At 65.8% G+C, this 89,498-nt stretch carries 87 protein-coding genes (1 of these 87 running past the window's edge); 38 read left to right on the top strand and 49 right to left on the bottom strand.

The features are described 5' to 3' along the window. The first annotated feature begins 281 nt into the window (after positions 1–281). The 4 genes from WBP07_RS18790 (at position 282) to WBP07_RS18775 (ending at position 4,849) form a co-directional block, all read left to right on the top strand. Positions 282–1,283: a glycosyltransferase gene (locus WBP07_RS18790; protein WP_395393309.1), complete on the top strand. Its 1,002-nt coding sequence runs from the start codon at positions 282–284 to the stop codon at positions 1,281–1,283. A 152-nt stretch (positions 1,284–1,435) separates the two neighbouring features. Next, the gene (locus WBP07_RS18785) at positions 1,436–2,398 is read left to right on the top strand and encodes an aspartyl protease family protein (protein WP_395393308.1); all 963 of its coding nucleotides are present in this window, start codon (positions 1,436–1,438) and stop codon (positions 2,396–2,398) included. Positions 2,399–2,403: 5 nt separating this feature from the next. Beyond that, positions 2,404–4,224 carry an ABCB family ABC transporter ATP-binding protein/permease gene (locus WBP07_RS18780; RefSeq protein ID WP_395393306.1) on the top strand — a complete coding sequence of 607 codons (1,821 nt, stop codon included), beginning with the start codon at positions 2,404–2,406 and terminating at the stop codon, positions 4,222–4,224. Positions 4,225–4,282: 58 nt separating this feature from the next. After that, complete coding sequence (locus WBP07_RS18775) at positions 4,283–4,849, top strand: hypothetical protein (RefSeq protein ID WP_395393304.1); 567 nt, start codon at positions 4,283–4,285, stop codon at positions 4,847–4,849. Between the two features lie 17 nt (positions 4,850–4,866). On the opposite strand, the gene WBP07_RS18770 is transcribed toward WBP07_RS18775, so the two are convergent. The 6 genes from WBP07_RS18770 to WBP07_RS18745 form a co-directional block, all read right to left on the bottom strand. Continuing rightward, positions 4,867–5,067: a DUF1737 domain-containing protein gene (locus WBP07_RS18770; RefSeq protein WP_021235064.1), complete on the bottom strand. Its 201-nt coding sequence runs from the start codon at positions 5,065–5,067 to the stop codon at positions 4,867–4,869. 24 nt (positions 5,068–5,091) lie between these two features. Further along, positions 5,092–5,811 (bottom strand): phytanoyl-CoA dioxygenase, encoded by a 720-nt coding sequence (locus WBP07_RS18765; protein ID WP_395393302.1) that lies wholly within the window; start codon positions 5,809–5,811, stop codon positions 5,092–5,094. Next, positions 5,804–6,205 (bottom strand): GFA family protein, encoded by a 402-nt coding sequence (locus WBP07_RS18760; protein ID WP_395393300.1) that lies wholly within the window; start codon positions 6,203–6,205, stop codon positions 5,804–5,806. Before WBP07_RS18760 ends, WBP07_RS18765 begins: the two co-directional genes overlap by 8 nt. Positions 6,206–6,319: 114 nt before the next feature. After that, positions 6,320–7,621: an ATP-dependent protease ATPase subunit HslU gene (hslU, locus tag WBP07_RS18755; protein WP_395393299.1), complete on the bottom strand. Its 1,302-nt coding sequence runs from the start codon at positions 7,619–7,621 to the stop codon at positions 6,320–6,322. Positions 7,622–7,635: 14 nt separating this feature from the next. Continuing rightward, a complete protein-coding gene (hslV, locus tag WBP07_RS18750; protein WP_395330565.1) occupies positions 7,636–8,193 on the bottom strand; it encodes an ATP-dependent protease subunit HslV in 558 nt (185 codons plus the stop codon). Between the two features lie 135 nt (positions 8,194–8,328). Continuing rightward, the gene (locus WBP07_RS18745) at positions 8,329–8,847 is read right to left on the bottom strand and encodes an outer membrane protein assembly factor BamE (RefSeq protein WP_395393298.1); all 519 of its coding nucleotides are present in this window, start codon (positions 8,845–8,847) and stop codon (positions 8,329–8,331) included. A 209-nt stretch (positions 8,848–9,056) separates the two neighbouring features. Here WBP07_RS18745 and WBP07_RS18740 point away from each other — a divergent pair, with 209 nt between their 5' ends. From WBP07_RS18740 to WBP07_RS18730, 3 genes are all read left to right on the top strand, one after another. Next, the gene (locus WBP07_RS18740) at positions 9,057–9,584 is read left to right on the top strand and encodes a ubiquinol-cytochrome C chaperone family protein (RefSeq protein ID WP_395393296.1); all 528 of its coding nucleotides are present in this window, start codon (positions 9,057–9,059) and stop codon (positions 9,582–9,584) included. Then, positions 9,581–10,111 (top strand): YceD family protein, encoded by a 531-nt coding sequence (locus WBP07_RS18735; protein WP_395393294.1) that lies wholly within the window; start codon positions 9,581–9,583, stop codon positions 10,109–10,111. Before WBP07_RS18740 ends, WBP07_RS18735 begins: the two co-directional genes overlap by 4 nt. Before the next feature lie 396 nt (positions 10,112–10,507). Beyond that, positions 10,508–12,874: an arylsulfatase gene (locus tag WBP07_RS18730; protein WP_395393291.1), complete on the top strand. Its 2,367-nt coding sequence runs from the start codon at positions 10,508–10,510 to the stop codon at positions 12,872–12,874. Positions 12,875–12,977: 103 nt separating this feature from the next. Here WBP07_RS18730 and phoB read toward each other — a convergent pair whose 3' ends face one another. The 7 genes from phoB to WBP07_RS18695 form a co-directional block, all read right to left on the bottom strand. After that, positions 12,978–13,664 carry a phosphate regulon transcriptional regulator PhoB gene (gene phoB, locus WBP07_RS18725; protein ID WP_395393289.1) on the bottom strand — a complete coding sequence of 229 codons (687 nt, stop codon included), beginning with the start codon at positions 13,662–13,664 and terminating at the stop codon, positions 12,978–12,980. Further along, positions 13,661–14,356, bottom strand: a complete 696-nt coding sequence (gene phoU / locus WBP07_RS18720; protein ID WP_395330553.1) for a phosphate signaling complex protein PhoU — start codon at positions 14,354–14,356, stop codon at positions 13,661–13,663. Before phoU ends, phoB begins: the two co-directional genes overlap by 4 nt. A 195-nt stretch (positions 14,357–14,551) precedes the next feature. Continuing rightward, the gene (gene pstB, locus WBP07_RS18715) at positions 14,552–15,313 is read right to left on the bottom strand and encodes a phosphate ABC transporter ATP-binding protein PstB (RefSeq protein WP_395393287.1); all 762 of its coding nucleotides are present in this window, start codon (positions 15,311–15,313) and stop codon (positions 14,552–14,554) included. Between the two features lie 4 nt (positions 15,314–15,317). Beyond that, positions 15,318–16,205, bottom strand: a complete 888-nt coding sequence (pstA, locus tag WBP07_RS18710) for a phosphate ABC transporter permease PstA (protein ID WP_395393286.1) — start codon at positions 16,203–16,205, stop codon at positions 15,318–15,320. Beyond that, positions 16,198–17,571 (bottom strand): phosphate ABC transporter permease subunit PstC, encoded by a 1,374-nt coding sequence (gene pstC, locus WBP07_RS18705; RefSeq protein ID WP_395393284.1) that lies wholly within the window; start codon positions 17,569–17,571, stop codon positions 16,198–16,200. The genes pstA and pstC overlap by 8 nt, the downstream gene beginning before the upstream one ends. Positions 17,572–17,605: 34 nt before the next feature. Beyond that, complete coding sequence (locus WBP07_RS18700) at positions 17,606–18,649, bottom strand: substrate-binding domain-containing protein (RefSeq protein ID WP_395393282.1); 1,044 nt, start codon at positions 18,647–18,649, stop codon at positions 17,606–17,608. Positions 18,650–18,893: 244 nt separating this feature from the next. Next, positions 18,894–20,360: an OprO/OprP family phosphate-selective porin gene (locus tag WBP07_RS18695; protein ID WP_395393281.1), complete on the bottom strand. Its 1,467-nt coding sequence runs from the start codon at positions 20,358–20,360 to the stop codon at positions 18,894–18,896. A 303-nt stretch (positions 20,361–20,663) separates the two neighbouring features. Here WBP07_RS18695 and WBP07_RS18690 point away from each other — a divergent pair, with 303 nt between their 5' ends. Then, positions 20,664–22,118 carry an OprO/OprP family phosphate-selective porin gene (locus WBP07_RS18690; protein ID WP_395393278.1) on the top strand — a complete coding sequence of 485 codons (1,455 nt, stop codon included), beginning with the start codon at positions 20,664–20,666 and terminating at the stop codon, positions 22,116–22,118. Between the two features lie 331 nt (positions 22,119–22,449). On the opposite strand, the gene WBP07_RS18685 is transcribed toward WBP07_RS18690, so the two are convergent. Continuing rightward, positions 22,450–23,448 carry a sensor histidine kinase gene (locus WBP07_RS18685; RefSeq protein ID WP_395393277.1) on the bottom strand — a complete coding sequence of 333 codons (999 nt, stop codon included), beginning with the start codon at positions 23,446–23,448 and terminating at the stop codon, positions 22,450–22,452. Between the two features lie 459 nt (positions 23,449–23,907). Between WBP07_RS18685 and zwf the strand changes: the two genes are divergently transcribed. The 5 genes from zwf (at position 23,908) to WBP07_RS18660 (ending at position 31,838) form a co-directional block, all read left to right on the top strand. Continuing rightward, on the top strand, positions 23,908–25,365 hold the full coding sequence (gene zwf, locus WBP07_RS18680; protein ID WP_395393276.1) for a glucose-6-phosphate dehydrogenase: 1,458 nt from the start codon (positions 23,908–23,910) through the stop codon (positions 25,363–25,365). A gap of 239 nt (positions 25,366–25,604) precedes the next feature. Further along, complete coding sequence (gene edd / locus WBP07_RS18675; protein ID WP_395393275.1) at positions 25,605–27,419, top strand: phosphogluconate dehydratase; 1,815 nt, start codon at positions 25,605–25,607, stop codon at positions 27,417–27,419. Continuing rightward, positions 27,416–28,432, top strand: a complete 1,017-nt coding sequence (locus WBP07_RS18670) for a glucokinase (RefSeq protein WP_395393273.1) — start codon at positions 27,416–27,418, stop codon at positions 28,430–28,432. Before edd ends, WBP07_RS18670 begins: the two co-directional genes overlap by 4 nt. Continuing rightward, a complete protein-coding gene (eda, locus tag WBP07_RS18665; RefSeq protein ID WP_395393271.1) occupies positions 28,429–29,055 on the top strand; it encodes a bifunctional 4-hydroxy-2-oxoglutarate aldolase/2-dehydro-3-deoxy-phosphogluconate aldolase in 627 nt (208 codons plus the stop codon). The genes WBP07_RS18670 and eda overlap by 4 nt, the downstream gene beginning before the upstream one ends. Continuing rightward, positions 29,055–31,838 carry a phosphoenolpyruvate carboxylase gene (locus WBP07_RS18660; protein WP_395393270.1) on the top strand — a complete coding sequence of 928 codons (2,784 nt, stop codon included), beginning with the start codon at positions 29,055–29,057 and terminating at the stop codon, positions 31,836–31,838. The genes eda and WBP07_RS18660 overlap by 1 nt, the downstream gene beginning before the upstream one ends. Positions 31,839–32,087: 249 nt before the next feature. On the opposite strand, the gene WBP07_RS18655 is transcribed toward WBP07_RS18660, so the two are convergent. Continuing rightward, complete coding sequence (locus WBP07_RS18655) at positions 32,088–33,401, bottom strand: glycoside hydrolase family 130 protein (RefSeq protein ID WP_395393269.1); 1,314 nt, start codon at positions 33,399–33,401, stop codon at positions 32,088–32,090. Then, positions 33,373–35,736 carry a glycosyltransferase gene (locus tag WBP07_RS18650; protein WP_395393268.1) on the bottom strand — a complete coding sequence of 788 codons (2,364 nt, stop codon included), beginning with the start codon at positions 35,734–35,736 and terminating at the stop codon, positions 33,373–33,375. The genes WBP07_RS18655 and WBP07_RS18650 overlap by 29 nt, the downstream gene beginning before the upstream one ends. A 336-nt stretch (positions 35,737–36,072) precedes the next feature. Between WBP07_RS18650 and WBP07_RS18645 the strand changes: the two genes are divergently transcribed. From WBP07_RS18645 to WBP07_RS18620, 6 genes are all read left to right on the top strand, one after another. After that, positions 36,073–37,104 (top strand): 2-oxoadipate dioxygenase/decarboxylase family protein, encoded by a 1,032-nt coding sequence (locus WBP07_RS18645; protein WP_395393266.1) that lies wholly within the window; start codon positions 36,073–36,075, stop codon positions 37,102–37,104. Between the two features lie 2 nt (positions 37,105–37,106). Next, positions 37,107–38,516, top strand: coding sequence for a succinylglutamate-semialdehyde dehydrogenase (gene astD / locus WBP07_RS18640; RefSeq protein WP_395395836.1), 1,410 nt, complete (start codon positions 37,107–37,109; stop codon positions 38,514–38,516). Next, the gene (locus WBP07_RS18635; RefSeq protein ID WP_395393264.1) at positions 38,516–39,724 is read left to right on the top strand and encodes a hydrolase; all 1,209 of its coding nucleotides are present in this window, start codon (positions 38,516–38,518) and stop codon (positions 39,722–39,724) included. The genes astD and WBP07_RS18635 overlap by 1 nt, the downstream gene beginning before the upstream one ends. Beyond that, positions 39,721–40,740, top strand: coding sequence for an arginine N-succinyltransferase (locus WBP07_RS18630; protein WP_395393263.1), 1,020 nt, complete (start codon positions 39,721–39,723; stop codon positions 40,738–40,740). The genes WBP07_RS18635 and WBP07_RS18630 overlap by 4 nt, the downstream gene beginning before the upstream one ends. Positions 40,741–40,750: 10 nt before the next feature. Next, complete coding sequence (locus tag WBP07_RS18625) at positions 40,751–42,013, top strand: N-succinylarginine dihydrolase (protein WP_395393262.1); 1,263 nt, start codon at positions 40,751–40,753, stop codon at positions 42,011–42,013. A 175-nt stretch (positions 42,014–42,188) separates the two neighbouring features. After that, on the top strand, positions 42,189–42,893 hold the full coding sequence (locus WBP07_RS18620; protein WP_395393260.1) for an HAD family hydrolase: 705 nt from the start codon (positions 42,189–42,191) through the stop codon (positions 42,891–42,893). A gap of 240 nt (positions 42,894–43,133) precedes the next feature. Here the strand turns inward: WBP07_RS18620 and nudC are convergent, their stop codons facing one another. Genes nudC through mutY form a run of 3 tightly spaced genes read right to left on the bottom strand, consistent with a single transcriptional unit; the run spans position 43,134 to position 46,362 of the window. Beyond that, entirely contained in the window at positions 43,134–44,024 is an 891-nt protein-coding gene (gene nudC / locus WBP07_RS18615; protein ID WP_395393259.1) for an NAD(+) diphosphatase, read from the bottom strand. Continuing rightward, positions 44,021–45,289 (bottom strand): serine hydrolase domain-containing protein, encoded by a 1,269-nt coding sequence (locus WBP07_RS18610; RefSeq protein WP_395395835.1) that lies wholly within the window; start codon positions 45,287–45,289, stop codon positions 44,021–44,023. The genes nudC and WBP07_RS18610 overlap by 4 nt, the downstream gene beginning before the upstream one ends. Before the next feature lie 26 nt (positions 45,290–45,315). Beyond that, positions 45,316–46,362: an A/G-specific adenine glycosylase gene (mutY, locus tag WBP07_RS18605; protein WP_395393258.1), complete on the bottom strand. Its 1,047-nt coding sequence runs from the start codon at positions 46,360–46,362 to the stop codon at positions 45,316–45,318. Positions 46,363–46,391: 29 nt separating this feature from the next. On the opposite strand from mutY, the gene WBP07_RS18600 reads away from it, so the two are divergent. The 5 genes from WBP07_RS18600 (at position 46,392) to WBP07_RS18580 (ending at position 52,617) form a co-directional block, all read left to right on the top strand. Then, positions 46,392–46,952: a DUF721 domain-containing protein gene (locus tag WBP07_RS18600; RefSeq protein ID WP_395393257.1), complete on the top strand. Its 561-nt coding sequence runs from the start codon at positions 46,392–46,394 to the stop codon at positions 46,950–46,952. Further along, entirely contained in the window at positions 46,949–47,725 is a 777-nt protein-coding gene (locus tag WBP07_RS18595; RefSeq protein ID WP_395393255.1) for a DsbA family protein, read from the top strand. Before WBP07_RS18600 ends, WBP07_RS18595 begins: the two co-directional genes overlap by 4 nt. Before the next feature lie 114 nt (positions 47,726–47,839). Beyond that, positions 47,840–48,613: a DsbA family protein gene (locus WBP07_RS18590; protein ID WP_395393253.1), complete on the top strand. Its 774-nt coding sequence runs from the start codon at positions 47,840–47,842 to the stop codon at positions 48,611–48,613. Positions 48,614–48,645: 32 nt separating this feature from the next. Next, positions 48,646–52,083, top strand: a complete 3,438-nt coding sequence (gene smc / locus WBP07_RS18585; protein WP_395393251.1) for a chromosome segregation protein SMC — start codon at positions 48,646–48,648, stop codon at positions 52,081–52,083. Positions 52,084–52,092: 9 nt separating this feature from the next. Beyond that, on the top strand, positions 52,093–52,617 hold the full coding sequence (locus WBP07_RS18580) for a hypothetical protein (protein ID WP_395393249.1): 525 nt from the start codon (positions 52,093–52,095) through the stop codon (positions 52,615–52,617). 1 nt (position 52,618) lies between these two features. On the opposite strand, the gene soxR is transcribed toward WBP07_RS18580, so the two are convergent. Next, positions 52,619–53,059, bottom strand: a complete 441-nt coding sequence (soxR, locus tag WBP07_RS18575) for a redox-sensitive transcriptional activator SoxR (protein ID WP_395393248.1) — start codon at positions 53,057–53,059, stop codon at positions 52,619–52,621. A 100-nt stretch (positions 53,060–53,159) separates the two neighbouring features. Here soxR and WBP07_RS18570 point away from each other — a divergent pair, with 100 nt between their 5' ends. After that, positions 53,160–53,531 (top strand): VOC family protein, encoded by a 372-nt coding sequence (locus WBP07_RS18570; protein ID WP_395393246.1) that lies wholly within the window; start codon positions 53,160–53,162, stop codon positions 53,529–53,531. 19 nt (positions 53,532–53,550) lie between these two features. Here WBP07_RS18570 and ubiA read toward each other — a convergent pair whose 3' ends face one another. After that, positions 53,551–54,501, bottom strand: a complete 951-nt coding sequence (ubiA, locus tag WBP07_RS18565) for a 4-hydroxybenzoate octaprenyltransferase (RefSeq protein WP_395393244.1) — start codon at positions 54,499–54,501, stop codon at positions 53,551–53,553. Between ubiA and WBP07_RS18560 the strand changes: the two genes are divergently transcribed. From WBP07_RS18560 to WBP07_RS18550, 3 genes are all read left to right on the top strand, one after another. Beyond that, the gene (locus WBP07_RS18560; RefSeq protein ID WP_395393243.1) at positions 54,500–54,679 is read left to right on the top strand and encodes a hypothetical protein; all 180 of its coding nucleotides are present in this window, start codon (positions 54,500–54,502) and stop codon (positions 54,677–54,679) included. The two genes, ubiA and WBP07_RS18560, sit on opposite strands and share 2 nt — an antisense overlap. Before the next feature lie 45 nt (positions 54,680–54,724). Then, positions 54,725–55,480 (top strand): 16S rRNA (uracil(1498)-N(3))-methyltransferase, encoded by a 756-nt coding sequence (locus WBP07_RS18555; protein WP_395393242.1) that lies wholly within the window; start codon positions 54,725–54,727, stop codon positions 55,478–55,480. Between the two features lie 302 nt (positions 55,481–55,782). Then, positions 55,783–57,156 (top strand): glutamate--cysteine ligase, encoded by a 1,374-nt coding sequence (locus tag WBP07_RS18550; RefSeq protein ID WP_395393240.1) that lies wholly within the window; start codon positions 55,783–55,785, stop codon positions 57,154–57,156. 203 nt (positions 57,157–57,359) lie between these two features. Here WBP07_RS18550 and WBP07_RS18545 read toward each other — a convergent pair whose 3' ends face one another. From WBP07_RS18545 to WBP07_RS18525, 5 genes are all read right to left on the bottom strand, one after another. Beyond that, on the bottom strand, positions 57,360–58,700 hold the full coding sequence (locus WBP07_RS18545) for a methyltransferase family protein (RefSeq protein ID WP_395393239.1): 1,341 nt from the start codon (positions 58,698–58,700) through the stop codon (positions 57,360–57,362). Positions 58,701–58,802: 102 nt separating this feature from the next. Continuing rightward, on the bottom strand, positions 58,803–60,167 hold the full coding sequence (locus tag WBP07_RS18540) for a PQQ-binding-like beta-propeller repeat protein (protein WP_395395834.1): 1,365 nt from the start codon (positions 60,165–60,167) through the stop codon (positions 58,803–58,805). A 23-nt stretch (positions 60,168–60,190) separates the two neighbouring features. Further along, positions 60,191–60,997 carry a tetratricopeptide repeat protein gene (locus tag WBP07_RS18535; RefSeq protein WP_395393237.1) on the bottom strand — a complete coding sequence of 269 codons (807 nt, stop codon included), beginning with the start codon at positions 60,995–60,997 and terminating at the stop codon, positions 60,191–60,193. Between the two features lie 127 nt (positions 60,998–61,124). After that, on the bottom strand, positions 61,125–62,279 hold the full coding sequence (locus tag WBP07_RS18530; RefSeq protein WP_395393236.1) for a glycosyltransferase: 1,155 nt from the start codon (positions 62,277–62,279) through the stop codon (positions 61,125–61,127). 5 nt (positions 62,280–62,284) lie between these two features. After that, positions 62,285–63,151, bottom strand: coding sequence for an alpha/beta fold hydrolase (locus WBP07_RS18525; protein WP_395393233.1), 867 nt, complete (start codon positions 63,149–63,151; stop codon positions 62,285–62,287). A 65-nt stretch (positions 63,152–63,216) separates the two neighbouring features. Here WBP07_RS18525 and WBP07_RS18520 point away from each other — a divergent pair, with 65 nt between their 5' ends. Both WBP07_RS18520 and WBP07_RS18515 read left to right on the top strand, forming a co-directional pair. Then, positions 63,217–64,620 carry a protein adenylyltransferase SelO family protein gene (locus tag WBP07_RS18520; RefSeq protein WP_395393232.1) on the top strand — a complete coding sequence of 468 codons (1,404 nt, stop codon included), beginning with the start codon at positions 63,217–63,219 and terminating at the stop codon, positions 64,618–64,620. A gap of 152 nt (positions 64,621–64,772) precedes the next feature. After that, the gene (locus WBP07_RS18515; RefSeq protein ID WP_395393231.1) at positions 64,773–66,182 is read left to right on the top strand and encodes a succinylglutamate-semialdehyde dehydrogenase; all 1,410 of its coding nucleotides are present in this window, start codon (positions 64,773–64,775) and stop codon (positions 66,180–66,182) included. A gap of 4 nt (positions 66,183–66,186) precedes the next feature. Here the strand turns inward: WBP07_RS18515 and WBP07_RS18510 are convergent, their stop codons facing one another. Next, positions 66,187–66,879, bottom strand: coding sequence for a hypothetical protein (locus WBP07_RS18510; RefSeq protein ID WP_395393228.1), 693 nt, complete (start codon positions 66,877–66,879; stop codon positions 66,187–66,189). A 411-nt stretch (positions 66,880–67,290) separates the two neighbouring features. Continuing rightward, the gene (locus WBP07_RS18505; protein ID WP_395393226.1) at positions 67,291–67,716 is read right to left on the bottom strand and encodes a glycine zipper 2TM domain-containing protein; all 426 of its coding nucleotides are present in this window, start codon (positions 67,714–67,716) and stop codon (positions 67,291–67,293) included. Between the two features lie 212 nt (positions 67,717–67,928). Between WBP07_RS18505 and rarD the strand changes: the two genes are divergently transcribed. Further along, on the top strand, positions 67,929–68,834 hold the full coding sequence (rarD, locus tag WBP07_RS18500) for an EamA family transporter RarD (RefSeq protein WP_395393225.1): 906 nt from the start codon (positions 67,929–67,931) through the stop codon (positions 68,832–68,834). Positions 68,835–68,857: 23 nt separating this feature from the next. Here rarD and WBP07_RS18495 read toward each other — a convergent pair whose 3' ends face one another. Continuing rightward, positions 68,858–69,526: an HPP family protein gene (locus WBP07_RS18495; RefSeq protein ID WP_395393223.1), complete on the bottom strand. Its 669-nt coding sequence runs from the start codon at positions 69,524–69,526 to the stop codon at positions 68,858–68,860. Between the two features lie 206 nt (positions 69,527–69,732). On the opposite strand from WBP07_RS18495, the gene WBP07_RS18490 reads away from it, so the two are divergent. Next, positions 69,733–70,086 carry a hypothetical protein gene (locus WBP07_RS18490; RefSeq protein ID WP_395393221.1) on the top strand — a complete coding sequence of 118 codons (354 nt, stop codon included), beginning with the start codon at positions 69,733–69,735 and terminating at the stop codon, positions 70,084–70,086. A gap of 135 nt (positions 70,087–70,221) precedes the next feature. Here the strand turns inward: WBP07_RS18490 and WBP07_RS18485 are convergent, their stop codons facing one another. Next, complete coding sequence (locus WBP07_RS18485; RefSeq protein ID WP_395393220.1) at positions 70,222–70,800, bottom strand: nitroreductase family protein; 579 nt, start codon at positions 70,798–70,800, stop codon at positions 70,222–70,224. A 246-nt stretch (positions 70,801–71,046) separates the two neighbouring features. On the opposite strand from WBP07_RS18485, the gene WBP07_RS18480 reads away from it, so the two are divergent. Beyond that, positions 71,047–71,799, top strand: a complete 753-nt coding sequence (locus WBP07_RS18480; protein ID WP_395393218.1) for a YgfZ/GcvT domain-containing protein — start codon at positions 71,047–71,049, stop codon at positions 71,797–71,799. A 120-nt stretch (positions 71,800–71,919) separates the two neighbouring features. Here WBP07_RS18480 and WBP07_RS18475 read toward each other — a convergent pair whose 3' ends face one another. From WBP07_RS18475 to rplU, 4 genes are all read right to left on the bottom strand, one after another. Continuing rightward, the gene (locus WBP07_RS18475) at positions 71,920–72,483 is read right to left on the bottom strand and encodes a GNAT family N-acetyltransferase (RefSeq protein WP_395393217.1); all 564 of its coding nucleotides are present in this window, start codon (positions 72,481–72,483) and stop codon (positions 71,920–71,922) included. Between the two features lie 224 nt (positions 72,484–72,707). Next, positions 72,708–73,310 carry a GNAT family N-acetyltransferase gene (locus tag WBP07_RS18470; RefSeq protein ID WP_395393215.1) on the bottom strand — a complete coding sequence of 201 codons (603 nt, stop codon included), beginning with the start codon at positions 73,308–73,310 and terminating at the stop codon, positions 72,708–72,710. 254 nt (positions 73,311–73,564) lie between these two features. Then, complete coding sequence (gene rpmA, locus WBP07_RS18465) at positions 73,565–73,834, bottom strand: 50S ribosomal protein L27 (RefSeq protein WP_395393213.1); 270 nt, start codon at positions 73,832–73,834, stop codon at positions 73,565–73,567. Between the two features lie 24 nt (positions 73,835–73,858). Then, positions 73,859–74,155 (bottom strand): 50S ribosomal protein L21, encoded by a 297-nt coding sequence (gene rplU / locus WBP07_RS18460; protein WP_132268078.1) that lies wholly within the window; start codon positions 74,153–74,155, stop codon positions 73,859–73,861. Positions 74,156–74,493: 338 nt separating this feature from the next. Here rplU and WBP07_RS18455 point away from each other — a divergent pair, with 338 nt between their 5' ends. After that, positions 74,494–75,012 carry a hypothetical protein gene (locus WBP07_RS18455; protein ID WP_395393210.1) on the top strand — a complete coding sequence of 173 codons (519 nt, stop codon included), beginning with the start codon at positions 74,494–74,496 and terminating at the stop codon, positions 75,010–75,012. A 180-nt stretch (positions 75,013–75,192) separates the two neighbouring features. Here WBP07_RS18455 and WBP07_RS18450 read toward each other — a convergent pair whose 3' ends face one another. The 15 genes from WBP07_RS18450 to coxB all read right to left on the bottom strand — a co-directional run bounded on the left by WBP07_RS18450 (position 75,193) and on the right by coxB (position 86,855). After that, positions 75,193–75,540 (bottom strand): hypothetical protein, encoded by a 348-nt coding sequence (locus WBP07_RS18450; RefSeq protein ID WP_395393208.1) that lies wholly within the window; start codon positions 75,538–75,540, stop codon positions 75,193–75,195. 70 nt (positions 75,541–75,610) lie between these two features. Beyond that, positions 75,611–76,057: a molybdenum cofactor biosynthesis protein MoaE gene (locus WBP07_RS18445; RefSeq protein WP_395393206.1), complete on the bottom strand. Its 447-nt coding sequence runs from the start codon at positions 76,055–76,057 to the stop codon at positions 75,611–75,613. A gap of 1 nt (position 76,058) precedes the next feature. Beyond that, positions 76,059–76,319 carry a MoaD/ThiS family protein gene (locus WBP07_RS18440; protein ID WP_395393204.1) on the bottom strand — a complete coding sequence of 87 codons (261 nt, stop codon included), beginning with the start codon at positions 76,317–76,319 and terminating at the stop codon, positions 76,059–76,061. Positions 76,320–76,321: 2 nt separating this feature from the next. After that, positions 76,322–77,326, bottom strand: coding sequence for a GTP 3',8-cyclase MoaA (gene moaA, locus WBP07_RS18435; protein ID WP_395393202.1), 1,005 nt, complete (start codon positions 77,324–77,326; stop codon positions 76,322–76,324). Between the two features lie 7 nt (positions 77,327–77,333). Continuing rightward, positions 77,334–77,660, bottom strand: a complete 327-nt coding sequence (locus WBP07_RS18430) for a Rossmann fold domain-containing protein (RefSeq protein WP_395395833.1) — start codon at positions 77,658–77,660, stop codon at positions 77,334–77,336. Between the two features lie 2 nt (positions 77,661–77,662). Then, positions 77,663–78,034: a dihydroneopterin aldolase gene (locus WBP07_RS18425; RefSeq protein WP_395393201.1), complete on the bottom strand. Its 372-nt coding sequence runs from the start codon at positions 78,032–78,034 to the stop codon at positions 77,663–77,665. A 20-nt stretch (positions 78,035–78,054) separates the two neighbouring features. Continuing rightward, positions 78,055–78,942, bottom strand: a complete 888-nt coding sequence (locus WBP07_RS18420) for a class I SAM-dependent methyltransferase (RefSeq protein WP_395393198.1) — start codon at positions 78,940–78,942, stop codon at positions 78,055–78,057. Continuing rightward, entirely contained in the window at positions 78,942–80,342 is a 1,401-nt protein-coding gene (gene thrC / locus WBP07_RS18415; protein WP_395393196.1) for a threonine synthase, read from the bottom strand. The genes WBP07_RS18420 and thrC overlap by 1 nt, the downstream gene beginning before the upstream one ends. Positions 80,343–80,671: 329 nt before the next feature. Beyond that, positions 80,672–81,238 carry an SURF1 family cytochrome oxidase biogenesis protein gene (locus WBP07_RS18410; RefSeq protein WP_395393194.1) on the bottom strand — a complete coding sequence of 189 codons (567 nt, stop codon included), beginning with the start codon at positions 81,236–81,238 and terminating at the stop codon, positions 80,672–80,674. Between the two features lie 118 nt (positions 81,239–81,356). Further along, positions 81,357–82,178 (bottom strand): cytochrome c oxidase subunit 3, encoded by an 822-nt coding sequence (locus WBP07_RS18405; protein WP_395393193.1) that lies wholly within the window; start codon positions 82,176–82,178, stop codon positions 81,357–81,359. Between the two features lie 91 nt (positions 82,179–82,269). Next, positions 82,270–82,869: a cytochrome c oxidase assembly protein gene (locus WBP07_RS18400; protein ID WP_395393191.1), complete on the bottom strand. Its 600-nt coding sequence runs from the start codon at positions 82,867–82,869 to the stop codon at positions 82,270–82,272. Positions 82,870–82,871: 2 nt separating this feature from the next. After that, positions 82,872–83,015, bottom strand: coding sequence for a hypothetical protein (locus tag WBP07_RS18395; protein WP_395330430.1), 144 nt, complete (start codon positions 83,013–83,015; stop codon positions 82,872–82,874). An 11-nt stretch (positions 83,016–83,026) separates the two neighbouring features. Beyond that, on the bottom strand, positions 83,027–83,959 hold the full coding sequence (locus tag WBP07_RS18390; protein ID WP_395393188.1) for a heme o synthase: 933 nt from the start codon (positions 83,957–83,959) through the stop codon (positions 83,027–83,029). 117 nt (positions 83,960–84,076) lie between these two features. Next, positions 84,077–85,768 carry a cytochrome c oxidase subunit I gene (gene ctaD / locus WBP07_RS18385; RefSeq protein WP_395393186.1) on the bottom strand — a complete coding sequence of 564 codons (1,692 nt, stop codon included), beginning with the start codon at positions 85,766–85,768 and terminating at the stop codon, positions 84,077–84,079. Between the two features lie 28 nt (positions 85,769–85,796). Next, complete coding sequence (coxB, locus tag WBP07_RS18380) at positions 85,797–86,855, bottom strand: cytochrome c oxidase subunit II (protein WP_395393185.1); 1,059 nt, start codon at positions 86,853–86,855, stop codon at positions 85,797–85,799. 218 nt (positions 86,856–87,073) lie between these two features. Between coxB and pyrE the strand changes: the two genes are divergently transcribed. The 4 genes from pyrE to lepB all read left to right on the top strand — a co-directional run. Beyond that, complete coding sequence (gene pyrE / locus WBP07_RS18375; RefSeq protein ID WP_395393184.1) at positions 87,074–87,658, top strand: orotate phosphoribosyltransferase; 585 nt, start codon at positions 87,074–87,076, stop codon at positions 87,656–87,658. Between the two features lie 128 nt (positions 87,659–87,786). Continuing rightward, entirely contained in the window at positions 87,787–88,530 is a 744-nt protein-coding gene (locus WBP07_RS18370) for a pyridoxine 5'-phosphate synthase (RefSeq protein WP_395393183.1), read from the top strand. Positions 88,531–88,651: 121 nt separating this feature from the next. Continuing rightward, positions 88,652–89,062 (top strand): holo-ACP synthase, encoded by a 411-nt coding sequence (acpS, locus tag WBP07_RS18365; protein WP_395393181.1) that lies wholly within the window; start codon positions 88,652–88,654, stop codon positions 89,060–89,062. Between the two features lie 22 nt (positions 89,063–89,084). After that, on the top strand, positions 89,085–89,498 hold the 5' portion of the coding sequence (gene lepB / locus WBP07_RS18360) for a signal peptidase I (RefSeq protein WP_395393179.1). Its footprint extends 534 nt past the window's final position; the window shows 414 of its 948 coding nt (coding positions 1–414); it begins with the start codon at positions 89,085–89,087; its stop codon lies beyond the right edge, outside the window.

The following is an 89,498-nucleotide window of genomic DNA, read 5'->3' as shown; positions in this document are numbered from 1 at the left end:
AAGTCCCGCCCCTGATTCGGTCAAACACTAATTTCAAAAAAACGACACTTTTCTAAAGATTGGCCGTTTTCCGCGGGTTTTCCTGTTTCGACGCCGGTGAGCGGCACGATCGACGTGGCCGCCTTTCGAGACGAGGAGCGCCCCCCTTCCGACTGCCCTCTTCCCGATTCCATCGGGATAGGCCAAGCCTTGCGCCACACCGTTTGTTTACCGCGCCGGGTTAAGGGCGAGGCACGAACGGCGTATCCTTTGGGCCCGCGCAGGAACGGAAATTCATCTTCATGCCGATACCGGCGATCAGCGTTGCCATGAGCGTCTACAACGGCGAGCGTTATCTTGCCGAAGCCATCGAGAGCGTACTGGCGCAGAGCTTTGGCGACTTCGAGTTCCTGATCGTCGACGATGGTTCGCGCGATAGCACCCCCGCCATCATTCGTGACTATGCCGCACAAGACGGCCGGGTCCGGCCGATCATTCGCGAAAATCGCGGACTTATCGCCAGCCTCAACGAAATGCTGGAAACAGCCACCGCACCACTGGTCGCGCGCATGGATGCCGATGACATTTGCCGGCCCGACCGGTTCGAAAAGCAGTTCGCCTTCCTGGCCGAGCATCCCGACTATGGCGTGGTCGGCAGCTGGAGCGAGGATATCGGCGAGCACGGCGAAGCGCTGCAACGGGGTGGCGAAGACCATCCGCTGAATCACGAGGAAATGCTGGCTGCCATTGCAGACGGCGGGCAACTGATCTGCCATCCCGCCGCGATGTACCGGCGCGATATCGTCCTCTCGGTCGGCGGCTATCACGCGGCGTTCCGTCATTGCGAGGATCTCGACCTCTGGCTGCGGCTCGCCAGTGTCACGAAGATGGGCAATATCGGCGAACGTCTGGTGCGGTATCGCCGCTATCCCGGGCAGGTTTCTTCTCGCCATGCGACCGAGCAGCAGACCGGCAGCGCCATTTCCCGCCTGGCCTGGGAAGAGCGCCATGCCGGTCGCCCCGACCCCACCGCCACGCTGGACCGACTGCCACCGATCGACAAGCTGGACGCCCTGTTCGATCGCCCCGGCACCGCCCGCGCGGTTCGCGAGCGCGTGGCCATGGGCTTGCTCTATTCGTCCTCAGGCATGCGCGACGAGGGCTTTGAACTGCTCATGGCGCATCTGCGGGACGGCGGGCGACGCGAAGGCATGTGGCGCACCGTGGCAAGACTGATCCGCTTCGGCGAACCCTTGCGTGCGCTGCGCCTCGCAACGGTGCTGGCCACGACGTCCGCTGGCTGACATCTCCGGAATTGCACTGCGCTCACCCGTCCGGTCATGTCCCGAATTCCCGCGTTTCGGCCATGGCAAAACATGGTGAAATCGCCGGATTCGTGATATCATCCTGACCGTACAATATCCGACGGAGTTCAAGCTCCGCGGGGAGGATGAACATGATTGGCGGCGCTCTTGCGCTGGCACTCCTGGTTGCCAATGCGGCGGCCGCGGGTCCAGCGCCCGTTTCCGTACCTCCTGCAACCGACGAGAGCGATCCCGCCGGAGAGACCCTCAAGACGCAAACCGATCGCGATGAGCGAATGACGGTGGATGTCGGCGTGCAGGGCCAGGGGCCTTATCGCTTCCTGATCGATACCGGATCGCAGCAAACCGTGGTTTCCAACACGCTGGCCGGCACGCTGGGCCTGCAACTGGGGCCAGAGGTTACCGTGATCGGCATGGCGGGGGCCAGCAACGTCTCCACCGCGCATGTGGAGACGATGGCGATCGGCGAACGCTCCTTCCATGACCTGACCGTGCCGCTGCTGGAAGAACAGCACATCGGGGCCGACGGCATCGTTGGGACGGACAGCCTGCAAGGTCAGCGCGTCACGCTGGATTTCGACCACAACACGATCTCCATAACCCCGGCCCGGCAATCGGCCAGCAACGGTTATGAGATCATCGTCCACGCCCGCAAGCGGCTGGGCCGCCTGATCATGACCGATGCCAATGTCGATGGCATCCACGTCGATGTCGTGATCGATACCGGCGCGTCCAGCGCCGTGGGCAATCGCGCCCTGCAAAATGCCATGAGCAAGCAGGTCACCGGGCTGGTCCGCCTGTCCAGCGTGACGGGGGACGATCTTTCGGCCGAACTGGTGATCGCCCACAAGCTTCAGATGGAGAAGCTATCGCTCGCCAATGTCGCGATTGCCTTCGCGGATTCGCCTGCTTTCAAGGAACTGGGCCTGCTGAAGCGCCCGGCGCTGTTCCTGGGCATGCGGGAATTGCGCGTGTTCAAGCGGATCGCGATCGATTTCTCCACCCGCAAGGTGCTGTTCGACCTGCCGGTCTCCTTCGATCAGCGGGGCGACTACATCCGAAGGATTGCCTCCAGCGACTCGCACACTAAATAGCGCGGATGCCACCAGACACTGCCGTAAACTCTCCCGCAGCCCGCCATGACGGCTGGCGTACGCTTCTGCGCTTCATGCCTTACCTGTGGCCGGCCGGGAATCCCGCGCTGCGCTGGCGGATCGTGTGGGCCTGCCTGTTCATCCTGCTGTCCACCGCGACCCAGCTTGCCCTGCCCTACCTGATGAAGTGGGCGGTCGACTTGATGGGCGCCACCGGGCCGAAGCTGGTGCAGCTGGCGATGCTGACAGTGCTGGGCTACGCCGCCGGGCGGCTGATCCAGGCGGTGTTCGACAACTTGCGCAACATCGTGTTCGAACGCGTCGGCCAGGATGCGACGCGCGAATTGGCTGAGAATGTCTTCGGCCAGCTCCATCGCCTTTCGCTGCGCTTCCATCTGGCCCGCCGTACCGGCGAGGTGACCAAGACGATCGAGCGCGGCACCAAGAGCATCGACACGATGCTCTACTTCATGCTGTTCAACATCGCCCCCACCGTGCTGCAGCTGCTGGTGGTGGCGGTGATCTTCTATGTGAATTTCGGCCCCGGCCTGGTCGTCGCCACCGCCGTCGCCATTGCCGCCTATATCTGGGTGACGCGCGCGATCACCGAATGGCGCACCAAGCTGCGTGAGCAGATGAACCGGCTGGACGGGCAGGCATTGGCCCGCGCGGTGGACTCGCTGCTCAACTACGAGACGGTAAAGTACTTCTCGGCCGAGCATCGCGAGGAAGCGCGCTATGCCCAGGCCACCCGCGCCTATGCCGAAGCCGCGGTGAAGAGCGAGAACTCGCTGGGCCTGCTCAACATCGCGCAAGGGCTGGTGGTGAACCTGCTGATGGCGGGCGCGCTCGGCTACACGGTGTGGGGCTGGTACAAAGGGCAGTACACGGCGGGCCAGCTGGTCTTCGTGCAGACCTACCTGACCCAGCTGTTCCGGCCGCTCGACATGCTGGGCATGGTCTACCGCACCATCCGCCAGGGCCTGATCGACATGGCGGAGATGTTCCGCCTGCTGGACGAACCGCAGGAAGTTTCAGACAAGCCCGGCGCACCGGCGCTGGTGATCCGCCAGCCTTCGGTCGTGTTCGACAATGTGGTGTTCGGCTACGAACCGGATCGCGGCATCCTGAAAGGCCTGTCGTTCGAAGTGCCCGCCGGGCAGAACTTCGCCATCGTCGGCCCGTCCGGCGCGGGCAAGTCCACCATCGCGCGGCTGCTGTTCCGCTTCTACGATCCGCAGCAGGGCCGCATCCTGATCGACGGGCAGGACATTGCCGAGGTTTCGCAGGCCAGCTTGCGCGCCGCCATCGGCATCGTTCCGCAGGATTCGGTGCTGTTCAACGACACCATCGGCTACAACATCGCCTATGGGCGCGACGGCGCCACGCAGGAAGAGGTGGAGGCCGCCGCGCGCGGCGCCGCGCTGCTGGGCCTGATCGACCGGCTGCCGCAAGGCTATGCCACCGAAGTGGGCGAGCGCGGGCTGAAGCTTTCGGGCGGCGAGAAGCAGCGCGTGGCGATCGCGCGCACGCTGGTGAAGAACCCGCCGATCCTGCTGCTGGACGAGGCCACCTCGGCGCTGGATACGCGAACCGAGCAGGACATTCTGGCGACGCTGCACCGCGTTTCGGAAAACCGCACGAGCCTTTCGATCGCGCACCGCCTGTCGACCATCGCCGATGCCGACCGGATCCTGGTGCTCAATGATGGCCGCCTGGCGGAAAGCGGCACGCATTCGCAGTTGCTGCGGGTCGATGGGCTCTATGCGGAGATGTGGGCGCGTCAGGCTGCCGAGGCCGAGGCGATGATCGAAGCGGCGGAGTAAGCGCGCCAGTGAATTGATTTAATTCGCCTTTGGAGAGGGGCCGGCGTAGCTCGAACGCATGGCCATCAAGGAAGCCCCTCTTCGCCCTGCCCGCTTCACTATCGAAGGCGGCGTCCGTCAGCCGGAAATCCGCATTCCTGCGCGTAAATTCTGGTTCGGGCTGGTGTTCCTGTGTTTCTGGCTGACGATGTGGACGCTAGGCGGCATGGCGGCGGTAACAGCGCTGTTTACCGCGCCCGAACCCTTCATCGCGATATGGCTGATCTTCTGGGCAATCGGCTGGCTCTTCGCGGCGAGCACGATCCTGTGGCAATTCACCGGCAGCGAAGTGATCCGCGTGGATTCCGGCCAGTTCGTCCACGGCTGGCGCCTGCTGGGCTTCAGCCGCGAACGCGCCTATCCGCTCTCCCAAGTCCGCCACCTTCGCATCAATGATGCCACGCCGTTCGCATTCAATTTCAACCGGGGTTGGGGCGGGCCGTTCATGACCCGGCGGACGGGCTGCATCTCGTTCGACTACGGCGCATCGACCATTCGCATGGGGCAGAGCATCGACGAAGCCGAAGGGCGGATGATCGTCGAACGACTGGCACCGCTGCTGCCGGAAGGCGCCGTGGATCGCTGATCCACGGCCGTCCTGCATTACTTAACCACATCGGCCTCGTGCCAGACCACGGCCTGCGCCGCCTTCATGCAGTTCTCCGCCGTATCCCACGACAGCGAGGGCGAGCCGTAAAGGCGCCAGCCTTGCGCCAGCGCTTCCGACACGCGCTCGCAAAAGGCGCGGTCGTCCGCGCCGGTGAGCAGGCGGTAGATCGGGCGGTCTTCGGGGGTCTGGTACATCGGCATCCTCGCACAATCGGAAAATCAGATGCCTAGCCACTCCAGAGGTGCTGGCAAGACCCCGGCTGCATAATCGACTTGAAGCACGCGCCGCCTACGGTGCATCGATCCGGTTTTGGGCCGTGCCGCATTCGATGCATGGAGGATCGGCGTCCGATAACACCAGACATCGCCCACCTCGGCAAGGCAGGCATGAACCGGCAACCGGGCGACCACCGAGTCGACTTCATTCACGGGAATACGCCCAAGCCGATGGGAACCGGCTGCGATCAACAGTGGTGCATTGTCCTCATCCACCGGGTCGAGATGTATGCGGACCGTCACCATGCCGCCGATCACCGCAAACGGCGGTTCGACATGCTGGATGCCTTGCTTGATCGACCAGGGCCCGAAACCGGCGACATCTGCCCGCCCGCGCACGGCAATGGTGCGGTCCTGATGCCACCCTAGCGACCAGTCGGCGCGATCGTTCTTGTCGAACAACACCGCCCGCACCGGCCGCACATCGCGTCCGCTCGCCTGAGCCGCCGCCATAGCGCCGATCGGTTCGGCCGATCCCAGCAGGCGCGCCAGATCGGCATCGCCCGCTATGCGTGTGCCGGCATGGCCGTCCGGCCACTTTGCAAGGATCGCCGAGAGACCGGCGACAAGCGGTGCCGCCAGTGCCCGGTGAAGACAGGCACCGTCACGGCCCAGATCGAGTTGAAACGCATCGCCCCTTACGGGCGTATCGCAATCACCCACCCGGATAGCGATCGAATTCCGGAACTTTGGTCGTGTCCTTCATCCACGAAACCCGCTCGGCCACCTGGATATGCGCACCTGGTGGCAGCGCTTCGGGATCGTCGAGCGTGGCAATCTGGATATCGACGATGCCGGGCAGGTATTCCGCGTTGGTGTACCAAAGTCCCGTCCCGCAGCGCGGGCAGAAGTGGCGCATGGCGGTGCCGCTGGAATTGAACACCGCAGCCTCGCCCTGAAGGACTTCGAATTCCGCGTGGTTGAACGCACCCCATGCCACTACCGGCGCCCCGGCGGACTTGCGGCAATCCGTGCAGTGACAGAACGCGGCGTGAAGCGGCTCACCGTCGACGCGGTAGCGCACGTCCCCACACTGACATCCACCTTCCAGTTGCATGACGATTCTCCTTCGCCGCCGAAGCTAACCGATTTATGAGAACATTCAAGGAACAAAAATGGACGCAAGGCCTGAGCCCCGCGCCCATTTCATTCCAGCCCGAAGGCTCCGGAATTACAGGATGTACTTCGAAAGATCGGCGTTTCCGGCCAGACCCGCCAGCTTGTCGCGCACATAGGCTTCGTCGATCGTCACCGTCTCGCCCTTGCGGTCCTCAGCCTCGAAGCTGAGTTCCTCCAGCAGCTTTTCCATCACGGTCTGCAGGCGGCGGGCGCCGATATTTTCGACGCTTTCGTTCACTTGCGCGGCGATCTTGGCGATTTCCTTCACCGCGCCCGCCGTGATGTCGACCGCCACTTCCTCGGTCGCGAGCAGCGCCTTGTACTGGGCGACCAGATTCGCGCGCGTTTCGGAGAGGATGCGCACGAAGTCTTCCTCGGTCAGCGCCTTCAGCTCCACGCGGATCGGCAGGCGGCCCTGAAGTTCGGGCAGCATGTCGCTCGGCTTGGCGACGTGGAAGGCACCGCTGGCGATGAACAACACGTGGTCGGTCTTCATCGGGCCATACTTGGTAGCAACGGTCGTGCCCTCGATCAGTGGCAGCAAGTCACGCTGCACGCCTTCGCGGCTGACCGAGCCGCCGCGCACGTCGGAAACGGCGATCTTGTCGATCTCGTCGAGGAAGACGATTCCGTTGGTTTCGGCATTGGCCAGCGCAGTGCGGGCGACATCGTCCTGGTCCATGCGCTTTTCCGACTCTTCGTCGACCAGCTTGTCCCATGCCTCGGGCACTTTCATCTTGCGGCGTGTCAGCTTCGGGCCGCCGAAGGCCTTGCCCATGATGTCCGACAGGTTGATCATGCCGACCGAGCCGCCCATGCCCGGAATCTCCATCGGGGCCGAGGGGGTATCCTCCACCTCGATCTCGACTTCGGTCTCGTTCATCGCGTTCTCGGTGATGCGCTGGTGGAACGAGGCGCGGGTGGCTTCCGAAGCGCCTTCGCCGACGAGGGCGTTGAGCAGGCGCTCCATCGCCGCCTTGCTGGCTGCATCACGCACGGACTCGCGGCGGCGGTCCTTTTCCAGACGGATCGCCTCTTCCACCAGATCGCGCGCGATCTGCTCCACGTCGCGGCCGACATAGCCGACTTCGGTGAACTTGGTGGCTTCCACCTTCACGAAGGGCGCATCGGCCAGTTTGGCAAGGCGGCGGCTGATCTCCGTCTTGCCGCAGCCCGTGGGCCCGATCATCAGGATGTTCTTCGGCGTCACCTCGTCCCGCAGGTCGAGCGACAGCCGCTGCCGGCGCCAGCGATTGCGCAGGGCGACGGCGACGGCCTTCTTGGCCTCCGCCTGGCCGATGATATGCTCGTCCAGCGTGCGGACGATCGCCTTGGGGGTCAGGTTGTCTTTCATGATGTCCCGCAAATTCAGATGGTCTCGACCGTGACGCGGTCGTTGGTGAAGACGCAGATGTCGGCAGCGACGGCCATGGCGCGCCGGGCGATCCGCTCGGCATCTTCCTCATACTCGTCGAGGGCGCGGGCGGCGGCCAGTGCGTAGTTGCCGCCCGAACCGATCGCGGTGATGCCGCCTTCAGGCTCCAGCACGTCGCCATTGCCGGTCAGCACCAGCAATGTCTCCTCGTCGGCGACGATCATCAGCGCTTCCAGGTTGCGCAAGTACTTGTCGGTCCGCCAGTCCTTCGCGAGTTCGACCGCCGCGCGCATCAGCTGGCCGCGGTGCTGCTCCAGCTTGCGCTCAAGCCGTTCGAACAGAGTGAAGGCATCGGCGGTAGCGCCCGCGAAACCCGCGATCACCTTGCCGTCGCCGATGCGGCGCACCTTGCGCGCGTTGGGCTTCATGACGGTATTGCCCATGGAAACCTGGCCGTCACCGGCGATGACGGTCTTGCCGCCCTTCTTCACACCGATGATGGTGGTTCCGTGCCACTGGATCAGGCCGTGGCTCGCCCCGCTATTGTCCATGCCGCGGATATATGACGGCGCGGCGGCGGTTCAAGCGCTGGATCCGCGCAAGCTCATGCATCGAACGAAAATGCCCGCGGAATCGGCGATGCGATTCCGCGGGCATTTCGAATCAAGCCGGCGATGCGGCCGCGATCAGCTGCCGTTCGGGCCGGGGCCGGTGGGCTGCTGTCCGGTGCCCATGCCAGCGGCGCCGACCTGACCGATATTGCCGAACAGGTCTTCCAGAAGACCGCGATGACGGCCCAGCGTCGGCGTGGTATCGCCATCGGGGCGAATGCGGGCGACATCCTGCATGCCGGCCTTGTCGATCGCGACGACATTGCCCGCCTGATCGAAGCGCACGCGCAGGATCTGCTGCGAGGCAGTGCGCGGACGGCCGAACGGCGGCGTCTTCACCAGCTGCGAGACGTAATAGTAGTCCTTTTCGCCAAACTGGCTGACGAACGTGGGACGGCCGAGGGTCTTTTCCACAGACTGGCGGTTGTCGATTCCGGGGGAAACCGAATCGAGCAGCGTCTGATCCACCAGATAACCACGGTGATCCCGGATCGAGGTGCAGCCCCCCGTCAGCGCAGCCAGCGCCAGAACGACGCCTGCCGCCTTCGCCTTAAAGCCAATGCTTTGGCGAGAGCCGTGACCAGAACCGCGCATTTTCCCACTCCAATTCACGGGGCCGGTCCGCTCTGGCCATTGCCTGCCAGCGCGAGAGCCATATATCGACCCGAAATAACGGTACCGAGCCTTAGGGCCCAGCGGCTTGTCGCGCAATGGGCGTTGGGGCAGCTTGATTGAATTGCCCATGAACGACGCCGGCGCACGAAACCGCCGGACGGTGGGCGCGAGGAAAGGCCTGAAATCACGTGACCCTGCTCTCCCGCCTGATCGGCAGACAACCTGATACCAATCAAGCCCGGCGCGATGCCGTCCGCCCCCTCTGGCACCGCGTGGTGGAAATCGCGCGCGAAAAGCCGTGGTATGCCCAGCACGGCATTGCCGACACTGTCGGCGGCCGATTCGACGCGGTGACTTTGGTCATGGCACTGGTCGTGCTCCGCATGGAGCGCGACGATGCCCTGATCGATCCCGCCGCCCGTCTGACCGAGCTGTTCGTGGACGACATGGACGGCCAATTGCGCCAATCGGGCATCGGCGATCTCGTGGTCGGCAAGCACATGGGCAAGTTGATGAGCGCGCTGGGCGGCCGCATCGGTGCGCTGCGCGAGGCGCTGGGACAGGACGATGCCGCGATCGCCACGGTGCTGGCCCGCAACGTGACACTGCGCGAAGGCGCGGATCCGGCGGCGCTGGTCGGCCCCGTCAAGACACTGGCCGCGCAGGTCGACGCCCTTTCGGCGGACGACCTGCTGGCCGCAAGGATACCACGATGACCGAATCAACCGACTACACCCCCGAATTCTCCCGCCGCATCGATATCCGCCAGGTCGAGGGCAAGAACGCCCATGTCGAGGCGAACGAGGCAGAGCGCGCGACTTTGGCCAAACGCTTCGGCCTGGTGCGGATCGACAGCTTGACCGCCGACCTTGAACTGACGCGCCTTGACCGCAAGGTGGAAGCGCGCGGTACGTTGAAGGGGGCGTTCATCCAGTCCTGCGCGGTTTCCGCCGAGGACCTTTCCGTCGCCGTGGATGAGCCGGTGTTCTTCCGCTTCGTGCCCGAAGCGCAAGACCATGTGCCGGACGAGGAAGTGGAACTGACCGCGGACGACTTGGACGAGATCGAATATACCGGCACCCACATCGATCTGGGCGAAGCGGTGGCGCAGAGCCTGGCGCTGGCCATCGATCCGTTTCTGACCGGCCCCAATGCCGATGCTGCCCGCAAGTCTGCCGGGATCGGCACGCCCGAAGACAACGGCGCCTTCGCCGCGCTGAAAGGCCTGAAGCTGGGCGAGTAAGCCGGCGGCGCGCCTGCCGGATCACAAGGTGACACATCGTGTTGACACAGTTGACACGGTTCAGAGGGAAAAGTGTCACCTTGTGCCGCACCTGTCATCTTGGCCCGCAAGGGAGCCAGCACGGGCCAAGCGCCTGGCAAAACGGCAGTGATGGCGGGCACAAGGATCATCGCGCAAAGATAGCTTGCGCACCGGATGTAGGAAAATCTGCGGCCGTCCCGCGACCAGTGACGATAGGCCCGTGTCGATAGGCCCGTGACGATAGGATAGACCGGGAATAGGGCGCCAGTATTCTGGCGCATTCTCGGGGTAAGCCCCGATACCCTACCCCCACCCCCTCGCGATAATGGCGCGCCGGTTCCGCCGGAGCCGCGTCAATCTGCCGCGAGGTCAGCCATGTCCAGTGCCGAGAAGCCGCCCTTCCCCGTTCACGTCGACCGCAACCACCTGCCGGAACCCGAATGGGACTTCCCCAACGCCAAGATCAAGGTCTTCGCCAAGGATTCGACGCCCGACTTCCCGCCGATGAAGCAGGCCCGCGAAGGCGCTCCGAACATCCTGCTGGTGCTGCTGGACGATGTCGGCTTCGGCTGGCCCAGCGTGAACGGCGGTCTGGTGCGGATGCCCGTGGCGGAAAAGCTGGCGAAGAACGGGCTGTTCTACAATCAGTTCCACACGACGGCGCTCTGCTCCCCGACGCGCGCGGCCATGCTGACGGGCCGCAACCATCACACCGTGGCGACCGGCGTGATCCAGGAAATGGCCACCGGCTATCCCGGCTATTGCGGCATCATTCCCAAGAGCTGCGCCACTTTCGCGGAAATGCTGAAGCACGCCGGCTATTCCAGCGGCTGGTTCGGCAAGAACCACAATGTGCCCGATAACCTGACCAGCGCCGCCGGGCCGTTCGACAACTGGCCCACCAATCAGGGCTTCGACTATTTCTATGGCTTCATCTCTGGCGAGACGGACCAGTTCTACCCCTCGCTGCTGCGCAACACCACACCGGTGGAGCCGCCCAAGCGGCCGGACGAAGGCTATCACCTCACCACCGACCTGGCCGATGAGTGCATCGGCTGGATTCGCCAGCAGAAGGCCATCGCGCAGGACCGGCCGTTCTGCGCCTATTTCTCCAGCGGCGCCGCCCACGCCCCGCACCAGCCTCCATTGGACTGGCGCGGAAAGAACAAGGGCCGGTTCGACATGGGCTGGGACGAATATCGCAAGCAGGTGCACCAGCAGCAGCTTGATGCCGGCATCATCCCCGCCGGAACCAAGCTGACCGAACGGCCGGAGCAGATCCCTTCGTGGGACAGCCAGCCCAAGGCGCATCAGGAACTGTTCTCCGTACAGGCGGAAAACTATGCCGATTTCCTGGAGCACTGCGATTACGAAGTCGGCCGCGTGGTCGATGCCATCGACGCGATGGGCGAACTCGACAATACGATCGTGATCTACATCATCGGCGACAACGGTTCGAGCGGTGAAGGATCGCTGGTCGGCACCCCGAACGAGATCATGAGCCTGAATGGGCGGCAACCCTCGATCGAGGAAGCCATCGGCTTCAAGGATCGCTGGGGGATGCCCGGCACATCGCCGCACTATGCAGTGGGCTGGGCCTGGGCGGGCGATACGCCGTTCCAGTGGACCAAGCAGGTTGCCAGCCACTTCGGCGGCACCCGCAACGCGATGATCGTATCCTGGCCGGACAGGATCAAGGAAAAGGGCGTGATCCGGTCCCAGTTCCACCATGTGATCGACCTGATGCCCACGCTGATGGAAGTGGCAGGAATCAAGGAAGCCAAGGAGGTCAACGGCTATATCCAGCAGCCGATCGAGGGGATCAGCTTCGCCTATACCTTCGATCCCGCCAACGCCGATGCGCCCAGCACGCGAGAAGTGCAGTACTTCGAGATGTTGGGCAACCGCGCGATCTATGCCGATGGCTGGATAGCCTCCTGCCGCCATGGCCGCCTGCCCTGGGAAACATCCGGGACGTTCAGTTTCGCGGACGACAAGTGGGAACTCTACGACATGGCCAGCGACTTCAGCCAGGCCGTGGACCTTGCCGACCAGCATCCGGACAAGGTGGAGTTCATGAAGTCGCTCTTCATCTCACAAGCGACCAAGTACAACGTCCTGCCCATCGACGATCGCTTTGCCGAACGGCTCGACGTCACGCTGCGCCCCAGCTATTTCCACGGGCGTAAGCAAGTGACGTTCTATCCGGGCATGACGCGCCTGCCCGAAGGCAGCGGGCCGAAGCTGGTGGGCGTTCCCTTTACACTGACCGTACCGGTCGAAATTCCGGAAGGCGGCGCGGAAGGCGTGATCTTTGCGCTGGGTGGTGACGCTGCCGGCTTTTCGCTGTTCCTGTGGGAAGGCAAGGCGCGCTTCCACTACAACTTCTTCGGAATGAAGCGCACCGATGTGATTTCGCCAGAAGCCTTGAGCGCCGGGAAGCACGAGATCGCCGTCACCTTCCTGCCGGAATCGGAAAAGCCGGGCAGCCCGGCCAAAGTCGGACTGGCCATCGACGGAACTCTCGTTGCCGGCGGTCAGATCGACGAACAGATCCCCATGCGCTGCGGCACCGAGTGCATGGACGTGGGCATGGACTGCATCTCGCCCGTCTGCGCCGACTATGAAAGCAAGGGCCTGTTCCCCTTCACCGGCACGATCGAACGCGTGACGTTCGAATTTGCCGACGTCAAGGAACCCAGCGGCATGGACCGGTTGAAGCTGGCGACAGCGATGGATTGATTGCAATGCGCCGCGTGGCCGTCTGCCCCCAGGCAGCCACGCGGCTTGAAGCACGCCTGTTCAGCGTATCAGGCGCGATGAATGGGCAACCTTCCGAAAGGCTTCAGGTCACGTCCATCGCATAGCCCGCCGCGCGCACGGTGCGGATCGGGTCGGTGTCGTTGGCGCGGTTGATCGCCTTGCGCAGTCGGCGGATGTGGACGTCCACCGTGCGCTCGTCGATGTCCGAATCCATGCCCCAGACGCCGTCCAGGATCTGCTGGCGCGAGACGACCCGGTTCGGGCGCTCCATGAAATAGCGCAGCAGGCGGAATTCGGTGGGGCCAAGGTGCAGCGCCTCGCCACTGCGGCGCACGCGGTGGCTGGTGACGTCCAGCTCGATATCGCCCCACTGCAGCACGTTGCCCGCCAGCGACGGGCGCGCGCGGCGCAGCAGCGCCTCGATCCGGGCGAGCAGTTCGCGCGGCGAGAACGGCTTGGTGACGTAATCGTCGGCACCGGTCTTGAGGCCGCGGATCATGTCCTCCTCCTCACCGCGCGCGGTGAGCATGAGGATCGGGATCTGGGAGGTTTCCTTGTCCTTGCGGAGCTGGCGGCAAACCTCGATGCCGGGCACATGCTCGATCATCCAGTCGAGGATGATCGCGTCAGGCTGCTGTTCCTGCACCATCAGCAGCGCTTCCTCGCCATCGCCGGTGCTGCGCACCTGATAGCCTTCGGCGCTGAGATTCCAGGTCAGCAGTTCGCACAGGGCGCGGTCGTCCTCGACGACCAGAACGGAAGGGTTCACGGCAGGCCTCGCGTGTCGTTGGTCTGGCTGTCGCGTTCGGCATGGTATTCGCCGGTGGCGGCGTAATAGACCATTTCCGCGACATTGGTGGCATGATCGCCAATGCGTTCGAGGTTACGGGCGATGAAGAGCAACTGAGCGGCGCTGGTGATCGTCGCCGGGTTCTCCATCATGTGGGTCAGCAGCGAACGGAACAGCGTGTTGTAGAACTGGTCCAGCTTCTCGTCGCGGCGGATCACTTCCTGTGCCAGCGCGGCATCGCGCGAGCCGTAGGCGTTCAGCACGTCGCGGACCATACCCTCTGCAATCTCGGCCATCATCGGCACGAGTTCCAGCGGCTCGATCTTGCCGCGGCTTTCCATGGCGTTGACGCGCTTGGCGATGTTCTTGGCATAGTCGCCGATGCGCTCGATCACGCCGGAGATCTTCAGCGCGGCAATCACGTCGCGAAGATCGTCGGCCATCGGGGCGCGGAGCGCGATGGTGCGGACGGCCAGGCGGTCCACTTCGGCTTCCAGTGCATCGAGGCGGGCGTCGGCGGCGACGACTTGCGCGGCAAGGTCCTCGTCATGCTGGGTCAGCGCGATGATGGCATCGCGGATCGCCACTTCGGCGAGGCCGCCCATCTCGGCGACGAGGCCGCGAAGCTGCCCGATCTCGCTGTCGAAGGCCTTGACTGTATGATCGACCATTGGTGTCTTCCCTGAATTTCCCTGACTTATAGCACCGCTTCGGAGTCTGTCTGGAAAACGCCCTTCGGGCATTTTCGTATCGGCGCCGGCCCTCTCCCCCACCCGACCTCCCAACGATAGTACCCTGTGGGAGGTCGGGTGGGGGAGAGGGCCGATGCCGCCAAATCCGCCTGCAGCGGATTTGCAGACAAGTTCTTAACCGTAGCGGCCGGTGATATAGTCCTTGGTCTTTTCCTCGCGCGGGGTGGTGAAGATCTGGCTGGTATCGCCGTATTCCACCAGGTTGCCGAGGTGGAAGAACGCCGTGCGCTGCGACACGCGGGCCGCCTGCTGCATGGAGTGGGTGACGATGACGATCGCGTAGGTGTCCTTCAGCTCGTCGATCAGTTCCTCGATACGCGCGGTGGCGATCGGGTCGAGCGCGGAGCACGGCTCATCCATCAGGATCACTTCGGGGCTGACGGCGATGGCGCGGGCGATGCACAGGCGCTGCTGCTGCCCGCCCGAAAGCGCGGTGCCCGGCTCGTGCAGGCGGTCCTTCACTTCGTCCCACAGGCCCGCCTTGGTCAGCGAGCTTTCGATGATCCCGTCCATGTCCGCCTTCGACGGTGCCAGGCCGTGGATGCGCGGGCCATAGGCGACATTCTCGTAGATCGACTTGGGGAACGGGTTCGGCTTCTGGAACACCATGCCGACGCGGGCGCGCAGCGCCACCGGATCCATGTCGGGCGAATAGATGTTCTCGCCATCCAGCAGGATCTCGCCGGTGACGCGGGCATCGGCGATGGTGTCGTTCATGCGGTTCAGCGAACGCAGGAAGGTGGACTTGCCGCAGCCCGACGGGCCGATGAAGGCGGTGACGATGCCGTTGTCGATCTCGATCGAGACATCGTTGATGGCCTTCTTCGCACCGTAGAAGACGTCGACATTGCGGGCGGTGAGTTTGGCTTTTGTCATGGTTCTACCAGCGCACTTCGAATTTGTTTCGAAGGTAGATTGCAAGGCCGTTCATCGCCAGCAGGAAGACCAGCAGCACGATGATGGCGGCGGAGGTGTTCTGGACGAAACCGCTGTCGATTTCGTCGGACCACAGGAAGATCTGCATCGGCAGCACGCTGGAAGGATCGGTGATCCCGCCCGGCGGGGTGACGATGAAGGCACGCATGCCGATCATCAGCAGCGGCGCGGTTTCACCCAGCGCGCGGGCCATGCCGATGATCGTGCCGGTGAGGATGCCGGGCAGCGCGAGCGGCAGGACGTGGTGGAACACGGTCTGCATCTTGCTGGCCCCGATCGCCAACGCGGCATCGCGGATCGAGGGCGGCACCGCCTTGATGGCGTTGCGCCCGGAAATGACGATCACGGGCATCGTCATCAGCGCCAGCGTAAGGCCGCCAACCAGCGGGGAGCTGCGCGGCATGCCCAGCGTGTTGATGAACACGGCGAGGCCCAGCAGGCCGAAGATGATCGACGGCACCGCGGCCAGGTTGTTGATCGAAACCTCGATCCATTCGATCCAGCGCGCCCGCGGGGCGAACTCCTCAAGGTAGATCGCCGCCAGCACGCCCATCGGGAACGAGAGCAGCAGCGTGACGAACATCGTCAGCAGCGAGCCTTTGGTCGCGCCCCAGACGCCGGCAGCGTCGGGATTGGTCGAATCGGAGCCGCTCAGGAACGACCAGTCGAGCCCCGACAGGCCGTTCTTCAGCATGATCACCAGCAGCAGCGCCAGGAAGGCAAGGCTGAGGACGATCGCGCCAAGGCCGATCAGCTTGAAGCGGCGTTCGGCGGCGTTGCGGCGAGCGATGCGCCGCGCGGCCTCCGGCGTTTGCCAGCGTGCGTTACTCATAAGCTTCCCGGAAACGCTTCACCACACGGAGCGCGATGATGTTGAGAATGAGGGTGACGATGAACAGCACCAGGCCCAGCGCAAAGGCGGAGAGCGTCTTGGGGCTGTTGAATTCCTGGTCGCCGGTCAGCATCTGGACGATCTGATAGGTGACCGTGGTCATCGAGGCGAAGGGGTTCGCCGAAAGGTTGGCGGCAGCGCCCGCGGCCATGACGACGATCATGGTCTCACCGATGGCGCGGCTTACGGCCAACATCACGCCGGCAACGATGCCGGGCAGCGCGGCGGGCAGCAGCACTTTCTTGATCGTTTCCGACTTGGTCGCACCCAGCGCCAGCGAACCGTCGCTCATCGCGCGGGGCACGGCGGCCAGGGCATCGTCGGCCATGGAGGAGACGAAGGGAATGATCATCACGCCCATCACCACGCCGGCCGCAAGCGCGCTCTCGGTCGACGGATTGGGCATGCCCAGCGAACCGGCAAAGTCGCGGAAGATCGGCGCGACGGTCAGCGCGGCGAAGTAGCCGTAGACCACCGTGGGAATGCCGGCGAGGATCTCCAGCACCGGCTTCAGCCACCGGCGGATCGCCGGCGTGGCATATTGCGTCAGGTAGATCGCACTCATCAGGCCGAGCGGGATGGCCACCACCATGGCGATGATCGCGCCGATGTAGATCGTGCCCCAGAACAGCGGCACCGCGCCGAAGCTCTCGCCCAGATTGTCGCCGCGCGCAGAGCCCGGCGACCAGTGGGTACCGAGCAGGAAGTCGATCGGCGAGACGTCCTTGAAGAACATCCCCGCCTCGAACACCAGCGAGGCGACGATGCCGAAAGTGGTGAGGATCGCCATCAGCGAGGCGAGCAGCAGCACGCCCAGCACCGCGCGCTCCACCCGGCTGCGCGCCGGATAGTTGGCGCGAACCTTGGTGAAGGCCCAGCCGCCGCCGGCCAGTGCGACGATGACCACCAGCAGCGCGCCGATCAGGCCGAAGCGCTGATGGGCCGCGCGCACCGGTTCGGACAGGGTCTGCGCCAGGGGATTGAACGCAGCCTGCCCCGGATTATCGGCAATCGCCTTGGCTTCGGACAGCACGGCGGCGCGGCCCATCGCATCGGCCGGAAGCTGGGCGGCGGCCGGATCGGTCATCACCGCGCCGTCGACAAGGCCCGGCATGATCGCGGACCATGCGCCCCAGGCGATCAGCGCCGGGACCACGATCCACAACAGCACGTGCCAGCCGTGATAGCCGGGCATCGAGTGAAGCGTGCCGCGCCCCGTGTGAAGCAGCCGGGCCCGGCCCCGCGCGGCAAACCAGCCGACGAGACCGAGGCCGAGAACGGCCAGGAGGACTCCTGTAAGTATCATGAGGCCGTTCCGGCGCCTTTCCGATTCAGTGCGATTACTTGAGGTCGGCGGGGTTGAGCGGGGTCATCTTGGCGACGATGTCCGCGCTCTTCGCACGCACGTCGTCAGGCGCGATCACCATGCCCTTGGCCTTCAGGTAGCCATCGGGGCCCCACGACTTCACCCACTCGTTGACGTAGCCCTGCAGGCCCTTGATCGGGGCGAGGTGCTGCTTCTTGATGTAGATGTAGAGCGGACGGGCGCCCGGATAGGTGAAGTTCGAAATCGTCTCGTAAGTGGGGACGACGTTCGACATCGGGATGCCCTTGATGGTCTTGGCGTTCTCTTCAAGGAACGAGAAGCCGAAGATGCCGATCGCCTTGGGGTTCTGCGAGATCTTCTGGACGATCAGGTTGTCGTTCTCGCCCGCGTCCACGTAAGGACCATCCTCGCGGATGTCGTGGCAGATCGCCTCGTACTTGTCCTTGTTGGTTTCCTTCAGCGCGGCGGTGGCGGCATCGGTCTTGCAACCGGCCTCGAGGATCAGTTCCTTCAGCGCATCACGCGTGCCGGAGGTCGACGGCGGGCCGTAGACCAGGATCGGTTCGGCCGGGAGCGACGCGTTCACGTCCTTCCAGGTCTTGGCAGTGTTGGGCTTGCCATAAGGGTTGGCGGCCAGCGCCTTGTAGATGTCCGTCGGCGTCAGCTTCATGCCAGGGCCGTTCTGGGATTCGGCGAAGGCGATGCCATCGATGCCGACCTGCACCTCGACGATGTCGGTCACGCCGTTCTTCTGGCAGTCTTCGAATTCGGACTTCTTGATCCGGCGCGACGCGTTCTCGATATCCGGGTGCTGGGCGCCGACGCCGGCGCAGAACAGCTTCATGCCCGCGCCCGTGCCGGTCGATTCGATGACGGGCGACTTGCCGCCGGCCTTGGCGAATTCTTCCGCGACGGCGGTGGCGAAGGGGTAGACGGTCGAGGAACCGACGGCGCGCACGAAGTCGCGCGAACCGGCGGCCGAACCGCCCGAGCCGCCGCAACCGGCAAGAGCCACGGACGAAGCGGCGACGATAAGGAAAGTCTTGGTGGAACGCATGATGTCACCCCTTGGGCTTCAAGTGTGGGTTGCCCCTATTGGGCTACAATGACACTTCCATGACAAGTAAGTGACATTGTTGTCTGCTCAGTGAAATTGCTGGAAATCCGCAGGTTTTTCCGTGGATGGCAAACGGGAAAGGCGCGCCGGAAACAGGGTTCGGTGCAGCGGCTGACCGGGGGGCGGCGCACCGATCGCCCATCCGCCCCGGGAAAGATGACAGTCTGAAATCAGCAATCGCAAATCAGAAATCGAACTGGGCGCGCATGCCCATCGAATCAACGCCGTAAGTGCCGTCCACCCCGTCTACCAGAACGGGCGAATCCTTCACCCAGATATGTCCGTAGTTGAGGATGAAGCGCACGTAGTCGGTCGGCATCCAGATGGCCGACACGCCCGCCGTCTGTTCCCGCCCGCCGACGATGCCGGCATCGTTCAGGTTCAGCCAATCGTAACGAACGTTGAGCTGGACCGCGCCGAGGCCGCCCTTGTCCATCCCGTGATGCGGGCGGATGCGGTCGAACACGCCGGCCTTGTAGGCGGTATCGTCGTGCGTGAGCATGTAGCCCACTTCGGCATAGCCGCCGTTGAACATGGGATCGGCAAAGCCCTCGCGCCGCACCTTCTGCCAGTAGCTTTCGCTCGACACATGGAAGCGGCCCTTGATCCACGCCGCTTCGAGGCCGAGGCCAAGCTCGTTGCGGGCATTGCTCACCCCGGCGCTGAGGAAGCGCAAGTCGGTGGTGTGGACGAAGGGGCGGCTCTGATAGGTCACCGTCGGGATCGAATCGTTGAGCGTGCGCCAGTGGACCGATCCGCCCAGGTGCAGCGTGCCGCCCGCGACGGTGGGCATGAAGACCGCGCGGCCATCCACGCTCCACGACTTGTCGTAGTCGCTGTTGAGCGAGTTGGGATCGTCGCTGAACACGCCGCCCTGCAGCAGCACGGACTTGTTCAGGTACTGCGCGTTGAGGCCGACGCGGCGCTCCATGTTGAAGGCGCCGACGAAGCTGGCACGCTCCATGAAACTGGTGAACAGGTCGGACGTCATGTCCTCCAGCCCGGTGTTCGGCTTCTGGTTGCCCAGCGCCAGCGTGACGAACTTGCCGGCCTTGTAGGTCAGGTACATGTCGTTGATGACGACGCTGGAATTGGCCAGATCGGCCTCGAAGCGATAGCCGAAGCCGCCCGGCATGGTGCCGTCGAAGCCGATATAGGCGCGGCGTAGCTCGGTGCTGAAGCCAAGGTGGTCGGACGAGGTCTCGTCCAGTCCCGAAGGGGCATTGACCCCGCCCGCATCGATCTGGAGCCGGCCGCGCGGCTTGAAGCTCCAGCCGTTGTCGCCCTTGAATTCCGGCGCGCCCTTCCAGGCGATCTCTACCGGCGAAGGCTTGGCGGCGGGGGGCGCGGCGCCGCCCTTGGCGACGGCAGTGGTGCCAGCGGAGGTTTGGGCTGCAGTTTGGGCGGCGGACTGGGCTGCGGTCTGGGCGGCAGTCTCCGCGTTGCGGGCCGCCTGCGTCGCCGCATCCGCGCGCGCATTGGCGGCATTGAGCTGGCCCTCGAGCGATTCGATTCGGCCTTCCATGGCCTTCATCTGCGCCCGCATGGCGTCCAATTCCTGCCGGATCGCGGCCGAATCGGCGGACTGTGCATAAGCCGCCGGAGCCCATCCCGCCGCGACCGCAAGCGCGGGCACGGACAGCGCCATCATCAAAATTCTCTTTGCTTTCCGCACCTTGGTTGACCCTCCATGAAGCTTTGATGGCACTAACACGACGCCAGTATGACTAGACTGTTTCAGTTCCATGACACTTTATAGCTGGGGTTCACCGAAGCTTGGTTTTCCGCCATTTTTGCCGAATGATTTTATGGCTGCTTTGCGGCCGCTCTGTGACAAATAATGACAGCTGGAATTGCGGTCATATTTGTCACTGAATAGTCATTTCACAGCCATAACCGGCCAGCCGGAACCCGCCGCGCGGGACCTTGATGACTTGTCCGGAAGCCGATCCCGATGCCTTCGAAACTGCCCCGCGTGGCCGCCGCCCCGCTTTTTGCCGGCTGCCTGCTTTTCGCGCTCGCGCCTGCTGCCCGTGCCCAGACCCAGGCGCCGACCCAGCCGATTTCCGCAGGGGAAGCCGCCCTGCTGCGCGCGCAAGTCGCCGCGCTGAAAGAGCAGGTCGAGCGGATGGAGGCGCGATTGGCGTCGGCTGGAATGGCGCCTCCCGCTCCCGCTTCGTCTCCCGCTTCAGGCACCACCACCCCGGCCGTCGCCGCTTCGACCAATGCCGCCCCGGCTCCGCCATCCCCGCCCCCTTCCACCGAGATCGCATGGAAAGGCAGCCCGCAATTCACGTCGGGCGAGCGTTCGTTCAAGGTGAAAGGCCGCATCCAGGCCGATGCCAACTATGTGGGCGCGCCCGGCGGCCTCGACGATCGGGGGCTCGGCTTCTCTACCGAGATGCGCCGCATCCGGCTGGGCGCGGAAGGCGGCATCGGTGGCGGCTTCGGCTACAAGCTGGAGCTGGAGCTATCCGACAACGCGGTGGACCTGGTCGACACCTACGTCAGCTACCGGCACGGCCCGTGGACGGTGAAGCTGGGCAACCAGAATCCCTTCCAATCGCTGGACGAACTGACCGGGGACACCACCGGCAGCGTGATGGAGCGTGCCGCCTTTACCGATGCGTTCAATTTCGAGCGTCGCCTGGGCGTATCCGCCCAGTACATGCGCGGGGCCTGGCTGGCGCAAGTGGGCCTGTTCAGTGACGATATCGGCGCCCTCGCCAACGATGCGGATGGCGTCGACGGCGGGGACGAGAACGACAGCCACGGCATCGACGCGCGGCTGGTCCATGCGCCGAAACTGGGCGACACGCAGCTGCACTTCGGCGGATCGGTCCACTGGCGCGATCTCGGCCGGCTGGCGGAAGGCACCATGCGCTATCGCCAGCGGCCCTATGTGCATTCCACCAATACGCGGCTGATCGGCACCCCGGCCATGCACGTCGCGCAAGAGTTCAACTGGGGCGTGGAGGCCGCCGCGATCCGGGGCCGCTGGCACGCGGCGGCGGAATACAACCGGCTGACGGCGGACCGCGTGGGCCAGCCTTCGGTCTCGTTCCAGGGCGCCTATGCCGAGCTGGGCCTGTTCCTGACGCCGGGCGACAGCCGGGGATACAAGGAAGGCATCTTCCGCACCGAAGCGCCGGCCCATGCCTTGGGCGACGGCGGCATCGGCTCGGTGCTGTTCACCCTGCGCTACGACTGGCTGGACCTGGACGACCGGGACATTCGCGGCGGACGGCAGGATGGCTACATCGCCGCGCTGGTGTGGACGCCGGTCGATTACCTGCGCTTCAACCTCAATTACGCGCTGCTGGCCTACAAGGGGGCGACGCCGCTGGCTTCAGGCCGGACGGACTACAAGGTCAACGTGGTGGGGACGCGGTTCGAGCTGGATTTCTAGGCAAGTATCTCCGGCTCCCATGCAGGCCGGCGCGAGTTGCACAGAACCTGCCCTCCCGTGGCCCCACGCGAAGGGGGGGCCGCTTTTGGCTTTTACGGCGCAACGGAGAGGAGGCCCTTAGGCGGTGCGCCATCTCTACGCGCGGCGAAAGAAGAACAAGCGGGATCCCCGCCTTCGCGGGGATGACGAGGATGCTGGGGTCATGGTGGGTGCCTCGATCGGGGTTGGGGGAGCGGCGCCGCCGATATGCTCTGCCGCTACACCCCTGCGGCAACGCCCATGCCGCGACACGCCTGCCGTGATGCCCCCGGTCGCGCGCCGAAGCGCATCCTCACGCCTGCCCGTCTTCCTTGCGCAGCGGCAGCATCACCGAGGCCGTCGTGCCCTGCCCGGCGCGGCTGTCGATGTCGAAGCGGCCGCGATGGCGTTCGACGATGTGCTTCACGATCGACAGGCCCAGCCCGGTGCCGCCCACCGCGCGGCTGCGGCTGGTGTCGGCGCGGTAGAAGCGCTCGGTCACGCGCGGCAGGTGCTCGGGCGAGATGCCGTCGCCTTCGTCGCGAACACTGATCAGCACCCAGCCGGTCGCGGTCGCCTCCAGCGAGACATCCACCTTGCCACCCTGCCTGCCGTACTTCAGCGAGTTGTCGATCAGGTTGCGCAGCACTTGGGCAAGCTGGCCGCGGTCTCCCGTCACCACCGCGCTCTCGCAATTGGCATGAACCATCACGTTCGATCCGGGCTTCGATTCGCCCGCCATCTCCTGCGCCAGCGCCACCAGTTCCACCCGGTCCAGGGGGACTTCGTGCTTCACCGCTTCGATCCGCGAAAGGCTCATGAGGTCGAGGATCAGCGCCTGCATGCGCTGCGCCTCATGCCGAATGGTGTCGAGGAATCGGTTGCGCACGCCCTCGTCCCCGCCCGCCTTCGGGTTCATCAGCGTTTCCACATAGCCGATCACGTTGGCCAGCGGCGTGCGCAGTTCATGGCTGGCATTGGCCACGAAATCGGCGTGCGACTTCGCCACGCTCACCCGTTCGGACAAGTCGTAGAGGCTGACCAGCCGGTCGGTCGGAGAGATCGCGCGGCAGTCCACTTCCCAGACGCTGCCGCCGGTGGAGAGCCCGGTAACGCGGGCAATGCCACCCTCGGCACTGAGAATCGCGGCCACCGCGCGCGGTTCGCGAATGGCGATGCGCACGTCCTGGCCAACGATATGCGCGCCCAGCAGCGCTTTCGCCGCGCTGTTGGCAAAGCGCACCTGCCCGCGCGAAACCATCATTGCCGGGGTCTGGAGATGTTCGAGAAGCTGGACGCCGTCACCGGCCATTCTATTCGCCTTTTCCCTATGCACGCCGCCCGGCGCGCTGTCGTTTGCCACGCGCGCGCCTGTCACCGCGCCGCCATTCGTGATCGTTGACCTGTCCCCATGCCCGCGCTGCGCGACAGGACAAAGACGAACGGGCAACGAACTTGCGGAAAATCGTGCCTGGCATAGTCCCTAAATACGTATGCACGCAGTTGTCGTGTTCAATCCGTGCAATCGTGGTTGAGCTTTGGCGCGCGCTCGCCTAGCACGTCGCACGCAGACCGTGTTATGCTGCAACCGCGAAGGCCAGACGTCCCACTACCGCGATCGTGCCATCCTGTTCGTTTTCTCAGGATCGACGCAATCCCGTGGCCGGCCCTGATTTTCGCCGCGTTGTACATGGCCGGGACGCAGGAGGAGGAGCCCGCCTCGGCGGAAGTAACCAAAGGTGAATAACCCCCAGAAGGTGGACAGCGCCCAGTGACCAATTCCATTACCGGCCAGTTTACATCAGACCGCCTCCTCCTGTTCGGTGCAACGGGCGACCTGTCGCGCCGTATGCTCCTTCCCTCGCTCTGCGCACTCGACGCCGAAGGCTTGCTCGATCCCAAGATCGAGATCATCGGGACGGCCCGTTCCGAGCATGACGACCAGGATTTCCGCAACTTCGCGCGCCAGTCGCTCGAACAGTTCCTTCCCGCCGAACGGCGCGGCGGCATGGCGCGGTTCCTCAACCGCCTGTCGTACCAGACGCTCGACGCCAACCAGATGGAAAGCTTCAACACGCTGGCGACCAAGGTGGGCGAGCCGAAGGACGGCCTGTCGATCTTCCTGTCCACCGCGCCCAGCCTGTTCGAACCGACCATTCGCGGCCTTCAGGCCAGCGGCCTGGCCGGCGATAACGTGCGCATCGGCCTGGAAAAGCCGCTGGGCGTGGATCTCGCCTCCAGCAAGGTGATCAACGACGCCGTCGCCCGCGCCTTCCCGGAAGACCGCATCTTCCGCATCGATCACTATCTGGGCAAGGAAACCGTCCAGAACCTGCTGGCGCTGCGCTTCGCGAACCTGATGTTCGAACCGCTGTGGAACGCCGCGCATATCGACCATGTGCAGATCACCGTGGCCGAGACGGTGGGCCTGGAATCGCGCGTTGCCTACTACGACGATTCGGGCGCGCTGCGCGACATGGTGCAGAACCACATGCTCCAGCTGCTCGCGCTCGTCGCGATGGAGCCGCCGGTCAGCTACGACGCCACCAGCGTGCGGGACGAGAAGGTGAAGATCCTGCGCAGCTTGCGCAAGGTTGCCGCCAACGAGACGGTCACCGGCCAGTACCGCGCCGGCGCCATCGGCGGCCAGGCCGTGCCGGGCTATGACGACGAACTCGGCAAGGATTCGAACACCGAAACTTTCGTCGCGATCAAGGCGCATATCGACAACTGGCGCTGGCAGGGCGTGCCCTTCTATCTGCGCACCGGCAAGCGCCTGCCCAAGCGCACGACCGAGATCGTCGTGCAGTTCCGCGATGTGCCGCACTCGATCTTCCATGGTCGTGGCGCCCGCACGGTGCCGAACCGCCTGGTCATCGGCATTCAGCCGAGCGAGAACATCACGCTGTCGCTCATGGCCAAGGTGCCGGGGCTGGACCGCAACGGCTTCGGCCTGCGCTCCATCCCGCTCGACATCTCCATGCCCGACGCTTTCGCCGGCCCGCAGCGCCGCATCGCTTACGAGCGTTTGCTGCTGGACCTGATCGAGGGTGAGCAGACGCTGTTCGTCCGTCGTGACGAGGTGGAAGCGCAGTGGGACTGGATCGACGCGATCCGGGCCGAGTGGGAGGAACAGGCTCAGGAGCCCAAGACCTACACCGCCGGAAGCTGGGGCCCCTCCGCCGCCATCGCCCTCGCCGAGCGCGATGGCGTCACGTGGCATGAGTAATCGGGCACCCGTAAGGCCAACGGCGCAAGCATGATCAGGCAGCGCACCCTATATACCGGGGTGCGCGCCCTTTCTCGTGCCGATTTCCCCGCGAACCGGTGGAAGATAGGTATTGACACCGGTTACCTAAATGCCTTCAAGCCTCGCCCGGGAGATCCCGAGCGCGTGGCTTCGGGAGGCTGAGACAAAAGACAGACGCCCTCGCAGACAGGGCAGACGGACAGAGCAGGAGTAACCCCATGAGCACCCTCAGCCCGGTGGTAGCCCGCGTAACCGACCGCATCATCGAACGGTCGAAGCCCACTCGCGCCCGCTATCTCGCCATGGTCGACCGCGAAGCCGGCCGCCATTCGGACCGTTCGTTCCTTTCGTGCTCCAACCTCGCGCATGGTTTTGCGGCGAGCGGAGAGGACAAGCCTGCCATCGCCACCGGCAAGGCAATCAACGTCGGCATCGTCACTGCTTACAACGACATGCTTTCGGCCCATCAGCCCTATGGCCGCTATCCGGAGCAGATGAAGCTCTATGCTCGCGAAGTCGGCGCGACCGCGCAAGTTGCCGGCGGCGTGCCCGCCATGTGCGACGGCGTGACGCAGGGCTTCGACGGCATGGAACTGTCGCTGTTCAGCCGCGACACCATTGCGCTTTCCACCGCCGTCTCGCTCAGCCACGCGATGTATGACGGCATGACCCTGCTGGGCATCTGCGACAAGATCGTGCCCGGCCTGGTCATGGGCGCGCTGCGCTTCGGCCATCTGCCCGCCGTGTTCATCCCTTCGGGCCCGATGCCCAGCGGCATCTCCAACAAGGAAAAGCAGAAGGTCCGCCAGCTCTATGCAGAGGGCAAGGTCGGCCGTGAGGAACTCTTGGCGAGCGAAAGCGCCAGCTATCACTCGGCCGGCACCTGCACTTTCTACGGCACCGCCAACTCCAACCAGATGATGATGGAGATGATGGGCCTGCACATCCCCGGCGCCGCTTTCGTGCCGCCGAACACGCCGCTGCGTCAGGCCGTGACCCGCGCCGCCGTCCACCGCGTGACCGAGATGACCCGCAAGGGTGACGACTTCCGCCCGATGGCGCATGTCGTGGACGAGAAGGCGATCGTCAACGCCATCGTCGGCCTGCTGGCGACGGGCGGTTCGACCAACCACGCGATCCACCTGCCCGCCATGGCCCGCTGCGCCGGCATCCAGATCGACTGGCAGGACTTCGACGAGCTTTCCGCCGCCGTGCCGCTGATCACGCGCGTCTATCCCAACGGTTCGGGCGACGTGAACCACTTCCACGCCGCCGGCGGCATGGGCTGGGTGGTGCGCGAACTGCTCGACGCCGGGCTCGCGCATGAGGACATCCTCACCGTCTCGAAGGACGGCATGCGCGCCTATGCCACCGAGCCGACGCTGGACGAAGGCGAACTCAAGTGGAAGCCGGCCCCTGCCGTCAGCGGCGACGATGCCATGCTGAGCACGGTGGCCAAGCCCTTCCTGCCCGACGGCGGCATGCGCCTCGTCTCCGGCAATGTCGGCCGCGCCACGTTCAAGACCAGCGCGGTCGATCAGGAGCGCTGGACCATCGAGGCGCCCTGCCGCGTGTTCGAAACGCAGGAAGCGGTCATCAACGCCTTCAAGGCGGGTGAGCTGGACCGCGATGTCGTGGTGGTCGTGCGCCATCAGGGCCCGCGCGCCAACGGCATGCCCGAACTGCACAAGCTGACGCCGCCGCTGGGCGTGCTTCAGGATCGCGGCTTCAAGGTGGCGCTGGTCACCGACGGCCGCATGTCGGGCGCTTCGGGCAAGGTGCCCGCCGCGATCCACGTCACCCCGGAAGCGCTGGCGGACGGCCCCATCGCCTATCTGCAGGACGGCGATATCGTGCGCCTCTGCGCGGTGGACGGCACGCTTTCCACCACGGCCGACCTTTCCGGCCGCTCGCCCGCCCCGCTGCCGGCTCCGGCCGAAGGCATGGGCCGCGAACTCTTCGCGATGTTCCGCATGAACGCAGGCGGCGCCGAACAGGGCGGCTCCTCGATGCTGGAGGTAGCAGGACTGTGAGCAACTCTGGGAGCAATGCCGGCAGCACCGAACTCGTTGCCGTCGACATCGGCGGAACCCATGCCCGCTTCGCGCTGGCTTCGGTGGACGACCAAGGCCACATCACGCTGGACGAACCCGTCACGCTGCACACCAGCGATCATGGCAGCTTCCAGCTGGCATGGCAGGCTTTCCGCGAGCGCATGGGCGGCACGCTGCCCGATGCCATCTCGATCGCGATCGCAGGGCCCGTCGGCGGTGACGTGATCCGCTTCACCAACAACCCGTGGATCATTCGTCCCGCGATGATTCCCGAGAAGATGGGCGTGTCACGCTATACCGTGGTCAACGACTTCGCGGCGGTGGCCTATGCCGTGGCGCTGGCGCCCGAAGACCAGTTCCTGCATCTGGCCGGGCCGGACGTTCCGCTGCCCACCTCGGGCACGCTCAGCGTGCTTGGCCCGGGCACCGGCCTTGGCGTCGCGCACTTGTGGCGCAATGGCCTACCGCACGGCAAGGGCGGGTTCTACCACGTGCAGGCGACCGAGGGCGGCCATGTGGACTACGCCCCGCTCGACCTGATCGAGGATGCGATCCTTGCCCGCCTGCGCAAGCGGCACAACCGCGTCTCGGTGGAGCGTGTCGTTTCCGGCCCGGCCATCGTCGATATCTACCAGACGCTGGCCGCCATGGAGACCCGCGCGGTGCATGACGTCACCGACGTGGAACTCTGGACCGCCGGCACCAGCCATTCGGACCCGCTGGCCGCCGCCGCGGTCGATCGCTTCTGCCTCTCGCTGGGCAGCGCGGCGGGCGACTATGCGCTGGCGCATGGCGCGAGCGGCGTCGTGATCGCCGGTGGCCTTGGCTACCGCATCCGCGAAACCATTCTTTCCTCGGGCTTTTCGGAGCGCTTCTGCGCCAAGGGGCGCTTCGCCTCGATGATGGCGCAGATCCCCGTCAAGCTTATCACCCATCCGCAGCCCGGCCTGTTCGGCGCGGCTGCCGCCTATGTCAGGGAGCACCATCAATGAGCAGCCCGTCCGAAGCCGTCGAAAAGGTCATGCGTCTGGCCCCGGTGATCCCGGTGCTGGTGATCGAGGATATCGAACACGCGCTGCCGATCGCCGAAGCGCTTGTCGCTGGCGGCCTGCCCGCGCTTGAGGTGACGCTGCGCACCGAATGCGCGATCGAGGCGATCAAGGTGATGAAGCAGGTTCCCGGCGCCGTGGTCGGCGCGGGCACCGTGCTTTCGCCCGATGACCTGAAGCGCTCGATCGACGCGGGCGCGGAATTCATCGTCTCGCCCGGCCTCACGCCGATGCTGGCGGAAGCCGCCTACAAGACCAAGATCCCGTTCCTGCCCGGCACCGCCAATGCCAGCGACGTGATGTTCGCGCTGGAATGCGGGTTCGACCGGCTGAAGTTCTTCCCGGCCATGGCGGCCGGCGGTCCTTCGGCACTGAAGGCGATCGCCGCACCGCTGTTCAAGGCGAAGTTCTGCCCCACCGGCGGCGTCACGCCGGAGAACGCGCCCGAATGGCTGGCGCTGGACGCGGTGCTCTGCGTCGGCGGCAGCTGGATGGTGCCCAAGGGTAAGCCGGACGTCGCCAAGATCGAGGCGGCGGCCCGTCAGGCCGCGGGGCTTCCCCGCTGATGGGCCCGGCGTTGAACACGGTCGACGATCTCGACCGCCGGCTTCAGGAACTTCATGTCCTGACCGCCCAGACGCCGCTCTACAATCCGGTTTTCCAGCTGGGGCTCGAACTGTCGCGCCAGCTGGAAAACGGCGAAATGGGCCTCGACACGATCGAGGCCCTCGTCGCCGAGATGGAGTGCGAAGGGCTGCGTGCCCGCGCCGCGCGGCTGGACCGCATGCTCGCCCCCATCGCCCCGGCCGAAAACGAAAAGCGGCTGGATGCGGCGGCTGGTGAGGAAGATTTCACCGCCTTCGCCGTGCGCTGGCAGCGCCCCGCCGCCCACGTGGTTTTCACCGGGCACCCTACTTTCCTGCTCTCCACCGCCCAGACCGAGGCGGTGACTCACGCCGCCTCCACCGGCGACCATAGCGAGGCCACCGTCTGCGCCGCCTCGCCCGCGCGCGATACGATCACGCTCGATTACGAACACGGCAAGGCGATGGAGGCCATCGCCCGCGGCCAGAAGGCCCGCGATCGCATCAACGAACGCCTGTTCGACATTGCCGCCACCCGCTGGCCGAAGCGCTGGAAGGGGCTGAACCCGATGCCCGCCCGCTTCGCCTCGTGGGTGGGGTATGACATGGACGGCCGCACCGATATCGGCTGGTCCACCTCGATCCGTTATCGGCTTGAGGAAAAGGCCCAGCGCCTGGCCAGCTATGCCGAAATACTGGCCCACGCCGCGCCCGACACTTCCGCCAAGCTGGCCCGAGCCGGCGCGCTGGCGGCGGACATGGCCGCGCGCTTCGCCGCCGACCTCTCCTCGCCCGAAGCGCTGTCGGACGCCGCCAATACGCTGACTGCCGAGCATCCGGACAAGCTGATCAGCCTGGAAGGCATCATCAGCGACCTGGAATACGAAGCGCGCCACGCCGATCAGGATCAGGCCCGCACCTTGCTGGTCGCCGCCGCCGCGATGCGCGCGGATGGCCTTGGCATGGGCTGGATCCACTTCCGCGTGAACGCCTCCCAGCTTCAGAACGCGATCCGCCTGCGCATCGATCCGGACGGCAAGCTGAACCTCGCCAGCCAGGCCGCCCTGGTCCGCATGCGCGAGTTGCTGGCCGAAGTGAAGCCGCTGAAGTCCAACTTCGCCGCGCTCGCCATCGAGAATTCGACCGCCGTTCGCCAGTTCCTGGCCATGGCCCAGATCCTTGCGCATATCGACGCCGACGCGCCGATCCGCATGCTGGTGGCCGAGTGCGAGGAGCCGACCACGATCCTGGCCGCGCTCTACTTCGCGCGGATGTTCGGGATCGACGAGAAGGTGGACGTCTCGCCGCTGTTCGAGACCGAGACCGCCCTCGAACATGGCGGCCGCTTCCTCGACGCGGTCCTGGCAGAGCCGGCCTACCGCGATTACGCGCACAAGCGTGGCCGCGTCTCCATCCAGACCGGGTTTTCGGACGCGGGCCGCTTCGTCGGCCAGGTGCCCGCCGCACTCGCGATCGAGCGCCTGCAAGGCCGCCTGTCCGAAGCGATGGTGGCCAACGGCCTTACCGACGTTTCGGCGCTGATCTTCAACACGCACGGCGAATCGATGGGGCGCGGCGCGCACCCGTCCAGCATCCAGGACCGCTTCCAGTGGCCGATGTCGCCTTGGTCCCGCCGTCGCTTCCTGCGCGCCGGGATCCGGCTGGAGCCCGAAGTCTCTTTCCAGGGCGGCGACGGCTACCTCTGGTTCGGGTCGGACGAACTGGCCTTCGCCACGCTCACCCGCATGGCCGAAATGCCGCTGTGGGGCGCCGATGCCGATGCGCCGACCGACTTGTTCTATCGTCGCACCGACCTCAGCCTCGATTTCTATCGCGCGATCCGGGGCGTGCAGCATGAGCATCTGGAAAGCTCCACCTACAGCCGCGCAATCACCGCGTTCGGCCTGGGCCTGCTGAACGATACCGGCAGCCGCAAGTCGCGCCGCCAGTCGGACCTTGCCGCCGACCGCTCGATGAGCCTGCGGCAGATCCGCGCGATCCCGCACAATGCCATCCTTCAGCAACTGGGCTATCCGGTGAACGTGATCGCCGGGATCGGCACCGCGTCGGACGGCAACCGGGAAGAGATCGCCGGCCTGCTGCGCGAAAGCGAACGCGGGCAGCAGTTGATGCGCCTTGCCCGCGCGGCCAATGCCTTGGCTTCGATCAAGACGGTCGCAGCCTATGGCGAACTGTTCAACTCCGCCTATTGGGCCAGCCGCCCCTATCGCGGGGATGAGAAGCACATCGCCGACGCCTGCCTGAAGCTGGCCGAGTATCTGACCAAGGACGACCGCACCGGCGTCTATCGCCGACTGGCCTCACGCCTGCGCGTCGATGCGATGAAGCTGCACTTCCTGCTCGACCTGCTGCCGGACGAAGCGCCGCTGCCGGACCGCGAGCACACCCGGCGCAGCTTGGGTGTGCTGCAATCGCTGCGCATCGCGCTGTTCAAGCACATGTTCCTGCGCGTGGTCATGGTGCCGCCGTTCAGCCGCGCCAACGACATCAGCCATGACGACGTGCTGGAGATGTTCTTCACCCTGCGCGTCGAGGATGGCCTTGCGCAGTTGCGCCGCGCCTTCCCGACCAGCTTCCCCTCGATCGACGACTTCACGGTGGACAAGCCCAGCGACTACCCGGATTCCAGCGCGACCGGCTATGCGCAGATCCACCGCGAATTCATCGACCCGATCGCGCGCTGCTATGCGCTGAGCCTGCGCATCACCACCGCGCTGGCGAACGAGTTCGGCGCGCACGGGTGACAGGTCCCCCCTGCTTTCGCGGCCGGATGACGACAGCCTTCTGTCGTCGCCCCCGCGAAGGCGGGGGCCCCGCTGCCTTTCGCCCTTTCCGCTAGCACAAGGGAGGCGGGATCCCCGCCTTCGCGGGGATGACGGGTAGGGACGAGCGCGGGGCGCAGGTTTCGACAACTGCGAGATAGCTGGTGTTGTGAAGCCAGTAGGGCGAAGCGCGATTAACGCCTGACCTCGCGACCGCACGCCCCATACGGCTTACGACATCAACCCCATCAGCGCCGAAATCTCGCACGTCGCGAAGCCCACGGTGCTGTCCGAAATGCCGTAGGGGATCAGCAACCGCTCCCCCACTTTCAGCGCGCCGCAGGTGTAGACCACGTTGGGCACATAGCCCGAGCGATCGGCATTCTCAGCCGTCAGCACCGGCTCCACCGTGCGGGCCAGCACGATCGACGGATCCTTCAGGTCCAGCAGCGCGCAGCCCAGCGCGTACTTGCGCATCGCGCCGACGCCGTGGGTGAACAGCAGCCAGCCGTGCTCGGTCTTGATCGGGCTGCCGCAGTTGCCGATCTGGATGAATTCCCAGGGATAGGCCGGCTCCATTAGCAGCACGCCGTCATCGTCCCAGACGGCAAGCTCGTCCGACTTCAGCAGGAACAGGTTCTGCCCGTCCTGCCGGCCGACCATGCAGTACTGCCCGTCGACCTTTTCGGGAAACAGCGCCATGCCCTTGTTGCGCCCGGCGCGGCCGTGGATCGGTTCCAGCTCGAAAGCGCGAAAGTCGCGCGTGCGCAGCAGTTCTGAGCGGATAGAACTGCCCGAATAGGCGGTGTACGTGCCCACCCATTCGTAATCGCCACCGCCGTGATCGAACCGAACGAGGCGCAAGTCCTCCAGCCCGCCGCGCTGCTGCTCCGTGATCGGGAAGATCACCGTGTTCGACAGGCTGGAATCCGGATGGCGATGGACGAAGACATTGGTGTCCTCGGCATCGATCTGCTCCTCGTCGTCCAGTTCGACCGAAGTGGCGAACGAGGCCTGCGGCCACAGCGAAAAGGTGCCGTCATCCTCGGCAATGCCTTCGCGAAAGGCGATGGAACTGATGTGCCCTTCCCCCACTGCGCGCAGGCTCATGATGAAGCGCACCGATCCGTCCTGCATGCCCGACTGGTCGGGCGCGGGCACGATGGAGGGGTTCATCAGCGCAGCGGCGGCGAACGTGTACTCATGGCAGAAGTACGAACCGATCAGCCGCTTGCGCGACTCGGAAAAGCGCGTGGGATCCAGGTCGAGGTTCGCCGCCACTTCGGCGAAGCGCTCCTCGAAGATCGTCTCGGTCTGCCAATGGCGTTCCTTGAAGTCGCGCAGCACGCGTTCGTATTCCGCGTCGGCACGCTCCTCCGTCAACGCGGCGACGTGCTCCACCAGCTTCATCGCGCGGCCGCTGGGCGCGTTTTTCGCCTGCCAGCCAAGGTGAAAGGGGCGCAACACCACCCGCGCCGGATCGGCGTGAAGGCGTGTTTCGAAAACGTGCAGCGGTTCAGACCAGGCTGTCTCGGGCCAATTCAAGCCAACCTCCTCCCGAAGCCAGGGGACCTGCCGAAACCAGCGGGCCCGACTGGGCAAGCTCGGCCAGAGCATAATGCGAAAGCTGGAAAGCGAGAATGGATTCCGCACCGCAATTGCCATTTACTCCGCGCGGCGTAACGCCGTCGTGGCAGCGGCCGGACGCAAGATCGGCCAGCATGACGCCGCGGTCGTTGCCGCCGAAGAACCATCGCCACGCCGCCAGCGCATGTTCGCGCCAGAACGCCCCGCGCGTGACGCGCCACGCGGCGCGCGACGCCTCGATCGCGGCCTGCGCCTCCAGCGGCTGCTGGTCGAACGGCAAGTAGCTGTAGGGCTTGTGGAAACTTTCCGATCCGATCGGCCGGAACTGCCCCTTGGCGGAAACCTGCTGGTGGCAGATCCATTCCAGCGTCGCCAGACCGTCTCCGATCCAGTCCTCCCGGCCCAGCATCGCGCCGGCCTCGATCAGGGCCTGCGGCAGGCGCGGATTGTCGTAACCCAGCACCGCCTCGAACCAGGCCCAATCCGGCCGGCGGCCATGGCCCAGCAGTTTCATCAGGAAATCGCCGCCGGCTTCCACCCGCTCCCGCGCGGCCTCATGCCCGGGATCGCGGCGCAAGACCGCGCAAGCGCCCAGCATGGCGAACGCGATCGCGCGCGGCGAATGCGAATCGCCCACTGCCGGCAGCGCCTGTTCGAAAAGGTCCAGCGCCCAGTCACCCAGCCCGGGATCGACGTTGCATTCGCACGTTTGCCCAAGCGCCCAGAGCGCGCGGCCATTGGAATCCTCAGACCCCTCGTCCTCGCACCACGACCGGTCATAGCGCATGAAATTGCGGAACCGGCTGAGGTCGGGGTTCCAGGCGTATTGAATGAAGCCGGCATAGGCCATGCTCCACTTCATCCGCTCCGCCGCGGGAACGCCCTGCGCCACGTTCATCAGCATCAGCGCGCGGGCATTGTCGTCCAGGCAATAGCCATGGCGACGATCCGGCACGACGCCAACACCGTGCTGCAGCATGCCGGTGGCATCGCTCATCGCGAAGACCGCCGAAAGACCCGGCGTCGCCGTCACCGGCGGCACCACCGGGCGCGGTGCGCGGGCATTGTCGATCAGCCGGGCGGAACTTTCCGCGAAGCGCGGCCAGATCATGTCGCGCCCGCGCACCCAGGCACGGCGTTGCATGGCGGCGAGTTCATCGGGATTGTCCAGCAGTGCGTTGACAGCCTCGGCAATCGCGGCGCTCGATCCGGGCTCGATCAGCGTGCCCACGCCATTGCCCAGCAGTTCGCGAGCATGGACATAAGGAGTGGAGACTAGCGCCTTGCCCAATGCCACCGCATAGCTCAGCGTGCCCGACGTCGCCTGCTGAAGCCCGGGATAAGGCGTCATGTAGATGTCGCAGGCCTCAAGCTGGTCCAGCAGTTCGCCGGTTTCGAGGAAGCGGTTGTCCCACACGAGATGGTCCGCAACCCCGAGTTCCGCCGCCAGGCTTTCCAGCTTCTCGCGATAGGCCTCGCCTTCGCGCGCCACCAGATTCGGATGGGTGGCGCCGACGATCCGATAAAGCACGTCGGGATGGCGCTGCACGATCGCGGGCAGGGCCGCGATGGCATGTTCCAGCCCCTTGCCCGGCCCCAGCAGGCCGAACGTCATCAGAACCTTGCGGTCCGACAGGCCAAGCCGTGCCTTGAATTCTTCCTGCCGGCCGAAAGGCCGATCGGGCGCGCCATGTTCGATCACTTCGATCACCCGCGCCGGCACGCGATATTCGCTTTCGAGCACTTCCTTCGAATGGCGCGACATCACCATGATCCGGGACGCGCGCACCACAAGGCGATCCAGGATCGCCCGCTGATGCGCGGTCGGTTCCTTCAGCACGGTGTGCAGGGTGAGGATCAGGGGCGCGGCCAGCCGGTCGACGAAATGGCATACCATCTCGCCATCCTCGCCGCCGAAGATGCCGTATTCGTGCTGAAGCCAGACGGCATCCACCCCGCTCTCGTTGATCTGGCGGGCGGCGCGGGCATAGTCTTCCGGATCGTTGCAGGCCACGGTGCCGGCGACGTTCTCGTACTCCAAAGGACGCGCCGGATCGTCCAGTGCATAGACATCCACCGTGATCTCGGGGTGATGTTCGCCCAGCTGTTCGAATATATCGGTTGTAAAAGTAGCTATCCCGCACTTGCGAGGAGCAAAATTACCGATCACCGCAATATGCGTCGACCTTGGTCGAACATTGGCATCGTTTCCGCCAGCGGCGTCAAATATCGAACGCACCTTGTTCGAACCCGATTTCCAACCGGGTTCTTCATCACGAGGCAACCAGTTCATGCGCGCTCCTCGGGGGCAGGAGAGAGAGATCGAGTCCTCAAAGCGCAAACATGCCACGAGTTTCCCGCTGCACTGCAAAAATCTTTCGTTAACGGGTCGAAGCGGTGCCGATCGACGGCCTGTGGAGCGCTTCACACATTCGGCAGTCACAACCGCTCCAAAGGCTTGGCCGCCCCTTCTGCGGCGACTCGCGGCCGGCCCGTCAGGCAGGCGCAAACGCATGAGGCCAATAGGTATAGACAAAAAAGCGCATCTGGTGCCCTTGCGCCATGGACTTGGTGCGGGGGCTTTCCTATGTCTTCACACACGCGAAACAACAGGAACGACGGGAAAACGATGCCCTCCGCCCCCCAATCTCACGCGAATCCGGACCAGACGCTGTTCCGCCTGCTGGCGGCCGCCATCGGCGCCGACAAGGCGACGCTGGCACTCACCACGCTGACCATCGACCCCGCCCTTGCCGGTACCGGCGACGGCGTCAGCCGCGCGCAAGTCGCCATGGCGCTGAACGCCGCACTGTTCGCAGACCTGCTGGACCGCGTGCCGACCGCGCAGCGCTATATCGACGACGTGCGCGCGGCGGGCGAAACCATCGTCTTCGACCATGGCGCGCTGCGCACCATCGATGGCGAAACCGGCGCGCTGCCCGGTGGCCACATGGCGTTCGGCCGCTTCCTGGCGCCGCTCGGCTATGAGATCGTCGGCCTCTATCCGCTGCCCAAGCTGAAGATGACCGGCCGCGCCTATGCCCAGCGCGACCTGCCCGAGACGATCCCGCAGTTCTTCGTCTCCGAACTCCATGTGGACCAGTTGCCCGAAGCAGCGCGGGGCGCTTGCGCCAATGTCTTCGGCACATCGACCGATCCGCTGGGCGAAGCGGAATGGACCGCACTGGACACGCTGGCCAGCGATGGCCAATGCCCGTTCGACATGGCGTTGACCGCGCTGAAGGGTGCCCTCGCCTGCTTCGAACGCCAGCATGAGCCCCCTGCGCTGGCCGATTACGAAGTGCTGCTGCCCGAAACCAAGGAAGGCGCCTGGATCGCCACGGAGGGCAATGCCTTCAACCACGCGACCACCCGCACCGCGAACGTGATCGAACTGGCCGATGCGTTGAAGGGCCAGGGCTATCCGATGAAGCCCTCGGTCGAAATCTCGCAGAACGGCCGGGTGCGCCAGACCGCGATCCTGGCGGACAAGGTCGTGCGCCCGTTCCGCGAGGCGGATGGCAGCGAAGTGCCGCTGCCGGTGCCCGGATCGTTCTACGAATTCATCACCCGTGACATCGATCCGGAGACCGGCAAGCTGGACCTCACTTTCGATTCCGGCAACGCCACCGGCATTTTTGCCGTGACGAGGAACGCATGACCATGCTCCGCTCCTACGACCCCGCCACCGACGCGCTCGTCTGGGAAGGCGAAATCGCCGATGCGGCAGCGGTGGACGCCGCCCTCGGACGCGCCCACGCGGCGTTTCCCGGCTGGGCCGCGCTGCCCGTCGCCGTCCGTGTAGAGGCCGTCCAGCGCTACAAGGCGGTGCTGGAAGATCGCAAGGACGCGATTGCAGAAATCATCTCGCGCGAAACCGGCAAGCCCTTGTGGGAAACGCGCACCGAGCTGGCATCGATGATCGGCAAGGTCGGCATCTCGATCACCGCGCAGGCTGAACGCGCGGGCGAGAAGCGCAACGACATGCCGTTCGGTCAGGCCGTACTGCGCCACCGTCCGCACGGGGTGATGGCGGTGCTGGGTCCGTTCAACTTCCCCGGCCACTTACCCAACGGCCACATCGTTCCCGCCCTGCTGGCGGGCAATACGGTGGTGTTCAAACCCTCCGAAATGACCCCCGCGACCGGGCAGGCCATGGCGGATGCCTGGGCGGAAGCGGGCCTTCCCGAAGGCGTGTTCCAGATCGTCCACGGCGCGCGCGAAACGGGTGAGGCGCTGGTGGCCGGCCATATCGACGGGCTGCTGTTCACCGGATCGGCCGGGGCCGGCGCCCATTTCCGCCGGATCTTCGCGGACCGTCCGGACGTGATCCTTGCCCTCGAACTCGGCGGCAACAACCCGCTGGTGGCGTGGGATGGGGACATCGAGGAGGCCGCCTCGGTGGTCGTCCAGTCCAGCTTCATCACCACCGGCCAGCGCTGCTCCTGCGCGCGGCGGTTGATCGTGCCGGACGACGATTTCGGCACCGCGCTGGTCGATGCCGTCGCCGCGCTGGCGGACCGCGTGACCATCGGCGCATGGGAGGAGACACCCGAACCCTGGTTCGGCCCGCTGATCTCCGGCCGCGCGGCGGAAGCCGCGAAGGAGCGCGTGGCCGAACTGGTAGCACGCGGTGCCAAGGTGATCCGCGCGTTCGAAGGCGTGGAAGGGCGCGGCAATGCCTTCGTCACCCCCGGCATCCTGGACGTGACCGGGATCGACGTTCCGGACGAGGAGATCTTCGCCCCCGTCGTGCAAGTGACCCGCGTGCCGGACTTCGATGCCGCCATGGCCGCCGCCAACGCCACGCGCTTCGGCCTTTCGGCCGGCCTGATCAGCGGCGACGATGCCCTGTGGGATCGCTTCGTGCTGGAAAGCCGCGCAGGCGTGGTCAACCGCAACCGCCCAACCACCGGCGCGGCAGGCTCCATGCCGTTCGGCGGCCTGGGAGACAGCGGCAACCACCGCCCCAGCGCGTTCTACGCCGCCGATTACTGCGCCTATCCGGTCGCCAGCTTCGAGGCGGCGAGTGTGGCCGGCAACAGCGGCGCGCTGAACGGCAAGCTGCGTTGATGACGGGCCTCAGCGGCGAGGAACGCGATCTTCTCACCCCGGTAGAGCGGGCGCCGATCCTTGCCCACACGCTGGACTGGGCGGCGATCAACAGCGGCACCGCGAATATCGACGGGCTGGCGGCGATGGCGGAACGCCTCGCCGCCGCTTTCGCCGCGCTGCCGGGCGAAGTGAAGCTGGTCGATCCCGCCCCGGTCGAGAAAGTCGACAGTCAGGGCCAGACCCGCCAAGTCGCACATGGCCGCCATCTGGTGCTCTCGGTCCGGCCGGAGGCCGAACGCCGGGTGATTCTGACCGGCCACATGGACACCGTCTACCCTCGTGAGCATCCGTTCCAGACCTGCGACTGGCTGGACGACAACACGCTCCATGGCCCCGGCACGGCGGACATGAAGGGCGGCCTTGCGCTGATGCTGGCCGGCCTTGCCGCTTACGAGCAGGCGAAACCTACGCTGGGCTACGATGTCCTCATCAACAGCGACGAGGAGACCGGATCGCTTTCCTCCGCCCCGCTGATCGCCGATCTGGCCAAGGGCAAGCTGGCGGCGCTGACTTACGAGCCCGCCCTGCCCGGCGGCCAGATGGCCCGCGCCCGGCCCGGATCGGGCAACTATGCCGCGGTGATCCACGGCCGCTCCGCCCATGCCGGCCGCAATCCCGAGGATGGCCGCAACGCCATCGTCGCCGCCGGGGACCTTGCCCTGCGCCTTGCCGCGATGCGCCGTCCCGGCCTTTCGGTGAACCCCGCCAAGATCGAGGGCGGCGCGCCCAACAACACCGTGCCGGACCTGGCGATCCTGCACTTCAACATGCGCCCGGCCACGCCCGAACTCGCGGCCGAGGCGCAAGCCTATATCAAGGCCGCCGTCGCCGAAGTCTCCGCCGCGCATGACATGCACATGCACATCCACGGCCACGTCTCGCGCCCGCCCAAGGCGATTTCGGAAAAGACCGAGGCGCTCTACGGCGTGGTCAGCAAGGCCGCCGCCGATCTGGGCCAGCCGATGAGCTGGAAGGACACCGGCGGCGTCTGCGACGGCAACAATATCGCCGCCTGCGGTGTGCCCGTGCTCGATACGATGGGCGCGCTGGGCGGCTCGATCCACTCGCCCGACGAATTCCTGCTGGCCGATTCTCTCGACGCCCGCGCCCGCCTTACCGCCCTCGTCCTATATAGACTGGACCGCGACGGAGTTCTGCCCGCATGACATTCCTCCTGCGCACCGCCCAGGAAAGGGACCTTGAAGCGCTCTATCGCATGGCGAAGGGCACGGGCGGGGGCTTCACCAACCTGCCGCCGGACAAGCCGACGCTGGACGCCAAGCTGAAGCGCACCGCCAAGAGCTTCGCGCGCGACAGCGAGGAAATCGCCAACGACCTGTTCGTCTTCATCCTGGAAGATACCGAAACCGGCAAAGTGCGCGGCACCTGCCAGGCGTTCTCTCAAGTGGGGACCGAGTTTCCGTTCTACTCCTACCGCATCGGCCGGATCACCCAGCATTCCAAGGAACTGGACCGCACGTTCCGGGCCGAGATGCTGACGCTCTGCACCGATCTGGACGGGGCCAGCGAAGTGGGCGGCCTCTACCTGGACGCCACCGAGCGTTCGGCGGGCGTGGGCAAGCTGCTGGCGCGCAGCCGCTACCTTTTCATCAAGACGCACCGTTCGCGTTTTGGCGATACCACGCTGGCCGAACTGCGCGGCGCCATCGACGATGCCGGCAACTCACCGTTCTGGGATGGTCTGGCCGGCCGCTTCTTCGACATGAGCTTCCGCGACGCGGATGAGTTCAACGCCAAGCACGGCAACCAGTTCATTGCCGACCTGATGCCGAAGCATCCGATCTACTGCGCGCTGCTGTCCGAAGCGGCGCGGCAGGTGATGGGCCAGCCGCACTATTCGGGCCGCCCGGCGATGCGGATGCTGGAGAACGAGAACTTCGCCTTCCAGAACTACGTCGACATCTTCGATGGCGGCCCGACCATGCTGGCGCGGACCGACCAGATCCGCACCGTGCAGGAAGCCCGCACTGCCGTGATCACCGAAATTGCCGAGGCCGATCTGGAAGAGGCCAGCCATCTGGTCGCCACCGGCCGCCTTGCCGAATTCCGCGCCTGCCTGGGGAAAGTGGACACAGCCGAAGGCGGCGTTACCCTTGATGCCGAAGCCGCCGCTCTGCTAGGCGTGACGAGGGGCGACAGCATTACTTACGCGAGCGCCTGAGAACCCCTTCATGCTTACCGAGATCAATTTCGACGGAATCGTCGGCCCCAGCCACAACTATGCGGGGCTCAGCCTCGGCAACCTCGCCTCGACGAGGAACTTCGGCAAGGTCTCGGCCCCGCGCGCCGCCGCTCTGCAAGGGCTGGCAAAGATGCGCGCCAATCTGGATCGCGGACTGGTGCAGGGCTTTTTCCTGCCCCAGCGCCGCCCCGATACCGACTGGCTGGGGCAGCTGGGCATGACGGTGGAGAACGCCGATCCGCGCCTGCGCGCCAATGCCATGTCGGCCAGTTCGATGTGGGCCGCCAATGCCGCCACCGTCTCGCCCGCGCCCGATACCGCCGACGGGCGCTGCCACCTGACCGTCGCCAACCTCGTGACGATGCCCCACCGCAGCCACGAATGGCGCGAAGCCCTGGCGCAGCTGCGCATTGCCTTTGCCGATCCGGAACACTTCGTGGTCCACGCCCCGGTGCCGCCGCCGTTCGGAGACGAGGGCGCGGCCAACCACATGCGGCTCTGCGCCAGCCATGACGCGCCGGGGATCGAGGTCTTCGTCTATGGCGAGGCAGGCGGCCCCTACCCCGCGCGCCAACACCGGGAGGCCAGCGCCGCCGTCGCCCGCCTGCACGGCCTCGATCCCGAACGGACGATCCTGGCCCAGCAGTCGGAAGAGGCGATCGCCGCCGGCGCGTTCCACAACGATGTCGTCGCCGTCGCCAATGAGCGGATCCTGTTCACCCACGAACACGCCTATACCCGGCGCGACTGGCTCTACGCCGAACTGCGCGAAAAGCTGCCGGAGATCGAGATCGTCGAGATCCCGGCCAGCGAGGTCAGCCTGTTCGACGCGATCCAGTCCTACCTGTTCAACGCCCAGTTGGTGACGCTCCCCTCCGGAGAGGCGGCGCTGATCCTGCCGACCGAGGCGCAGGAATCGCCCACCGTGTGGCGCTGGCTGGAAAAGCTGGTGTCCGGCAACGGCCCGATCCGCCACCTGTTCATCCACGACTTGCGCGAATCGATGGCCAACGGCGGCGGCCCGGCCTGCCTGCGCCTGCGCGTGGTTGCCGATCCGGCCACCGTCGATCCCCGTTTCCTGGCGACCACGGACAAGCTGGACCGCATCGAGGCCCTGGTGAACCGCATGTGGCCCGACCGCATTGCCGTGGAGGACCTGTCCGACCCCGCGATCTGGAAGCAGTGCCTGGCGGCCCGCTCCGCCCTCTGCGCGACGCTGGGGCTGGAAGAACTGGACCGCGAGCGGTTCTGACCTCCAGCGATTCTGACCGCTAGCGATTCTGGCCGCTCCCATCGCGTCCAAAAACACCGTCGCCCCCGCGAAGGCGGGGGCCCCGCTTCCTTCGAAAAGCCGCCGCTCCACTTTTCGCAATGCCAGTTTCGTGTTTTGCAATGGTTCCGCAGCAACCAAGCTTCATATTGGCGGCATGGCTACATCGATACTGACCGCCGCACCGCGTGTGCTTCCCGATCCGATCCGGGCGGCGATCTTCGACATGGACGGGACCCTGCTGGATACCGAGGCGGCGCATCGCAACGCTTTCGTGCAAACCGGCCATGCCATCGGTCACCCGCTGCCCGACGACCTGCTGCTCTCGATGGTGGGCGTGCACCGTGGCGGCAGCCGTCGCCTCGTGGCCGAACGCATGGGGCCGGACTTCCCGCTGGACCACTTCTTCGATGAAAGCGACGTGCTGTTCGAAGCGATGGTCGACGCCGGCATCGCCCTGCGCCCCGGCGCCGAAGTGATCCTGGAGCATTTCGTGAAGGCGGGCGTACCGCTGGCCATCGCCACCTCCACCGAAGCGCCCTATGCCACGCAGCGGCTGGAGAAGGCGGGGCTGCTGTCCTACTTCGACGTGGTCGTGACCCGCAGTGACGTGACCCACGCCAAGCCGCACCCGGAACCCTATCTGCTGGCCGCCAGCCGTCTGGGCGTCGATCCCGCGCATTGCGTGGCGGTGGAAGATAGCCCCGCGGGCGTACGCGCCTCGTCCTCGGCAGGAATTGCTACCGTGCTGGTGCCGGACCTGTTGCCGCCGACCGAGGAAATGGTGCTGGCCAGCGCCGAGGTTCTGCCCAGCCTCCACGCCCTGCGCGACTTGCTGCTGGCGCCGACCGAGGCGGGTTGATTTTACGCGGAGGCATGGAGAGGTCGTCTTGCTTCGCGCGCTTTGCGTTTGGGCATGACCTTGTGATTCACCCCCGACCTCGCCTCAAATAACTCCGTCGCCCCCGCGAAGGCGGGGGCCCCGCTTCCTTCCGCCATGCCCGCCAAGAAAAGCGGGGTCCCCGCCTTCGCGGGGACGACGCGGTTTAATATGATAGGGAAGGGCAGACGGCGGTCAAACTGACCTCCGCTCCCCCCGTCCTTACTGATCCAGCCACCACCGCATCAACACATGCGCGATAGCGTGCGCAGGCGGCGCGCCGAAGGCCTTGCCGTTCTCGTTGCGGCCGATCGCTTCCAACGCATCCGCCACATCCTCGCGCGTGAACCATCGCGCATCCTCAAGCTCGGTGGTGTCGATCGTCAGCCCGTCGCTTTCGGCCACGGCATAGCAACCGATCATCAGCGAGGACGGAAACGGCCACGGCTGGCTGGCGACATAGCGCACGTCGCGCACCCGCACGCCAGCCTCTTCGAACACCTCACGCGCAACGGCTTCCTCCACCGTCTCACCCGGCTCCACGAAACCGGCCAGCGTGGAATAACGCCCCTCCGGAAAGCGCGGCTGGCGGCCGAGCAAAGCACGCCCTTCATGCTCGACCAGCATGATCGTCACCGGGTCGACGCGCGGGAAGTGCTCGGTGCGGCATTCTGGATTGATGCAACTGCGCTGCCAGCCGCCCTTGGCAAGCACGGTGCCCGACCCGCAGGTCGAGCAGAAGCGGTGCCGGCAATGCCAGCTCACCAGACTGCGCGCGGTGCCGTAGGCGGCCAGTTCGTAAGGCGGCAGCACCGCCATAGTCAGCCAGTTGACCGGCGTGGCATGCGGCCCGCCCGGCGGGGTGACGGCGGGAACTTCGGCAAAGCACGCCGCCTCGCTATCCAGGCCGAGGAAGATCAACTCGCTATCCGGCGCGGCCCGGTCCAGCCCGTCCCACAATAGCGCACCGCTGCCAGCCAAGACCGCGTCGAGACCATCCATCCGCAGCAGCCGCGCGTTCGGCCCTTGCAAGGCGGCAAGCGCTTCGGGATCGTTGCGAATATGGTCGGCACGGTCGAGATGAGCACCCGAAAAAGCAATGGGAAGGATCAAGCGGGCTTCTCCAACAGGGCCATGACATCGGCCTTCAATGCGGTTTGGAATTCGGGCAGCAACGGCAGTGCGTCGCTGGGCATGAACTGGACGAACAATTGCGAGCGCACGGCGTGGTTCATGTCGACCATGCCGACGGTTCCCGCCGCGCCGGACCAGCCGAAGATGCCGGCCTCCGCACCCAGCCCGATACGGCCACCGGCACCGAAAGCGGCGGGGCCGCCGATCATGTGCGAACGGTCCGCCCCGGGCGGCAACAGGTTCGACGTGCCCATGGCGACCGCGCGTTCGGACAGCACGCGCCGCCCGTCGATCATCCCGCCTTGCGCCAGCATCCGCAGGAACCGGTCGTAGTCGCGCGGTGTGCTGACAAGCCCCGAACCGCCGAAGGGAAAGGCCGGAGGATCAAGATAGACCGAAGTCTCAGGCGGATCGATCGGCACCAGCACGCCGCCCAAGGCGCCGTAATTGGTCGTCAGCCGCCGCTCCTGAGTGCGCGGAACGGTGAACATGGTGCTGGCCATGCCCGCCGGGCCGAACAGGGCTTCGGCCAGGTAGGCGTCGAAGCTCTTGCCGGTAACCACCTCGATCACCCGGCCCATCACGTCCAGCCCCATCGAATAGGACCAGCGCGTGCCGGGATCGGCCACCAGCGGCAACGCCGCCAGCCGGTCCGCAAAGTGATCCAGCCCCTTGATGGTCGGCCCGTAAGTCAGCCCCGGCACTTCGATCCGGCTGATCCGCCCCGGAACAAGACCCTGCCGCACATAAGCATCGTGGATTGGCCCGGTCTGCACGATCGAATAGCCGATGCCCGAAGTGTGCGTTACCAGATGGCGCATAGTAATCGCGCGCGGGGCTGGGTGAACGCGGTCTAGCGCACCGTCGTAACGGTCCTGCACCTGCATCGTCCGCCACGCGGGCAGGATGTCCGCCAGCGGCTGATCGAGCGCAAGCCGCCCTTCCTCCACCAGTTGCATCGCCATAAGGCCGGTGATCGGCTTGGTCATCGAATAGATGCGGAACAGGCTGTCCGGCCCCATCGGCGTGCCGTCATCGAAACCCTGCGCGCCGCGTGCCACGAATGTCGCATCGCGGCCCGCCATGCCGACCGAGGCAACCATGCCGGGGAACTTGCCGGTGCCAACCCAGCGATCGACCAGCGCGGAGACCTTGGGTAGCGCAGCAGCCTGCTCCACCGCCCATGCCAGGCGCGGCATCAATGCCGCCCCCAGCCCCGCCGCCGCGCCGAGGCGCAGGGCCATGCGGCGGTCGATCAGGGCGGAAAGACTCACACCGCCTCTGCGAGTGCGAGACGGGCTACCTTGGCGAACAGCGTCGGCAACCCCGCCTCGTCGATCCGGTCGAGCGGCCACCACTCGCCTTCGCCCGGCGGATCTCCGGCCAGCGTGCCGAGATGAACCTGAAGCGAGAGTTCCAGCGAGAAATGCGTGAAGACGTGGCCGACGCGGCCGGCATTCTCCCAAGGACCGTCGATCGGCCCCTCTCCGCTGCCGTCGCTGCCGGCGATCCAGCCATCGTCGGGCAGCGCGCGCATCCCGCCCAGCATGCCCTTGTCCGGGCGGCGGACGAGCCAGACATGCTCATCCCGCTCGATCCAGAACGCCCGGCCCTGCCGCGTGGGCTTGGCCTTCTTGGCGGCTTTGACCGGCAACCGCTCCGGCTCGCCCTGCGCTCGCGCCTTGCAGGGACCAGCCAGCGGACAGAGCAGGCAGCGCGGCGCGCGGACGGTGCAGATCGTGGCGCCAAGGTCCATCATGGCCTGCGCGAAGTCGCCCGAGCGCGCGTCCGGCGTGATCGTGTCCGCCAGCGCGCGGATGGCCGGGCGCGCCCCCGGCAACGGCTCTTCCAGCGCGAAAAGGCGCGAGACGACCCGCTCGACATTGGCGTCCACCACCACCGCACGGCGGCCGAAGGCGATCGCGGCTACGGCGGCGGCGGTGTAGGCGCCCAGCCCCGGCAGCGCGCGCAGCTCGTCCTCGGTATCGGGAAACGTCCCGCCCCGCGCCGCCACCGCCCGCGCGCAGGCCAGCAGGTTGCGGGCGCGGGCGTAGTAGCCAAGCCCCGCCCAGGCCGCCATCACCTCCTCGTCCGCCGCGGCGGCAAGGTCGGTCACTTGCGGCCAGCGCGCGGTGAACTTGGCGAAGTAGTCCTTCACCGCCGCCACCGTGGTCTGCTGCAACATCACTTCGGACAGCCACACGCGATAGGGCTCCGGTGCCGGAGTGCCCGGGGCCGCGCGCCACGGCAGGGTGCGCGCGTTGCGGTCGTACCAGTCGAGAAGCAGGTCGGGGATCGTATCGCGGCTGGCGTCCATGCCAGCCCTATGGCATTGGAGCGCCGACAATGGAACGGGATCGCCCAAAGAACAGCGGCAAGGAAACCGCAAAGACGCCGAAGCGCTATGAGCGCCCGCGCGGCGGTCAGGCGCGCATGATTGCCGATCTGATGCCCGAGGTGGGCCGCACCGCATTCCGCCGCTTCGGATTCGTACAGTCCAGCGTGGTGACACGCTGGCCGGAGATCGTCGGCGCGCGCCATGCCCGCGTCTGCTCCCCCGAATCGATCCGCTTCCCGCCCGGCGAAAAGTGCGACGGCATCCTGCAACTGGTGGTCGCCCCCGCGCACGCGCCGATGATCCAGCACGTGGTGCCGGAGATCATCGAGCGGGTGAACCGCTTCTTCGGCTACAAGGCTGTGGCGAAAGCGAAAATCCGGCAAGGTGAGGTTAAGCCGCCACCTGCTGCAAAGCCGCAGACCGCACCGCCCAGCGTAAAGCCGGTGCCGTTCGAACTGGGCGAATCGCTGCGCGACGTCGGCGATCCGGAACTTCGCGCGGTGCTGGAATCACTGGCCCGCAGCCTTGCGGCCAAGGACGAGACTTTGAAGGACGAACGGGGAAAATGAAGATGTTTTCGAAGTCGCGTGCTGGAAAACTTGGCGTCAAATTTGGCACGCTTGCTGTTGCCGCCCTGCTCGTCACCGGAGTCGGGGCAACCGCAGCGCCCGCGCGCAAGCCCGCAGCCGCTCCCGCGCACAAGGCCGCACCCGGCAACTGGGGCACGCTGGTCACGGTGACGGCGGACGGCAGCCACATGCTGGGCAACCCCAAGGCGCCCACGCAGGTCACCGAATTCGTCAGCTACACCTGCCCGCACTGCGCGCACTTCACCAAGGAATCGGACGTTCCCCTGCGCCAGACCATGGTGCCCAAGGGCCAGGTCGCGATGACGGTGACGAACCTGCTGCGCAACCCGATCGACCTGACCATCGCCATGCTGACCACGTGCGGCGACCCCAAGCGCTTCTTCACGCGCCACAACGCCTTCCTGGCCACGCAGGACATCTGGATGGCGAAGCTGAACACGCTGGGCGAAGACCGCCAGAAGCGCTGGTACGAAGGCGATATCCAGGCCCGCATGCGCCTGATCGCGGCCGATTTCGACTTCTATTCGATGGTCGCGCCCTGGGGCGTCAGCCACGCGCAGGCGGACCAGTGCATCAACGACAAGGCCGCTTTCGCCAAGCTGGAACAGCAGCAGAAGACGGTGCAGGCAGTGGGCGCCACCAGCACGCCCAGCTTCGTGCTGGATGGCAAGCTGCTGGACGTGCACGACTGGGCCGGGCTGTCGCAGGCGCTTTCCGTCAAGCAGGCTTCGCAGCGCAAGGGCTCGATCTGATCGGGCCGAAACCCCGGAATCTTGTGGGAAAGCCGCCGAAAACGGGCTTTCCCACGCTTTGAACGCCTCCAGCGTTACGCTAACTTTCGCACTTCCATTCGAGGATTCGCATCGATGACCCGTCCCGGTTTCCAAAAGATCGCTCTTGGCCGCAAGATCGTTCTCGGCCTTGCCATCGCCCCGCTCGCGCTGGGCCTTGCGGCCTGCGGCAAGAAGGCGGCGACCGACGGTTCGACTTCGGCACCTGTCTCCAACGTCGCCCCGCCGGCCGGCAAGACCTGGTCCGACATGGTCGAGAAGACCCCCGAAGGCGGCTTCCGCATCGGCAATCCCGAAGCGCCGATCAAGCTGGTGGAATATGGCGCGCTGTCGTGCTCGCACTGCGCCAAGTTCGCCACGGACGGTTTCGGCAAGCTGCGCGACACTTATGTGAACAGCGGCCGCGTGAGCTACGAAGTGCGCTTCTTCATGCTCAACGCCTATGACTTCCCGGCCACCCTGCTCGCCATGTGCAGCTCCACCGAGGCGACCCTGCCGCTGGCGGAGCAGTTCTGGGCCTGGCAGCCCAACATGTTCGCAAAGCTGCAGGCCGCCGACAAGGCGCGCCTCGAAGCGATCCAGAACATGCCGAAGGAGCAGCAGCTTCCCGCCATCGCCGAAGTCAGCGGCATGACCGAATTCTTCGCCTCGCGCGGGATTTCGCACGATCAGGCCAATGCCTGCCTGCATGACACCGCCAAGGCCAAGGCGCTGGCAGACCAGACCGAGGCGGCAACGAAGGACTTCAACATCACCGGCACGCCCACGTTCCTGATCAACGGCAACAACGTCGGATCGATGGAATTCGCCGAACTGGAAGCCAAGCTGCAGGAAGCCGGCGCGCGCTGATGCGCGACCGGTCTGCCTCCTGACATAATTCGATGCGCATCAAGCGGCTCAAGCTCAGTGGTTTCAAGAGCTTCGTAGAGCCTGCCGAACTGCGCATCGAACCGGGACTGACGGGCGTCGTCGGCCCCAACGGCTGCGGCAAGTCCAACCTTCTCGAAGCGATCCGCTGGGTCATGGGCGAAAGCTCGGCCAAGTCGATGCGTGGCGGCGGGATGGAGGACGTGATCTTCGCGGGCACCGCCAGCCGCCCGCCCCGCGCCTTTGCCGAAGTCGTCCTCCACGCCGAAACCGCTGCCGACAGCGCCGGCCAGCGTGAAGAGCTGGAAGTGGTCCGCCGGATCGAACGCGGCGCCGGCAGCGCCTATCGCGTCAACGGCCGCGACGTGCGCGCCAAGGACGTGGCGCTGATCTTCGCCGATGCCGCCACCGGCGCGCATAGCCCGGCACTCGTTTCCCAAGGCCGCATCGCCGCCGTCATCGCCGCCAAGCCCGCCGAGCGCCGCGCCATGCTGGAAGAGGCGGCGGGCATTGCCGGTCTCCACGTCCGCCGCAAGGACGCCGAAACCAAGCTGCGCGCCACCGAGGCCAATCTTGCCCGGCTGGAAGACCTGATGGCCGGGCTGGACAAGCAGGTTGCCGTGCTGCGCCGTCAGGCCAAGGCGGCGGAACGCTACAAGGCGCTGACCGACCAGATCCGCCTTGCCGAAGCGCGCGTGGTCTTTGCCCGATGGCGCGATGCCGCCGCCGCTGCCGAAGCCGCGCGCAAGGACGCACAGGCCGCCGAACAGCGCGTCACCGCCGCGCAGGACCTTGCCACCGAAGCGCAGAAGCAGCAGGCCAAGGCGGCCGAAGCGCTGATCCTCGCCCGCGACGAACTCGCGGACCGGCGCGACGATGCCAGCGCGCAGGGCCATCGCATGGCGACGCTGACGAGCCAGTTGGAAGCCGCCGAACAGCGATTGAAGGACCTCGACCGGCAGAAGGCGCGTCTTGAGGAAGATCGCGGCGACGCCGACCGCCTGACGCGCGACGCGGCCGAAGCGCTGGAACGGCTGGAACGCGAACTGGCCGAAGGCAAGCGCAAGCTGGAAGCGGACGAGGCCGCGCGCCCCCGCCTCGCCAATGCGCTGGACGGCGCGGAACGGGCTTCGCGCGCGGCGGAAATCGATCTGGCACAGGCCACTGCCGCACAGGCCGGGGTCGAGGCCGAATGGCGGATTGCCGAAGCCGAACTGGCTCAGGCACGCTCACGGCTGGACCGGCTTTCGGCAGAGGCCGCGCGCCTGGCCGCGCAGGTGGAGGCTTTGGCGCAGGCCGGAGATCTGGACGCTGCGGTGACCGAGGCAAAGGCGCGGGCCGAGGCCGCAAGTGCGGCGCTGACCACCGCGCGCGAAGGATTGGAAGCGCAGCAGACGCGCAAGGGTGAGCTTCAGGCGGAGCGCGATACCGCCGGCTCGGCCCTGGCCGCCGCGCGGGCCGATCTCACCGGTATCGAGCGCGAACATGCCGCGCTGCTCAAGGATCGCGAGGCCCGCGCCAAGGGCGCCAAGGCCGCGCATGGCCTGCCTGTCGCTATCGACGCGGTGAAAGTCGCGCCGGGCTACGAACGCGCCGTGGCTGCCGTGCTCGGCCGCGACGCGCGCGCGCCGCTGGGCGAGGTTGCGAAGGCCGATGGCCGTTTCTGGACCGGCGCGGAGGCGCCCGCTGCGGTGAAGGACAGCCTTGCCGCGCACGTCACCCAGTGCCCGCCCGAACTCGCCGCCCGCCTCGCGCTCGTCCATGTGGCGGACGAGGATGACCGGCGCGGGTTGAAGCCCGGCGAATGGCTGGTCACGCGCAGCGGCGTGCTGCGCCGCTGGGATGGCTTCATCGCACGCGGCGAAGGCGCGGCCGAAGCGGCGCGGCTGGAGGCGGAGAACCGCTTCGCCGAACTCGATGCGCAACTGCCGCCGCTGCGCGAAGCCGTTACCTCTGCCGAAGCGCGCCAGATGGAGGTGCAGCAACAGCTTGCCGCCCTCTCCACCGCCGTGGTCGCCGCCGAGCGGGCGATTGCCGATGCCGCAACGAACGAGCGCACCGCGCTCCGCGCCGTCGATCAGGCCGAGGACGCCCGCCAGCGCCATGCAGCGCGTCGTGCCGAGATTGCCCGCGCCGAGGAGGAACTGGCCGAACAGCGCCATGGCGCCGAGCAGGAGGTTACCGCTGCCGAAGCGAAGCGTGCCGCCCTGCCCGATCCCGAACTCGGCCGGGCCGCGCTCGATGCTGCGAAGCTGAAGAACGACAGCGCGCGCACCGGGCTTCAATCCGCCACGGCCGCGCTGGCGGCACACGATCAAGGCCTTGCCGTCGCGCGCGAGCGTACCGCCGCGCAGGCGGGTGACATGCGCAGTTGGCAGGCCCGCGCCGGGGATGCTGCCAGCCGCCTTGCGCAGATGGGCGGCCGGCTTGAAGAGATCGAGAGCGAGCGCGCGGTGATCGCCGCCAAGCCCGCCTCGTTGATGAACCAGATCGAACAGGGCGAAGCGATCCGCAACCGGCTGGCCGAGGAACTCGCCAAGGCCGAAGCGGGCGTCTCGGCGCTCACCGAAGCCGCGCGCAAGGCCGATACGGCGCTTTCCGCCGCACAGGAGACGCTCGCCAGCGCCCGCGAATACCGTGCCGGCGCCATCGCCCGTGCCGAAAACGAGGACGCCCGCCGCGTCGAAACCACCCGACTTTCGGGCGAGCGTTTCCAGTGCCCGCCCCCGGTGCTGGCCGAACGCTTCGGCTTCGCGCCTGCCGATGTCGGCCACGCCGAAAACGAAGGCACCGGCATGGACGGCCTCGTCGCCGATCGCGAGCGGATCGGCCCGGTCAACCTGCTCGCCGCCACCGAACTGGCAGAGGCGGAGGAGCGCCTGGGCGTCAGCGTCACCGAAAAGGCCGAGCTGACCGAGGCTGTCGCTCGTCTGCGCGGCTCGATCGGCAACCTCAACCGCGAGGGCCGCGAACGCCTGCGCGCCGCGTTCGAGGCGGTGGACGGCCACTTCCGCCGCCTGTTCACGCGGCTGTTCCAGGGCGGACAGGCCCACCTTGCGCTGATCGATTCGGACGATCCGCTGGAGGCCGGCCTCGAAATCTTCGCCCAGCCGCCGGGCAAGCGCCTCCAGTCGCTGACCTTGCTGTCGGGCGGCGAACAGGCACTGACCGCCGTGGCGCTGATCTTCGGCCTGTTCCTCACCAACCCCGCGCCGATCTGCGTGCTGGACGAAGTCGATGCGCCATTGGACGATGCCAATATCGAACGCTTCTGCGACCTGCTGGAAGCGATGACCAAGGAAACCGACACGCGCTACCTCGTCGTCACCCACAATGCCGTGACGATGAGCCGCATGCACCGCCTGTTCGGCGTCACCATGGTCGAAAAGGGCGTCTCCCGCCTCGTCAGCGTGGACCTTGTCGGCGCAGAGGAACTGCTGGCAGCGGAATGAGCAAACCCGATGCTGATCGACGAATACCTGCCTGAGTTCCAGTTCTCCGAAACGCATTCCACAGAAGTAAGGGCCGATCCGGGCCGCATCCTCGATGCCGTCGCCGCTTATCGGCCGGAGAGCGACAGCTTCTTCCGCACGATGATCGCCCTGCGTGAACTGCCCGCGCGGCTTACCGGCAAGCGGCGGCCGGAGCCCTTCGGCATGGCCAACTTCACGCTGCTGGATCGCACGCCGAGTGGGCTGGTCTACGGGCTCATCGGCCAGTTCTGGCACGCCGATTACGGGCTTCGCGCCGTGGCGGACGGCGCTGCCTTCAAGGCCTTTCGCGAGCCCGGCGTGGCCAGACTCGCACTCGGCTTCGATGTCAGCGAAAGCCCGAGAGGCTGCCGCCTGACGACGCAGACCCGCGTGCACTGCCCGGACCGCGAATCCTTGCGCCGCTTCCGCCCCTACTGGCTTCTCATCCGCCCCGTCAGCGGCCTCATTCGCAAGCGCATTCTGGGCTCGGTCCGCCAGACCGCCGAGCGCTGAGTTACTTCAGCACGAACCGAGGCCCCGGCCCCAGTGCCCCCGCCTCGTCATCGCGGTTGTAGAGGCGGCACTTCGCCAGGCTGAGGCAGCCGCAGCCGATGCATTCGTCCAGCTTCCGGCGAGTGAGTTCCAGCAGCGCGATCTTCACGTCGATCGCCTCTCGCATCGACAGGCTGATCCGTTCCCAGTCCTCCAGCGTCGGCGTGCGGCCTTGCGGCAGGCTGGACAGTTCGCGCTCGATCTCCGCGAGGCCAAGGCCCAGCTTCTGCGCGATCAATACGAAGCTCACCCGGCGGATGTCGGATCGCAGGAAGCGGCGCTGGTTGCCGCTGGTCCGCAGCGCGGTGAGCAGGCCCTTCTCCTCATAGAACCGGATGGCCGACACGGCGACGCCGGTGCGCCGGGCGAGATAGCCGATGGAGATGAAACGATCCTGCACCATCGCCCTCTTCTGCCGCTTTTTCCGTTTGACCTCAAGTTAACTTGAGATTGCATCAAGGACAGGCCGGCGATTCGACCGGCGACAAGCAGGAGACATTCCGATGGCCCAGGGCCGCCTCGAACATGCCAACATTACCGTGAGCGATATCGACCGTTCGTCCAGGCTCTTGCAGGATCTGCTCGGCTGGCACGAACGCTGGCGCGGTCCCGCGATCAATGGCGGCGAGACGATCCATGTCGGCGGGGATTTCAGCTACATCGCGGTCTACACTGACCGGAAGGATCATCAGCGCTTCGCCAAGGGCGCGCCGCTCAACCATGTCGGGCTGGTAGTGGACGATCTGGACGAGGCCGAGCGCCGCGTGGTCGCGGCGGGCCTAGTGCCGTTCAACCACGCGGACTACGAGCCGGGTCGCCGGTTCTACTTCTTCGATTGGGACGGGATCGAGTTCGAACTGGTCAGTTACGAATGAGGATACGCCGCGCCGGAATTCAGATAATTCCGGCGTTACCCACCACCCAGCAGGCCAGCGCCATCACCAGCCCGAGATCGCGGTTAGAGCGGAACCGCGCGAGGGCATTGTCGCCATCCTCCGGATCGAGCGTCAGCACCTGAAACGCCAGGTGCAGTGCCACCGGCACCAGCCCGACCATCGCCACCCAGTCGTGCCGCAGCATCCAGAACGCCAGTGCCCAGAACGCCACAGCCATGGTGTAGAACCCGGCAACGCCGCCGCGCACATGCGTGCCCATGCGCAGGGCCGATGAGCGAATGCCCACCAGCGCGTCATCCTCGCGATCCTGAATTGCGTAGATCGTATCGTACCCGATGCACCAGGCGATGGAGCCGAGATAGAGCGCCGCCAGCACTTCCAGATGGTCGCTGCGAATCTCCACCCAGCCGACCAGCGCGCCCCAGGTGAAGACCATGCCCAGCCACGCCTGCGGCCACCAGGTGATCCGCTTCATGAAAGGATAGGCCGCCACCAGCGCCACGCTGCCCAGCGCGACCAGTTGCGCCTTGGGGCGAAGCTGGAACAGCACCACCAGCCCGACGCAGCAAAGCGCCAACAGCCAAATCCACGCCGCCTTGGGGCTGACGAAGCCGCTCGCCACCGGGCGTTTGGCAGTGCGCGCCACCTTGCGATCGAGATCAGCGTCGACGATGTCGTTATAGACGCAGCCCGCGCCGCGCATCGCGATAGAGCCCGCCAGCATCCACAGAATCAAGCCCCAGCGCGCCTCTCCGCCCGCCAGCAGCACGCCCCAGGCGCAAGGCCAGAACAGCAGCCACCAGCCGATCGGCCGATCGAAACGCGCCAGCATGGCAAAAGCACGCGGCATCGGCGGCAGGGCCGAAACGAGCCCCCGGTGTTCGGTATCCGGGACGAGTAGAGAGTCGCTCACGACGGCCGGGGTACTGCAATTGCCTCCTGCTGTCATGTACGAACGTGCCAAAAGCACGCGCGGTGCGGCGGCCTATCGCCTTCCGTCGCGCGGCCAGCGCGGTTCGTCGCTTGCCCAGGAACCAATCGTCAATGCAGCCGCCGGCCATGACTTTTCCCACGACTTGAACGCACGCCGGCCGTCCGCGATACTTGATCCCGGCGCGAAGCAGTGAGAATCGCTGCCGAAGTCAGCCTTCCAAGCAGGAGCAGATTGCAAGATGGGAGCCACCCCCGCCTGGCCGCCGCGTTCGGCGCCGCGCCTTTTCGTGACCGGACCGCTGTCACAAGGGCAGTCCGTCTCCATCGAGGGCGGGCAGGCGCACTATCTTGCCAAAGTGATGCGGATCGCCGCCGGAGACGCGGTGATCCTCTGTGACGACGAGACGGGCGAATGGGCCGGCGAAGTCGTCTCGGCCGGCAAGCGCGATGTGGTGCTGGAACTGCGTGAGCGGCTGCGCGAGCGCGAGGCGGTGCCCGATTTCTGGCTCTGCCCGGCACTGCTGAAGAAGCCTAATTTCGATCTGGTGCTGGAAAAGGCGACGGAACTGGGCGTGGCGAGGATCCAGCCGATGGTCACCCGCCGCTGCGTCGCGGACAAGCTCAATGCAGAGCGCGCGCAGACCATCGTCACCGAGGCGGCCGAGCAATGCGCCCGCACCGCGCTGCCGCACGTGGCCGAGCCGATGAAGCTGGAGGCGCTGCTGCGCGACTGGCCCACCGACCGCGCGCTGTTCTTCGCGGACGAGACCGGCGGCGCGACCGCCGCCGAGCAGTTCGCCGCACATTCGGGCCCGGCAGCGCTGCTGGTGGGGCCGGAGGGCGGCTTCGACGACGAGGAACGCGCCCTGATCCGCGCGCATCCGATGGCGCGGGCCATCACCCTGGGCCCACGTATCCTGCGCGGCGAGACCGCCAGCATCGGCGCGACGGCCTTGTGGATGGCGATTGCCGGGGATTGGTCGAAGCGGGGTTAAGTCGTCGCGCCTCCTGCCCGTTCCTGCTAGCTGCCTCCCCCTTCCCCCTGCACCTCCAACAAAAACCCCGTCATCCCCGCGAAGGCGGGGATCCCGCTTGTTCTTCGCGCGCATGGCAAAAAGGAAGCGGGGCCCCCGCCTTCGCGGGGGCGACGAACTGTGTCGGCACGGGCTGGGCTGACCTTTGAACTATCAACCCTACCATGCAGAAAACGCCCGAAAACCGGGCTCTGCGCGTAAAAGAAACCGGTCGGTACAAAAAGTTGTGGCGTCCGGCTCGAAGGCACTCTACCTCCGCGCCCATGAGCACCCGTGAGGTTTCGGATCGCGAAGATCCGGTGATCGAAAGCCTGGACCAACTCGCTGCGCCCATGGCCGCGGGCGAAAAGCCGCGCGATGCGTGGCGGATCGGTACCGAGCATGAGAAGTTCGTCTACGACACGGGCGATCACCACGCCCCGTCCTACGGCGAAAAAGGCGGCATCCGCGATCTGCTGAACGCGCTGACGCAGTTCGGCTGGGAACCCATCATCGAGGGCGACAACGTCATCGCGATGAAGGGCCTGGACGGCACCGTCAGCCTGGAACCCGCCGGCCAGCTGGAGCTTTCCGGCGCGCCGCTGGAAAACCTGCACCAGACTTGCGCGGAAACCGGCCGCCACCTCGCCCAGGTGAAGACCATCGGCGACCATATCGGCAAGGCCTACCTCGGCCTTGGCATGTGGCCGGACAAGACCCGCGCCGAACTGCCGATCATGCCCAAGGGCCGCTACGACATCATGCTGCGCCACATGCCGCGCGTCGGCACGATGGGCCTCGACATGATGCTGCGCACCTGCACCATCCAGGTCAACCTCGACTATTCGAGCGAGGCGGACATGGTGAAGAAGTTCCGCACCTCGCTGGCGCTGCAACCGCTGGCCACCGCGCTGTTCGCGAACTCCCCGTTCACAGAGGGTAAGCCCAACGGCTACCTCTCCTACCGCAGCCACATCTGGTCGGACACCGATCCGGCGCGCACCGGCATGCTGCCTTTCGTGTTCGAGGACGGCTTCGGGTACGAGCGCTATGTCGACTACATGCTCGACGTGCCGATGTACTTCGTGTTCCGCGACGGCAAGTACATCGATGCCGCCGGCCTGTCTTTCCGCGACTTCCTGAAGGGCGAGCTTTCGGTGCTGCCCGGCGAGAAGCCGCGCCTGTCCGACTGGACGGACCACCTTTCCACCGCCTTCCCCGAAGTGCGCCTGAAGTCCTTCCTCGAGATGCGCGGCGCCGATGGCGGTCCGTGGGGCCGCATCTGCGCCCTGCCCGCGTTCTGGGTAGGCCTGCTCTACGACCAGACCGCGCTCGACGCCGCATGGGATCTGGTCAAGGACTGGGACATGGAAGGCCGCGAGGAACTGCGTAACGCAGTGCCCAAGGTGGCGCTGGATGCCCCGCTCCCCGGTGGCGGCACGCTGCGCGATATCGCCGGCGAAGTGCTGAACATCTCCCGCGCCGGCCTTGCCGCGCGTGGCCGTCTCAACGCGGGCGGCGACAACGAGACCGGCTATCTGGAACCGCTGGCCGAAATCGTCGCCACCGGCAAAGTCCCGGCCCAGCGCCTGCTGGACCTCTACAACGGCGAATGGGGCGGCGATCTTTCGAAGATCTACGCACTGAAGAGCTTTTAAGAAGATCAAGGGAATAAGCAGGGGAGCATAGCCCCCCTGCACCCCCGACACTGTCCACGTCAGGCAGGCCAACTGCGTCGCGCGCGTATGGTCGCGTCGGGAGACATGTTGGCTGCGCCGCAAGGAGCGCCTGGCGCCTAGGCAGCGCACAACGCGGACATTCTGAGGGTCTGGGGGATCATCCCCCAGGACTTCCTCTTTCCTTACTCCGCCGCCTGAGGCTCCCGAGTGCCCGGCCGGAACCGCTCACCCAACCTCGCCAGCGTACGCGTGATCAGCGCGTTCTCCGCCATCCAGGCGTGATAGGCGCGGTACTTGGCGTCTTCCGCCAGCAAGTGTGCTTCCTCGGTCCGGGCGCGCCAGTAGTAGATTGCGCTCACCACGCCGAGCAGCACAGTGTTGCGCACCATGTCCGTCATGGCATGGCTGGAGACGAGAAACGGCAGAGTCGAGCACCACCAGAACAGGTTCTTCGACAGGTACGCCGGGTGCCGCGTGAAGCGGTACGGGCCGTTGGTCAGCACACCGCGATAAGTGAGGTTGGAGAAGCGCAGGCCGAAGGCGAAAGTCGCCCAGGCATAGATCGCCGTCAGCGTGACCAATAGAGCCGCCCAGAGCCACAGCAGCAGCGTATGACCCTGCAGCCAGAACGCCCAGCCCGGCGTGTTCACCTCATAGCCCAGCACGTCCGCCCGGCCCATCGTGCCCCAGACGAAGGGCGGATAGCACATCAGCGCCGCCACCCAGCCCGCCAGCAGCGGATTGCCGCTGCGGATATGCGCGTCCAGCGGGCGGAAGGTGAAGATGTAGCCAACCGTGCCGATCTGCACGTCGATCAGGAACAGCAGCGCGATCAGCGTCAGCCCCAGCCGGACCGGATCGTGCGCCATGCTGCCAAAGTCGGCGTTCACCACCTGCGCGAAGCCGCCCGGCAGGATCGAGATCATGAAGGCGCCGAAGAATGCCTTGATCGCCCAGGCCCGGCCGTGGCGCTTTACCTGATCGATATCCCAGGCCTCGCGCCCCACCAGCATCGCGCCGAAGTGCCATGCGGCATCGCGGGGCTCCACCAGATGGCGGTCCAGCCAGAACACATAGGGGATCGACAGCACCAGCAGCGGCACTGCCGCCGCGCCGATCACTTCCATCGCGAACAGGTACTGCCCGTCCCAATACCAGCGGCCGATGCAGTAATAGCCCGCGATCAGCGCCCAGGTGGCCCACAGGCCCGCCAGCTTGGTAATCGAAACGTCCACCGTTTCGGCCAGCGGCCGCGCGCGGGTCCAGTCGATCCCAGTAGAGGGCCGCCGGTGCACTTTGTCCACCAGCAGCGAATAGAGCGTCATCGCCAGCCCGGTGACGACCAGCGCGGCGACGGCGGCGTAAGGCCCGCTCATCGGCGCATGCGGCCCCGGCAGCGCGAAGGCATCGGCGATCGCGGCCCACTTGTGGCACAGCAACAGCCAGCCGAGCAGCGTCGCCAGCCCGGTCAGGCCCACGCCTGCCGAAACGTCGCTTGCCGGTCTGGAATTGCCCTGGGTCATCGCAAGCGGCCTAGCGGCAAATGGTTAAATGCCCGCAAAGGAAAAGCCGCCGACGCCCATGTGCGGGCGACGGCGGCTTTTCCATAATCGCGGGTGCGCAAATCAGCGAAGGGCGCTGATCATGCCCGAATCGTCCAGCACGAAGAGCGTCTGGTTGGCGACGACCGGCGCCAGCGAGATCGGGCTCTTCACGTCGAGGAACTTTGCATAAGTGCCGGTGGCCGGGTCGATCGTGCCCAGTTCGCCGCGCGAATTGCCGATCCACAGCTTGTTGCCGGCCAGAACCGGGCCGACCCAGAAGATCGGTCCCTTGCGCTTCTTCGCGTTCTGGTAGCGGTCGAGCTGGGTGAGCCAGCGCACCTTGCCGCTGGTGCGGGCGATCGCCAGCACTTCGGCGTGATCGTCCAGCGTGAAGATCCAGTCGCCCACGATCGCCGGGGTCGAGATGCCGGCAAGGTTGAGTTCCCAGATACGCTGGCCGGTGACCAGTTCGTACGCCGCCATGCGGCCGCCCTGGCCCAGCGCGTAGACGCGGCCGCGGTCGATGATCGGATCGGCATCCAGATCGGTGATGCTGCCCACCTCGGTCGAGATCGAGGTGCGGGCCAGCGCGTCCGACCACAGCTGGCGGCCGTTCTCGTAACGATAGGCGACCAGTTCGCCAGAGGCGTAGCCGGCGATCACGGTGCCCTGCCCGGCGGCAGGCGTCGCCACGCCGAACACGCCCGACTGGGTGAGCGAGGCCGATTCGTTCCACAGCACTTCGCCATCGGCGGAGTTCAGCGCGATGATCTGGTTGTCCTGCGTCATCACGAAAACGGCGTTGAAGCTGACCGTGGGCGAACCGCGCAGCGGGCCGCCGGGCTTCTTGCTCCAGACCTGGCTACCGTCGTTGGCGTTCAGCACGGCCACTTCGCCAAGGCCGGTGGTGACGTAGAGCTTGCCCGAATCGAAGCTGACGCCGCCGCCGAAGATCGCCTTGTTGTTGCCGCCAGAGACCGCGAAATTCTTGGTCCACAGGTGCGTGCCCTTGTCGGCATCGAAGGCGTGAACCACGCCGTCGGTGTCCATCACGAAGAGCTTGCCGTCACCGATCACCGGCGCGGCGGCCAGGCGCTGGCGCGTGGTCGAACCGGCGATCTGCGCGGTCCACACGCGCTGCGGGTTGTCCGCCAGCGCCAGGTGGCCGTAGGACTTGCCGGCATTGCCGCCGCCCTGCGCCCATTCCGCATTGGCGGTGGCGGGCGGCAGGATCACCGAGACGCCTTCCAGCGCCGGATCGACCTTGGCGCCGGCTTCGATGCGCGAAAGGATCGGCACGCGTTCGCCCACGGTCGGCGTCTTGGGGCGGCCCTTGCCGCCGGTCTTGCAGCCCGAAAGGCCGGCAACCAGCGCCAGCGCGATCAGCGACGCCACGCGCACTTGCCTGCCGCGAGCGGCACGCGATTTCGAAGCGACAGCGGTCATGCGCACGTTTTCAATAGACATCGTCATTCTCCGGCGGGCGCGGCGGCATCGGCCACCGGCTGCGCAGTCTTGGCCTTGCCGAGCGGTTCGCCACGCTCATCGACGACATCGTCGACGGCATCGACACCCAGCACGGCGGCCAGCTGGCGCGCGCGGCTGCGCAGGCCTTCCTCGATCGTCTCGTCCTTCGCGATGGCGGCGAAGAGCGGACCGGCCTGATCGGCCTTGTTCATCTTGATGTAGGCCATGCCCACCAGTTCGCCGGCGGCGCCGAACCACGGATTGCCGGGCGCGGCGAACGGCTTCAGCTTGGCCACCACGTCTTCGGGCTTCATCGCGTCGAAATTGGCGGCCACGCTGCGAATGGTCGCCAGGTCGCGCATCGGCTGCGGCGCCTTGGCGTCGTTGGCAACGGTATCGTACAGCTTCAGCGCATCGGCCGTCTTGTTCTGCTGGAGCGCGATGCCCGCCAGCAACAGCTTGGCCGACGTGGCGCTGCCGTCCGAACCGCTGTCCGCGATCGGCTTCAGCTTTTCCTTGGCGCTGTCGAGGTTCTGCGCCTTCAGCGCGTCGATCGCCTGGGTGAACGCTTCGGAATTGGCGGCACGCGCCTCTTCCTGCCGATGTTGCCAGAACAGGAAGCCGGCAAAGGCGGCAAGGCCCAGCAGCACTACCGCCAGCAGCGGCAAACCAAAGCGCTTGAAGAAACCTTCGACCTGATCGTGGCGCAGCGCATCATCGACTTCGCGCAGGAATACATCCTGCTGCGCGGCGAGTCGCTGGGCAGACACGGCATTGGACGTCGAGTTATCGGAAGGAGGCAGGGCCAATTTGCGGGCGCTTTCTGCGGAAATCTGAATGGTTGCCGGGCTGTTTAGCGAATGGTGGCGGCTTTTCAACGATGATCTGGCGTGGACCGCAAGCGGTGAAGCCCGGCTGAACAGAGGTTTGACGCCTTCAAACCAACGCTTCCACACCCATAGCCTGTCCGTAAACTGCACGATAAGCTGCAATCATGGCCGCTTCGTCATAGTCTGACTGCGCTTTTGCGCGGTTCGCCGCACCCACGCGGGCCCGCAGCGCGGGCGCATCGGCCAATTGCAAAAGCGCCGTGGCGAGTGGGTCGCCCCCAACTTCCGCCCCGTCGCCGTCCTTGCCCCAAGTCGGGACGATGAACGGTGCATTCTCTGCCGCGATCATGTCGGCGACGTCTCCCACCGTGGGCGCGGCAACCGGCAGGCCCGCCGCCATCGCTTCCACCACCGAAATCGGGAACTGTTCGCTCTTGGAAGACAGCGCGAACACATCGAATAGGCCAACCGCGCGGGAGGGATCGGGCACGAAGCCCGGCAGGTGGACGCGGTGGCCGATACCCAGCCGCTCCGCCTCGGCCGCGATGGCCCCGCGCTCGGGCCCTTCGCCCAGGATCACCAGCTTCCACGGATCGGGCAGCCCGGCGAAGGCACGCACCAGCCGGGGCAGATCCTTGACCGGGCGCAGGCCCGCCATGGTGCCGACCCAGCGGTCTCCGTCCTGCTTGGTCGCGCCCGGCAGCACGTCCGGCCGGGGCTTGTCGATGAAGGCACCGCAATCGATGCCGTTGGGAATGAAGCGCAAGCGCGTGGCCGGCTGGCGCCATGCCTTCAGGGCGATAGCCTCCAACCGGCGTGACGGCACGACCAGTGCAGCGGCCCCCACCAGCGCCACACGGCGGAACAGATTGCGCGAGGTTTTCAGGCCATTGGCCTCATCCTCGTTGAAGCCATCCTCATGGTGGACCAGCGGCGGCAGTTGCAGCAGCCCGGCATAGAGCCGATGTGCCAGCACCGCGTCCATCGCCCCCCAGTTGTAAGTGAGCACAAGGTCGTAGCCCTGCATGGCCTGGGCGATCCGCCAGAGCCGGGCGGGCATCGGCCGGCCCTGAAGGCTGGGAAAATGCTCCGGAAAGCCCACGTCCAGCACGGGATCGAGCACCACCGCCGCGCCCAGCGCACCGGGCTGGGCGGAGACGACGTCATGGCCGATGCCCGGCCCGAAGGCGTTCATCAGCCGCACCGCGCGCAGTTCCTTGCCGCCCGCCGAAAAGCTGGAATGGAGGTGGAGGATGCGCATGGCGTTCAGGTTGCCCGCGCCAGCAGCCCCTCGATCGCGGCAACCGCATCGGGCTCGTCCAGCGTCGGCGCGTGGCCGACATCGGGCAAGGTCAGCGCCTCGGCCCCGGGCACGCGGCGCAGCATCTTTTCCAGCGTCTGCGCCGAAAGCAGGTCCGACAGTTCACCGCGCAGCACCAGCACCGGCACCCCCGAAAGCGCTTCCCAGGCCGGCCAGAGATCGGGCTGGGTATCGACGTCATAGGCGTTGAAAGGCTCGGCGATCTTCATGTCGTAATCGAAAACCATGCGCCCGTTGCCCGACAGCATCATCAGCCGCTTGGCCATGCCGATCCAGAAATCCAGCGTGTGGCCGGGATAGGCATCGCCCAGGTTATCCTCGATCCCGCGCGCGGCGTGGACCCAGGTGGGAAAGCTGCGCCCCTGCCCGACATAGTCCTTGATCCGCTCCATCCCCTCGGGTTCGAGATAGGGCCCGACGTCGTTGATCACGGCGGCGGCGATGCGATCGGGCATCATGGTGGCAAGGCCCATGATCATCAGCCCGCCCAGCGATGTGCCGATCGCGGCGAAGCGGTCAATCTCTTCCTGCTCCAGCAGTGCCAGCAGATCCTCGCCATACTGGACGGGATTGTAGCTGGCCGAATCGCGCGCATATTCGCTGTCACCCCGCCCGCGCATGTCCGGGCAGATCACCCGGCGCTGCTGGGCAAGGCGCGGGGCCAGCCGCTCGAAATCGCGGGCATTGCGCGTCAGCCCCGGCAGGCAGACCACCGGGGGGCCGTCCAGAACCCCGTCGGGACCGGCATAATCGCGGAAATGCAGCTTCAATCCATCGCGGCTCGACCAGAACCGATCTTCAAAACCCGTCATCTGCGAAGCCTGCGACCTCCTGCACCCGGCTTGATCGACGGGCTTTCCATCGCCACTATCGCCCGATGCGAAGCGAACCGCAAGCAAGTGCCTATCGTCCCGCCCCGCGAATCGAGGCGATTTCCGACTGGATTGCCAGTCCCGTCTCGGCGGCGGAATTTCCGCGCCATATCCTGCGCTTCCGCAACGACCGCTGGGCCCGCGCGGTGGGGCTAGACGGGTTGGACGATGCACAATGGATCGCCCATTTCGGCCAGTTCGAACCGTTGCCGGACAATCTGCCGCAGCCGCTGGCGCTGCGCTATCACGGCCACCAGTTCCGCGTTTACAACCCCAATATCGGCGATGGACGCGGGTTCCTGTTCGCGCAGATGCTCGATGGCGAAGGCCGGGTGCTGGACCTGGGCACAAAGGGTTCGGGGCAGACGCCCTACAGCCGCGACGGTGACGGCAGGCTGACCTTGAAGGGCGCGGTGCGCGAGATTCTCGCCACCGAGATGCTGGAGGCGCTGGGGGTGAACACCAGCAAGACCTTCTCGGTCGTGGAGACCGGAGAGGCGCTCTGGCGCGGGGATGAGCCTTCGCCCACGCGTTCGGCGGCTTTGGTCCGCCTAAGTCACGGCCATGTGCGGATAGGTAGCTTTCAGCGCCTGCTGGCAATGGACGATGCGGAGCACATGGCGGCGCTCGTTGACTACTGCCTTGCCACCTTCCCCGGCCCGCTTCCGCCAGAGGACATGCCCGGCCGCGACGAGCCGGCGGTGATTCTGCTGCACCAGGTAGTGGAGCGCATGGCCGATACCGCCGCGTCGTGGATGGTCGCCGGATTCGTCCACGGCGTGCTCAACAGCGACAATATCAACGTGTCCGGCGAGAGTTTCGATTACGGCCCGTGGCGCTGGCTGCCGCGCTGGGATCCGGCCTTTACCGCCGCCTATTTCGACCACTCCGGCCTCTATGCCTTCGGCCGGCAGCCGGAAGCGGTACTGTGGGATTGCGGGCAGCTTGCCGTCGCGCTGCGGCTGATGGCGGAAACCGAGCCGCTGGTCGCCGCGCTCGATCGCTTCGCGCCGCTCTATCAACAGGCGATGTACCGCCGCTTCTGCTGGCGCCTGGGCGTAGAGCAACTGGGCGACGAGGCCGACATGGCGCTGATCCAGGCCGAGAAGGCCATGGTGGCCAGCGGTGAAGCGCCGGAGATGTTCTATTTCCGCCATCGCGGCGGCCGAAATGCGGGCAACGATGGCTTTGGCGAACTGCTGAAGGCCCGCAAGCCCAGCGCCGATACGGATGCATCTCTCTGGCAGGAAGACGCTCCGCCCGGCGTTCTGATCGATGAGGTGGAACGAATCTGGTCCGCCATCGACGAGGGGGATGATTGGGGGCCACTTCACGAAAAAGTCGCCGCGATCCGCGAACTGGGCCGGCAACTGGGGCCCGCACCGGTTCCGGCAGGGCATATTCGTTAGGCTCTCATTAGGGATAACCGTGCAATAGCCTCTGTCTCGCTTTGATTTACCCGCAACGGACAGATCCCGTGATGCACGGTGCAGCCACAACCGCAACCAAGGCCCCCCTCCCGTCCCTTTCGGCGGGCGACAATCGAGGACCTTTCGACACTGTGAGTAATGGACAGATCATCTCGTGCGAGCCGGCAACGGGCGCGGAGATCTGGCGCGGCAAGCCTTGCGACGTGAACGATGTGGTGGACCGCGCCCGCCGCGCCTGGCCCACCTGGGCCGCGCAGCCGCTTTCCACCCGCATGGAACTGGTCCGCCGCTTCGCCAACGAAGTGCGCAAGGAAGCCGAACCGCTGGCAGACCTGATCGCCCGCGAAGTGGGCAAGCCCTTGTGGGAAGCCCGTGCAGAGGTGGAGGCGGTGGTCGCCAAGGTCGAAGTCTCGATCCGCGCCTATGCCGAACGTACCAGCCAGCGAAAGCTGGACAGCGCGCTGCAGGGCACGATGGCGCTGCGCCACAAGCCGCACGGCGTGATGGTGGTGCTGGGGCCTTACAATTTCCCCGCGCACTTGCCCAATGCCCATATCGTACCCGCGCTGATCGCGGGCAACGTGGTGATCTTCAAGCCTAGCGAGAAGGCGCCCGCCACCGGCGAACTCTTGGCCCGCTGCTTCCACCGCGCCGGGATTCCCGCCGGGGCCATGCAGGTGGCGATCGGCGGTCCGCTGGAAGGGCAGGACTTCGTCGCGCATGAAGGCGTGGACGGGGTGCTGTTCACCGGATCCGCCAATACCGGCATCTCGATCAACCGCCGCCTCGCCACCCGGCCCGACAAGGTCGTGGCGCTGGAAATGGGCGGCAACAATCCGATCGTGCTCTGGGATACGCCCAAAGTGACCGACGCCGCCGCGCTGGTGGTGCAGTCCGCCTTCGCCAGCGCCGGGCAGCGCTGCACGGCAGCGCGCAGGCTGATCGTGAAGGCATCGATCCACGATGCGATGATGGCGGAGATCAAGGCGCTGGCCGACCGCATCATCGTGGGCGCCCCGTTCGACGATCCCGCCCCGTTCATGGGCCCGGTGATCGACAATGCGGCCGCAGACGGCCTGTCCGAAAGCTTCCTCTACCTGCTCAGCAACGGCGGCAAGGCGATCAAGCACCTTGTCCGCCAGGATGACGCGCTGCCGTTCCTCAGCCCCGCGATCATCGACACTACCGCGCTGAAGGATCGGCCCGACGTCGAACTGTTCGGCCCGATCCTGCAAGTGGTCCGCGTCGACGATTTCGATGAGGCGATTGCGGAGGCCAACAACACGCGCTTCGGCCTCGCCGCATCGCTGATCGGCGGCACCCCGCAGGACTACAACCGCTTCTGGGCGCATGTGCGCGCCGGAATCATCAACTGGAACCGCACGACCACCGGTCCCAGCCACTCGGCGCCGATGGGCGGCATCGGCCTTTCCGGCAATCACCGGCCCAGCGGCTATTACGCCGCCGATTACTGCGCCTATCCGGTCGCCTCGGGGGAAATGGAGCAGCCGCGCGCGATGATCGGGGTCGGCCTGAAGTAAGGCTTCAGCGCCCGCTGGTGACGAGGTCCACTTCGGTCACGCCATCGGCCTGCTTGCGCGCATAGACGACGTAGGCCTGCCCGCCACGCTTGCCGCCCAGCACCTGATCGCTGCCATCCAGGCGGTAGTCGGCCGAATAGCCGGCCTTCAGCGCCATCGCCCGGTAGAAGCCGATCACGTCCTGCTGGTCGACCGGTGTGCCGAAGCTGACCACGCGCAGCGCGCATCCGTCGCCATCGGTTCCGGCCGCTTCCTGCAGGGTAGCCTGCGGATAGAGGGGAAGTTCGGCCGGCAGCTTGCCCGCCCAGCCCTTGTCGTACTGCGCCTTGGCCGCACAATCGGTCTTAGCCGTGCGGGCAGCCGGCGTGATCTGCGCGGCAGCCGCCGCGCTGGCCGAAAGCTGCGAAGCACTGCCCTTGACCGGCGCCGGCAGGGCCCGGATTTCCCCGGCAAGACCGGCAGCCGCCTTGCGCGCCGCCGCGATCGCCTGCGGCGAACGGTTGCCGGGCGCAAGCGCTATGCCATTCTCCTGCGCGGTGCCGGCACCCTCTGCCGTCATCGTCGGATCGACCACGATCGCATCGCCCAGCGCGGCCTGCGACGCTTCGGCATCGGTCTTGTGCGCCTTCGAACATCCGGCAAGCGCAACGGTGGCGGCAAGCGTGATGCCCACGATGCTGACGGCGGCTTTGTTCATGGCGTCCCTTTCCGGCCTTCGCGGCGGGAGAATCGCGGCCCGCACCGCTGTTTTTCAACGACTATCGCGAAAGCCTTCCCCTCACGCGGGCAGAAAGACAAGGCTTGGATGGCTCCGATCAGGGCCATGTCCCAAAGCGGGAACGACGGCGGGGCAATGCTTAAAGCGCCGTGCCGATGGCACCCAAACGCGGTCGAGGGCGCCCACGGGTTGACCGCGGACGCCCTCTCCACCCGCTCCCCAGGGGATCAGGCGGACTTCCCCGCGCTTCGCCGTCAGCGCGGGGAAAGCTGGTGATGTGAAAATGTCCCAACGGGCATCTTCAGACGGGACCGATCCACTTTCCCACCCGGCGGGTAAATTCGCGGGAGGCCTTGGTTGGGAGTGGGCCGGTGCCGTCAGAATCCGCCCTCAGCGGCAGGACGAACCGCCGCGATCGATCTCGCGGCCAAGCAGGGCGCCACCGACCGCGCCGAGCACGGTACCCAGCGTGCGATCGCCGCGCTGGTCCACTTCGCGGCCCAGCAGGGCGCCGGCCGCGCCGCCGATCAGCAGACCGGTCGTGCCGTTCTGGCGGCGGCAGTAGTAACGGCCATTGTCGCCGCGCCAGACGCGCGTGTCGCGATAGACCGGCTCACCGCGGTAACCGCCGCGATATCCATAGCCGCGACGGTAATCGTCGCGCGAATAGCGCTGGCGGCTGTGGGCGTTGGTTTCCTGCCCCGGCGCCACGAATTCGCTGGCCGCGTGAAAAGTCGGAGCCGCATTAGCCGGCATCGCACCCGCCAGCGAGACGGTGGCGACGGCAAGGGCAGTGGCCTTGGTCAGTGCGCGCATTGTCATTCTCCTTCAGTCTGGCGGAGGGCAGTCGCAACCCGCGTTCCGCTCTATGCATTCATCTTTAAGACGCTGAACCTGAACGCAGTGCAACGCGGTCGTCAGAATCGGCGATATCGACGAGGCGAATGGCTGGATGCGACGAACCGCTTGCCGGTCCTCCCCGCCGCCCCTATCGAACGCGCTCGATTTCCGCCTTGGGGCCTCAATTCATGCCGCAGACTCTCCCGCGCCGCTCCGGTGGCCTTGCGCAAGCGCTGGGCGCCTATTTCGTGTGGTGCCTGTTCCCGCTCTATTTCGCGGCGCTGCATGAAGTCTCGGCATTCGAAGTGGTGGGATGGCGCATCCTGTTCACCCTGCCCTTCTGCCTGCTGATGATCGCGGTGCTGAAGCAGGGTGCGGAACTGCGCGCCGCGCTGACCAATCCGCGCATCCTGGCCACGCTGGCGTTGAGCGGGCTGCTGATCGGCACCAACTGGTCGATCTACGTGATCGCGGTGATGAGCGGGCACGTGCTGGCGGCCAGCCTGGGCTATTACATCAACCCGCTGGTCAACGTGCTGGCGGCCACGATCTTCCTGCGTGAGAAGCTGTCGCGCCTGCAATGGCTGGCGGTGGCGCTGGCGGCGATTGGCGTCGCCATGCTGGCCAGGGGCGCCCTGGACACCTTGTGGATCAGTGCCGGGCTTGCGTTCAGCTTCGCGGGCTATGGCCTGACGCGCAAGCTGGCGCCGGTGACCGCGCTGCCCGGGCTGACGGTGGAAACCATGGTGCTGACGATCCCGGCGATCGGCCTGCTGGTGTGGCAGGCAAGCAGCGCCGCCGGCCTGTCGATGGGGTCTTCGCCGCGGATCGACCTGTTGCTGGCCTTCGCCGGGCCGGTGACCGGCATTCCGCTGCTGCTGTTCGCCAGCGCCGCGCGCAAGCTGGACTTCTCACTTTTGGGCTTCATCCAGTTCGTGACGCCGACGGGCGTGTTCCTGGTCGGCCTGATCGCTTTCCATGAGCCGCTGAAGTCATCGCAGCTCGTGTGCTTCCTGTTCATCTGGATCGCGATCGCGGTGTTCTGCTGGGACCTTTTGATGCGCCGCCGCGCGGCTGCTGCTGCGGCGGCCTGAAAAGGGTTTGGCGCGCAAGGGGCTCAGCCCCGTGCCGCTCCGCGCTTCAGCAGGGCCTGCACGAAAGCGTCCAGATCGTCGGGATCGACGTCCAGCGTCTCGTCCCACTCCGCCAGCAATGCCTCGATATCTTCACGCGTGTAGGGCTCACCCGGCTTGTGGGCGACTGGCGGCACGCGGTGCGGCCAGGGGTGGTCGGTGGCATTGTTATAGAGCCAGCCCACGGCGCAAAGCGTCACCACGTTGATCGCGAAAGGCAGCAGGTGCGCCCAGCCCCAGGCCGGCGTTCCGGTCGCCCCCAGAGCACAGAGCAGTGCGCAGGCACCGCCCGGCGGGTGAAGGCAGCGCGTCGCCATCATCACCGCGATCGCCAGCCCCACCGCAAGGCTGCCCGCCAGCCACGGATCGCCCACCAGCTTGCCCACCGCGATGCCGACGACCGCCGAAAGCAGGTCGCCGCCGATCACCGGCCAGGGCTGTGCCAGCGGGCTGGCCGGAACCGCGAAGACCAGCACGGCCGACGCGCCGAGCGGGGCGACCAGGAACGGCAGCGTCGGATCGTACCCGCCCTCCAGCAGACGCGTCAGCGCGCCCGCCATGGCGATACCGAAAAGCGCGCCCAAAGCCGCGCGCATGGGTCCGAAGCGGCGCTTGCCGCCGGCCTGGGTAGTGATGATGCTGTTCAGCGCCACGATCGCGCCAACCTCCTCGCAAGAGCCGGACCTTCAAGCGCCCGGTGCGGCGCCTATGGACGATTCGTGCCCACCAATCCACGCGAGAGATGCTTTTCGGCAGACAAGCCTGACTGTGCCGCAGCGCGCCTGCCGTAAATCGGCCACGATCAAATGGTTGTCTGCAAACGCCTCGTTCGGGGCGCGCCTGCCGGAGTGCGACCTGCATGCCCATCGCCGATTCGCCTGTTGATTCGCCCGCCGTCCCGCCACCCGCCGCCGAACAGGTGCTGGATGCGTTCGACCTGGCACGGCTACGCACGTCCGATCGGAACGGCATCACGATCGTGCGCAAACGCTGCCCGGAGGGGCGCCCCGGCGAGATCGTCGTCTGCGCGCCCGATCCGGAGGCGAATCGCGTCCACCCGCTGCCCGATACCTACAAGGTGACCGAAGGCCTTGGCCGCGCCGAACGACAGATCGCGCCGGGCGTCGTCGCCGATGTGCACTTGGATTCGGTCGCGATGCCCTCCGGCGTCGTCAGCAACCGGGTGATGGCCGGCGTGAAAATCGGGTTCTGATCCGCGCAAGAGAAAACCCGGTCCGCCGGGAGGAAGCGGACCGGGTTCAGGAGGCGCCCCTTGCGGGGGAGGAGGATGGGGCGCCGTCAGCCTGATCGGGGGGAAATCAGGCGAGAGGTGTCAGGCGAACCTGAGTCAGGCGAACTTACCGGCCTTGGCGATCTCGCCCACCGGCTTGCGGTTGCTGGCCACTTCGCGCTCCTGCAGAAATTCTGGGAGCGAGGTCTTGTCGCCCATCTTGCCGATGGCGAAGGCGGCTTCCAGGCGGTGGTCGGCGGGAATGCCCAGCGCCGCTTCCGCCTCACCGAACTTCAGGCCGGTCATACCGTGGGTGTGGTAGCCCAGCGCCTGTGCCTGCAGAGCGGCCAGCGCCCATGCCGCGCCGGCATCGAAGCTGTGGCTGTGGTTGTTCGAATTGCCCTTGTCCGAACGCATCTGGCTATCGGAAACCACGAAGACGAGTGCCGAGGCGTCCTTGGCCCAACCCTGGTTGAACTCGATCAGCTGCGAGAGAAACAGGTCCCAGTTCGCATCGCCCTTCTTCGCATAGAGGAAGGTCCAGGGCTGCACATTGTAGGCCGAAGGGGCCCAGCCGCCGGCTTCGAAAATCACATCCAGATCTTCCTGCGGAATCTCGCTGCCATCAAAGGCGCGCGGCGACCAGCGGGCCACGATCAGCTTTTCGACCTTGGGGTGGGCAATGCGTCCGGTCATCTCAGGTATCCTTGGAAGAGAAGTGGAATTCTTGAAGCGAGAGATAGCCCGCCATGAGCCATCGGGAAATCGGGATAAATTCGACCGAGCTGTTCCAATAAATGGAAAAGTGGGGCCAATGGCTATGGCGACGCCGCCGCGCCGGGTCTTGATCGCCCGCGCCCTTTGATCCCGCAACAGGCACTCCCGCTTTTTTGCCGAATCCAGTGTCTTGCACCCGGGCGCCCGCTGCCCCACTTAACGGCCATGACTGCCAGCCGCCTGTTCGACCGCGCCGTGATCCGGCTTTCGCCCCGCCCAGATTCGCAAGAAGACGTCAGCGATTTCCTGCAAGGGCTGGTGACGGCCGACGTGAAGACGCAGTTGCCTGCCTGGGCGGCGCTGCTCACCCCGCAAGGCAAGGCGCTGTTCGACTTCATCGTCTGGCCTTCCGGAAAAGACCTGCTGATCGATTGCGAGGCCGATGCCGCGGATGCGCTGGTGAAGCGCCTGTCGATGTACCGCCTGCGCCGCGCGATCGACATCGCGCGTGACGACCGGCTTTCGGTCCACTGGCGCCCGCATGTGGGGGACGGCGCCGCGCCCGATCCGCGCCTTCATGCCCTTGGCGAACGCTGGGTCGGCCGGATCGACGAGATGGATCCGGCCGAGCACGAACCCGGCGCGGACGCCGCCTGGCGCACGCATCGCCTGCGCATGGGCGTGCCCGAAGGCCGCGCCGAACTGGGCGATGGCGAGACGCTCTGGCTGGAATGCAATGCGGTGGAACTGAACGGCGTCAGCTTCACCAAGGGCTGCTATGTCGGGCAGGAAAACACCGCGCGGATGAACTGGCGGCAGAAGGTCAACCGCCGCCTGATCGTGGTGCCGCTCGCCCGGTCGGACGAAAAGCGCCGCCGGATCGCCTACGAAGATCTCGGCTTCGCGATCGACCACTTGCGAGTCGAGGATATCGACCCGGCGCTCAAGCCGGCATGGCTCGATCGCGAGCAGGCCTGAACGTCGGGCTCCGGGTGCCGGCGCTTGAAGTCGACATCGGGAGAGGCGTGAGGCGTGGGTACGGAGCCGCCCGCGCCTCACTCATGCCCCTCATCCCATACACCCTCACCCCGTGCACCCTCACCCCATACAGGGCGCCACGATTCGCTCCGGCGCATGGCGCGGGCCATCGTCACCATCTAGTTCCGCCACATAGAGGTGCGCCTTGAACGGCATCCCGCGCGTGTGGCTGAAACGCTCGCGAATTTCGCCGCTATCGTTGAATCCAGTCGCTTCCAGCACATTGCGGATGGCGGGGGCTTCTTCGAAATAGCTGGCGAAGACCCGGCGATGACCCAGTGCGCGCGCCTGCGCCAGCAAGGCCCGCACCGCCTCGCGGGCATATCCCTTGCCCCGGTAGGCGGGCGCGATCCAGTAGCCCATCTCCACCGCGCCCTCGAACCGGCCAAGGCCGATGCCACCCACCAGCCGGGGTCCGCCGGGCGAGCGCAAGTACATGAAGAAATGGGGCAGGCGCGGATCGCGATCCAGCACCAGATAATCGCGCATGGCCTGCGCGGAGCGCGGCAACACGCTTACACCGACATTGCGTTGAACGGCGTCGTCCGAAATGGCCTCCACCAGTTCGTCGACATCTTCAGGCCAGCCAGGCCTGAGAAACAGCCTCTCCGTGCGGACGAACATGTCACGGCTCTCCGTTTGTTTTTTGTCCCGCAGCCTCACCATGCATCACCTGCGCATGCGATGCACGGCATTTGCGGCGCGCCGCCTCCCGGGCACCGCCAAATCCAGGGCGGATGGTTGGCACGAGACGAATTAATTTTCGCGCGGGAACAGCCTCCGTGGAGTCCCTGTTCCCGCCGACTGGAGGGGCGATCGGAATCGAAACGGGATCGATTCCGACACCTTCAGGCCGCGTGTCGGCGAGGGGGCATCCGTGCCGGATTCATTCGGGCGGAAGCCACACCGCGATTGTCCGAATCATCGTCGCAATCGCAGGGCACGTCGAATTCGAGCGCGTATTCGCGTGACGGATAGGCCGTTCCGCGACCCTGGCTGAAGCGATCGACGATCCTGCCGGTGCGCGCGAAGCCTGCCTTTTCGAGCACCCGGCCCGAGGCCGGATTGTCGATGAAGTGGCTGGCGACAATGCGCTTGTGGCCGATCGAGCGGGCGAGCGAAAGCACCGCGCGGGCTGCCTCGCTGGCAAAGCCCTGCCCCCAGTGTTCGCGCGCGATCCAATAGCCGAGATTGGCTTCGCCCTGGATTTCGGAAAGCCCCACGCAACCAAGCAGCCGCGCGCCGGCAGCGCCAGGCTGGGTGATCAGGAAGCGTGGCAGAAACCGATCCTCAGGCAGATCGAGAAAGCGCCGGGCATCGTCGGCAGTATAAGGCCAGGGTGCCCGCGCGAGGTTGCGAACGACGGTTTCGTCGGCAACCAGCGTCAGAAGCTCATCCCGGTCCTCGGGCCAGCCCGGCCGCAGGAACAGGCGTTCGCTGCGAATGAACATAACGTATCTCCACTCATCAGCCCCACCTCCTTCATAGGAAGGACGCGTGACAATGCGATTACGCGCGCGGCCAATTGGCGGAAATCAGGCACATTTTAGGGAAAAATGCGCGAGATTTGCGTTGGTCTGAACGCGGGCGACGAGTGAGGGAGACACGAAAAGAGGGAGACGGGCTGGCCCCTCTCCCTCGTTCAGCCGATCATGAAGATCGGCGGGACCATCCCGTCGGGATGGCCCTTTTATCGACCATCCGATTATTCGGCGGCTACTGCCATTACGTCCACAGAGACGTACTTGCGGCCCTGCTTGCCGTCGTGGAAGCGCACGCGACCTTCGGCGGTGGCGAACAGGGTGTGATCCTTGCCCATGCCGACGTTCACGCCCGGGTACACGCGGGTGCCGCGCTGACGGATGATAATGTTGCCGCCGATCACTTCCTGACCGCCGAACTTCTTAACGCCAAGGCGGCGGCCCGCAGAGTCGCGACCGTTACGCGACGAACCGCCTGCTTTCTTATGTGCCATTGCTCAGTCCTTCCGATCTTTGGCTCAGGCGACCGACACGATGCGCAGCAGGGTCATCTGCTGGCGGTGGCCGTTCTTGCGACGATAGTTGTGGCGGCGGCGCTTCTTGAACACCACGACCTTTTCGCTCTTTGCCTGAGCGATGATCTCGGCCGAAACCGTGATCTTCGAGGCGTCAGCGACTTCGCCGTCGTTGCCGGCGAGCAGAACGTCGCCCAGCGTGATGGTCTCTCCGGCTTCACCAGCCAGCTTTTCAACCGCGATCTTGTCTCCGGCGGCAACCCGGTACTGCTTGCCGCCCGTGCGCACAACTGCGAACATGGTGCCCTTACCTAATCTCTATGTGTGCCCGTGATGGGCCGAAACAAACTTGCCCCGGCCGCTCAGGTCCGACGAGGAACCGTGGAGCCTTGCGGGCGACGCGCCGTCACCCCGTTCATGAACGAGGTACCGGAAAGAGTGGGTGCCGTTAGTGCAACCACCGATTCGTGTCAACCAAGGACTTTGCCGAGGCGTGGGCACGAACTTGGCGTTAAGCCGCAGAAATGCGACTCTTGCATGACCGAACGGCTAACTCTCCACCGCCCATAGCGCAGCTACGCACAACTGGCGAGCGATTGCCGCTCGCGATTATCGGCACGCGTGCTATGGCACGGCACATGATCCGCGCAAAAGCCCGCCTGCTGCCGCTTTTCCTCGCTGCAGGTCTCGCCGCCTGTTCCTCGGCCAGCCAATATCCTTCGCTGGCCTATCGTCCGGTAGAGCGCATGACGCCCGTCGCGCCCGATCCTTCGGACGCGCCCCTACCATTGCCGCCGGCCAGTGCCGACCTTGTCAGCCGAATCGATGGCATTCTGGCCTCCGCCAAGCAGGCAGACGGCACCTTTGCCACCCGCCGCCCGATAGCGGAGCGCGCCGTGGCCGCCGCAGGCTCCGCGCGGGGCAGCGATGCCTGGCTCTCGGCGCAAGTAGCGGTATCGGCGCTGCAGGCCAGCCGCGATCCCGCACTGGCCGCGCTGGCCGAACTCGACACCATGTACGCGGATGCGCGCGACGCCGCGCCCACCCAGGAATCGCCCAGCGCCAAGAGCATCGACGCCGCCCGCCAACAAGTGCAGGCGCAAGTCAATGCGCAGGACGAGGTGGTTTCCGCCTTGGACGCCCGACTGGGAACCTGAACGGAAAACCCCTCCCCCTTCGAAAGAGGGAGGGGTATCCAAGCAGCCCCGATTTCCGGCCCGAGAAGCCCCCCGGCGGGGACCAGGCATCAGGTTGAGGCGACGATCAGGGCGACGGCCAGTCCCCATCCCAGGATCAGCACAGGAAGGAGGAGGACTGAATGGTCGCCTCCCCTGCCGTCAGCCTTCTGCTTGGCGTTTCGATTCCGTTTGCGCCAAACCCGGCCCATGGAACTGGGCCCAATCGGGCGGCGCGTCGTCGTTTGCAGGCTTCATCCGGATCCAGCCGCCGGCAAGGCCGAAGGCCAGAATCACGAAGCCCGCGAAGATCACCATGGGCACGGCCAGTTCCGGGTTGAGGAACGATCCGGCCATCACGCCGATGAAAGCGAGGTAGAGCGCTGCCGTCGCAACGTAGAGCGCGATCGGCAGGCCGAAGCTGCGGTCAACAATGGTGCGTGCGGGAATTCCGACCGGCGATTCGACGATCAGTTCGCGGACTTGTTGCTGGCTGAGACGCTGCGACATGGCGATGCCCTCCTGTGCATGTCATCGCGCAAGCCCGGCGGCACTTCATTGATGCGAATCAAACCGCTGGTCAGCCCCAGCGGGCGATATCCTCGAAATCCTGGCCGCGTGGTTCGATCCAGTGCCATTCGCCGTTGCGCTTCTCGCGCTTCCAGAACCACGATTCGCTCTTGAGGTGATCCATCGCGAAATCGGCGGCGGCGAAGGCATCGCGGCGATGGCGGGCGGCGGCGGCGACCAGCACGATCGGTGCGCCGGGCGCGATCTGGCCGCTGCGGTGGACGATCAGCAGCCCGTCGAGATCCCAGCGCCCGCGCACCCGCCCGGCAAGCTCTCGCATCGCCGGCAGCGTGAGCGGGTCGTAGTGCCGCAGTTCCAGCAGCTCCACGCCCTCTCCGGCGCGGACCTGCCCCAGAAAGGTGACCACGCCGCCCGCCTCCGGCACTCCGGCCGTGAACGCCGTCAACAGCGCGGCAGGATCGAACGGTTCGGTCAGCAGGCGAACGTCGCTGTCCATCTCAACCCCCGGAAACCGGCGGCAGGAAGGCCAGTTCATCCCCATCGGCCAGAACCAGCGTGTGCTTGTCGGGGATGAGCGCGCCATTGATGGCTAGCCGCACCTTCTCGCCGGCGATGGTATCGGCGAGGTTTGGCGGATAGTGGTCACCCAGCCAGCCGATCACATCGTACCAATCGAGCGGCGCGGTAAGGGTGATCTCCTCGCCAGCACGGCCGGCCAAATCCTCCAGACGGCCAAGGAACACCAGCTTCGCCGTCATCCTCAGCCCCCCGTCATCGACATGTGGCGTGCCAGTGCAGGTGCATCGCCGCGCGATTCGATGGCGAAGTGATGGCGTTCGGGCTTGATCCGCATCGCCATGTCGAGCGCGGCATCCAGCGCCGTTTCCGGCTGATCGCCCCGCAGCGCCGCGCGCAGGTCTACCCGCTCGCTGCCGCCAAGGCAGGCATAGAGCTGGCCGGTGGCAGTGACGCGGATACGGTTGCACGATTCGCAGAAATTCTCGGTCAGCGGGGTGATCAGGCCCAATCGCCCGCCGGTTTCCGCCACATCGAAATAGCGCGCCGGGCCGCCGGTGCGGTGATCGCTGGGCGTCAGCGTCCAGCGCCGTTCAAGGTCCGCGCGCACAGCCGTCAGCGGCAGGTAGTGGTCGATGCGGTCTTCCTCCACCTCGCCGAGCGGCATGACTTCGATCAGCGTCGAATCGAACCCCTGCCCGTGCGCCCAGGCGACGATCTCGGGAATCTCGCCCTCGTTCAGCCCTTTCAGCGCCACGGTGTTGAGCTTCACCGCCATCCCCGCCGCTTTCGCCGCCGCCAGCCCTTCCAGCACCTGCGGCAGCGAATCGCGGTGCGAGATGCGCTCGAACGTCCCGCGGTCCAGCGTGTCGAGCGAGACGTTGATCCGCCGCACACCCGCTGCCGCCAGATCGTCGGCAAATTCGGCAAGGCGCGTGGCATTGGTGGTGAGGGTCAGTTCCTCCAAGCCGTCTCCCAGCTTGCGGCCGAGTGCGCGAACAAGTTCGATCACGTCGCGCCGCACCAGCGGCTCACCCCCGGTCAGGCGCAGCTTGGTGACGCCCCGGCCGATGAAGCCGAGCGCCAACCTGTGCAGTTCGTCGAGAGAGAGCACTTCCTTGCGCGGCAAGAAAGTCATGCGTTCGGGCATGCAATAGGCACAGCGCAAGTCGCACCGATCGGTCACCGAAAGCCGCAGGTAAGTGATGCGGCGCCGGAACTGATCGACCAAAGGCGTTCGTGCGCTCATGCCCCTGCTATAGCATTGCCCCGGCGCCTATTCCATCGAGGCGAAGCAATTGTCCGGTAACGCCTTCCGCCGTGGACAAGTAGATCGCCGCTGCGTCGATGGCGGACGGGTCGTCGCCCTCCAGCCCGTTGATCCGCGCCGGCGCATAATCGCGCGCCAGCGCCTGCACGGCGGCGAGGCGCCAGCCCCGGTGGGTATGATCGGCAGCGGCGAAAACCAGCGTCAGCGCCGGGGCTTCGGCCAGAGCGGTGCCCACGCGGGGCAGCACGTCGGCATGGAACTGCGCGGCGGCGTCGAGCGGACTATCCGCCAGCGGACCGACGCGCAGAATCACGCTCAACGGCGCTGCCGGGTGAGCGTGATGCCGATCTTCTCGCCCGCTTCGGCAATGGCGAGCTTGACGATCTTCACCGTCACCGCCTCGATCCGCGCGTCCTGCAGAAACAGCGTTTCGCAGACGTGATCGGCCACTGCCTCGATCAGCTTGAAATGGACGCCCTGCGGCAGCGCATCGCTGGCCGCGAACTTGAGGTCCATGTAGTTCTTGCTCTCGGTCAGCGGCGTATCGGGCGTGTACCGGTCGATCGGCTTCATCGCCACCTGAATGGTGAAGCGCAGCGGCTGCGGCTTGCCGGTCTCTTCCGAGTAGATCCCGGTGAGAACGTCGTGTTCGAAATCGGCGACTTCGAGGATGAGCGAATCGGTCATGGCGGTCATAGCGCGCGCCTTTAGCCGTTATTGCGCCAACGTGCGAAGATTGCCGTCGGTAGCAGGCGGCCATCATTGTCTTCGCGCACCGAAAGGTCGCCATGCTCGATGGTGCCCGGCAGATCGCGGAACAGTTCCTCCATCAGCCCGGCCAGCGCCAGCGAGGACATGCGCACGGCATAGACGGTGAGGAACAGGAACTTGCTGTCGCCGTCCAGAAGCTGGCGGCAATCGGCGAGCAGGCCGGGAAGGTTCTCCTCCAGGCGCCAGGTTTCGCCCGTGGGGCCGCGGCCGAACTTCGGCGGATCGAGGATGATGCCGTCGTACCGCTTGCCCCGGCGCACTTCGCGCGCGGCGAACTTGGCGGCATCGTCGATCATCCAGCGGACCGGACGATCCTGAAGCCCGGCCAGCGCCGCATTCTCGCGTGCCTGAGCGACCGACTTCTTGGACGCATCGACATGCGTGACCGGGCCGTGCGCCGAAAGCGCCAGGGTGCCCACGCCCGTGTAGCCGAACAGGTTCAGCGTATTCGCATCGTCGCGACCGGCCAGCATCTCGCGCATCCAGTCCCACACCGGCGCCATGTCCGGGAAGAAGCCGAGATGGCGGAAAGGCGTGCACTGCGCCGTGAAGCTGACTTCGTTCCAGGCGAGCGGCCATCCGTCGCGCGGCACGGCCTTGTCAAACTGCCAGCGGCCACCGCCATCCTCATCCGAGCCGGGCACGAATTCACCGTGCGCGTCCCAGTTTTCAAGGCGCGGCGTCCACATCGCCTGCGGTTCGGGGCGCACGAAGCGGTAGTCGCCATAGCGCTCCAGCTTGCGGCCGTGGCCCGAATCGACAAGGCCGTAATCGTCCCAGCCCTCTCCGGCGAGGATGACGGGTTGGGTTTCCAGGCGTGCCATCAGATCTTCGGGCTCGCGTGCTCGGCCACGAAAGCGGCGATAGAATCGTAGTCGCCGGTCAGTTCGACGCACTTTTCCTCGCGCTCGAACAAGTCACCGACGCGCGCGGGCAGGCCCGAGCGCTGGCCAGTGGCACGTTCGACCGCATCCGGGAACTTGGCCGGATGCGCGGTCGCCAGCGTGACGACCGGGATGCTCGCGTCGATTCCGGCAGTGCGGGCGGCGAAGAGCCCGCAGGCGGTGTGCGGATCGATCAGCTCGCCGCAGTTTTCCCAGGCCCAGCGGATGGTCGAGGCCATTTCGTCCGCATCGGTGCGCGCGGAGGAGAACAGTGCGGCAGCGCCTTCGCGCTGCGCATTGGTAAGTTGCATGGCCTTGGTCGCTTCGAACCCGGCCATTTGCTCGGCCAGCGCCTTGCCGTCGCGACCATTGAGGTCGAACAGCAGACGTTCGAAGTTCGACGAGACCTGGATGTCCATCGAGGGTGCAGCCGTAGGCGTGACGGTGCCCTGCGAATAGTCGCCCTCGGCCAGCGCGCGGTGGAGGATGTCGTTCACATTGGTGGCAACGATCAGCTTCTCGACCGGAAGGCCCATCTGCGCGGCGACATAGCCGGCGAAGACGTCGCCGAAGTTGCCGGTCGGAACCGAGAAGGCCACCTTGCGATGCGGCGCACCAAGCTGGAGGCCGGCGGCGAAGTAGTAGACCACTTGCGCCATCAGGCGCGCCCAGTTGATCGAGTTCACTGCGCCGATGGCGAAGCGGTCGGTCATCGCCTTGTCGTTGAACATGCGCTTCACGGTGGCCTGCGCATCGTCGAACGAACCGTCGATGGCGATGTTGTGGACGTTGGGCGCCAGCACCGTGGTCATCTGGCGGCGCTGCACGTCGGACACGCGGCCCTTGGGGTGCAGCATGAAGATATCGACCTTGGCGCGCCCGGCCACCGCGTCGATCGCCGCCGAGCCGGTGTCGCCCGAAGTCGCACCGACGATGGTCAGGTTGCGCTCCGAACGGCCGAGGAATTCCTCGAACAGCAGGCCCAGCAGTTGCAGCGCCACGTCCTTGAACGCCAGCGTGGGGCCGTGGAACAGTTCCAGCACCCACTGCTGTTCGTCCAACTGCTTCAGCGGGGTCACCGCCTTGTGCGCGAAGCGGCCGTAAGCCTGGGTGGTCAGTTCCAGCAGGCGGTCATAAGTCAGGCTGCCCTCGACGAAGGGGAACATGATCTTCGCGGCCAGCTCGGCGTAAGGCAGGCCCGCCATCGCGGCGATCTCTTCGGCGGAGAAGCGCGGCCACTCGCGCGGCACATAGAGGCCGCCGTCGGAGGCGAGACCGGCGAGCGTGGCGCCTTCGAAATCGAGCGCCGGTGCGCTGCCGCGGGTGCTGATGTATTCCATGGTGGCGCGGTTAGCCGCAGGGGCGCGAAATGAAAAGCCTGTCGTTGGGCTGGCCCGCGAACAATTCCTAAAGGGGGCGTAGTTCGGGGCCGGTTGAGTGGACGGAAATCGGCCCAATCGAAGCGCGTCGGCGTCAGGCAGCATCAATTCCATAAATGCTCCATGTCGAAATATCACCCCGTCGCCTCCGAGCAGGTAGGGGCTCCGCTACCTTTGACCACGCTAGCGAAGAGAAGCGGGGTTTCCGCCTGCGCGGAGACAAGGAGGTTTGTTTGGCGCGTAGAACGCTCTTGCTCGCAGTTATTGCCACTCCACCAGCGAGCAGCGCCTTACTTTCGCCCTCGCTTCACCAGCGCCAGCGCGTAGATCACCAGTGCCGTCACCGCGAAGGCAAACCACTGGACTGCATAGGCGAGGTGGTTGTTGGGAATTTCGGAAGGATCGGGAATCGCATTCGCCTCCAGCCCCGCGACCGAAGGTTCGGCAACCAGGCGCGGTCCCGGCGCGATCACGCCGTGCAGCGTGCCGCCGTTCCAGTCACCCCCAGCCATCGGCATGCGTGACCAACCGAGCACCACGAGGGCCCGCGAACCATCCGCCAGCACGCATTCGGCCGTCTGCGCCATGCCCGATTCGCCGGCGGCGTTGTGCCCCGCCATGCTCGATCGGTTCGCCGCACCGGCGCAATCGATCCGCGCGCGGCGGTAGAGCAGTTGCTCCTGCGCCGCCTTGTCGCGAGGCCACAGCACTTCTTCGCTGGTGGTCTGCGCGGAGGCATAGCGGGCCAGCAGTGCCTCCTTCTCGTCCAGCCGGCGCAATTGCCAAAAGCCGAGCCAGACCATCACGCCGGCAGCGGCAAGAACAAGAAGCGTCGGCAGGACGGGAATGCGGGGCAAGATCGGATATCCTCGTGCGGCCCACACAGGAGCCGAAAAACCAAAAAGGGCAGCCGACGCTGGTCCGGCTGCCCTCGGGGATTCGGTCAGAACCGAAGCAAATGCCGTTCAGCGGCGGTCAGTGCGTCGGGTGACCCCAGCCGCCCCAGACGTAGATCGCCACGAACAGGAACAGCCACACGACGTCGACGAAGTGCCAGTACCAGGCCGCCGCCTCGAAACCGAAGTGCTGGCGCGGCGTGAAATCACCCTTGTAGGCGCGCACCAGGCAAACGATCAGCATGATGGTGCCGACGATCACGTGGAAGCCGTGGAACCCGGTCGCCATGTAAAACACCGAACCGTAGGTGTTCTGGCCGAAGGGGAACGGGGCGTGCAGGTACTCGAAAGCCTGGATCGAGGTGAACAGCAGGCCGAGCAGCACGGTTGCCCAAAGGCCCTTCTTCAGCCCATCGCGGTCGCCATGGATCAGCGAGTGGTGCGCCCAGGTGACCGTGGTGCCGGAGCAGAGCAGGATCAGCGTGTTGAGCAGAGGCAGGTCGAAGGGATCCATCACCGCTTCGATCGCCTTGGGCGGCCATTGGCCACCCACCACCTCGGCAATGGTCGAGGGGAACAGCGAGAAGTCGAAGAAGGCCCAGAACCAGCCGACGAAGAACATCACTTCCGAAGCGATGAACAGAATCATGCCATAGCGCTGGTGCAACTGCACGATCGGGGTGTGATCGCCCGCGTGCGCTTCCTTGATGATCTTGGAAAACCACATGAACATCGAGGCCAGCAGGATCGTCATGCCCAGCCAGGGCACGAACGCGCCGCCTGGCATCTTGTGCATGAACAACACCATGCCGGTGGTGAACGTGAATGCACCGATAGTGGTCGCCAACGGCGCGATGTCCGGCGGAAGAATATGGTAATCGTGGTTCTTGGTACCGGCCATGGTGCCTTCGTCCCCGTTTGCTCGAATCTGCCTGTTCGAATCTTTATCGGGGGAGCTTGGTTCCCCCGTGATTTATTTCCCGTTGAAGGCCTTAACCGCCCGTCTGCTTGCGGTCCAGTGCCTTCGCATCCGGCGCCGCATCGGCGATGCCGGTGACGTGGAAGGTATAGCTGAGCGTGATCTGCTGAACGTCCTTGTTGTCAGGATCGTTCAGGATGCCCGGATCGACGTAGTATATCACCGGCATCTTCACCGCCTCACCCGGTTGCAGGGTCTGTTCGGTGAAGCAGAAGCACTGGATCTTGTTGAAGTACCGGGCTGCCTGTTCGGGCTCCACATTGAAGCTGGCAGTGCCGGTAATCACCTTGTCCGAATCGTTTTTGGCCCAGAAAAGCGCCATGTCGCGCTCACCGATGGTAACCGTGTCGGTGCGTTGGAGCGGCTTGAATTGCCAGGGCATTCCGCGTTCGACATTGGCGTCGAAGCGGATCGACATGGTCTTGTCGGTCACCTGCACGGCGGCGGCCTGCGCCTCGTCCACGCGGCGCGTGGTGCCGTCGTAACCGGTCACCTGGCAAAAGATCCGATAAAGCGGCACCGAGGCGAAACCCAGTCCCAGCATCCCCACAGCCATCGACAGGGCGATGAACGCGACGCGCTTGTTGCTGCGCGTTTCGGTTGCCGCCCCCATCTTCAGCTCATCTTCGCGATCGAGATGAAGAACACCAGGATCACGAAGGCTGCCAGACCGAGCCCCAGCACCCTGTTTCGGCTGCGGCGGATCTCCTGCGGAGTGCGCGGATCAGGCTGGCCGGGTTCGATGTGCGATTCGGTCATGGGGCCTCTTTTCAAAAGACGATGAAGCGATCGACCACCAGCGCCGCGAACAGGGCGAAGAGGTAGACGATCGAATAGGCGAACAGCTGCTTTTCCGGCTTCATCGTATCGTCGGGGCCGCTGCGCTCACGCAGGCCCACGCGGACCGAAAGCGCAAGGAACAAGCTGGACAGCACGATTGCGGAAATGCCGTAGATCGCGTGCGTGCCGCCGATCGCCCAAGGCAGCACGGCCAAAGGCAGAAGGAGCACGGCATAGAGCAGGATCTGGCGGCGCGTGGCCTTCTCACCCGCGACCACCGGCATCATCGGGATGCCGACCTTGGCATAGTCGCTCTTCACGAACAGCGCGAGCGCCCAGAAGTGCGGCGGGGTCCAGAAGAAGATGATCGCAAACAGCAGCACCGGCATCAGCGAGACGTGCCCGGTGGCCGCCACCCAGCCGATCAGCGGCGGGAACGCGCCGGCGCCGCCGCCGATCACGATATTCTGCGGCGTGCGCGGCTTCAGCCAGATCGTGTAGACGACGGCATAGTAGAAGATCGAGATCGCCAGGATCGCCGCGGGCAGCCAGCCCACCGCAAAGCCCATCAGGAAGACCGAGGCGGCGCAGAGCACGCCGGCGAAGTCTCGTGCGGTCGTGCGATCGAGGCGGCCTTGCGGCAGCGGGCGGTTGGCGGTGCGCTTCATGCCCGCGTCGAGATCGGCTTCCCACCACTGGTTGAGCGCGGCGGCACCGCCGGCGCCCATGGCGATACAGAGGATCGCGGTGAAGGCCAGGATCGGGTGAATACGCTCGGGCGCGGCCAGCAAGCCGCAGATTCCCGTGAAGATCACAAGGGTCATCACCCGCGGCTTGGTCAGCGCGAAGAGGTCACGCCAGTCGGCAGGGAGCGGCGCCGCAGTGGGCGCGGAGTTCGTGGAAGTGGGACTCGTGGTAGTCATGGTCTTGGGCCCATACACCCGCAAGCGCCGCAAAAGCGAGGGCCTGCGTTGCGCAACGCGTGACGCCGATACCGAAACGCCGTCCCGGATCGCTCCGGGACGGCGTTTCAAAGCGGCTTAGTGGTGCGCCGTTTCGCCGATGACGGGCAGCGTTTCGAACTGGTGGTACGGCGGCGGGCTGGACAGCGTCCATTCCAGCGTCGTGGCGCCTTCGCCCCAGTAGTTGTCTTCGGCCTTCTTGCCGGCGGTGAAGGCGTAGACGATGTTGATGAGCCAGACGCCGATGCTAACGGCCATGATCATGTAGCCCTCGGTCGCGACCTGGTTCCAGTGGTGATAGGCCTCCGCATAATCCGGATAACGGCGCGGCATGCCCTGGAGACCCAGGAAGTGCATCGGGAAGAAGATCATGTTCACGCCCACGAAGAAGATCCAGAAGTGGACGTGGGCGAGGAATTCGGAGTGCATCCGGCCACTCATCTTCGGGAACCAGTAGTAGAACCCGGCAAAGAGTGCCGTCACCGCGCCCAGCGAGAGCACGTAGTGGAAGTGGGCGACCACGTAGTAGGTGTCGTGCAGCACGTCATCCACACCGCCGTTCGCCAGCACCACGCCGGTCACGCCGCCGACGGTGAAGAGGAAGATGAAGCCGATCGCCCAGACCATCGGGCTCTTGAACTCGACCGAACCGCCCCACATCGTCGCGATCCACGAGAAGATCTTGATGCCGGTGGGCACCGCGATGACCATGGTGGCGGCGGTGAAGTACATCTTCGTGTTCACCGACATGCCGGTGGCGTACATGTGGTGCGCCCAGACGATGAAGCCGACCACGCCGATCGCAACCATGGCGTAGGCCATGCCGAGGTAGCCGAACACCGGCTTCTTCGAGAAGGTGGAGACGATCTGCGAGATGATGCCGAAGCCGGGCAGGATCATGATGTAGACTTCGGGGTGGCCGAAGAACCAGAACAGGTGCTGGTAGAGCACCGGATCGCCGCCGCCGGCGGGATCGAAGAAGGTGGTGCCGAAGTTGCGGTCGGTCAGCAGCATCGTGATCGCGGCGGCAAGGACGGGCAGCGAAAGCAGCAGCAGGAAGGCGGTGACCAGCACCGACCACACGAACAGCGGCATCTTGTGCATGGTCATGCCGGGGGCACGCATGTTGAAGATGGTGGTGATGAAGTTGATCGCGCCCATGATCGAGCCGGCACCGGCAAGGTGCAGCGCGAAGATGCCGAAGTCGACCGCCGGGCCGACCGAGCCCGAGGTGGAAAGCGGTGCATAGACCGTCCAGCCCGTGCCCGCGCCCATCCCGGTGCCGCCCGGCACGAAGGCAGAGCACATCAGCGAACAGAAACCCGCGACGGTCAGCCAGAACGAGATGTTGTTCATGCGCGGGAACGCCATGTCCGGCGCGCCGATCATCAGCGGAACGAACCAGTTGCCGAAGCCGCCGATGATGGCGGGCATGACCATGAAGAACACCATGATCAGGCCATGCGCCGTGATCAGCACGTTCCACATGTGCAGCGTGGCGTTGAAGTCGGAAGGATTGTCACCCGCCAGCTTCGCGAAGAAGCCTAGGTACTGGATGCCGGGTTCTGCCAACTCGGCGCGCATGATGCCGGACACCGCACCACCGATGAGCCCCGCGAAGATCGCGAAGATCAGGTACATCGTGCCGATGTCCTTGTGGTTGGTCGACATGAACCAGCGGGCGAAGAAGGCCGGCTTGTGATCCGCGTGGCCGTGATCTGGGCCATGCCCTTCGGCGTGGCCCTGGAAGTGGTCTGCTGTGGTTGCCATGGTCTGGACCCTGTCCTTCAATTCGCTCTTATTCGGCGGCTGCGGTGGCGTCGGTGGCAGGTGCTTCGGAAGCTTCCGCCGTAGCAGCCGCGGCAGGTGCCGCGCCAGCAGTTGAAGCAGCCGCCGGGGCAGCTGCAGGCTTGGCCTGACCGTCGATCACGGCCCCGGCGTGGGTCAGCACCCAGGCATCGTATTGCGCGCGGGGCAGAGCCTCCACGGCGATCGGCATGTAGCCATGCTTGGCGCCGCACAGTTCGGAGCACTGGCCGTAATAGACGCCCGGCTTCTCTACGAAGAGGACCTTCTCGTTGATGCGGCCGGGAACGGCGTCGAGCTTGAACCAGAGCGAGGGCACCGCGAACGAGTGAATCACGTCGGCCGCGGTGATCTGCAGGCGGATCGGTTCGCCCGCCGGCACGACCATGCGGTTGTCCACCTCAAGGTGCGAGGGGCCGTCCCAGGGCTTGGAGCCCACTTCGCGCACGCCGTTGTTGATGATCGGCTGGCCGGGGATGTTCAGCATGTTCGAGACGACCTCGAAATCGCCGTTATCGGGGTAGCCGTAAGTCCAGAACCACTGGTTGCCCGTGATCTTGATGGTCAGCGCGCCCTTGGGGGCCGGCTTGTACTGCTTGGCGATAAGATCGATCGAAGGAACCGCGATGCCGATCAGGATCAACACGGGAAGCAGCGTCCACACCACTTCGAGAACGGTGTTGTGGCTGGTCTTCGAAGGAACGGGATTGCTGCGGCGGTTGTAGCGCACCGCAATGACCACCAGCAGGAACAGCACCAGGACGGTGATCGCCGTGATGATCGGCATCAGCACGATATCGTGCATCCAGTAGCCGTCTTCGCCGATGCGGGAAAACTGCGGCTGAAGGCCGATGGCGCCGGGGACCGGCATGCCGATGCCCGGCGTGGGCTTCATCGGCGTGTAGCTGCCGGCAGCAGCCGCGCCGGATGCAGCTGCTTCCGCCGCGAACGCAGTGACGGAACCGCCGAAAACGGCGCCCATCGCAGCGGTTGCCAGTCCGAGAGCCTTTGCAGCCTCGCCCCAATTACGAACGGTCTTGCCCAATGTCATGGATTCAGCGCTTTCCCGTTTTCTTATTCGCGCCAGAGAGCCGTCTACTGTGAGTCGCCTCCCAAGCGCACACCCCTGTTGCGGAGGCTTTTGCCCCCTTCTGCGGGGGCTATACGCGGCCTTGCCGCTTGTCTCAAGCGCCTCTAGGGGATTTTCGTTTCTCCATGGCGCGATATCGCGCCTGAACATTGCAAATTGCACCAAAGGATTACGCCCCGATGCAGGAAGAAGAAGTCCTCGCCGAGTTCCGCGCCAGCAAGGCCTTGCTTGAGGGGCATTTCCTGCTTTCCTCGGGCCGCCACAGCGCCCACTACCTGCAGTGCGCGCGCGTTCTGATGAACCCGGACCGCGCCGCGCGACTCGCCGTCGCGCTGGCTGCAAAACTCCCCCACGATATTCGCAAGTCGATCGAAAAGGTCGTCTCGCCCGCGATGGGCGGCGTGATCATCGGCCAGGAAATGGGCCGTGCGCTGCAGGTGGACGCGATGTTCGTCGAACGCCCCACCGGAACCTTCGAACTGCGCCGCGGCTTCGCGCTGGAGCCGGGCGACAAGGTGCTGATGGTGGAGGACGTGGTCACCACCGGCCTTTCCAGCCGCGAAGCAATCAAGGCGATCGAGGAAGCCGGCGGCGAAGTGATCGCAGCCGCATCGCTGGTGGACCGTTCGGGCGGCTCGGTGGACCTTGGCGTGCCCTATTTCCCGCTGGTCGCGCTGAATTTCCCGACTTACGCGCCGGACGAACTGCCGGCTGAGCTGGCCGCCACGCAAGCCGTGAAGCCCGGCAGCCGCGCCCAGACGTAAGCGCTTCGGCGCACGCCCGTGCGACTTCCCGGAAGACCTGCTATCGCTCTGGCGATACTCGCTTTCCCGGTCGTCGCACGCCACTTCCGGTCCCTTTCGCATCCGCATCGAACCATGGTGAACTGCCGATGACTTCCGTGCTCAATCCGTCCCGCCTGCGCCTTGGCGTGAACATCGACCACGTCGCCACCATCCGCAATGCGCGCGGCGGCGAACATCCCGATCCGGCCCGGGCGGCGGCGATCGTCGCGGCGGCGGGAGGAGACGGCATCACCGTCCACTTGCGCGAGGATCGCCGCCATATCCGCGACGAGGATCTGGAGCGCGTTGCGGCCGCCACGCGCTTGCCGATTAACCTGGAAATGGCCGCAACGGACGAGATGCTGGAGATCGCGCTGCGTCACCGCCCCCACGCGGCCTGCATCGTGCCCGAACGGCGTGAGGAGCGCACGACCGAGGGCGGGCTGGACGCTGCCGGCCAGCACAATCGCCTGGCGCCCATCGTGGCGCGCCTTGCCGATGCCGGCGTGCGCGTCAGCCTGTTCATCGCCCCCGAACCGCGCCAGATCGAAGCGGCGATGAAGCTGGGCGTGCCGGTGGTGGAGTTCCACACCGGCGAATATGCCCATGCCGAAGGCGATCAGGTCGCGGTGGAACTGCGCCGCATCGTCGACATGGCGGCGCTGGCTGCCAAGAACGGCATCGAGCCGCACGCCGGCCATGGCCTTACCTATGACAACGTGCAGCCGATTGCCGCGATTCCGCAACTGGCGGAACTCAACATCGGGCACTACCTGATCGGGGAGGCCATTTTCTGCGGGCTGGAGACCAGCGTGAAGAAGATGCGTACCCTGATGGATGAGGTGCGGTGAAGGAAATGCGCGCCTGCAGGCCCCGCCATCCCGGCCCCAGTCGGGATCGCGCGCCGCTGGCGCAGCGCCTGATCCAAAACGGCCCCGGCTTTCGCCTGGGCCATGATACGGGAGGATCGCGATGATCATCGGCCTCGGTTCCGACCTCTGCAATATCGAGCGGATCCAGAACTCGCTCGACCGTTATGGCGAGCGTTTCCTCAACCGCGTCTTCACCGATGTGGAGCGCGCCAAGGCCGCGCGCCGGCCGCACACGATTGCCGGCACGCTGGCCAAGCGCTTCGCGGCCAAGGAAGCCTATTCCAAGGCGGTAGGCACCGGCTTCAAGGCCGGGGTCTTCATGAAGGACATCGGCGTGGTCAACGCCCCGTCCGGCGCGCCGACGCTGGCTCTGACCGGCGGCGCAAAAGCACGGCTCGACGCGATGGTGCCGGCAGGCTACGAGGCGGTCGTTCACCTGACACTCACTGACGACCACCCATGGGCCCAGGCCTTCGTGGTCATCGAAGCCCGCACCCTTCCCCAATCCTGATTCGAGTTCTGTGCCCTTCACCATGGCCGAAGACTTTCCCCAGCCCCCCGCTCCTCAGAATGCACCGGAAAACGCGCCCGCTCCGCAACCGCCGGTGGCGAAGGAGAGGGTGAACTGGCTGCAGGAACTGCGCGGTCTGGCGCTGATGCTGCTGGGCGTGCTGGCGTTCCATTCGCTGCTGGCCAAGCCGTTCTACATCCCGTCGATCTCGATGATGCCGAACCTGCTGGTGGGCGACCGTCTGGTGGTTTCCAAGTATCCCTATGGCTGGAACTGGTCGTCGATCAGCTTCCACCTGCTGCCGCGCAGCACCTGGCATCTCTTCGAACGCACGCCCGAATATGGCGACATCGTCATCGTCGTGCCCGGCAATCGCACGGCGGACCTGATCAAGCGCGTGGTGGCGCGCCCCGGGGACCGGATCGCGGTGATCGAC

Origin of the sequence: Novosphingobium oxfordense (assembly GCF_044029435.1) — a bacterium.
Lineage (GTDB): Bacteria > Pseudomonadota > Alphaproteobacteria > Sphingomonadales > Sphingomonadaceae > Novosphingobium.
This window is presented reverse-complemented; position numbering and strand designations above follow the sequence as displayed.

Excerpts from the sequence above, each read along its gene's own strand:
- WBP07_RS18790 (WP_395393309.1), top strand. The coding sequence starts at position 282 with ATGCCGATACCGGCGATCAGCGTTGCCATGAGCGTCTACAACGGCGAG.
- WBP07_RS18785 (WP_395393308.1), top strand. The coding sequence starts at position 1,436 with ATGATTGGCGGCGCTCTTGCGCTGGCACTCCTGGTTGCCAATGCGGCG.
- WBP07_RS18780 (WP_395393306.1), top strand. The coding sequence starts at position 2,404 with ATGCCACCAGACACTGCCGTAAACTCTCCCGCAGCCCGCCATGACGGC.
- WBP07_RS18775 (WP_395393304.1), top strand. The coding sequence starts at position 4,283 with ATGGCCATCAAGGAAGCCCCTCTTCGCCCTGCCCGCTTCACTATCGAA.
- WBP07_RS18770 (WP_021235064.1), bottom strand. The coding sequence starts at position 5,067 with ATGTACCAGACCCCCGAAGACCGCCCGATCTACCGCCTGCTCACCGGC.
- WBP07_RS18760 (WP_395393300.1), bottom strand. The coding sequence starts at position 6,205 with ATGCAACTGGAAGGTGGATGTCAGTGTGGGGACGTGCGCTACCGCGTC.
- hslU (WP_395393299.1), bottom strand. The coding sequence starts at position 7,621 with ATGAAAGACAACCTGACCCCCAAGGCGATCGTCCGCACGCTGGACGAG.
- hslV (WP_395330565.1), bottom strand. The coding sequence starts at position 8,193 with ATGGACAATAGCGGGGCGAGCCACGGCCTGATCCAGTGGCACGGAACC.
- WBP07_RS18745 (WP_395393298.1), bottom strand. The coding sequence starts at position 8,847 with ATGCGCGGTTCTGGTCACGGCTCTCGCCAAAGCATTGGCTTTAAGGCG.
- WBP07_RS18735 (WP_395393294.1), top strand. The coding sequence starts at position 9,581 with ATGACCGAATCAACCGACTACACCCCCGAATTCTCCCGCCGCATCGAT.
- WBP07_RS18730 (WP_395393291.1), top strand. The coding sequence starts at position 10,508 with ATGTCCAGTGCCGAGAAGCCGCCCTTCCCCGTTCACGTCGACCGCAAC.
- phoU (WP_395330553.1), bottom strand. The coding sequence starts at position 14,356 with ATGGTCGATCATACAGTCAAGGCCTTCGACAGCGAGATCGGGCAGCTT.
- pstB (WP_395393287.1), bottom strand. The coding sequence starts at position 15,313 with ATGACAAAAGCCAAACTCACCGCCCGCAATGTCGACGTCTTCTACGGT.
- pstA (WP_395393286.1), bottom strand. The coding sequence starts at position 16,205 with ATGAGTAACGCACGCTGGCAAACGCCGGAGGCCGCGCGGCGCATCGCT.
- pstC (WP_395393284.1), bottom strand. The coding sequence starts at position 17,571 with ATGATACTTACAGGAGTCCTCCTGGCCGTTCTCGGCCTCGGTCTCGTC.
- WBP07_RS18700 (WP_395393282.1), bottom strand. The coding sequence starts at position 18,649 with ATGCGTTCCACCAAGACTTTCCTTATCGTCGCCGCTTCGTCCGTGGCT.
- WBP07_RS18695 (WP_395393281.1), bottom strand. The coding sequence starts at position 20,360 with ATGATGGCGCTGTCCGTGCCCGCGCTTGCGGTCGCGGCGGGATGGGCT.
- WBP07_RS18690 (WP_395393278.1), top strand. The coding sequence starts at position 20,664 with ATGCCTTCGAAACTGCCCCGCGTGGCCGCCGCCCCGCTTTTTGCCGGC.
- WBP07_RS18685 (WP_395393277.1), bottom strand. The coding sequence starts at position 23,448 with ATGGCCGGTGACGGCGTCCAGCTTCTCGAACATCTCCAGACCCCGGCA.
- edd (WP_395393275.1), top strand. The coding sequence starts at position 25,605 with ATGAGCACCCTCAGCCCGGTGGTAGCCCGCGTAACCGACCGCATCATC.
- eda (WP_395393271.1), top strand. The coding sequence starts at position 28,429 with ATGAGCAGCCCGTCCGAAGCCGTCGAAAAGGTCATGCGTCTGGCCCCG.
- WBP07_RS18660 (WP_395393270.1), top strand. The coding sequence starts at position 29,055 with ATGGGCCCGGCGTTGAACACGGTCGACGATCTCGACCGCCGGCTTCAG.
- WBP07_RS18650 (WP_395393268.1), bottom strand. The coding sequence starts at position 35,736 with ATGAACTGGTTGCCTCGTGATGAAGAACCCGGTTGGAAATCGGGTTCG.
- WBP07_RS18645 (WP_395393266.1), top strand. The coding sequence starts at position 36,073 with ATGCCCTCCGCCCCCCAATCTCACGCGAATCCGGACCAGACGCTGTTC.
- astD (WP_395395836.1), top strand. The coding sequence starts at position 37,107 with ATGCTCCGCTCCTACGACCCCGCCACCGACGCGCTCGTCTGGGAAGGC.
- WBP07_RS18635 (WP_395393264.1), top strand. The coding sequence starts at position 38,516 with ATGACGGGCCTCAGCGGCGAGGAACGCGATCTTCTCACCCCGGTAGAG.
- WBP07_RS18630 (WP_395393263.1), top strand. The coding sequence starts at position 39,721 with ATGACATTCCTCCTGCGCACCGCCCAGGAAAGGGACCTTGAAGCGCTC.
- WBP07_RS18625 (WP_395393262.1), top strand. The coding sequence starts at position 40,751 with ATGCTTACCGAGATCAATTTCGACGGAATCGTCGGCCCCAGCCACAAC.
- WBP07_RS18620 (WP_395393260.1), top strand. The coding sequence starts at position 42,189 with ATGGCTACATCGATACTGACCGCCGCACCGCGTGTGCTTCCCGATCCG.
- WBP07_RS18610 (WP_395395835.1), bottom strand. The coding sequence starts at position 45,289 with ATGGCCCTGCGCCTCGGCGCGGCGGCGGGGCTGGGGGCGGCATTGATG.
- mutY (WP_395393258.1), bottom strand. The coding sequence starts at position 46,362 with ATGGACGCCAGCCGCGATACGATCCCCGACCTGCTTCTCGACTGGTAC.
- WBP07_RS18600 (WP_395393257.1), top strand. The coding sequence starts at position 46,392 with ATGGAACGGGATCGCCCAAAGAACAGCGGCAAGGAAACCGCAAAGACG.
- WBP07_RS18595 (WP_395393255.1), top strand. The coding sequence starts at position 46,949 with ATGAAGATGTTTTCGAAGTCGCGTGCTGGAAAACTTGGCGTCAAATTT.
- WBP07_RS18590 (WP_395393253.1), top strand. The coding sequence starts at position 47,840 with ATGACCCGTCCCGGTTTCCAAAAGATCGCTCTTGGCCGCAAGATCGTT.
- smc (WP_395393251.1), top strand. The coding sequence starts at position 48,646 with ATGCGCATCAAGCGGCTCAAGCTCAGTGGTTTCAAGAGCTTCGTAGAG.
- WBP07_RS18580 (WP_395393249.1), top strand. The coding sequence starts at position 52,093 with ATGCTGATCGACGAATACCTGCCTGAGTTCCAGTTCTCCGAAACGCAT.
- soxR (WP_395393248.1), bottom strand. The coding sequence starts at position 53,059 with ATGGTGCAGGATCGTTTCATCTCCATCGGCTATCTCGCCCGGCGCACC.
- WBP07_RS18570 (WP_395393246.1), top strand. The coding sequence starts at position 53,160 with ATGGCCCAGGGCCGCCTCGAACATGCCAACATTACCGTGAGCGATATC.
- WBP07_RS18560 (WP_395393243.1), top strand. The coding sequence starts at position 54,500 with ATGTACGAACGTGCCAAAAGCACGCGCGGTGCGGCGGCCTATCGCCTT.
- ubiA (WP_395393244.1), bottom strand. The coding sequence starts at position 54,501 with ATGACAGCAGGAGGCAATTGCAGTACCCCGGCCGTCGTGAGCGACTCT.
- WBP07_RS18555 (WP_395393242.1), top strand. The coding sequence starts at position 54,725 with ATGGGAGCCACCCCCGCCTGGCCGCCGCGTTCGGCGCCGCGCCTTTTC.
- WBP07_RS18550 (WP_395393240.1), top strand. The coding sequence starts at position 55,783 with ATGAGCACCCGTGAGGTTTCGGATCGCGAAGATCCGGTGATCGAAAGC.
- WBP07_RS18545 (WP_395393239.1), bottom strand. The coding sequence starts at position 58,700 with ATGACCCAGGGCAATTCCAGACCGGCAAGCGACGTTTCGGCAGGCGTG.
- WBP07_RS18540 (WP_395395834.1), bottom strand. The coding sequence starts at position 60,167 with ATGACCGCTGTCGCTTCGAAATCGCGTGCCGCTCGCGGCAGGCAAGTG.
- WBP07_RS18530 (WP_395393236.1), bottom strand. The coding sequence starts at position 62,279 with ATGCGCATCCTCCACCTCCATTCCAGCTTTTCGGCGGGCGGCAAGGAA.
- WBP07_RS18525 (WP_395393233.1), bottom strand. The coding sequence starts at position 63,151 with ATGACGGGTTTTGAAGATCGGTTCTGGTCGAGCCGCGATGGATTGAAG.
- WBP07_RS18520 (WP_395393232.1), top strand. The coding sequence starts at position 63,217 with ATGCGAAGCGAACCGCAAGCAAGTGCCTATCGTCCCGCCCCGCGAATC.
- WBP07_RS18510 (WP_395393228.1), bottom strand. The coding sequence starts at position 66,879 with ATGAACAAAGCCGCCGTCAGCATCGTGGGCATCACGCTTGCCGCCACC.
- WBP07_RS18505 (WP_395393226.1), bottom strand. The coding sequence starts at position 67,716 with ATGCGCGCACTGACCAAGGCCACTGCCCTTGCCGTCGCCACCGTCTCG.
- rarD (WP_395393225.1), top strand. The coding sequence starts at position 67,929 with ATGCCGCAGACTCTCCCGCGCCGCTCCGGTGGCCTTGCGCAAGCGCTG.
- WBP07_RS18490 (WP_395393221.1), top strand. The coding sequence starts at position 69,733 with ATGCCCATCGCCGATTCGCCTGTTGATTCGCCCGCCGTCCCGCCACCC.
- WBP07_RS18485 (WP_395393220.1), bottom strand. The coding sequence starts at position 70,800 with ATGACCGGACGCATTGCCCACCCCAAGGTCGAAAAGCTGATCGTGGCC.
- WBP07_RS18480 (WP_395393218.1), top strand. The coding sequence starts at position 71,047 with ATGACTGCCAGCCGCCTGTTCGACCGCGCCGTGATCCGGCTTTCGCCC.
- WBP07_RS18475 (WP_395393217.1), bottom strand. The coding sequence starts at position 72,483 with ATGTTCGTCCGCACGGAGAGGCTGTTTCTCAGGCCTGGCTGGCCTGAA.
- WBP07_RS18470 (WP_395393215.1), bottom strand. The coding sequence starts at position 73,310 with ATGTTCATTCGCAGCGAACGCCTGTTCCTGCGGCCGGGCTGGCCCGAG.
- rpmA (WP_395393213.1), bottom strand. The coding sequence starts at position 73,834 with ATGGCACATAAGAAAGCAGGCGGTTCGTCGCGTAACGGTCGCGACTCT.
- rplU (WP_132268078.1), bottom strand. The coding sequence starts at position 74,155 with ATGTTCGCAGTTGTGCGCACGGGCGGCAAGCAGTACCGGGTTGCCGCC.
- WBP07_RS18455 (WP_395393210.1), top strand. The coding sequence starts at position 74,494 with ATGATCCGCGCAAAAGCCCGCCTGCTGCCGCTTTTCCTCGCTGCAGGT.
- WBP07_RS18450 (WP_395393208.1), bottom strand. The coding sequence starts at position 75,540 with ATGTCGCAGCGTCTCAGCCAGCAACAAGTCCGCGAACTGATCGTCGAA.
- WBP07_RS18445 (WP_395393206.1), bottom strand. The coding sequence starts at position 76,057 with ATGGACAGCGACGTTCGCCTGCTGACCGAACCGTTCGATCCTGCCGCG.
- WBP07_RS18440 (WP_395393204.1), bottom strand. The coding sequence starts at position 76,319 with ATGACGGCGAAGCTGGTGTTCCTTGGCCGTCTGGAGGATTTGGCCGGC.
- moaA (WP_395393202.1), bottom strand. The coding sequence starts at position 77,326 with ATGAGCGCACGAACGCCTTTGGTCGATCAGTTCCGGCGCCGCATCACT.
- WBP07_RS18425 (WP_395393201.1), bottom strand. The coding sequence starts at position 78,034 with ATGACCGATTCGCTCATCCTCGAAGTCGCCGATTTCGAACACGACGTT.
- WBP07_RS18420 (WP_395393198.1), bottom strand. The coding sequence starts at position 78,942 with ATGGCACGCCTGGAAACCCAACCCGTCATCCTCGCCGGAGAGGGCTGG.
- thrC (WP_395393196.1), bottom strand. The coding sequence starts at position 80,342 with ATGGAATACATCAGCACCCGCGGCAGCGCACCGGCGCTCGATTTCGAA.
- WBP07_RS18405 (WP_395393193.1), bottom strand. The coding sequence starts at position 82,178 with ATGGCCGGTACCAAGAACCACGATTACCATATTCTTCCGCCGGACATC.
- WBP07_RS18400 (WP_395393191.1), bottom strand. The coding sequence starts at position 82,869 with ATGGGGGCGGCAACCGAAACGCGCAGCAACAAGCGCGTCGCGTTCATC.
- WBP07_RS18395 (WP_395330430.1), bottom strand. The coding sequence starts at position 83,015 with ATGACCGAATCGCACATCGAACCCGGCCAGCCTGATCCGCGCACTCCG.
- WBP07_RS18390 (WP_395393188.1), bottom strand. The coding sequence starts at position 83,959 with ATGACTACCACGAGTCCCACTTCCACGAACTCCGCGCCCACTGCGGCG.
- ctaD (WP_395393186.1), bottom strand. The coding sequence starts at position 85,768 with ATGGCAACCACAGCAGACCACTTCCAGGGCCACGCCGAAGGGCATGGC.
- coxB (WP_395393185.1), bottom strand. The coding sequence starts at position 86,855 with ATGACATTGGGCAAGACCGTTCGTAATTGGGGCGAGGCTGCAAAGGCT.
- pyrE (WP_395393184.1), top strand. The coding sequence starts at position 87,074 with ATGCAGGAAGAAGAAGTCCTCGCCGAGTTCCGCGCCAGCAAGGCCTTG.
- WBP07_RS18370 (WP_395393183.1), top strand. The coding sequence starts at position 87,787 with ATGACTTCCGTGCTCAATCCGTCCCGCCTGCGCCTTGGCGTGAACATC.
- acpS (WP_395393181.1), top strand. The coding sequence starts at position 88,652 with ATGATCATCGGCCTCGGTTCCGACCTCTGCAATATCGAGCGGATCCAG.